The sequence below is a fragment of the Mesorhizobium sp. M8A.F.Ca.ET.161.01.1.1 genome (assembly GCF_004792105.1).
Lineage (GTDB): Bacteria > Pseudomonadota > Alphaproteobacteria > Rhizobiales > Rhizobiaceae > Mesorhizobium.
Genome location: NZ_SRTD01000005.1, coordinates 1 through 110,846 on the forward strand (window position 1 = coordinate 1; position 110,846 = coordinate 110,846).

Here is a 110,846-nt window from a genome sequence, read left to right on the forward strand (position 1 = left end):
AGACGTATGAAGCTCGTCCGCCGCAGCGCCGCGCCAACCAAACCGCTTGGCGCTGCGGCGGATGCATAGGGGGAGAACTGTTACCTATGTATCCGGTTCAATCTGTTACCCATCTATCGGCTGGACAGCTCCCGTCGCCGGTTTCGCCAATCGCCGGCATTGCAAGATGGGCATCGAGGCCACGGCCAGCTTCCTTCTCCCCGTCACTATACGGGGAGAAGTGCCCGTCAGGGCGATGAGGGGCAGCGCCAACCTTGTCCTGTATCTCCGACAACTAATGCTTTCTGGAAAGCTGCTTCGTCGCGGCTTCCAGCCCGGCCAGTGTCAGCGGGAACATGCGGCCGCCGAAGATGTCGCGAATCATGGCGATGGAATGCGTAAAGCCCCAATTCCTTTCACTCTCCGGATTCAGCCACACCGCGTTCGGCCATTGCTGCAGGAGCCGGCCGAGCCAAACGCTGCCCGCCTCGGGATTCCAGTGTTCCACCGAGCCGCCGGGGTGGGCGATCTCGTAAGGGCTCATCGAGGCATCGCCGACGACGATGACCTTATAGTCGGGGCCATATTTGTGGATGAGGTCAAACGTCGGAATCACCTCGGCATGGCGGCGGCGATTGTCCTTCCACACGCCTTCGTAGAGGCAGTTGTGGAAATAGAAATATTCGAGCTGGCGGAATTCGGCGCGAGCCGCCGAAAACAGCTCCTCGACGCTCTTGATGTGGTCGTCCATCGAGCCGCCGACATCGAAGAACATCAGGAGCTTCACCGCATTGCGGCGCTCGGGCCGTGTCCGGACGTCGAGATAGCCGTGCTCGGCGGTGGCGTGGATGGTGCCGGGCAGGTCGAACTCTTCCTCGGCGCCTTCGCGCACCCAGCGGCGCAGACGCTTCAGCGCGATCTTGATGTTGCGGGTGCCGAGTTCGACGGCATCGTCGAAATTCCTGAATTCGCGCTTGTCCCAGACTTTTACCGCGCGCCGGTTGCGGCTTTCAGCTTGCCCGATGCGCACGCCTTCGGGGTTGTAGCCATAGGCGCCGAAGGGCGAGGTGCCGCCCGTGCCGATCCATTTTGAGCCGCCCTGGTGGCGGCCCTTCTGTTCCTTGAGCCGCTGCTTCAGCGTCTCCATCAGCCTGTCGAAGCCGCCAAGCGCCTCGACCAGTCTTTTCTCCTCCTCGGTCAGGTGCTTATCGGCGAGCCGGCGCAGCCATTCCTCGGGAATGTCGGCGACGTCGACGGCATCCGGGCCGCCGAGCGCCTCGATCCCCTTGAAGACATGCGCGAACACCTGGTCGAAGCGGTCGATATGGCGCTCGTCCTTCACCAAAGCGGCGCGGGCGAGATAGTAAAAACCCTCGACGTCATAATCGACAAGCCCGGCTTCCAGCCCTTCGAGCAGAGAGAGGTATTCCCTGAGCGAAACGGGAACGCGCGCTGCCTTCAGTTCAAGGAAGAAGGGGATGAACATGACTACAACAGATCATACTCGATAAAGCCGGTCCTACGCGCGACGTGGTCGTAGAGCTTGCGCGCGGTGGCGTTGGTCTCGTGCGTCATCCAGTAGACGTTTTTCACCCCGATCTTGCCGGCCTCCTGCTTCACGGCTTCGATGAGGGCCGCACCGATACCCTTGCCGCGCACATCCGGGTCGGCGAACAGGTCCTGCAGGTAGCAATTGTTTTTCTCCGACCAGCCGGAGCGGTGATAGAGGTAGTGGGTGAGGCCGACGGCCTTGCCGTCGAGGGTAGCGATAAAACCCTTCGGCTCGAATTCGCCTGTCGTGAACAGCCGCTTCCAGGTGATCGCGTAGACCTCTTCCGGCAGCTTGGTTTCATAGAAGGTCAGATAGTCGGTCCACAAGCGGCGCCAGTCGGCGTGGTCGGATTGCGCGAGCGGGCGGACAACAATCTCAGACATTTCATCTCCTCCGAACGGTTCTGGCCGATGCTGACGTGCTCTGCGGCCGGCGGCAACGGTCCACATCCGGGGAAAGTGCTATTGCTGCCTTGCTATTGCTGCCGCCTGGCCATGAAGGCCAGCCGCTCGAACAGATGCACATCCTGTTCGTTCTTCAGCAGGGCACCGTGCAGCTTGGGCAGCGCGTTCTTGGCGTCGGCGCGCAAATCCTCGGGCGCGATGTCATCGGCGACCAGCAGGCGGATCCAGTCCAATGCCTCGGAGGTTGACGGCTTCTTCTTCAAGCCCGGCACGTCGCGAATTTCGTAGAACTGGGTGAGGGCCGCGCGCACCAGGTTCTGCTTGATGCCGGGATAATGGACATCGACGATCCGGTGCAGCGTATCGACGTCGGGAAAGCGGATATAATGGAAGAAGCAGCGGCGCAGGAAGGCGTCCGGCAGTTCCTTCTCGTTGTTGGAGGTGATGATGACGATCGGGCGGACGGCGGCGCGGATGGTCTCGCCGGTCTCGTAGACGAAGAACTCCATCCGATCGAGTTCCTGCAGGAGATCGTTGGGGAATTCGATGTCGGCCTTGTCGATCTCGTCGATGAGGAGCACGACCTTCTTGCCAGCCGCGAACGCCTGCCAGAGCTTGCCGCGCTTGATGTAGTTCTTGATGTCATTGAACCTGACATCGCCGAGCTGGCTGTCGCGCAGCCGCGACACGGCATCGTATTCGTAGAGACCTTGCTGCGCCCGTGTCGTCGATTTGACATGCCATTCGATGAGGTCGAGGCCGAGTGCCGCCGCCACCTGGCGGGCTAGTTCGGTCTTGCCGGTGCCGGGCTCGCCCTTGACCAGCAGCGGCCGTTCCAGCGCGATCGCCGCGTTGACCGCCACCATCAGATCCTTGTCGGCGACATAGGCCGCCGTGCCTTCGAAACGCATTTTTGCTCCTTGGTTCATTCCGGGAACCGTAAGGAGGCCCTCCGGTCCGCGCAAGGGCGGGTCTGCAAAGGCGATGATGCCGACCGGTGCGGAAAGAGCACCGTCTCTCTGGCGCTTGGGCCACCATCGGCCTATATTGATAGAGGCGGTCTGCGCTTCCCGGCAGGAGACACTTTTCCCCGGGGCCTTAACGATCCTTAGGGAGCTGTCCCTGGGAAGACCCGTGGGTTTTCTCACACGGCGCCCACCTACTTTGTAGGCACCCGGGATCGACCTCTCCACCGGTTGTGTGGACCGTCACTTGTCGCAAGGCGTCCACCCGTCCTGGTGGATGATGCGGTGGAAAACGTCGCGCTTGAGACCTCACACAGCTCTGACCTTTTCTACCTTGGCCGCATGACCTCTCCCAAAGACCTGAAAAAGCAGCTACGCCTCGAGGCACTCGCTCGCCGCGACGCGCTCGACGAATTCTGGCGGGTCGAGGCCGCGCTCGAAATGGCGGAGACGGCGCGCGACCATCTGGAGATCGGCCCTGGCCAGATCGTCTCCGGTTTCTGGCCGATGCGCTCGGAGGTCGATGTCAGGCCGCTGATGTTCGCCTTGCGTGAGCGGGGCGCACGGCTCTGCCTGCCTGCCATTCTCGACAAGACCACCATCGTCTTTCGCGAACTGGTGCGTGGCGCGCCGATGGTCGACATGGGTTTTGGCACGATCGGACCGCACGCGGAGGCCGAGGTTCTCGACCCCTCGGTCATGCTGGTGCCGCTCGCCGCTTTCGACGCACGCGGCCACCGCATCGGTTATGGCGCCGGCTATTACGATCGCGCGATCGCGAAGCTCGTCGACAAGGGGCATACGCCCCGGCTGATCGGCATAGCCTTCGACTGCCAGGAAGTGGCGCAGGTTCCGGACGAGAACCATGACGTGATCATCCCGGAAATACTCACCGAGAGCGGGTTGCGCCGCTTCACGCCAAAATTGTAGATAATGGAGGCATGATCTTTTCGCGGATGTCATGCGGCATTTGCTTCGCTGACTTTCGGTGCAGGATCATATGAGACTTCTCTTCCTCGGTGACATGGTTGGAAAAACGGGACGTACGGCGGTGTGGGAACAGCTGCCTGGCCTGATCTCGGACTTCAAACTCGACTTCGTCATCGTCAACGGCGAGAATGCCGCCGGCGGCTTCGGCATCACCGAAGAGATCTTTCGGGAGACCATCGCTGCAGGCGCCGATGTCGTCACCACCGGCAACCATGTCTGGGATCAGCGCGATGCGCTGGCCTTCGCGCCGCGCGAGCAGCGGTTCCTGCGGCCTTCCAATTTTCCCAAGGGTACGCCCGGGCGCGGCTCCGGCGTCTACATCGCCAAAAACGGCGCGCGCGTGCTGGTCGCCAACATCATGGGCCGAGTATTCATGCATCCCGAGCTCGACGATCCGTTCCAGGCCGGCGAGCGTGAGCTTGCAGCCTGTCCGCTCGGCGAGCAGGCCGATGCGGTGATCATCGACTTTCATGCGGAAGCGACCTCGGAAAAGATGTGCTTCGCGCATTTCGTCGATGGCCGCGCCAGCCTGGTCGTCGGCACCCATACGCACCAGCCCACCGCCGATCACCAGATCCTCAATGGCGGTACCGGCTATCTGTCGGATGCCGGCATGTGCGGCGATTATGATTCCTCGCTCGGCATGGACAAGGAGGAACCACTCAACCGGTTCCTGTCGAAAGTACCGAAAGGGCGTTTCGAGGCAGCGACCGGCCCGGCGACCTTGTGTGGGGTCGGTGTCAATATTTCCGATCGTACCGGACTGACCGAGAAGATCGCGCCGTTTCGTCGCGGGCCGAGACTGGAAGAAACGGCTCCGTCGTTCTGGTCGTGACATTGATATAGGCGCGCGCAGTACCTAACTGCCGACGACATCTGCTTCAGATCGTTAAAAGAGGGGACAACGACCTCCATGCAGCTTATCGAATTTCTTGCGCCGCATTTTCAATTCGTTTCCGATCCAACCGCATGGGTCGCCTTGCTGACGCTGGTGGTGCTCGAGATCGTGCTCGGCATCGACAATCTGATCTTCATCTCCATTCTGACCAACAAGCTGCCCGTGGAGCAGAGGGCTCGTGCGCGCCGGCTCGGCATCTCGGCGGCACTGATCATGCGCCTGGTGCTGCTCGCCACCATTTCGGTCATCGTCCAACTGACGACGCCGGTCTTCACCGCGTTCGGCCACGGTTTCTCCTGGCGCGACCTGATCCTGATCGCCGGCGGCCTGTTCCTGGTGTGGAAGGCGACCAAGGAGATCCACCACACGGTCGATCCCGACGACCACAAGGACACGATGATGGGAGAGACGCTCAAGATCTCGCTTGCCGGCGCGATCTTCCAGATTCTGCTGCTCGACCTCGTCTTTTCGATCGATTCCATCATCACCGCCGTCGGCATGACCGACGAGATCGCCATCATGTACATCGCGGTGATCGTGGCCGTCAGCGTGATGATGCTGGCGGCGGGTCCGCTGGCCAACTTCATCGCCAAGAACCCCAGCATCGTCATGCTGGCCCTGGGCTTCCTGTTGATGATCGGCATGACGCTGATCGCGGACGGCATGGGCTATCATGTTCCCAAGGGCTACATCTACGCGGCGATGGGTTTTTCGGCGCTGGTCGAGGGGCTCAACATGCTGGCGCGGCGGCGCAAGAAAGCGAAATCCGGTGACGGGCAGTGAGAGCGACCGGGTCGGGGCGAGCCTAACATTTTCGGCGAAAACAGGATCGCCTCCGATGCTCTATCTCCTCGTTTTTACGCAATACCGAACGCAAAACCGCTTCGCACTTTGCTGGAATTGCTTTAGTGCCCCGGTACCCCTTTCGGGTGACGATCACCGATAAGACCCAGCGTCAGGCCCTGCTCCAGCCAGGCCTTGGCGCCGGCGAGCACCAGCGTGAAGCCGCCGGTTGAGCCGACCGCTTCTTTCACCTGCTCGTCGCCATTGCCGGTAAAGCCAAAATTCCCGACTTCGAGGAATGTCGCCTCGCCAGGCATTTCAGTGAAGGTCCAGACCACAGTGGTCGGCGGGTCGCTCCACGTCATGACGATCTTCTTGTCCCGGACGATCTCGCTGACGTCGACGGTCGTCGAGACGCCATACATACGCCACTCCCACTGAACAGGCTTGCCACCGTCAAGCCGGCCGCTGCCATGGGTGAACCAGAATTGGGTCGTGATCGCCGGATCGACGATGGCCTCGAAAACATCAGCGACCGGCCGCCGGATCAGCATGGCGGCTTCGGCTGTCGGTGTTTCACGGATTTCCATGGCGATCTCCTTTCGAATACGCTCACCAGGCGTCGGGTTCGCGCACCATATGAATGATGTTGGCCGGATTGGTGATCCAGCCACCACGGAAACCCTCGCCCAATGGCTCGATGGCATCGCAACGCACAACGCCTGCCTTGGCCAGATGATCCGCGGCGCCCGGAAAATCCTGCGTGAAAAGCTCCAGCCAAATCTCGGCCTGGCTCATCATCGGCGCTTCGTCGATCCACAGCCTGTTGGGCCCAAGTTCGAAGCCGATCGCCGGCGGCTTGGCGGTGAACGGCTTGAGGCCGACGACGTCGCGGTAGAAGGCGATCGTCGCTTCGTACTGGTGCGACGGCACCTTCATGGCGATGTTGATGCCGCCAGTGATCTTCGCGGTCATGGTTCACGTCCTTGTTGGGGTGCTGGTTGGCTGGTTCAACTGGCGTTCCGTCATGGCAGGTTGATCTGCCAGGAGACGCCGAACCTGTCGTTCAGCCATGCGAAGCGGCGGCTAAAGCCATAGTTGTCTGGCGGCATCAGGAAGCCGCCCCCCTTCGCCAAGGTTTCGACGATGCGCTCCAGTTCCTGTTCGGAGGAACAGTCGACATAGAGCGAGAACGACGGCGTGAAGGTGAAAGCATGGTGAACAGGGCTGTTATAGACCGTCACCTCCAGGCCGCAGATGGAAACGCGCGCCAGTTTGAGCATACCTTCCGCGCCGTCTTCACCGGAACCGTAACGTGTGACGTCGAGGATGCTACTGTCGGGAATGGTCCCGCAATAAAGGGTCATTGCCTCTTCGGCCTTGCCCTCGAACATCAGGAATGGCCTTACTTTCGTCATCGCGGGTTCTCCCCCTTTTCCTATCGTCGTTCAAACATTGGCCTCGCTGGCGGGTTCGCCCCTCATCTCGCTGCGGTAATAACCGTCGCGCAGATTGATGCCGTATTCGACGTAGGCCTTCATGCAGGCCAGCATCTGCGACCAGCCCTCGCAATTCAGGTAGGACTTCTTCAGGCCGACCGCGCCTTCCTGCCAGCCGCTCTCGGCGATGGTGACGAAGGTGCCGCCATCGTCGAGCGGCTCGAAATTCATCTCGATGCGGGTCTTGTAGGCGGGCTTGCCGTCGGTGTCGGTGGCATCCCAGCGCAGCACGATGCGGCTGTCCTTGACCACTTCGTCGACCTCGACCGGCACCTTGCCCCACCAGACGACACCCGAACCGGCAACCAATGGCGCGCTGGCGCCGCCGATGGTGGTGAAATAGCCGCTGAGCTTCTTCGGATTGACGACCGCGTCAAAGACTTCGGCGACCGGTTTGCCGATGCGCCCTGAAACACTGAATCCAAGAGACATATCCACAGCTCCTTGCTTGATCGCAACAACGATATGTTATAGAAACATAACATGTCAAGCCGATCGCAGGACGACAATGTTTTCAAGGCGCTGGCGCATCCGCGCCGGCGCGAAATGCTGGATCGGTTGAAAGACGAGCCAAAGACCACCGGCATGCTGTGCGATGCCTTTCCCGACATCGACCGCTGCACCGTCATGCTGCATCTCAAGGTGCTGGAGGAGGCGGATCTGATCGTCGCGCGTCGTGACGGACGCGAGCGCTGGAACCACCTCAACGCACTGCCGATCAAGCAGATCCACGACCGCTGGATCAGCCAGTATGCCGGCCATGCGATCAGCATCATCGACCGGCTGAAGTCCGATCTGGAAGCATAGACACGGCCGGCATCGCCGTGGCGCGGCGCGGCTGGACGAATTGAGCCGATTTATCTATAAGCCGGCCATTCCGACAAGGAGCGCCGCGCGTCCACCCGGACGCATTAGGGTCGTTCTGAAATTTTTGAATTCGAGCCTTTTGCAAAGGCGAGGTGACGCATCTCGCGGCAAGACGCTCTAGCCGAACACGACAGGGGTGCCATGGCTGGCCATTCACAGTTCAAGAACATCATGCACCGCAAGGGCCGTCAGGACGCGGTGCGGTCGAAAATGTTTTCCAAGCTGGCGCGCGAAATCACCGTTGCCGCCAAGAGCGGGACGCCCGATCCATCGATGAATCCGCGCCTGCGCCTGGCGATCCAGAACGCCAAGGCGGTGTCGATGCCGAAGGACAACATCCAGCGCGCCATCAACAAGGCCTCGATGGGCGATGCCGAGAATTACGAAGCCGTGCGCTACGAAGGGTATGGCCCAGGTGGCGTCGCCGTGATCGTCGAGGCACTGACCGACAACCGCAACCGGTCGGCGTCCAACGTCCGCGCCGCCTTCACCAAGGCCGGCGGCGCGCTCGGCGAAACCGGATCGGTGTCGTTCATGTGGGACCGCGCCGGCGAAATCTACTATCCGGCCTCGGCCGGCAGCGCCGACAAGATCATGGACGCGGCGATCGAAGCCGGTGCCGACGACGTGGAAAGCGACGAGGAAGGCCACACCATCTATTGCGCCTTCGAGAATGTCGGCGAGGTGTCGAAGGCACTGGAAGTCTCGCTCGGCGAGGCGGAATCGGTGAAGCTGATCTGGCGCCCGCAGAACAATGTTCCGGTCGACGAGGAGCGGGCGCAGTCGCTGATGAAGCTGGTTGCGACGCTCGAGGACGATGACGACGTGCAAAGCGTCTACGCCAACTTCGAGGTCGATGACGAAACCTTGGCCAAGCTCAGCGCGGCGTAGACGGACCTTAGTCCTCTGGACGAGCGGTAGCTGTTTGCTTGTGAAGTAATGCTTCTCAGTTTCAGCGCCATATCGTAGAAGATGGCTGGCGGTTGGGGACTATTTGGTCTGCTCTGATCGTCAATTGAAAGGAATATGTCAGCTATCGGGGGGTAGATGACCGTACTTAGCGATGACGAGTTTGCCGAGGCGATGTCCTGGCCTCGATATGGTGGCTTTTGGCGTCGATCTATCGCAGCGTTGATCGACCATCTTGTTGTTCTCATACCCCTATACGCTTTGGTGGCAGGTCTGTTTCTACTGACCGATGGCGGCGTGAAAGGCCACTTTTCTTGGATGAACTGGAAGATATGTCAGCCGGTTACGGTGCATGGAGACCCATCGCTAGCGCGCTACGACTGGCAGGTATGCAGCACATCTGTGTTCGGCTTAACGGTCGCCGAATGGGCCGCGGGAGCGGCACCGTCAACGGAATCTGGGGCAAACTCGACCCTTTCAATTGATTTGGACTTGCAGAACAATTTCCGATCAGCTGCGCTGGATGTCGGCTTTCTCGAACTTCTAGTTCTCATGGCTTATCTTTTCGGTATGGAGTTGAGCTGGGGCCAAACCTTCGGCAAGGGGGTGATGTCTATCCGAGTCTACGATCAGAATGACAAAGGCAGGGTCGGTCTGCCCGTCCGGATGGCTGCGCGACGGCAGGTCATGAAGTTGCTTGGCCCCTTGTCACTGACGCTGACCGGGGCCTGGTTTGCGTTTCGAGCGTGGGGCGCGGCGCCGGGGGCGGCGCCGGATTTCTCCTGGCTGGAGATCACGGCAGCATTTGCCGCATCGATTTTTAGCCTCGCTTGGTCGGCCTGGATTGGAATATCCATAGCTCTTGGCAACGAACCGATACACGATCGCTTTGCGGTCACCACAGTGCGTATTTTTAAGGATCTGGATTGAGCGTGTCGAACAAACCTCGGGTCGTCATCACCTACTGCACGCAGTGCCAGTGGCTGCTGCGCGCCGGCTGGATGGCGCAGGAGCTGCTCTCCACCTTCGGCACCGATCTCGGTGAAGTTACGCTGGTGCCGGGCACCGGCGGCATATTCACCATTTCCTGCAACGACGTGCTGGTTTGGGATCGCAAGCGCTACGGCGGGTTCCCGGAAGCGGCGAAACTCAAGCAGCTGGTGCGCGATGTGATCGATCCGGATCGGGATCTCGGTCATTCCGATCGCAAGGGCCACACGTCAAAGGGGCACGCGCAAAAAGACCCCGCCTGAGACGGGGTCCGAGTGTGTTTCGTTAGGGTCTCGTTCAGAGCAATGCGAAGATAAAGCAGGCCATCGCCACGATGGCGGTGATGGTGCGGACGTGGTTCCACATCACCCATTGGCTCAGATGGTTCGCCCATACGGCGGCGCCGTTGGCGCTGGCCGGGTCGACGGCGGCGAGAGCATCGTTGAGCGGCACGTTGAAGACCATGGTCACGATCGGGTTGCCGATCACGTAGATCACCGCGCCGGCCAGCAGCCAGTACGAGCCGGACTGGCTCCAGCCCATGATGGCGGCGGCGATAAGCACCAGACAGAGCAGGCCGGTGCCAAAAAGCGCCGTCATGAAAGTCGGCGTGATCACCGTGATGTTGATCGAGTTCATCGCGGCGATGCCGCTCGGGACGGGCAGCCGGGCAAGCGCCGCCATGACGAAATTGGAAAAGGCGAAGAACACGCCGGCGACGAGGCCCGAGCCGATCGCGGCAATGATAGTGAGAGCGGGAAGAAGCTTGGCCATCTCAGTTGCTCCAGATTCGGCTAGCGGCGGTTTCTGTTGCGTCGAGGGAGGAATCTTTCGGCGCACGGCCAAAGCACGTGTCAGGCATTCCGGGTTCCTCCGATTTCTAAATATGAGTAATCCTCGCATTTGCAAAACGTGATAAACCCTCGTATTTTGTAAGTCAAGCCATCTCCCGGCGATTGTGCGAACGCGTTATTGGAGACAGTCATGGACGGCACAGCGGCCAACGATCAGATCGCCTCGCCACGCCGGGCGCCGAGCCAGCAGCGCAGCCGCGAGCGGGTCGAGCGCATGCTGGCCGCCGCCTCGGCGCTGATCGCGGAGCAAGGCAGCGATGCCATGCGCATGGGCGAGGTGGCGGAACGGGCAGAGGTGTCGATCGGGTCGCTCTACCAATTCTTTCCGGACAAGCGGGCGATCGTCTGGGCGCTGGCCGAACGCTACACCGTGGAAAGCCAGGCCTGCATTTCGGCGGCGTTGAAAGACGTCAACGACGCCGAAGGGCTTGGCCGGGCGTTCTCGGAGCTGGTCGACATCTATTACGGGTTGTTCCTGGCCGAGCCGGTGATGCGCGACATCTGGTCTGGTACGCAAGCAGACAAGGCGCTGCGCCAACTCGAGCTCGCCGACAGCCGGGCCAATGCCGAATTCCTGGTCGCGGTGCTGAAGCGGCTACGCCCCGGCGCCGACCCCGTCTCCCTGGAGACCACGGCGTTTCTCGTCTGGCAGATGGGCGAGGCGGTCATGCGCTTGGCGATCTCGGTCGAGCGGCAAGAAGGCGACAGGCTGGTCGCCGCCTACAAGCGCATGGCGCTGCGGGAGTTGCTGGCCGAGTAGAGAAGCCTTGAACTTCCCATAGTTTTAACATCTGGTGAAGCCGCCAAGGACGGAGCCCCTCTCCCCCGTCACTATACGGGGAGAGGATGCCGGCAGGCAGGTGAGGGGCAGCGCGGGCCTGTGATATTTAAGAACAGCTTTATGACGGGGGGAGGGGAAGATGGTTCTGGTCAACAAAAAACCCGCCTCGAAGGCGGGTTCTTGATCTGCGAAAGCCCGATGCGGCTTAGAGGCCGAAACCCTCAAAACGCTTCTTGAACTTCGACAGGCGACCGCCGCGGTCGAGCAGGGTCTGCTGGCCGCCGGTCCAGGCCGGGTGGGTGGTCGGGTCGATATCGAGGTTCATCGTATCGCCTTCCTTGCCCCAGGTCGAACGGGTCATGTATTCGGTGCCGTCGGTCATGACGACCTTGATGGTGTGGTAGTCGGGATGGATTGCGCTCTTCATGGCTCGGTTCCTGGCTTGCCGGCGCGGCTGACGGGCATAAGCCTGCGTCGATGCGCCTCTTTTTAAAACTCGAAGCCGCAGCTATTGAGGAGCCACGGCTTCTAAAACGGTCGGCGTGCCTATACATCAGCCGGAATTGAATCACAAGGCCGCGGCAAGCGCATATTCAAGGCGCATGAAGCTGAGGCGGCTAGAGGAAACAGCGAGATGGCGCAATCAAGCAGCGCAGACGAGCGCCGACGCTCGCTCAAGCCGCTCAGACGCCTGTTTCCCTACATCACTGGATATCGCACGCTGGTGGTCGGCGCCCTCATCTCGCTGGTCATCGCAGCGGCAACGACGCTGGCGCTGCCGCTGGCGGTGCGGCGCATGATCGACCATGGTTTCTCGTCGTCCAGCACCAGTTTCATCGCCGAATACTTCGCCGCCCTGGTGGCGATGGCCGCCGTGCTGGCGGCGGCATCGGCCGGCCGCTACTATTTCGTCATCACGCTCGGAGAGCGCGTCGTCGCCGACATCAGACGCGATGTCTTTGCCCATGTGACGACGCTGTCGCCTGCCTTCTTCGACACCGCCCAGTCCGGCGAGATCGTGTCGCGGCTTGCCGCCGATACCACACAAGTCAAATCGGCGGTCGGCGCCACGGCCTCGGTCGCGCTGCGCAACGTCATCCTTGGCCTCGGCGCATTGGCGATGATGGTTGTCACCAGCCCGAAACTGTCCGGCTTGGTCATTGCCGCGATACCGGTCATCGTGCTGCCGCTGGTCGCCTTTGGCCGCTCGGTGCGTCGCAAGTCGAGGCAGGCGCAGGACACGCTTGCCGACGCTACAGCCTATGCCAGCGAACAGATCGCCGCGGTGCGCACGCTGCAGGCGTTCACCAATGAGACACTGGTCACTGGACGGTTTTCGGGTGCGGTGGAAGCGGCCTTCGAGGCGGCGCGGGCCTCTATCTTCGCACGTTCCTTCCTCACCTTCTTCGCCATCTTTACCATTTTCTCCTCGGTCGTTGCGGTGCTGTGGTTCGGCTCGCGCGACGTGCTTGACGGCAATCTGTCGCCCGGCACACTCGGGCAGTTCCTGCTTTATTCGGTGTTCGCCGCCGGCGCGCTCGGCGCGCTGTCGGAAGTCTGGGGCGAACTCGCGCAAGCAGCCGGCGCCGCCGAACGGCTGACCGAGATATTGGCCGAGACACCGGCGATCCAGGCGCCTGCCGATCCGAAGCCGTTGCCTGCGGCCGCCAAAGGCGCGATCATCTTCGATGATGTCTCGTTCTCCTATCCGGCAAGACCCGACCGCGCCGCCGTCCATGGCTTGAGTTTTTCGGTCAAACCCGGCGAGACGGTGGCCATCGTCGGTCCTTCAGGGGCCGGCAAGAGCACCGTCTTTTCGCTGATCCTGCGCTTCTACGATCCCGAAACCGGCAAGATCCTGATCGACGGCGTCGACGTGCGCGAAGCTGATCCGGTTTCGGTGCGCGAGCGCATCGCCATCGTGCCGCAGGATGTCACCATTTTCGCGGCGAGCGCGCGCGACAATATCGGCTTTGGCCGTCCAGGTGCCAGCGAGGCCGAGATCGAGACCGCGGCTAAGGATGCGCTTGCCGACGAATTCATTCTCAAGCTCGAACATGGCTATGACAGCCCGGTCGGCGAACGTGGCGTGACGCTGTCGGGCGGCCAGCGCCAACGGGTCGCCATCGCCCGCGCCATCCTGCGCGATGCGCCGATCCTGCTGCTCGACGAGGCGACCTCCGCCCTCGACGCCGAAAGCGAGACGCTGGTGCAGACGGCGCTCGAGCGGCTGATGCAGGGGCGCACCACCATCGTCATCGCCCACCGGCTGGCGACGGTGCTGAAGGCCGACAGGATCCTGGTCATGGATGGCGGCCGCATCGTCGAGGAAGGCACGCATCAGAGCCTGGTCGCCAAGGGCGGCATCTATGCGCGGCTGGCCAAGCTGCAATTCGAGACCGGCGCCAGCGCCTTCAGGGGCGCGGCTGAATAGCGGGCGCGTTTCGGCCGGCGACTACAGCGTCGCCTCACGCAGTTCCGTATCGTTTGCGCAAATGCTCCGTGAAATACATGGCGTTGAGTTTTTCGCCGGTGGCGCGTTCGAGCAGGTCCGGCGTCGACCAGCGCGACCCCTGCGACCAGATTTTCTCGCGACGCCAGCCGTTGATGGCCGCGAAATTCCCTTTCGCCAGGTCGTCGTCGGCTGAAGGATGTTCGCGCACCAGCGCGGCCCATTGCTGCGCCGCCATCATCGCGCCCAACGTGTAGGAGGGGAAATAGCCGAAGGCGGCACCCGGCCAGTGCACGTCCTGCATCGGCCCATCGGCCGGATTGTCGATGGTGGAGAGGCCGAGATAGTCGCGCATCTTGGCATCCCAGGCTTCGGGCAGATCAGCCACCTCCAGGCGGCCGGAGACAAGCTCCTGCTCCAGTTCGTAACGCAGGATGACATGCAGCGGATAGGTCACTTCGTCTGCGTCGACACGGATCAGGCCACGCTCGACACGATGCACATGTGGCAGGATATCGTCGAGCGACCAGGCTTCGCCGAGATGCTTTTCCACCACCGGCAGCGCCCAGCGCCAGAAGGCGGGATTGCGGCCGATCTGCTTTTCGACGAACAGGCTCTGGCTTTCATGCACGGCCATGCCGCGGGCCTTGCCGAGCGGCCAGTGCGACCATGCCTTGGGCAGGTTCTGTTCATAGAGCGCATGCCCGGTCTCGTGCAGCACGCCCATCAGCGCCGACAGGAAATCCGATGTCTTGTAGCGGGTGGTGATGCGCACGTCGCTGGGCACGCCGCCGCAGAACGGATGGTGCGACACCGACAGCGAGCCGTGGGTCAGGTCGAAGCCGATCGCGACCATCATGGCAAGGCCGAGTTCGCGCTGCCGGTCGATCGCATAGGTGCCCGAAAGCGGCTTCAGCGGATGCTTGCGCAGCCGCGCTTCCTGGATCGCCAGCGCCTCAGGCACGAAGCCTTTGAGGAAGGCCTTCAGGTCGGCGAAGACAGGAGTGATGTCAGCCGTGCGGTTGCCGGGGTCGAATTGCTCCATCAGCGCGTCATAAGGGGCAAGGCCGAGCACGTCGGAGCGCAGGGCCGCCTCTTCGCGCACCAGCGCCACCACGCCCTCGAGCGCCGGCTGGAAGCCAGCCCAGTCGTTCTTGGCGCGCAGGTCGCGCCATAGCTGCTCGCAACGCATGCGCGCCGTCGTCTGGCGTTCGACGAACTCGACCGGCAGGCAGGTCAGGTTGGTGTACTGCCGCCGCAGCTCGGCGAGAGCCGCCCGCTGCTCATCATCCAATGCCTCGGCTTCGGCGGCGGCGATCCAGTCCGATATTTCCGGTGCGGTCGCCCTGGTGTGATACATGCCGGCAAGGGCCGCCATCGCCTCGGCGCGCTTCTCGCCGCCGCCGACGGCCATGTGGGTCGCTTCATCGGCACCGAGGATGGCCAGCGCATGTTCAAGCGCTTCGAGCTTGTGGCCGAGGTCGTCGAGTTTGTGAAAGGACATGGCGGCTTCCGTGATTGAGGACGGCGCGAAAAGACACCAACGCAAAAGCATTGGCAACCCTCGGACACCATCCGGCGGATGCAGCTTGCGCAGGAGAGGTCGAGCATGAAATGCTGCCGGCGACGCATGAAGGGGAGCAGAATGATCGGCAACATCCTGGTCGGGCTGGTGGCCTTGATCCATGCCTACATCGTCTATCTCGAGATGGTGCTTTGGGACACGCCGCGCGGGCACAAGACATTCCGCCTGACGCCGGAATTCGCCAGCGCCTCCAAAGTGCTCGCCGCCAATCAGGGCCTTTACAACGGCTTCCTCGCCGCCGGCCTGATCTGGGGGCTTTACCTCGGCTCCGCCGGTTTCCAGGTCAAGGTCTTCTTCCTGGCTTGCGTGGCCGTTGCCGGTCTCTATGGCGCGGCGACGGTCGGCCGCAAGATCCTGTTCATCCAGACCGTTCCGGCGGTGGTCGCCCTGATCGCGGTCTGGCTCGGTTGGTAGATGGGCTGGCGAGGAAAAAGGACGCCCGCGGGATTGGGGTCCCGAAGACGCCAGTTGGTCCCTTCCTCTGGGACGCTTCCAGGCAGATGGCCTCAGCCGTTCGGATAGTTTCCGCCGTCGGAGCCGTCGCCCATCAGGAAACCGGTGCCGGTATCGACCCTCAGTCGCTGGTCGACATTGTCGAGCCGGCGCAGCAGGTCATGGTATTGCGCGGCCGGTATCCTGCCGTGATCCGACGCGGCTATCTTCTCGGCGGCCTGACCGATGCGGGCCGTTCGCATTTCCAGGCGCTCCGCGACGGCCGGGGTGATGTTTTTGGCCTGCCTTGCGTCGGCGATGCCCTGGTGGACACCTTGAACCTGCTGAACGAGCGCCTCGACACGCGGACCCGTCATGTCGGTCGGGTCGGTCGCGTCGAGAGCGCCCTTGTGATGGCCCGCGGCATAGGCGCCGGCAAGCGGGGCGGCGACCAGAATTGCGGCAAGGATTGCGGTCTTGAGAGATGCTGAAGAGCGCATGACGGCGCCTCCTTTTGCTGGGAAGGGAGCGGTCTTGCCGCTCCGCGTTCCGGACGTGGGCCGTCCGGTTCCGTCGCGTCGCGATGTGAGAGGCATCGCCGGCGGTTCTCGGCCCTGGGCAGCAAGCTAGGAGTGCCTCGGCGCGAAGTGTAATTAAAAAAAGATAATCTTTTCAGGCCTTGCCGGCCGATCCCTGCGCCCTAGAGTTGAGCCGACGAACAATTTCGCGTGAGTTCGCGTGATGATGGATCAACGTTCGGTGAGCTTCAATTCAATGCGGCGGTTCTTGTTGCGCGCTTCGTCGGTGTCGGCGGGATCGAGCGGCTGGAACTCGCCGAAGCCGGCGGCGACCAGCCGGTTGGCTGGCACGCCGTTCTCGATCAGGAACTTGACCACCGAGGTCGAGCGTGCCGTCGACAGTTCCCAATTGTCGCGGTAACGGCCATTGCCGGACAGCGGCTTGTTGTCGGTGTGGCCGTCGACGCGCAGCACCCAGTTGATCTCCGGCGGGATCTCCTTCTGCAATTCGATGATGGCGTCGGCGAGTTTCTTCATCTCGACCTTGCCGGCATCGTTGATCACTTCGGAGCCGGTCGGGAACAGCACTTCCGACTGGAACACGAAGCGGTCGCCGACGATGCGGATGTTCTCGCGATCGGCGAGGATTTCGCGCAGGCGCCCGAAGAAATCGGAGCGGTAGCGGTTCAATTCCTGCACGCGCTGCGCCAGCGCCACGTTCAGGCGACGGCCGAGATCGGCGATCTTGGTGTTGGAATCGCGGTCGCGCGTTTCGGAGACGTTGAGGGCATCCTCGAGCGCGCCGATCTGCTTGCGCAAGGCCGCGATCTGCTGGTTGAGGATCTCGACCTGGCTCAGCGCCTGCTGGCTGATCTGGCGCTGGCTGTCCAGTTCGCCGCCCAGCTCGGCGGCACGCTGGTTGGCGGCGTCGCCGGCGCCGGCACCTTGTGCCAGCAACTGTTCGAGCCGGCTCTTTTCCGCCTGAGCCGCCGACAGCGACGCCTGCAGATTGGCGAGCGAATCCTCCTTGTCCTGCGCCGTCGAGCGCTCCAGCGCCAGAAGCTGGGTCAATTCGTTGATCTGCGAATTGAGGCGCGACAGTGCCGTGTCCTTGCCGGAGATTTCGCGGCCGAGCAGGAACTGCGCCAGTACGAAGACGGTGAGCAGGAACATGATGGCGAGCAACAGCGTCGACAGCGCGTCGACGAAGCCAGGCCAATAATCGATGCGGCGATCGGTGCGCCGGCCCCTGGCAAGCGCCATGCTAGTGCACCCCGGGCTTCTTCAGCGCGTCGGCGATCTTTTCCAGCGTGTTGCGCATCGCCTTCTGCTCGTCGGACTGGGCCTCGACCCAGTCGCGCATGATCTGCTGCTCGGAACGCATGTTCTTGACCAGGCCGGAAATGCCGTCGGCGAGATTGGCCATGGCGGTGGCGACGCGCGGGTTGGAGCCGCCGCCATTCTCCTGCATGCTGCGCAGCCGCTCCGACAACAGGCGGATTTCGTCGGAGGGCTCGGTCCTGGCCGCATCGGAGACGACGATGTCGGACGACAGGTCGGTGACCGAGGACAGCCAGTTTTCGAGTTCGGTGTAGAAGCGCGTCTGGGCGCGGCCGGCCTGCAGGTCGAGGAAGCCGAGCACGAGCGAGCCGGAGAGGCCGAACAGCGAGGACGAGAAGGCGGTGCCCATGCCGGCCAGCGGCGCCGACAGGCCCTGCTTCAGCGAATCGAGCACCGCCGCGGCATCGCCCGTGCCGGGATCGAGAGACTCGATGGTCTCGCGGATCGAGCCGATCGTATTCAACAGGCCCCAGAAAGTGCCGAGCAGGCCGAGAAACACCAGCAGGCCGACCAGGTAGCGCGAGGTGTCGCGGCTTTCGTCAAGGCGCGTGGCGATGGAATCCAGCATTGTGCGCATCGATGAGGTCGAAAAGGCCATCGACGAGGAGCGGCCGATCATCGCCTTCATCGGCGCCAGCAGCACCGGTTCCGTGGTCTCCGAGCCGGCGCGGAAGGAGTTGACCCAGCGCACCTCGCGAAACAGCCGCCCGACCTGCGTGAAGGCCAGCAGGATACCGACGACGAGCACGCCGACGATGAGGCCATTGAGGCCGGGATTGGTGACGAAAGCGGTGGTGACCTGGCGGGTCAAGATGGCGGCGATGAAGGCGACGATGGCCAGGAAGATGACCATGGTGAGCAGGAAGACCTGCGGACTCGACAATTTGTGTGGATCGTAGACCAGTACGTCGGAGCGCCTGCCCATGCCGAAGGATCTGAGAAAAGCCATCCGTGCCCCGTTTCCGATGCCGCTGCCGCCGATCACGTAGGTGGCGACTCTAAACGGAATTGTGACCAAATTGAATGGTGCTTGGCAATATTGCCACAGGTAGCCTTAGGAGCCGGCGCCTCAAAGGCGGTTGATGACCAGGCAGTCGACCATGGCCGCCAGGTGCAGACCGGCGCCGGTGACGACGAAGCCGTGCCACAGGGCGTTGTGGAAGCGCAGCGCCTTCCAGGCGAAGAAAATCACGCCGCAGGAATAGACGACGCCGCCGGCGACGATGAGCATGATCGACGTGGTCGGCAGCGTCTCGACGAGCGGTTTGACAAGGATGACGCCGCTCCAGCCGATGGCAAGGTAGAAGACGATCGCCAGCCTGTCGAAGCGGCCGGGGAAAAACACCTTGATGGCAATGCCCGTTGCCGCCGCGGCCCAGACCAGAACGATCATCCAGCGCGCCAGCGGCGAGTTTCCCAACTGGGCGAGAAAGGGTGTGTAGGTGGCGGCGATCAACAGATAGATCGCGGCATGATCGAAACGCCGCAAGATCCACTTCGCGGGCGAGGTCACCGGCCACAGATTGTAGGTCAACGATACCGACAGGACGGTGAGCAGCGAGACGACATAGAAGACGGCGGCGATGTATTCGCCAGGCCCGACCCGGAAGGCGGCGAGCGCCAGCAGCGCCGAGCCGGCCGTGATCGCCAGCACGATGCCCACCGCATGGACGATCCCGTCGGCGATCATCTCGGCGCGCGAATAATGCCAGCGTCCGATGAACGGAATGTCGATCTGTGGCGGCGTGTTGATCATCTATCGTCCTAGCGTCACCCTTTATCTGGGCAACCGCCGGACAGTATTTCAAGCTTTGTTTGCGGTTTTGCGACTGCGGCGGTTCAGCGCGGCGGGAGCGGCTTTTTCACCGTCTTCAGCAATGCGCGCTGGATGATCTCATTGCCGGCGACGACCGTGCCGGTGTCGAGCATATCCTGTCCGCCATCCATATCGGAGGCGAAGCCGCCCGCTTCGCGAATCAAGAGCAGGCCGGCGGCGATGTCCCAGGCCGACAGGCCCACTTCCCAGAACCCGTCCATGCGCCCGGCGGCGACATAGGCCAGATCGAGCGAGGCGGAGCCCATGCGGCGGACGCCGGAGACCTCGGCCATGACGTTGCGCAGTTCGACCAGGAAATTGCCGTGGTGGCCACGGCCGAGATGCGGCACGCCGCAGCCGATCACCGTGTCGATAAGCTTCGTGCGGCCGGCGACGCGCAGGCGGCGATCATTCATGAAGGCGCCGCCGCCGCGCTCGGTGGTGTAGAGCTCGTCCATGGCAGGATTGTAGATGACGCCGGCAACGATCTGGCCCTGGCGCTCGAGCGCGATGGAGACTGCGAAAAGCGGAATGCCGTGCAGGAAATTGGTGGTGCCGTCGAGCGGATCGACGATCCAGCGGTGCTGGCTGTCGTCGCCGGCGACGGCGCCGCGCTCTTCCATCAGAAAGCCGTAGCCCGGGCGTGCCTTCGACAATTCGGCAAAGACGATGTCCTCGGCCTTGCGGTCGGCCTGGCTGACATAGTCGCCGGGCCCCTTCATCGAAACCTGCAGGTTCTGGACCTCGCCGAAGTCGCGCGACAGCGAGCGGCCGGCCTTCATTGCGGCCTGGACCATGACGTTGAGGAGGGCTGAGCGTGCCATAGTGCTTCTTCCTGGTGCGGCGCTTTAAACTCTGTCTCGATGCATGCCGGTGACCCAAATCCGGGGCCACTTCTGGGCGGCACGCATCAGTCGGCGCGGCGCACGTAAGTGATTTCGTTGGTGTCGACGATGATGCGTTCGCCGGCGCCGATGAAGGGCGGCACCAGCACGCGAATGCCGTTTTCCAGCACCGCCGGCTTGTAGGAGGACGCTGCGGTCTGGCCCTTCACCACGGGATCCGCCTCGGTGATGGTCAGCGTCACATAGTCGGGCAGCGAAATGCCGATCGGCCGCTCCTCGTAGAGCTGAACCGTCACCATCATGCCGTCCTGCAGGAACGCGGCGCGGTCGCCGACGAAATCCTTGTTCAGTTCGAGCTGCTCGTAGCTTTGGGTGTCCATGAACACCAGCGCGTCCTCCTGCTCGTACAGGAAGGAAAAATCCTTCAGGTCGAGCCGGATCTGCTCGACCGTCTCGGCCGAACGGAAGCGCTCGTTGAGCTTGGTGCCGTTGATGAGGTTCTTCAGTTCGACCTGGTTGTATGCGCCGCCCTTGCCGGGCTTGACGGTGTTGGTCCTGACCGCCACCCAGAGGCCGCCATCGTGTTCGATGACATAGCCGGGACGGATTTCGTTGCCATTGATCTTGGCCATGATGATGGGATCCGGGATGCTGCCGACGGCCAGGCCGTCGGTATGGGATGTTCGCCGTGACAAGCGATTTAAGGCTCCAAGACCACAAATCGCCCGGAGAGGCAAGGGAGGGCGGGTCGGCTCCGGCCGGCAAGCCGGCGTCAGGTCTCGACCTCCAGGACATCGCCGACGGTCTTTTCAATGGCCTGCGCGGCCTTTGCCAGGCGGTTGAGGTGCGGAGAGCGCAGGGCCACCACCTGCAATGAAAGATCGAGATCTCCGGTATCGACAAGCGCGAGGTCGTCGGGAAGTCCGCGCGCGGCAAGCCGCGACGGCATGAGGCCGAGGCCGTGTCCCCGACGTACCCATTCCATCTGCATCGCCGGGTCCTGAATTTCCGCCGCTATAACGAGCCGATGCCGTTCGCCGCCCAAAATGGCCAGGAGCCTCTGACGCGCGTCGCAAGGCTCGGGACTAAGCACCCAGGGCCTGGAAGCCCAGGCGGCGTCCGTGAGACGGGGTTTGGTGGTGCCAGCCGGCGCTATGATGGCGAGGCGTTCCGTGCCAAGCGCGTCCGGGCCTTGATGATCGGCGGATCGCAGAACGATCGCCATGTCGAGTTGGCCGCGTTCGAACTGCTCGATCAGTTCCGCGCTCCAGCCGGTCTTGAGCCGCAAGGATATTTTTGGAAACGCCCCAGCCGTGCTGGCTATACCGCCCGCAACGCCCGCGTCGGACAGGCCATGTGCCAGGCCGACACGCAGCACGCCTTGCGGCTCGGTGTCGGCGGCGAAGGCTTTCAGAGCCTCGACCGAAGCCAGTATGTCTTTCGCGCGCTCCAAGACCTCCAGTCCCGCCGTGGTCAGGCGCGGCGGCTTCTGCCGGCGATCGAGAAGCGTCGTCCCGAGCATATCCTCCAGTCGCTGCATCTGACGCGTGACGGCAGGCTGCGTCAGAGGCAGGCGGCGGGCCACGCTCTGGATCGAGCCCTCCTCGGCGAACAGGACGAGCGTGCGTAATTCCTCCAGCATTTCCAACATTGCTCCAAATGCATAATTATCCTGATTATTATGAATTTGAAATCATGACCAAGGCAAGCGATTTTCCTTTCCAGGACCTCCAGACGGAAAGGAAAGACAATGAAGGCCATCGAATTGCAGCACCCGGGCGGCATCGACAACCTCAGACTGGTCGAGCGGCCAATGCCGGAACCCGGGCGCCAGGAGATGATCATCAGGGTCAGGGCAACCGCGCTCAATTACCGCGACGTGGAAATCGCCCGTGGCATTTACCACACTGCCTTTGCGCTGCCGTTGGTGCCGCTTTCGGATGGCGTCGGCGAAGTGGTTGCGGTTGGCGCCGAAGTGACCCGCTTCAAGGTCGGCGATCGTGTCTGCGCCACATTCTGGCAGCGTTGGGTCGGCGGCAGTTTCGCCATGGCTGAGCCCTCCTATCAACGGGGCGGCCCGATCGACGGGTTGCTCAGCGAGTTCGCCAGGCTGGATGAACAGGCGGCCGTCCTTGCGCCGGAGCACCTGAGCGATGTCGAAGCCGCGACGCTGCCTTGCGCCGCCGTGACGGCCTGGCATGCGCTGTTCACCGAAGGCCGGTTGAAGCCCGGCGAGACGGTGTTGAGCCTGGGCACAGGCAGCGTCTCGCTGTTTGCAGTGCAGTTTGCGGCTGCCGCCGGGGCACACGTCATCGTCACGTCGAGCAGCGACGACAAGCTCACACGCGCAAAGGCGCTTGGCGCCCATGACGGCATCAACTATCGCAGCGACCCGGATTGGGCGTCGGCCGTGCTGGCGCTCACCGGTGGGCGGGGCGCCGATCACATCATCGAAGTCGGCGGCCCGCAAAGCTTCGCCCAGTCGCTGAGGGCTTCGGCGCGCGGTGCCCAGATCAATGTGATCGGCTATCTCGGCGGCAGCGAGGGCGCAATCAATCCGCTCGACATCTTTCGCCGCCAGGTCCGGGCACGCGGAATTCCGGTCGGTTCACGCGAATCCTTCGAGGCGATGAACCGGGCCATCGCCGTCAACCGGTTGAGGCCGGTGATCGACAAGGTCTTGCCGTGGCGGGAGGCAGCCGGCGCCTTCCGCCATCTCGAACACGGCTCGCCCTTCGGCAAAGTCGTCCTGGATCACATGCAATGAGCGCGCGCTGTCCTCAGGGCAGGCGGTTCGCCTTCTGCAGGGCCTGCTTGGTCTGGTCATCGCTCAGCCCTTGCAGGAAATCGTCCATCTCCTGATCGATGAGGCCGGCGCGGCGGGCAACGATATACCAGGCGCCGGCGAGCACCAGGTCCGGGTCGGTGCCGATGCCTTGCATATAGAGTTTTGCCAGGCGGTTCTGGGCCGCGACATTGCCGCCTTCGGCGGCCTGCTTCGTCCAGCCGAAAGCCGATTTCAGGTCGCGCGCGCCGCCGCGGCCCTCGATCATCCAGGCGGCGAGATCGATCTGCGCGGTGTCGTAGTTCTGACGGGCGGCCTGCGCCAGCAGCCGGCGTGCCTGTGCATCGTCGCGCGGCTTGCCGCCGACGCCGTTGGCATAGATCTGCGACATGGCGTATTGCGCGTCGGCGAGACCGGTCGCGGCAGCGCGCTCATAGTAGGAAACCGCCTTGGCCAGGCCGGCGTCGCCGGGATCCTGCTGGACCAGCATCTGCGCGAAATTGAATTGCGCCAGCTGGTTGCCGGCTTCGGCGGCGGCCTGCATCAGGGCATAGGCTCCCTTCGCGTCCTTCTTGACGTAACGGCCATCGAGCAGCATCAGCGCATATTGGAACTGCGATTCCGGCACGCCCTGCTCGGCGGCAAGCGCGTACCATTTGGCGGCCTCGGCCGAGTTCAACGGCACACCCAACCCACGCGACAGGATCTCGGCCACCAGCGTCTGCGCCGCCGGGTCGCCGTTCTGGGCACGGACCAGGGCCAGATTATAGGCGGTCTTGTAAAGCCCGCGCTGGAACGCGCCATAGGCGGCGTCCGCCGGCTTGGCGCCGAAGCGGTCGGGATTGACGCTGTCGACCGAGGGCAGCGGTGCGGGCTCCGCCGTGGTGGCTGGCTGCGGCAGCTGGTTTTCGATCGGCTTGTCGGTGTGCATGCCGGTTTCAGGCTTGCGCTGCGGCAAGGGTATGGTTTCGGCGGCGGCGGCCTGGATCATCACCGCCGCAAGCAGGGCCTGGAGGGAAAGCCGCGCCAGGGACACGTCAATCCTCGAAGCGCGGCGCTGTGTCGTCGAGCAGGGCATTGGCCCGGCCGATCGCCACCTTCGGATCGACGCCGTCGGCGAACACGGCGCTCGACAGCGCGACGAATTCGGCGCCGGTGGCGGCCACCGTTTCGACGGAGGCAAGATCGGAACCGGCCTCGACGATGCAAGGAATCTGGATCATCTGCGCCCACCATTGCCCCAATGACAGGTTGCGCGGATGCGGCTCAGGCTTGTTGTCGTAGCCGAAGCGGCCGAAGAAAATGTAATCGGGCCTGGCTTCGCCGAGCTCCAGCGCGTCGTCGCGGGTCTTGGCACCGCCGGTGCCGACCATCATTTTCGCCTGGAAATGCTCGATCGTCTCGGCGAGTTCGGCCTTGGAGACCTCGACATGGATGCCGTCGGCCTGGACCCGGCCGGCGATGCGGGTGTCGCCAGCAATGATGACCGCCACGCCCGCGGCCTGCGCGGCCGGCACGACCTGTTCGGCAAAGGCCTGGAAGGAGGCCTCGTCCATGCCGTTCTCGGGCAGGATCAGCGAGGCGATGTCGCCGCCGTCGAACGCGGCCGCGATGCGGGCGGCCGGCACGCCGGGTGGCGCGATCAGTACGATGCGGCAGCGGTTGGGAGGCGTGGCGTCATTCATGGTTCTTCGATCCCGGGTTTCGCCTATGCCGGGCGAAGATGGTTGGATTGCGGCATAGAGCAAACTGCCCGCTTTGAACAGGCGGACAGCCAGGATCGGATTTTTTGACCGCCGGGTAGCCGGCGTGCCGCCTTACTTGATCGGCTGCGGGCTCGCGGCGGACGGTCTCGATTTCCACAATGTCCAGCCGAGGTTCATGCCGGCGGCTGCGATCAGGATGGCGGCGGCGCCGACGACCTGGCTAAGATGCAGCCGATGGCCGAAAGCGATGACATCGACCAGGATGGCAACGACCGGATAGATGAAGGACAGCGACCCCTGCAGATGCGTCGGCAGCTTCTGGATGGCGCCGTACATCAGGATGTACATCACGCCGGTGTGGACGATGCCGAGCGTTGCCAGCATGGCCCAGCTCCATGGGTCGGCGGGAAGATGCGAGAGATTGGCGAAGGGCGCCAGCATGACGACGCCGACGCAGACCTGGATGAGCGCGATCAGATGGGGCGGCGTGCCCTTGAGTTTCTTGGTGACGATGGCCGCGACAGCCCAGAAAAAGGCGGCGGCCAGGGCCATCAGGATGCCGGCGAAATAGTTCGTGCCGACATCGCCGGCGTCTGGGGCGGCCCCGACGATCAGCACAATGCCGGCGAAGGCGATTGCCAGCCAGGTCAGCTTGGTCAATGTCAGCCGCTCGGCGAAGAACAGCGCGCCGAAGCCGACCAGCATGAAGGGTTGCGTGTTGTAGACCGCGGTGGCGATCGAGATGGAGGCGCGTGAGAATGCGCTAAACAGGAGCAGCCAGTTGATGACGATCGCCGCGCCCCCAAGTGCTGCGAGGCCGACGATGCGCAACGACAGCCTGTTGCGCAACAATCCAAGCGAAGCGCAGATGATGAGCAGCGTCAGCGCGCCGAACGCGCAGCGCCAGAACACTACATCCATGATCGGCTGGCCGGACATGATGACGAACCATCCGATCGTTCCCAGGATCGCCATTGCGGCCGACATTTCGACCGTGCCACGTACCGTATCGTTCATAATAAGCCTCTGAACCCGTTGAGCCAGCATAATCTCATGTGATGTCGAGGCTTTCCATCTCCTCAGGAAGGCTATATGAGGAGGTTGCCTAATTATATTAGGCAGCCGCTCGAATCTGCGAGAAAAAGAAATGCTGGACGATCTCGACCGAAATCTCCTCGAAATCCTGGTCAGGGATGCGCGGACCTCGCTGAAGGATCTGGCGGCCCAGGTCGGGCTGTCGTCGCCGAGCGTTTCGGAGCGGCTGCGGCGGCTCGAGGAGCGCGGCGTCATCCGGGCGTTCACCGTCGAGATCGATCCGCTGGCGCTCGGCTATACGCTGCAGGCGATCGTGCGGATCAAACCTTTGCCGGGCAAGCTGCACATCGTCCAGAAACTGATCGAGGAGATTGAAGAGTTTGGCGAATGCGACAAGGTGACGGGAGATGACTGTTTCGTCGCCCGGCTGTTCGTGCGCTCGATCGGCGACCTCGACGGCATTCTCGACCGGATCGCCGACAAGGCCGAGACCAGCACCGCCATCATCAAGGCACAGCCGATCCGGCGGCGGCCGCCGCCACTGGGGTTGCCGTTGGGCTCATAAGCTTGACATCCCGAGGCCATGGTGGAAAGGCGCGGCCAGTCCACCAAATGTCAGTCTTCCGCCAGATGGCTGTCTGAAGAGCGAGAAAAACATGGCGCAGAACATCTACGATCAACCGGAATTCTTCGCGGGCTACAGCCAGCTCGGCCGCTCGGTCGAGGGCCTGGACGGCGCCGCCGAGTGGCCGGCGCTGCGCGCGATGCTGCCTGATGTCACGGGCCTGAGGATCGTCGACCTCGGCTGCGGCTTTGGCTGGTTTTGCCGCTGGGCGCACGGGCAAGGGGCGAGCAATGTCCTTGGGCTCGACCTGTCGGAGAAGATGCTTGTCCGGGCCAGAGCTGCCGGCCCGGACACGGGCATCACCTATGAAAGAGCCGACCTCGACCAGCTCAGCCTGCCGCGGGCCAGCTTCGACCTCGCCTACAGTTCGCTCGCCTTGCACTATGTCGCGGATGTCGAGCGCCTGTTCGGAACCGTGCATCAGGCCCTGTCGCCAGGCGGCCATTTTGTCTTCTCTACGGAGCATCCGATCTACATGGCGCCGACCAATCCCGGTTGGTCGATCGATGGCGAGGGGAAAAAGACCTGGCCTGTCGACCGGTATCTGGTGGAAGGGCCGCGCACGACCGACTGGTTGGCCAAGGGCGTGGTAAAACATCACCGCACCATCGGCACCACGCTCAACACGCTGATCGGGACGGGTTTCACGATCGAGCATGTCGAGGAATTCCGTCCGACGGACGCGCAGATCGCGGCCATGCCGGGTCTTGCGGAAGAACTCGAGCGGCCGATGTTCCTGCTGGTTTCGGCGCGCCGATAGCTATTCGAAGCCCGCCGGCAAGGCTCGTCGCGGCCAGCCCATATTTGCGGTCGCCGGGCACGCGATTCTGGGCTATTCAGGCGTTGATCCGCTTTCCCTCCAGACCAGTCCCTCCCCATGTCAGGCCTGCTTCTCGATCCGTGGTTCTACGCGGCCGCCGTCCCGGCGGTCATCCTGGTCGGCCTGTCCAAGGGCGGCTTTGGCGGCGCCGTCGGTTTCGTCGGCGTGCCGCTGATGGCGCTGACCATGCCGCCGGTGCAGGCGGCCGCCATCCTGCTGCCGATCCTGTGCCTGATGGACATCGTCTCGGTGTGGACGTGGTGGGGCGTATACGATCGCAAGATGCTGGTCGATATGATGCCGGGCGCCGTCATCGGCATCGGGCTTGGCTGGCTGACGGCGGCACTCGTCACCGAGGAAGCGGTGCGGCTGATCGTCGGCGCCGTCGCCATCGTCTTCGTGCTGCGCTGGCTTTACCTGCAGTTTCGCCACGGTTCCGACCATGCCGCCGCACCCAATCGCGTGGCGGCGGCCATATGGGGCACGGTTGCCGGGTTCACCAGCTTCGTTGCCCATGTCGGCGGACCGCCCTTCCAGGTCTATGCCTTGCCGATCAGGCTCGACCCCAAGGTGCTGTCGGGCACGGCGGCGATCTTCTTTGCCGCCACCAATGCGCTGAAGCTCATCCCCTATTTCGCGCTCGGCCAGTTTGATACCGCCAATCTGACGGCATCGGCGGTGCTGATGCCGCTGGCGCCGCTGTCGACCATCGCCGGCGCGTGGCTGGTGCGGCGCATGCGGCCGGAGATTTTTTATCCCTTCACCTATGCGACCGTGGCGGTCGTGGCCGTGAAGCTTCTGTGGGACGGGATCGCCGGCATCATGTAGCGCTCCAGCCCGCGTCAGGCGGCGCTGGGCACCATGCGTCTTGGCCGGCTGAGCGCCATGGCGGCACCGGCGGCAAGAACCATCATCATGCCCGCGAGAATGACGACGTCGTGCAGGGTCGGCTTCAGCACCATGTCGGTGATGATGACGAGCATGACCGCATAGTCGAAGCGCGCCGCCCGCAGGATGCGCTGGCCATAGGCCAGGGCCGCGGGCGTCACGCCGTCCCTGGCGATCATCGCGCCCATGCGGTCGGCGGTAGGCTTGAACACAAACATTCCGATGCAGAAGGTCGTGGCGTAGCCGGCAAGGCCGATCAGGACCCAGAGCTCGGAGAAGCCGACCCAGAACGAGCACATGATCAATCCGAAGGCCAATGTCAGCATCGACATCGGCGCGAAGAAGCGGTTGCCCAGCTCGCCGGTGGCGCGCATCGCCTGCAGCGTTCCCTGGATGTTGCCGGCTCGATCCGCCAGCGTCGCCAGCACCATCAGCGTGAAGCCGCCGCCGACCCAAAGCGTTGCCGAAAGGATGTGCAGCAATTTGACGATGGAATACCAATCCATGGCTTTCTCCCCGATGCCCAATGGTTGCTGGCGAGGGCGGGCCATTGCCCGTCCGCTTCGCCGCCGCCGCGTTTAGCGCCGCGGTTGTTTCGGGACGATGTCGTGGAAAAACCGGCTGTGTTTCAGGCCGCCGGCTAACGAAAGGCGTCGCTAATATGATGAAGGCGCCGCCCGGCTTTCTGCTATTGTCGGCATTGTCGGGGGGGGCGTGACATCGTCCGGAAACAATGCCGATGCTAGTGCCGACGGCGGAGGTCCGGCGGCGGCAGCGCTTGCCTGACGATCAACTCATTCCCAACTTGGGAAAAGGCAATTCGGGGGACTAATATATGCAAGGGGTAGCACGGAATTTCTTCACGCTGGCGATCATCTACGCGCTGTGCGGCATGGCACTCGGCATCCACATGGCGATCAGCGAGGATCATGGCCAGATGCCGACCCACGCCCACACGATGGTGGCTGGCTGGCTCATGTCGGCGGTCTTCGCGTTCTTTTACCACCTGTTTCCGGCTGCCGGGCAAAAGACGCTGGCCCTCGTCCATTTCTGGCTGACGGCAATCAGCGGCATCGGGCTCATGATCGGCCTTTATATACTGCTTGCCGGAAATCCGGGGATCGAGCCGTTGCTGGGGATATCTTCGATCGGCTTCTACGCAGGCATGCTGCTGTTCGCCTTCATCGCCCTGCCGGTGGTGTGGAAAAAGGCCTGAGTGAGGCCGAAACCTTGCCTGCGCGGCTGTGCTGTTACGGCACAGGAGTAGTGTGTAGGGTCAAAAAATATCAGGGATGTTAAGGGTCCATTAAGCTTTACAGGCGTTTACTATGTGCATCCAGTGATCTGGATTCTTACCGAGTGGTTGGAGCCACTTTGTTTGACGCCTCCCTGTTAAACTCCTGAGAGCCGCCTTATCCGCGGCTCTTTTTTTGTCCGCATTCCGGTGGCTTCCCGCGACGCCGGTCGCTGTTAACCTTCTGTTAAACATGTGCTTGCCTTCACCCCGGACGAAGCGCATTTTCAAGCTTCAGTTTTATAGGGTCACGGGTGTATCGGCAGAGAGCCGAATCGGCCGGTTGCAAGTGCAGGGGCGTTATCAATGAACGAGCCGTCGAAAGGCGTTGTGAAAACCGTCAAGCTGGCGGAACGCCGGGTGTTTTCGCACTCCTTCAAACCGCTTTACCAGGAAGGCATGGGCCTGGTCGAACAGGCGGCGGAGTATCTCGACGGCAAGGGCCGGGCCGAGGCCAAGAAACTGTCGCGGCTGGCAGCCACGCTCTACGCGGCCGAGTCGATGCGGCTGACCACCAGGCTGATGCAGGTTGCCTCGTGGCTGCTTTTGCAGCGCGCGGCGAATTCCGGCGAGATGACCCGCGACCAGGTCGCTTCGGAAAAGTCCAAGGTGCGCCTCGACACCGCTTCCGCCCATGACGAGGCGGCCGGCTGGGCCGAACTGCCGAGCGATTTCCTCGACCTCGTCAACCGGTCGCTGCGCCTTCAGGCATTGGTGCGCCGCATGGACGAAGAGATCTACGGCGCCGGCGCGATGGTCGACACGCAGCCCGTGGCTCGCCGGCCCAATCCGGTCTCCGACCAGATCAGCCTGCTCAACACCGCCTTCGCCCGCAACTGAGAAACTTCGAAGCCTTCCCCAGTTGGCGGGGTGGGCGTTTCCGGTTTGTTCACTTTTCGCTGGCATCGCTGTCCGCCGGAGGTACACTCACGGCATGGGGGACGCGATTCGCATCATCGGTATCGATCCGGGGCTCAGGCGCACCGGCTGGGGCATCATCGAGAGCCTCGGCAATTCGTTGCGCTTCGTCGCTTCGGGCACCGTACGCTCCGAGGACAAGGCGGCGCTGGCGACGCGGCTCTGCCAACTGCATGACGGGCTCGCCGAAATCCTGCATCAGGCCATGCCGCATGAGGCCGCGGTCGAACAGACCTTCGTCAACAAGGACGCCGTTGCGACGCTGAAGCTCGGGCAGGCACGCGGCATCGCCATGCTGGTGCCGGCGCGCGCCGGCCTCGTTGTCGCCGAATATGCGCCAAACGCGGTGAAGAAGGCGGTGATCGGCGTCGGCCACGGCGACAAGAAGCAGATCCACATGATGGTGAAGGTGTTATTGCCGAAGGCGGTCTTCGACACCGAACACGCCGCTGACGCGCTGGCCATTGCGATTTGCCACGCGCATCACCGGCAAAGTGCCGCCTATAGGCTGGCGCTCGCCGGTTAGTGATGTTCTTGACTTGTTCACGGCTATGGGGTAGGTAATACCTTTGAGGTATTACCATGCGCGTCACCGTCAAGGGGCAGGTCACGATCCCCAAACCTATAAGGGACCATCTGGGCATAGGCCCAGGCTCCGAGGTGGAGTTCGTGGCCACCAATGGGGACGTTCGGCTGGTTGCCGTCGACGGGGACCTCTCCGAGGAGGAGAAATTGCGCAGGTTCAGCGATGTTCTCGACCAAATGGAGGGGACATTGGATCTGGGAGGCATGACCAGCGACCAGTACATGGAGTGGTTGAGAGGCCCACGTGAAGATCTCGACGTTGATTGACACGAATGTCCTGATCGATGTTTGGGGGCCAACTGGGCCTCTGAAAAAATGGTCAGCGTCTAAAATCACCTTGTGCCGAGGCGACGGCGCATTGGTCGTCAATGCCATCGTCTGGTCCGAGTTGGCGCCGCTGATCGCGACGGAGACGGCGCTTCGAAAAGCAGTCGACATGCTCGAGATGGATCGCGAACTTGTACCTTGGGACGCGGCATTCCTTGCGGGCGTCACGCATTCCCGCTATCGCCGGGCCGGCGGTGTTCGGGAGCGCACTCTGCCTGATTTCTTTATTGGCGCTCATGCGACCGTTGCCGGACATCGTCTTTTGACCCGAGACGCAGCACGGTATCGCAGTTACTTCCCCGATCTCGATATCATCTCTCCGGAAACGCACCCATGAGGGCCTATCTTCCATGAAAGATCTGGCATGATCGGCAAGCTCAAGGGCACGCTCGATGAGATCGACGAAGACCATTGTCTCGTCGATATCCATGGCGTCGGCTATGTCGCTTACTGCTCGACCCGCACGCTTGCCGCGCTGCCTTCGCCCGGCGAAGCGGTGGTGCTGTTCATCGAGACCTATGTGCGCGAGGACATGATCCGGCTCTATGGTTTCCAGTCGCAGCTCGAGCGCGAATGGTTTCGGCTGCTGATGAACAATGTGCCGGGTGTCGGCGCCAAGGTGGCGCTGGCCATACTGTCGACGCTGGCGCCGGCCGACCTCGCCAATGCGATCGCGCTGCGCGACATCGCCATGGTTTCCCGCGCGCCCGGCGTCGGCAAGAAGGTGGCCGAGCGCATCGTCACCGAATTGAAGGCCAAGGCACCGGCCTATGCCGGCGCTGCCTCCGGTACGATCGGGCTGAAGCAGGAGCTCGGCGAAGGTGTGGCGCCGGCGCCGATCACCGACGCCGTCTCGGCCCTGGTCAATCTCGGCTATTCCCGCGACACCGCCGCCAATGCGGTATCGGCGGCGCTGAAGACGGCAGGAGAGGGAGCCGATGCCTCCAAGCTGATCCGTTTCGGGCTGAAGGAACTGGCGCGGTGAGCCTTCGCTTGTCCGGGGCGCTACCCTGTGCGAGGAAGGCCCCATGAGCCTTTCCCCCCGTCTCATTGCTCCGGAAAAACGCGGCGAGGATGCCGAGCAGACCTTGCGGCCGCAGACGCTCGACGATTTCGTCGGCCAGGCGGCGGTTCGGGCAAACCTCAAAGTCTTCATCGAGGCCGCCAAGGGCCGCAAGGAGGCGCTCGACCACGTGCTGTTCGTCGGACCGCCGGGGCTGGGCAAGACGACGCTGGCGCAGATCATGGCGCGCGAACTCGGCGTCAATTTCCGCTCGACCTCCGGGCCGGTCATCGCCAAGGCCGGCGATCTCGCGGCACTGCTGACCAATCTCGAAGAAGGCGATGTGCTGTTCATCGACGAGATCCACAGGCTCAACCCGGCGGTGGAGGAAATCCTCTATCCGGCGATGGAGGATTTCCAGCTCGACCTGATCATCGGCGAGGGACCGGCGGCGCGTTCGGTCAAGATCGACCTTGCCCGTTTCACGCTGGTGGCAGCCACCACGCGGCTCGGCCTGCTCACCAATCCGCTGCGCGACCGGTTCGGCATCCCGGTGCGGCTCAATTTCTACACGGTCGAGGAGTTGGAGCAGATCGTGCGGCGCGGCGCCCGCATCCTGCAGATGCCGCTCGGCGACGACGGTGCACTCGAGATCGCCCGGCGCGCGCGCGGTACGCCGCGCATTGCCGGGCGGCTGTTGCGGCGCGTGCGCGATTTCGCCTCGGTCGCCGGCGACGGCCATGTCGACCGCCTGATCGCCGACGAAGCGTTGACCCGGCTCGAAGTCGATGCGCTCGGCCTCGACGCGCTCGACCGCCGCTATCTCAGCATGATCGCCCGCAATTTCGGCGGCGGGCCGGTGGGAATCGAGACGATCGCGGCGGGCTTGTCCGAGCCGCGCGACGCCATCGAGGACATTATCGAGCCCTATCTGATCCAGCAGGGCTTCATCCAGCGCACGCCGCGTGGCCGCGTGCTGACCGCCAATGCCTGGCGCCATCTCGGCCTTGATGCGCCGAAGGACCTGGCGCAGCAGCAGATCAGCCTGTTCCAGGAAGAATAGCGGGGCAATCGATCAGTCACGGGTTCCCGGACCAGTGATCAAGCATCAGTGAACGGGCCTGCGCAAATTCTCCTCATCTTTGCCGGCTTACCGGCGTATTCCTGGATTGTATCGGGTTCGCTGCCTCCATGCATGTCGTCCGCCCAAATCAGGATCGACACGCACCAGCGCATGCCGAAATGAGGTGCCGGAGCCACTCAATGATAACCAGACGCGGGTTCATGCGCTTTATCGGCGGGTCGCTGCTGTCGGTCGCCTCGTTCAGCGCCTACGCCGTCGGCATCGAGCCGATGCTGCTGACGCATGTGAAGCGCTATGCGCTGACGCCACCGCATTGGCCTGATGGATTGAAGCTGCGCGTCGTCGCCCTTGCCGACATCCACGCCTGCCGGCCTTGGATGACGCCGGAGCGGATTGCCTCGCTTGCCGAAGAGGCGAATGCGTTGCAGCCGGACCTGATCGTTCTGCTCGGCGACTACATCGCCGGCATGCGCCTGGCGTCACGTAGGGTCACGCCGCCGGAATGGGCTGGCGCCCTGTCGGGCCTCAAGGCACCGCTCGGCGTGCTGTCGATCCTCGGCAATCACGACTGGTGGGCCGATGGCTTCGCGCAGCGTGCCGGAGTTGGTCCGACGATCGCGCGCAAGGCATTGGAGAAGGTCGGCATCCCGGTTCTGGAGAACGACGCCGTGCGTCTGGAAAAGGACGGACATGGCGTATGGATCGCCGGCCTCGCCGATCAGTTGGCGCTATTACGGAAAAAGAACACCGAGCGTCCCAGGGGATTGGACGATCTCGACGGCACGCTGGCCAAAATCAGCGACGCCGCGCCTGTCATCCTGCTGGCGCACGAACCGGACATTTTTCCAAAAGTGCCGTCGCGTGTGTCGCTGACGCTAGCGGGACACACCCATGGCGGGCAGGTGCGGCTGTTCGGCTATTCGCCTATCGTGCCGTCGCAGTTCGGCAATCGCTACGCCTATGGCCATGTCATCGAGAACGACCGCAACCTGATCGTCTCGGGCGGGCTCGGCTTCAGCAATTTGCCCATCCGTTTCGGCATGCGTCCGGAAATCCTGCAGATCGACCTCGGCTGACCGGGACTTCAGGGGAGGTTTCGGATTGCGTCCATCACGTCTGGCTCGGCCTTGTCGCCATTGAACGCATCGACGACGCCGAAAGCGCCGCCATAGCTCCACAGCGACCATGAGAAGCCGTCCGCTTCGGCCCGCGCGATCATATCCTTGACATAGGCGGCCCGATACTCCGCCGGCATCACATAGGCATTGCCATATTCCTGGCGGATCATGCCGAACTCGCCCAGGGTGATGTCTTGCGGCTTGATGCCGTTGGCCTTCGCCCACGCCTCGACGGTCTTGAACGGCGCATCCATCAGGCCAAGCAGCTTGTCGGGGCTGTCCATGCTGGCGACCTGCTCGTCGAGATAGGCAAGCAGGCCGCTCTGCCGTGTCCAAGGCGCCTCGGCCTTAATCCGGGCGCGGATGGTGTCGAGCGTGACGTCGAGCTGCCCCTTGGGAACCGCGGTCAACGGATAGGGCAGGCCGGTCACGTAGGGGATAAAGTCGCCGGCCCAGGTCGCGCCCTGATGGGTGAGCAGGAATGGATCGTAGGAGTGGAAGGTCCAGATGATGTTGTCGTCGGGGATGGTCCTCGGGTCGATCTTCCCCAGCGACGAGGCGGCGGAATAGCAGGCTCCGGTCAGGACCAGCGTCAGCTTCGTCGCCGAGGCGCGCGCCGCGGCGAACAGTTCGCGCTGGCGGTCGGGCCACAGGCTGGTGCCGTCGCTGTCGCAATCGACGATCGGCTCGTTCATCGGTTCGAAAGCGACCTTTTCGGGATCTTCGCCCGCCAGCGTGCGCGCCATGCCGCGAACCATCTCGACGTAGCGGTCGAAGGTCGCGGGATCGTCCATCACCTCACCCATGCCGATCTTGCGGCTGCCGCCGGCCGGGATCAGGTGCATGTCGACGATGACCTTCAGCCCGGCTTGGTTGATCATGCGCGTCGAGTCCAGCACGCTGGCATAGAGTTGGTAACGCAGGTCCGTTGTATTGTCCGAGAGGAAAGGCGACGGATCGACCGGCATGCGCAGGAAATCGAAGCCGGCATCCTTCAACGCCTTGAGGTCGTCTTCCCCAAGGAATTTTCGCCATTCCGGGTAGGGCAGGATGGCCTTGGCATCACCCCACCGATCCTCGCCGGGCCAGGTGACCCACTGGTCGAGATTGAGACCGCGCTTCATCGAGAAGGTGGCCGCTTCAGCCGAAAGTGTAGAAGCCGCCAGCGCTAGCACGACTGCCATCAAGGTCTTGATCATCGTCGTCAACAGTGCCATCGGGTTCATGCGCCAAAAATACCTGCCGCGTCGGCATCCAAAAGGGAAGCGCAATGGGCGATCATGGTGAATCCGCGGCATTGCTGGCTGGGCTTTCCGGCGCGCTGACCGAGTTCGGCCACCGGCTGATGGCGCGGGTCTATTACGCCGACACCGATTTTTCGGGCGTCGTCTACCACGCGCGCTATCTCGAATTCCTCGAGCGCGGCCGCTCCGACTATCTCCGGCTCACCGGCGTGCACCACACCGAACTCGCCGAAGGCAAGCATGGCGAGAAGATCGCATGGGTGGTACGCCGCATGGAGATCGACTTCCGCATTCCCGCTCGCATCGACGACATCCTGACCGTCGACACCCGCACCGATGCCATTTCCGGTGCGCGAATCTTCATGGCACAGCAGCTCAAGCGGGGCGACGAGGTGCTGGTCGAGGCCAAGGTCGAGGCGGCGATCATCGGCGAGAACGGCCGGCCGAGGCGCTTTCCCAGGGAATGGGTGGCGGCGTTCATGCCACGGGTCGGCTGATATTCAGGTGATGCCGGCCTGCGATACCCAGGCGCGGCAATGCGCCGCGCCTTATACACTAACCCATCCTTAACCATAACGGTTCATGAAGAGACTGGTGAAGATTGGCGTTATCCAGCGCCTTCCTTTCACCAATATTTGCCCCGAAAAGGCCGCTAACGGCACGGTTTGGGGTGTCCGGTAGCTTCGTGCGAACCGACCACAAGGGATGCCATGGGCCAGCCGCCAGCTTCGCCCGGAAAATCTTAAGGACGTAACGATGGAAAATATCGCACTCGCCGAACCGGGCGCGCAATTGTCGATTTGGGCCTTGTTCATGCAGGCCAGCTGGGTGGTCAAGCTGGTCATGATCGGGCTGCTCTGCGCTTCGGTGTGGACTTGGGCGATCATCGTCGACAAGCTGGTCGCCTATGGCCGCATGCGGCTGGCGCTGAACCGCTTCGAGCAGGTTTTCTGGTCCGGGCAGTCGCTGGAGGAGCTCTACCGCACGCTCGCCGACCGCAAGACGACAGGCATGGGCGCCATTTTCGTCGCCGCCATGCGCGAATGGAAGAAGAGTTTCGAAAAAGGCGCCAAGTCGCCGCTCGGCCTGCAGACCCGCATCGACAAGGCCATGGACCTGGCGCTGACCCGCGAGATGGAGAAGCTGGAGGGGCGCCTCGGCTTCCTCGCCACCACCGGATCCGCGGCACCTTTCATCGGCCTGTTCGGCACCGTCATCGGCATCATGACCTCGTTCCAGGCCATCGCCGGCTCCAAGAACACCAGCCTCGCGGTGGTCGCGCCCGGCATCGCCGAGGCGCTGCTGGCGACGGCCATCGGCCTGCTCGCCGCGATTCCGGCGGTCATCGCCTATAACAAGCTGTCATCGGATGCGAGCAAGATCGCCGTGCGCATGGAGGGGTTCTCGGATGAGTTCTCCGCCATACTCTCGCGCCAAATCGATGAAAAAGTCGCGCCTAAGGCCTGAGGAGTAACGAGATGGGTATGTCCGTAGGCATGGGAGGGCGCGGCGGGCGCGGCCACCGGCGGCGCGGCCGTCACCATGCGCTGATGTCGGAGATCAACGTCACGCCGATGGTCGACGTGATGCTGGTGCTCTTGATCATCTTCATGGTCGCGGCACCGATGCTGACGGTCGGCGTGCCGATCGACCTGCCGGACACCCAGGCCAAGGCGATGAATGCCGACACCCAGCCGATCACCGTCTCGATCGATGCAACCGGGAAGATTTTCCTGCAGGAAACCGAGATTCCGATCGAGGAGCTGGTGGCCAAACTGCAGGCTATCTCGAAGACCGGTTATGAAGAGCGCATCTTCATCCGTGGCGACAAGTCGACCGACTATGGCACGGCCATGAAGGTCATGGCTCGCATCTCGGCCGCTGGCTACAAGAACATCGGCCTGGTTTCACTGCAGGAACAGGATCAATAGACTCACGATGAGGACCGGCCTCACCACATCGGTGATCTTGCATACGGCGGTGCTGGCCTTCGGCCTGTTCACCCTGTCGGCGCCGGCCGCGCTTCCGTCCGCCGACGTGGAGTCGGTCGCGGTCGACATCGTGCCGATGGAAGCCATCGCGCAGACGCTGCAGGGCGACAAGAAGGCCGTGATGCATGAAAAGCCGGCGCCGCTGCCGACGCAGCGTCCCGATATCGTACCCAACGCGCAGAAGGTCGGCGAAAACAGCGTCGACACCGACAAGCCGATAACGCCGGAAGCCAAACCAAAACCCGTCGACACGACCTCGGCGCCGCCACCCGCGCCGACCCCGAAGGAAATCCCGAAGACCGAGGACGTTCCGAAGCCGCAGGAAAAGCCCAAGCCCACTCCGGCGACGGAAGTGGCGCCAGCGCCGACGCCCAAGGAAGAGGTGAAGCCCGAGCCGGTCAAGCAGACCGAGCCCAAGCCGACGCCGGCCAAGCCGGCGCCGACCCCGCCGCCGCAGGACAAGACAGCCGCTATCGATCCGACGCCCGAGGTCAAGCCCGACGCCGTCGCCGAGGCCATAGCGAAGGACCCGCCAACCGAAGAGACGCAATTGCCGAATTCGGCGCCCGCGCCGGAAGCGCGGCCAAAGCCGCAGCCGGCACAGGCCGAAAGCGCCAAGGCGCCGGAACGCAAGGATGCCGACAAGCCGGTCAAGGAAGCCTCGTCCAAGCCGAAGTCCGACGACAAGCAGTTCAACGCCAATGAGATTTCGGCCTTGCTCGACAAGCAGAAGCCGTCCGGCGGTGGTGCCAAGCGCTCGACCCAGCAGGCGTCGCTCGGTGGCGACAAGGATCAGGGCCAGAAGCTGTCGAAGTCGGAGCAGGGCGCCCTGGAAAGCCAGTTGGGCGGTTGCTGGACATTGCCGGCCGGGCTTGAAGGTTCGGAGAATTTCGTCGTCGTGGTCCGCTTCAACCTGGACAATTCGGGCAAGCTCGACGGCCGCCCGTCCGTCGAAAAGTCGAGCGGCAACCGGCAATTTGACGAAAGCGCGGTGCGCGCGGTTCAGAAATGCGACGTGGCCGGCCTGCAGGTTCCCGCCGGCAAACAGGACATCTGGAACGACATCCGGGTCACCTTCGATCCAAGGGAAATGCTTGGCCTCTAGGCCGGGCGTCCACCCAATCAAAGAAGAGAAGCGAGAAGATATGCGATCTTTCCTCAAGCCGCTCCTGACGATTGCAGCGATGGCGCTGGGCATGACGGCCGTCGTTCCGATGCCTGCGTGGGCGCTGGTCGAACTCAACGTCAACAAGGGCAATGTCGAGCCGCTGCCGATCGCCATCACGGATTTCCAGGGTGGCGATGCGCTTGGCGCTCAGATCTCACAGATCGTCACCGCCGATTTGAAGCGCTCCGGCCTGTTCGCGCCGATCGACAAGAGCGCCTTCATCGAGAAGATCGCCAATCCGGACGCAACCCCCCGCTTCGACGACTGGAAGGTGATCAACGCGCAAGCGCTGGTCACCGGAAGCGTCAGCAAGGAAGCAGACGGCCGCATCCGCGCCCAGTACCGGCTGTGGGATACATTCGCGGGCCAGCAGATGGCCGGCGAGCAGTTCTTCGCCAACGACGCCAATCAGCGCCGCGTCGCTCATATCATCGCCGATGCCATCTATGAGCGGCTGACCGGCGAGAAGGGCTATTTCGACACGCGCGTCGTCTTCATCGACGAGTCCGGCGCCAAGAACGCGCGCAAGAAGCGTCTCGCCATCATGGACCAGGACGGCGCCAACATCCGCTACCTCTCGGATGGGCGGTCGATCGTGCTGACGCCGCGCTTCTCGCCGAACCGGCAGGAAATCACCTACATGTCCTATGAGAGCGGCCAGCCGCGGGTCTATCTCTTGCAGATCGAGACCGGGCAGCGCGAACTGGTCGGCAATTTTCCCGGCATGACGTTCGCGCCGCGCTTCTCGCCCGACGGCCAGAAGGTGATCATGAGCCTGCTGCGCGACGACGGCAATTCCAACATCTTCGCCATGGACCTGCGCAGCCGTTCGACCACGCGTCTGACCAACTCGACCGCCATCGACACCTCGCCCTCCTATTCGCCCGACGGCAGCAAGGTGGTGTTCACCTCCGACCGTGGCGGCCGCGCGCAGATCTACGTCATGGGCGCCGATGGCTCCGGCCAGACCCGCATCTCCTTCGGCGACGGCGTCTATTCGACGCCGGTGTGGTCGCCGCGCGGCGACCTCATCGCCTTCACCAAGCAGAGCGGCGGCGAATTTCAGATCGGCGTCATGAAAACCGACGGCTCTGGCGAGCGCATCCTGTCGTCCGGCTTCCAGCAGGAAGGCCCGACCTGGGCGCCGAACGGCCGCGTGCTGATGTTCTTCCGCGACTCCAATGGCGGCCCGAAGCTGGTTTCCGTCGATCTCACCGGCCGCAACGAGCAGCCGATCCCGACCGCGAATTTTGCTTCTGATCCGGCCTGGTCACCGCTGCTGGAATAATACGGGAATTGGCGAATTGAAGAATTGAAGAGATGGAGAAAGCAGAAGGCTACGTAAAGCGAGCAAAGGATCTGGAGGTCTACAAGCGCGCTTACATGGTCTCTCTTACGGTTCACAAGGCCACGCTCGCTTTCCCCAAAATAGAGCAATACGCGCTGGCCGATCAGCTGCGGCGTTCCAGCAAAGGGATTTGCGCCAATCTGGCCGAGGGGTTTGCCAAACAGACCCACTCCAAAGCCGAATTCGCCCGGTTCGTTTCGATGGCCATGGGATCGTGCAGTGAAGTCGAGACGTGGATTTCATACGCATTCGACCTCGAATACATCTCACAGGCGCAACGGGACGAGTGGCTACAATCGTATGCCCATGTGTACGGAATGCTGGTGAACCTCAGAGAGAAGTTAAGGTGAACATCCTTCTTCAATTCTCCAGTTCTCCAACTCTTCAATTCCCCTTACATTCCCCCTTTTCCACGCCTTCGTCGCGTTTTGGCCGCATTTCCGCCTAGGGTCCGCGCCAACTGTGGCTTACGACAAACGGCTGCGGACGGGCGGCCTAAACCAAATTTTAACCGTGTTTCTTGAATGCCGGTTAACCCAAACGTGGTTACTGGGTGATCAACGAAATCACTCGAAACACGATCACTCGAATACGAAGGAGAGGCGGCATGGGCCGTATCGCAGCACTTACCAGAAACCCGGTCATGATCGCGCTGGTGGCGATGCTCGCCGTCGCCGGTTGCGCCTCGAAGAAGACGCCGAACAACGCGGCCGATCTTGGTCTCAACGGCGCAGGTGCCGCAACGCCCGGCTCGGCGCAGGACTTCACCGTCAACATCGGCGACCGCATCTTCTTCGATACGGACTCGACCTCGATCCGGGCCGACGCGCAGACGACGCTTTCGCGCCAGGCGCAGTGGCTGAACCAGTACAAGCAGTATGCCATCGTCGTCGAAGGCCATGCCGACGAACGCGGAACGCGCGAATACAATCTGGCGCTCGGTGCCCGTCGTGCCGCCGCCACCCGCGACTTCCTGGTTTCCAAGGGCGTTTCGGCCAGCCGCCTCAAGACGATTTCCTACGGCAAGGAACGTCCGGTCGCCGTGTGCGATGACATCTCCTGCTGGTCGCAGAATCGCCGGGCCGTCACCACGCTCAGCGGCGCCGGTTCCTGATCGGCAAAAATACAACACACCTCTGCGAAAGGCGGCCTCCCGGCCGCCTTTTTCATATCCTGGGGCCCGAAACAAAATTTGGCCGAAGTCTCGCGCCCTGCTATGAGCCGAGGGCGCTTGGCTGGTCTCACATCGATTGGAAGGCGCGAACAAGCTAACGATTGGACGGCGAGAGGCACATGCATTTGAGATCGGTTCTGAGCGGCACGCTTGCGCTGCTGCTCCTATCAGGCGTAACCGCTTTGGCGAGCGGTTCGGGGCAATCAACCGAGAGCGGGTTTTCGTTCCATCTGCCGACACTTGAGTTGCCCAGCCTTTTCGGTGAGAAGAAAAAGCAGGATCAAGTCCAGCTCGCGCAGTCGAGCGGCGCCGGCGTGACCGGGCTCGAGGACCAACTGCGGCAGCTGACCGGCAAGGTCGAGGAACTCAATTTCCAGATCTTGCAGATGCAGGAGCAGATCCGCAAACAGCAGGAAGACAACGAGTTCCGCTTCCAGCAGCTGGAAGGCGGCTCGCAAGGCGGACAACCGCCGGCGCAGAAGAAATCAGATGCCACCACCGGAACCAACACCGACGTGGCCTCGGCCCCGGCAACCCAGGCGCCGGCTGATGCCGGCGCCGCGCCCGGCGGCGATCAATCCACAGGCGGCAAGACGGTCGAGGACGTCATCGTCGAATCGCCCGACGGTGACCCCGGCAAGCTGATCCCCGGCAAGGGAGCGCCCGAAAAGACTTTTGGGTCCATCACCGTCGACAAGAACGGCAATGTGATCGATGCCGGCGGCAGCACGCAGGCAACCGCGCCGGCACAGGACACCGCACCTGCCGCCAGCGCACCTGCCAAGGCTGGCAAGTCCGGCGGCACGCAGGTCGCGGCGCTGCCCGCCACCAACAATCCCGAAGAGCTCTACCGCAACTCCTACCAGTTCATCCTGTCGGGCGACTACGGCACCGCCGAACAGGGTTTCCGCGACCATATCTCCCGCTTCCCCAAAGACGCCAAGACGGCGGACGCGCATTACTGGCTGGGGGAATCGCTGCTTGGCCAGCAGAAATACCGCGATGCGGCGGAAGTCTTCCTCGCTGCCAGCAAGGACTATCCCAAGGCCAAGAAGGCACCCGACATGCTGTTGAAGCTCGGTGTGTCGCTGGTCGGCCTCAAGCAGCATGATGTCGCCTGCGCCACCTTCAGCGAGGTCGGCAAGCGCTATCCCGATATTTCCAGCACACTCAAGGAACGCGTCAAGCAGGAGAAGGCCCTGGCTGCGTGCTGATCTTTCCAGGGGATGTCGCAGTCCCAAACCGGGGACTTTTGGACGAATGCATTGATGCTCGACACCGGGCCTGAGTTTTCGACGAGACTTTTTTCGCATATCGATTTTACCAACGGCGCCGTTGCGGCCGTATCAGGCGGCAGCGACTCGATCGCGCTCCTTCTTCTTCTCAAACAGCATCTCGACAAAACCGCGCCGTCCACGAGGGTGCTCGCGATCACGGTCGATCACGGCTTGCGGCAGGGTTCGGCTGGTGAGGCGCAGGCCGTGGCGCAGCTTTGCGCGGAGCGCGGCATCGCCCACCGCATCCTGGCCTGGTCGGGAGAAAAACCATCGACCGGCCTGCCTGCGGCAGCGCGCGAGGCGCGCTACCGGCTGCTCGCCAGCGCCGCCCGGGCGGAGGGCATCGGCCTGATCGTGACCGGACATACATCGGACGACCAGGCCGAGACGGTGCTGATGCGGCGCGATCGCAACGATGCGGGCCGCGATGAAGGACGGGGCCTTGCCGGCATGGCGCCCGCCACCTTGCATGACTGGCGCGACTGGATCGTGCGACCGCTTCTTGGCGTCCGGCGCTCTGTGCTGCGCGATTTCCTGCACCGCCAACAGGTCGGCTGGGCCGAGGACCCGACCAATGCCGATGAAGCCTTCGAGCGGCCGCGCATGCGCGCGGCCCTTGCCGGGGAGGCCGGCGCACAGCGCATGAACGACGCGCTGGCGTTGGCGGCACAGGCGGCCGGCGCCCGCATGCGGCTTGGCGCCAAGGCCGCCTCTCTGGTCGAGCGCTTTGCCAGCCGGCCGGCGACGGGTCTCGTCCGGCTCGACCCGGCCCTGCTCAGCGCCGGCGACGACCAGGCGGCCGTCTACGCGCTGCGCATTCTCCTGGCGACGACAGGCGGGATTGCCTTCCTGCCGGACCAGGCTCGCAGCGAGGCGTTGTTCGCCCGGCTGAAGGCGGGGTTTCTTTGCGCCACATTGTCGCGGACGGTGATCGACTTCCGGCGCGCCGGCATCTTCCTGCGCCGGGAAATGCGGGGCTTGCCGGCGGCAGCGGCAACGGTCGACGCCACCATCTGGGATGGCCGCCGCCAAATCACATTGCACGACGCCAGCGGCGCATTGTTGATCGCCCCATTCGGGGCGTTGGCGGCGAAGCGGCTGGCTGTAGGCCGGGGCGAAACCCCGCCAAGCCTGATGCGCGCGGCATTGGCGGCTGAACCAGGCCTGCTGCAAGCCGTCGAAAAGGCCGGTTCGGCGCCTGATTGGCCGACATCGCAAGGGTTTGCGGCCTCGCCATTCGTTGCTCCCTTCGCCCGCTTCCTGCCGTCCTTCGATCTGGCCCCGGCGCGCGCCGTCGCCGGGTTGATCGGCGCGGCGCCGTTTCCCGCCTTGCCATTCGCCGGCCACAGTGCCGGTTGATGCTGCGCGAAAGCTTAACCCAGACATGCTGTTCTGCTTGGCAAGGGGGGACGCTCTCCCTATGTTAGGCCCAAGTTTCCTCTCATGATGCTGTCCGCTCGCGGACACCAACGGGACAATTGATGAATCCGAACTATCGCAACCTCGCGCTCTGGGCGATCATAGCGGTCCTGCTCATCGCCCTCTTCAATCTGTTCCAGACGCCGCAGACGCGCGGGGCTTCGAGCGATGTGCCTTATTCGCAGTTCCTGCAGGATGTCGCGGCCGGCCGGGTCAAGACGGTGACCATCGCGGGTGCCCGCATCACCGGCACCTACACCGACAATTCCAGCGGCTTCCAGACCTATTCGCCCGGCGATCCCCAACTGGTCTCGCGGCTGCAGGACAAGAACGTCACCATCAATGCGCGGCCCGAGACCGACGGTTCCAATTCGCTGTTCGGCTACCTGATCTCGTGGCTGCCGATGATCCTCATCCTCGGCGTGTGGATATTCTTCATGCGCCAGATGCAGTCCGGCTCCGGGCGCGCCATGGGCTTCGGCAAGTCGAAGGCCAAGCTCCTGACCGAGGCGCATGGCCGCGTCACCTTCCAGGACGTCGCCGGCGTCGACGAAGCCAAGGAAGATCTTGAAGAGATCGTCGAGTTCCTGCGCGATCCGCAGAAGTTCCAGCGCCTCGGCGGCAAGATTCCGCGCGGCGTGCTGCTGGTCGGTCCTCCCGGTACCGGCAAGACGCTGCTTGCCCGCTCGGTCGCCGGCGAAGCCAACGTGCCGTTCTTCACCATTTCAGGTTCGGATTTCGTCGAGATGTTCGTCGGCGTCGGCGCCAGCCGCGTCCGTGACATGTTCGACCAGGCCAAGAAGAATGCGCCCTGCATCATCTTTATCGACGAAATCGACGCCGTCGGCCGCCATCGCGGTGCCGGTCTCGGCGGCGGCAATGACGAGCGCGAGCAGACGCTGAACCAGTTGCTGGTCGAGATGGACGGCTTCGAATCCAACGAAAGCATCATCCTGATCGCCGCCACCAACCGGCCCGACGTGCTCGATCCGGCGTTGCTGCGTCCCGGCCGTTTCGACCGCCAGGTGGTGGTGCCCAACCCCGACATCGTCGGCCGCGAGAAGATCCTCAAGGTGCATGTGCGCAACGTGCCGCTGGCGCCCAATGTCGATCTCAAGGTCGTCGCTCGTGGTACGCCCGGCTTCTCCGGCGCCGACCTGATGAACCTTGTCAACGAATCCGCGCTGATGGCCGCGCGGCGCAACAAGCGCCTCGTCACCATGGCCGAGTTCGAGGACGCCAAGGACAAGATCATGATGGGCGCCGAGCGCCGCTCGTCGGCCATGACCCAGGCCGAGAAGGAGCTGACCGCCTATCACGAGGCCGGCCACGCCATCCTGGCGCTCAACGTGCCGTCGGCCGATCCGCTGCACAAGGCAACCATCATCCCGCGCGGCCGCGCGCTCGGCATGGTCATGCAGTTGCCGGAAGGCGACCGCTACTCCATGAGCTACAAATACATGGTCTCGCGCCTCGCCATCATGATGGGCGGCCGCGTCGCCGAGGAGTTCAAGTTCGGCAAGGAGAACATCACGTCGGGTGCCTCCTCCGACATCGAGCAGGCGACCAAGCTGGCGCGCGCCATGGTCACGCGCTGGGGCTTCTCCGACAAGCTCGGCCATGTCGCCTATGGCGACAACCAGGAAGAGGTCTTCCTTGGCCATTCGGTGGCGCGCACGCAAAACATCTCGGAAGAGACGGCGCAGATCATCGATGCGGAAGTGCGCCGGCTGATCGACGACGCCTATTCGACGGCGAAGTCGGTGCTGACCAAGAAGAAGAAGGAATGGATCGCGCTGGCGCAAGGCCTGCTCGAATACGAGACACTGTCCGGCGAGGAGATCAAGCAGTTGATCGCAGGGCAGAAGCCCTCGCGCGACCTTGGCGACGACACACCGCCGAGCCGTGGCTCGGCCGTTCCGAAGTCCGGAGGCCGCCGCAAGAAGGGTCCCGAGCCCGAAGGCGGCATGGAGCCGCAACCGCAGGGCTAGAGCGGTTCAGCGTTTGATAATCGCTAACCCGCTCTAACTCTTTGTTTTCACGCAATTCCGGACAGAAAACCGCTACGCACTTTTCCTGGAAATTGCTCCAGAACTCAAGGGGCGCGCCGGACGTACGTTGGAGCGTCACCCCTCGGGCTTGTTCCGATGACCTGCAAACGCAGTTGGCGGTTTCCAACTCATACCCGGCGCCCAGATGTCGCCCGACAGCAGATCCTCGGGACAAGCCCGAGGATCACGGCTCAACGTCTGCGTGAAAAACTGTGAACCGCTTTATCCGCCGTATTCGACTTTTATGATTCAGCTTTCAGCCGCGCATTGCAAAGGCTGTAATAACCGCCGCCCTTCTGGATCCAGCGAAGGCCGTTCAACGTACCCGCCTCCTTGTTGCCGTGGTAACCCTGCAGGCAGGTCTTCATCCGCGCCTTCGCGGGCTTTTCGGTCTTGAACTCGGCGGCGAGGGTGGTCGGGAATGTCACGCCCACCGGCGCTACAGTTGGGGCGACCGCCGCGCTGGTTTCCTTTTTCGGCTGCGGCGTGGTTTCGACTGTATCCGCGCTGACACTCTCGGCGGCGGACGTCGCGCATTTCTCTTTGCGGAAAGCGGCCCAGTCCATGCCGTTCAGAGTGCCGCCTTCCTTGGCTGTCCGGTAATTCTCGCCGCATTCCTTCATGGTCAGTGCGCTTGCAGGGGCGACGTTCCAAGCAACAAATGCGGTCGCAGCCAATACCGCCAATTTCAAACTGTGCATAAGACCCTCCTGGTTGACAATAAGCTTGACGTCCTTTTGTATACGTTTTGTTCTTTATATGTTCAACCAGAATCTTTGCGGATTATCGATGAGCTTGGCGGTGGGCAGTGTAGGCGAATTGATGATGCCGGCAGCCCCCGCGACATGCGTGCAAAGCCGCAGGCGTCTTCGCGCGCAACAAAAAGGCCCGCGCATCTTGCGATGCGCGGGCCTTTGTTTGGAGACTATGGCTACGCGATCAGCCCTTCAGCTTGGCATTGCAGAGGCTGTAGAAGCCGCCGCCCTTCTGGATCCACTTCAGGCCGCCGAGCGCGTTGGCGTCCTTGAGGACATAGTACTGGTCGAGGCAGGTATGCATGCGACCCTTTCCGGGAGTTTCGCTGGCATACTTCGCCGAGATCGCGGACGGGAAGGTGACGCCCTTGGGCGCAACCGTCGTCGGCTTTGCCGGCTCCTTGGTGTAACTGGCCTCGCTCGGGGCGGGCACGGTGTCGTCGTCGGACGCGCTGGCGCCGCATTCAGCCTTGCGGAAGTCGTTCCACTTCATGCCCTTCAGGGTGTTCGCCGTCTTGGCGGCCTGGTACTTGGTGCTGCATTCTGCCATGCTCAGACCCTTGCCAGAAGCAGCGGCCGGAGCTGCCGCCGCCTTGGTGGTCGCCGGTTTGGTGTCGGCGGCAGCGGATGCACCAGCGGCACATTCAGCCTTGCGGAAGTCGTTCCACTTCATGCCGTTCAGCGTGCCGGCGGCCTTGGCCGCCTGGTACTTGGTGCTGCATTCCTTGGCGGTCAGGCCCTTGGCCGGGCTGTCGGCAGCCGCGGCCGCAGCCTTGGTGGTCTTGGCCGGCTTGGTTTCAGTCGCCTTGGTGGTGGCAGCCTTGGTTTCGGTGGTGGCCGCGGCGTCGGTACCGCATTGCGCCTTGCGGAACTGGTTCCAGGTCGCCCCCGCAAGCGTCCCCGCGTCCTTGGCGGCGTTATACTTCGTGCTGCACTCGGCCATCGTCAGCGCGTTGGCTGGCGCGGCCAGCAGCAACGTCGCGACCGCGAGGCCGGTGAGAGTGGCAATTCGGTGGATGAGCATAGCGTTTCTCCGTGGCTGAAGCCCATTATACGTCCCAGCGAATCAATAACGCTCAACGGTCGGTTGCGCCAGATGCCAGGTGGCATATATATCGCCGGAAATCGCCTTCTAACGACAAGGTGATGAAATCATTTGACCTTACGGCCGCCGAGCTAAGAATTCTCGGGGTGCATCCGCGCTCGATGGCTCGCAAAACTGGTATATTGTGGCGCAACGGTGGCTCGGTAACAGGACGCCACCAGGTTGTGTGCAGTGCACAACAATGATTTTCTAAGGATTGGTAACATATAATCACACAATGTGATCGGGGCACGACGGCCAATTGTGGCATGAGGTGCCGGCTAAGGACAATCAGGGATACTGGCTAGCATGGCAGGGAATTACTTCGGCACGGACGGCATTCGCGGGCGCGCCAACAAGTTTCCGATGACCGCGGAAATCGCCATGCGGGTCGGCATGGCCGCCGGCCTTTCGTTCCAGCGCGGCAGCCATCGCCATCGTGTCGTGCTCGGCAAGGACACCAGGCTTTCCGGCTACATGATCGAGAACGCGATGGTGGCCGGCCTTTGCGCCGCCGGCATGGACGTGTTCCTGCTCGGCCCGATCCCGACGCCGGCGGTGGCCATGCTGGTGCGTTCGCTGCGCGCCGATATCGGCGTCATGATCTCGGCTTCGCACAATCCCTATTACGACAACGGCATCAAGCTGTTCGGCCCGGACGGCTACAAGCTCTCCGACGAGATCGAAGAACGCATTGAGAGCATGCTCGACAAGGACATCGAACTGGCGCTCGCCGATTCCGACGGGCTTGGCCGCGCCAAGCGCGTCGATGGCGTGCACGACCGCTACATCGAATTCGCCAAGCGCACCTTGCCGCGCTCGATGTCGCTTTCGGGTCTCAGGATCGTCGTCGACTGCGCCAATGGCGCGGCCTACAAGGTGGCGCCAGAGGCGCTGTGGGAGCTTGGCGCCGAGGTCGTGGCCATCAATGTCGAGCCCAACGGCTTCAACATCAACAGGGAATGCGGTTCGACCCATCCGGCCGGGCTGCAGAAGAAGGTGCATGAAGTGCGCGCCGACATCGGCATCGCGCTCGACGGCGATGCCGACCGCGTCGTCATCGTCGACGAGAACGGGGCCATCGTCGACGGCGACCAGATCATGGCGCTGATTGCCGAATCCTGGCACCAGAGCGGGCGGCTGGCCGGCGGTGGCGTCGTTTCGACCGTCATGTCCAATCTCGGCCTTGAACGCTTTCTCGGCGACATGAAGCTGCAATTGCACCGCACCAAGGTCGGCGACCGCTATGTCGTGGAGCATATGCGCGCGCATGGGCTCAATGTCGGCGGCGAGCAGTCGGGTCACATCGTGCTGTCCGACTTTTCGACCACCGGCGACGGTCTGGTCTCGGCGCTGCAGGTGCTGGCCTGCATCAAGCGGCAGGGCCGCCCGGTCAGCGAACTGTCGAAGAAGTTCGAGCCGGTGCCGCAACTGTTGAAGAACGTTCGCATCGCCGGCGGCAAGCCGCTGGAGGAGGCCCTGGTCAAGGCCGCGATCGAAGACGCCCGTCACCGTCTCGGCAAGGCCGGGCGGCTGGTCATCCGCCCATCCGGCACCGAGCCGCTGATCCGTGTCATGGCCGAGGGCGACGATCCGCAACTGGTCGAGGCCGTCGTCAACGACATCGTCGGGGTCATCTCGGAAACCCGCAGCGCCGCCTGACATTCGCCCGCCGGAAGGCGCCGCCGCCTTGCTTGCATCGAAGCCCGCCGCCGGCGGGCTTTTTGTTGGTCGGAGAACCGGTTCATTCTGTCGAAATCATCGCCAGATCTCCTGGATTTTAGAGATTCGTGGTTAATCGACAAGGTTAAACGCCTTTTAACTTTTGCAATTCATTATCCACGCCTGAAAGCCAATTTCATTCGGACACGATCGCCGTTCCGAGGGTTTCTAGGGGTGACAAGCATGTTCAATACAGCAAGAAAGGCACTGTTCGCGCTGCTGTTCGCGGGCTTGGCCTGGCCGGTACTCGCAGCTGATCTGCCTGAGCCGCAGGTCGAAGAAGCGCCACCGCCGGTCTATGAGCCTGTCGATGTCGGCGGATGGTATATCCGCGGCGACCTCGACTATCACAAGTCGAAGGTGGGTGACATCGACTACATCACCTATGGGGCCGCGCCTTGCCCGTGCGGACCTCCCGTCGGGGTCGCCGGCAGCAAGAGCTTCGACTACGGCAAGCTCAAGGGCGGCTTCTCGCTCGGCGGCGGCGTCGGCTACAAGATCAATGAACACTTCCGCACCGACCTGACCGCCGACTATTGGTTCAAGTCGAACTTCAACGGCGCCACCTCGGATCTCACCACGACCTCGACCGAAGTGTCGAAGATGAGCGCCTTGCTGCTGCTGGCCAATGCGTATGTCGATATTGGCACCTGGCATGGCATCACGCCCTATGTCGGCGCCGGCATCGGCGGTGCGCGCGTCAAGTGGGATACTGTCTACGATCCGAACACGACCGAGTCCAACCCCGGAACATCCAGCTGGCGCTTCGCCTACGCGGTCATGGCCGGCGCCTCCTACTGTCTGACCGACAAAGTCATCCTCGATGCTGGCTACCGTTTCTCCCATATTCAGGGCGGTCGCATGTTCGAGTATGGTCCAAGCGGCGCCACGCCGGGCGCCGGGCCGGGCTTCGATCACGGCTTCAACACCCACGAAGTGCGCGGTGGCTTGCGCTATCAGTTTGGCGGTAACAACGGGTGCAGCGTACCGGTTGCCTATCAGCCCGAGCCCGAGCCGATCTACACCAAGTAATCGTCTGGAAGTTCCAAGAATTCGTCGACCGCCCGGCATCAGCCGGGCGGTTTTCGTTTGAGATGACCGGGGTGAGTCCGTTCGAAATCAATTAGCTAACGCTCTGTTAGCCTTAACCGGCACTTAACCACTATGGTTAACAATGCTCCTTGAAACGATGGCTGCCTGCGTGATCGCAGGTGTCGCCAAATCGGGAGTCGGGGACCATGACACTCATATCGCGTATTGCGTTGGCGCTTGCCGGATTTGGCCTCTTGCCACTGACATCGGCATTCGCCGCCGATTACGATCCTCCGGTCTATGTCGACCAGGCGCCGGACTATGTGCCGGTCGAGGTCGGCTCCGGATGGTATCTGCGCGGCGACGTCTCCTATCTGGTGCAAAAGAGCTTCAAAAACGGGGATTTCACCTTCCCGTCGGCGATCAACAACGAAAACTTTAGCGAGAGCAACAAAGCGGCCTTCGCGAGCATCGGTTTCGGCTATCATTTCACCGACTATCTGCGCGCCGATCTCAACCTCGGCTATTTGCCCGGTAACGACGTCAGCTTCAGCTATGACGATTCAGCGGTCGTCACGCTGCCGACATTGTCGACCCAGGGATCGGGATCGCTGAAGAACTATGCCTTCTCGGGGATACTCAATGGCTATGTCGATCTCGGCACATATGTCGGAATCACGCCCTATCTCGGCGCCGGCATCGGTGTTGTCCGCAGCAGGCACACGCTTTCGGCGACTTACACGGATAACAATGTCCCCGCCAACAGTTTCAACCTGCAGGACAACAAGACACAGTATTCCTTCGCCTATACGTTGAATGCCGGCCTTGCCTATCAGGTTTCCAAGAACGTTTCCGTCGATCTCGGTTATCAGTATTTCTCGGCCCCCGACGCCGAATATGTGACGGCCGAAAGCCTGACCTCCTTCCCGGTCCACAAGGGAATCAGCAATCACCAGGTCAAGCTGGGGCTGCGCTACGATCTCTGGTAGGTCCCGCACAGATCAGCATTTCGGCGGCGGATCCCTGCGGTCCGCCGTCTGCATTTGAATCACGCGATCCTGATCACGGACATTCTTGTTTGATGCATGTCGTCGACCCAAAACCGCCGGGCACTTTTGGGCGACATGCATTTGGTATCCCGGCAGCGACAAAAACTTTCCTCTTGACGCCCGAGGCCTGAACGCATATCGCCGTCCGTGGGCCACCCCTCCCCAACGAGGGGCCACTATCTGGAAGGATAGACCACGATGACGACGCATACGAAGCCCGGATTCCGTCCGGTAAATCCCAATTTTTCCTCAGGTCCCTGCGCAAAACGTCCCGGCTGGTCGGTCGAGGCGTTGAAATCCGCTGCGCTCGGCCGCTCCCACCGCGCCAAGATCGGCAAGACAAAGCTCGAGCAGGCGATCGCGCTGACGCGCGAGATTCTCAACGTTCCGGCGGACTACCGCATCGGCATCGTGCCGGCCTCCGACACGGGTGCCGTCGAGATGGCGCTGTGGTCGCTGCTCGGCGAGCGCGGCGTCGACATGGTCGCCTGGGAAAGCTTTGGCTCCGGCTGGGTGACCGACGTGGTCAAGCAGTTGAAGCTCGCCGATGTGCGCAAGATCGAGGCCGGCTACGGCGAATTGCCGGATCTGGCCAAGATCGATTTCGACCGCGACGTTGTCTTCACCTGGAACGGCACCACGTCGGGCGTGCGCGTGCCGAACGGTGATTTCATCCCAGCCGATCGCAAGGGCCTGACCATCTGCGACGCGACGTCGGCCGCCTTCGCGCAAAGGCTGGACTTCGAGAAGCTCGATGTCGTGACCTTCTCCTGGCAGAAGGTGCTGGGCGGCGAGGGCGCGCATGGCATGCTGATCCTATCGCCACGTGCCGTCGCGCGGCTGGAGAGCTACAAGCCTGCCTGGCCGTTGCCGAAAATCTTCCGCCTGACCTCGGGCGGCAAGCTGATCGAAGGCATCTTCAAGGGCGAAACCATCAACACGCCATCGATGCTTTGCGTCGAGGACTATCTCGATGCGTTGAACTGGGCGAAGTCGATCGGTGGCCTCGATGCGCTGATTGCCAGGGCGGATGCCAATGCCGCCGTGCTCGACCGGTTCGTGGAAAGCTCATCCTGGCTCGGTCATCTCGCCGTCGCGCCGGCGACACGCTCGAACACGTCGGTCTGTCTGTCCTTCAGCGATCCGGATATCGCGGCGCTCGACGCCGACGGGCAGGCGGCGTTCGCCAAGGGACTTGTCTCGACGCTCGACAAGGAAGGCGTCGCCTACGACATCGGTTCCTACCGCGATGCCCCGCCGGGATTGCGCATCTGGTGCGGCGCAACCGTCGAGACCTCCGATCTCGAAGCGCTGTTGCCCTGGCTCGACTGGGCCTTTGCCAGCCAGAAGGCGTCGCTGAAAGCGGCTGCCTGAGGTACTCCGCGGCGGCCCGAGGGCCGCCCGTTCCCGGATCAATCCCATTTTCAAGGAGGCCGCCATGGCGCCCCGCGTTCTCGTTTCTGACAAACTCTCTCCCACCGCCGTGCAGATCTTCAAGGATCGCGGCGTCGAGGTCGACTATCTGCCCGACCTCGGCAAGGACAAGGAAAAGCTGCTTGAAGTGATCGGCCAGTATGACGGCCTCGCCATCCGCTCGGCGACCAAAGTCACCGAGAAGCTGATCAACGCCGCCACCAATCTCAAGGTCATCGGCCGCGCCGGCATCGGCGTCGACAATGTCGATATCCCGGCGGCAAGCCGCAAAGGTATCATCGTGATGAACACGCCCTTCGGCAATTCGATCACGACGGCCGAACACGCCGTGGCGATGATCTTCGCGCTCGCCCGCCAGATACCGGAAGCCAACGCTTCGACCCATGCCGGTAGATGGGAGAAAAACCGCTTCATGGGCGTCGAGATCACCGGCAAGACGCTCGGCGTCATCGGCTGCGGCAACATCGGTTCGATCGTCGCCACACGCGGCGTCGGGCTGAAGATGCATGTCGTCGCCTTCGACCCGTTCCTCTCGGACAAGCGGGCCGAGGAACTCGGCGTCGACAAGGTGGAACTGGACGAACTCTTCGCCCGTGCGGACTTCATCACGCTGCACACGCCGCTGACCGACAAGACCCGCAACATCATCGATGCGGCCGCCATCGCCAAGATGAAGAACGGCGTGCGCATCATAAACTGCGCCCGTGGCGGGCTGGTGGTCGAAGCCGACCTCGTCGCGGCGCTGAAGAGCGGCAAAGTGGCGGGCGCCGGTATCGACGTGTTCGAGGTCGAACCGGCGGAGCAGAATACGCTGTTCGGCATGGAGAACGTGGTGGCGACGCCGCATCTCGGCGCCTCGACGGCGGAAGCGCAGGAGAATGTCGCGCTGCAGGTCGCCGAGCAGATGGCCGACTACCTGATCAAGGGTGCAGTCTCCAACGCCATAAACATGCCGTCGATCACGGCGGAAGAGGCGCCACGGCTGAAGCCGTTCGTCAAGCTCGCCGAAGTGCTCGGCGCCTTCGTCGGCCAGGTGACCGAGGATCCGATCACCGAGGTCGAGATCCTGTTCGACGGCTCGACCGCGACGATGAACACGCGCGCGCTGATCAGCGCTGCCCTGGCCGGGCTGATCAGGCCGCAGGTCGCCGACGTCAACATGGTCTCGGCGCCGATCATGGTGAAAGAGCGCGGCATCATCGTCGCCGAGGTCAAGCGCGACAAATCGGGCGTCTTCGACGGCTATATCAAGCTGACGGTCAAGACCGAGCACAGGACCCGCTCGATCGCCGGCACCTGCTTCTCCGACGGCAAGCCGCGCTTCATCCAGATCAAGGGCATCAACCTCGACGCCGAGGTCGGCCAGCACATGCTCTACACGACCAATGCCGACGCGCCCGGCATCATCGGCCTGCTCGGTACTGTCTGTGGCGAGAATGGCGTCAACATCGCCAACTTCCAGCTTGGCCGCAATCGGCCGGGGGGCGACGCCATCGCCCTGCTCTATCTCGACGCGCCGTTCCCGGAAAAGGTGCTGGAGCAGGTGCGGGGCCACAAGTCGATCGACTCGGCAAAGCGCCTCCAGTTCGACGTGGGCGGGTTCTAGTCGATCCCTCCGCACCCTCAGGGTGATAAGCAAAACCATTACGACGCCCCGTTTGCCGGCATGCATGCGGGGCGTTGCCGTGACCGCTGGAGTAGCCTGGCGGGTTGGGCCGTTGCCGGCGGTAGCACGCTTTGGAAACCCGCCTGATGATACGCTCGTTGCTTCAAGCTGCTACAAGGATATCCTCTTTAGCCATCAGTACATTAGCGCATGACGATAAGAAGATGACTGGCCTAATCTAACGATTTTGTGATCTGCTTGACGATCCCGGTTTCTTTCCGCAGGCTGACACCAAGTGATTGGCATGACTTAAACTTAACTGATTTTGTCATGATTTTGCGCGCTCCTTTCGGCGCGCCTCTATTGTTGTCGGGGTGCCTTCGATGGATCGTCACAATACTGTCCGACTGAGCCGCCGTCTTTTTCTGTCTTCGGTTGCGATGTTTACGGCAACGGCAACATCGGCAAGCTTTGCCCGATCCTTGTCGGGCTCGCTGCCTTGGGCGCCGCTGTCGTCCGATCCGCCGATGCAGGTCGTGTCCGGCGGCTGGCAGTTCTTCACGCCGCAGGAAGCCGCGCTCGTCGAGGCCATCGTCGACCGCCTTGTCCCCGCCGACGATCTCTCGATGGGCGGCAAGGAGGCCGGCTGCGCTGTCTATATAGACCGTCAGTTGACGGGCGCGTTCGGAACGTCGAGCCGGCTCTACACAAAAGGACCGTTCCTGCCGGGGTTGCCCACACAAGGTTACCAGGGCGAAGCCAATCCCGCCCAGCGTTACCGCATCGGCCTTGCCGCCATCGACGCTTTCCTGAAACAGCGCGACGGCAAGACATTCGCCGAGCTCCAGCCGGCGGACCAGGATGCATTCCTGACCGCCATGGAAGCTGGAAAGGTTGACTTGCCAAACGGCGTCAAGGGTCCTGGTTTCTTCGGGCTTCTGCTGCAGAACACGATGGAAGGGTTCTTTGCCGATCCGGTCTATGGCGGCAACAAGGACATGGTCTCGTGGCGCATGCTTGGTTTCCCCGGCGCTCGCTATGACTACCGGGACCACGTCAGCAAGCACAATCAGCCCTATCCGCGGCCGCCCGTCTCCATCGAAGGCAGCCCGGAATGGCTCGTGAAAAGGAGCTGACCATGACGACGATACTGCCTCGCAAGGATGTCGTGATCGTCGGCCTCGGCTGGACAGGGTCCATCCTTGCGCATGAACTCACCGATCAGGGCCTGGACGTTCTGGCCATCGAGCGTGGTCCCTGGCGCGATACGGCAACCGATTTCAACATCGGCTACGCACAGGACGAGTTGCGCTACAGCGTGCGGCGCGACCTGTTCCTGCAGCCTGCCGTGGAAACGCTGACCATGCGCAACGACCCGTCGCAGACGGCGCTGCCGATGCGCGATTTCGGCTCGTTCCTGCCAGGCAACGGTGTCGGTGGCGCCGGGGTGCACTGGAACGGCCACACCTGGCGGTTCTGGGATTCGGATTTTCAGATCAAGACCAACCTGACCAAGAGGTATGGCGCGGCACGGATCGCCGATCTCCAGGTCGAGGACTGGGGCGTGACCGGCGCCGAGATGGAGCCTTATTACGACCAGTTCGAATATCTGGCGGGCATCTCGGGCAAAGCCGGCAACATCAAGGGGCAGCTACAGGAAGGCGGCAATCCGTTCGAGGATCCGAGGTCGCGGGACTATCCGAACCCGCCGATGGAGATGACCTACGCGCCGACCCTGTTCGCCAATGCCGGCCGGTCCATGGGATTGCACCCGTTCCCGACACCGTCCGCCAACATGTCACGGACCTATGTCAATCCGCTCGGCATCACCATGGGGCAGTGCACCTATTGCGGATTCTGCGAGCGGTTCGGCTGCGCCAACTATTCCAAATCCAGCGCCCAGACCACCATCCTTCCCGTCCTGATGAAGAAGGCCAATTTCGAGGTCCGGACCGACAGCGAGGTGCTGCATGTCGATCTTGCCGCCGGCGGCAAGTCGGCGCGCGGCGTAACCTATGTCGATACGTCGGGACAGGAATTCTTCCAGCCGGCCGATCTCGTGCTTCTGTGCGCCTACGGCCTGCACAATGCCCGGCTGATGATGCTGTCGGGCATCGGCAGGATCTATGATCCCGCTACCGGCGAGGGCACGGTCGGCCGCAACTACTGCTACCAGACCAACGCCGGCGTGCAGGTGTTCTTCGATGACAAGAACTTCAATCCGTTCATTGCCGCGGGCGCGCTCGGTCAGACGATCGACGACTATAATGGCGACGCCTTCGACCACGGCGGGCTCGATTTCGTCGGCGGCGCGGGCATAAACTGCATCCCCACCAATGGACGTCCCATTGGGACCCGGCCGACGCTGCCGGGCACGCCGAAGTGGGGCAGCGCCTGGAAGAAGGCGACCGTCGCGGGCTACAAAAGCACGCTCGGCTTCTCCTCGCAGGGCAGCAGCTACGCGATACGCACCAACTACCTCGACCTCGACCCGACCTACAAGGATCGCTTCGGCCGGCCGCTTATGCGCATGACCTTCGATTTTCCCGACAACGATATCAGGATGTCGAATTACCTCTGCGACCGGATGGAGGAAATTGCCAAGACGCTTGGCGGCAAGCAATACAATGTCGGCCGTCGCAAAAAGGGCTGGGACAGCGTCCCATATCAAAGCACCCACAATACTGGCGGCGCCATCATGGGAACCGACCCGAAGAAGAGCGCGGTCAACACCTTCCTGCAAAGCTGGGATGTGCCCAACGTCTTCGTCATCGGCGCGTCGGCCTTTCCGCAGAATGCCGGCAAGAATCCGACCGGAACGGTCGGCGCGCTCGCCTACCGCGCCGCTGACGGCATCCGCAATCATTATCTTCGCAATCCCGGCGCCCCGTTGGTGCAGGCATGAGGACGCTCGCTGCCGGCGCCGGCGCGGCCCTGCTGGCGATCACGCCTGCACTTGCCGCCGATCAGGCGGACCAGATCATCCGCGGCCAATACCAGGCGGTGCTCGGCGATTGCGCGGGCTGTCATACGAGGCCGGGGGGCAAGCCGCTGGCCGGCGGCCTGCCGCTCGAAACGCCCTTCGGCGCACTGGTGCCGCCCAACATCACGCCCGACCACGAGACGGGCATCGGCAATTGGTCGGAGATCGATTTCCGCAACATGATGAAGACGGGCGTCGGCCACGATGGCGTGCGGCTCTATCCCGCCATGCCGTATCCCGCCTATACCAGGATGACCGAGCAGGACATCTCTGACCTGTGGGCCTACATGACCACGGTCGAGCCGGTCGCGAACAAGGTCGAGGCCAACCAGTTGCCGTTCCCGTTGAACATCCGGCTGGCGATGTGGGGCTGGAATCTCCTGAACTTCAGCGAGGCGAGCTTCCAGGCCGATCCCTCCAAGTCGGCGGAGTGGAATCGCGGCGCCTATATCGTCCAGGGGGCCGGGCACTGCGGGACCTGCCATACGCCCAAATCCTTCCTGGGCGCCGATCAGGACTCCAGCTTCCTGCAAGGGGCGTCGCTGCAGGGCTGGTTCGCCCCCGACATCACCAACAATGCTCAATCCGGCATTGGCAAATGGTCGCAAGAGGATGTGGTCGCTTACCTCAAGACCGGCGTCAACGCGCATTCGATCGCGTCCGGTCCGATGGCCGAGGCGATCGAGAACTCGACCTCCAAAATGACGGATCCCGACCTAAAGGCCGTGGCCGTCTATCTCAAGAACCTGGGGTCGGACACCGGCAGTGCGCAGGCGCCCAAGCCCGACGAAGCGCGGATGGTGGCGGGCGAGGCGATCTACCGTGACAATTGTTCGGCCTGCCATGGCGGCGACGGCGCCGGGGCCGGCGCGTTGTTCCCCACCCTCGTCGGCAATTCCATCGTCGCGCAGGGCAATCCCGAGACGCTTGCGCGCGTCGTTCTTGCCGGAAGCCAGGCAGTGCACACGACTGGTGCTCCGACCACGCCTTCGATGCCCTCGCTGGCATGGCGGCTGAAGGACCAGGAAATCGCCGACGTGCTGACCTATGTGCGCGGCAGCTGGGGCAATTCCGCGCCGGCGGTCTCGTCCGACGATATCGCGGCGGTGCGCAAGGAATTGGTGCCGTAGCCTGCATTCCGGGCTGGATTTCGATATCGTTGCGGAAGCCAAACGATTGACTGACGGCGGCTCTATCGGCGGTTCAGCATCGTCTTTCGTCCGCTGTATTCGGCGAGCCAGATGCCCCCCAGAACGAGGACCAGCGCCAGCGCCTGGTAGAGCTGGAAAGTCTCGCCGACGATCAGCACCGAAAGCAGCGTGCCGAAGATCGGCACCAGATTGATGAACAGGCCGGCGCGGTTGGCGCCGATCAGCTCGTTGCCCCTGATATAGGTTATCTGCGAGATCACCGAAGCGCCGATCGCCGTATAGACGATGACCGTCCAGCCGCGCGCATCGGGCACGATCACCTTGCCGGCGGCGGCCTCCCACAGGAAAAAGGGCAACGAGGTGATGAGTGCCGCGAACGACATGGCCAGCATCAGGCTCTGCCAGCGCATCGCCGGCTTCAGCCGCAACCCGACCGAATAGCCGCTGTAGAGGACGACCGCGACCAGCATGATGGCGTCGCCGAAATTGAGTTCCAGCGTCAGCAGCCGGCGTGGATCGCCATGGCAGGCCGTCAGGATGACGCCGAAGATGGTCAGCACCACGCCGGCGATCTGCGCCCAGCTCACGCGCAGGCGGAAGAAAACGAAATTGGCTGTCATGATCAGGATCGGCATCGCCGCCTGCTCGATAGAGACATTGATTGCCGTGGTGTAATTGAGCGCGGTGTAGAAAATGGTGTTGAACAGGGTGAAGCCGCTGGCGCCCAGCGCCGCCAGCACGAACCAGTGCCTGCGCACGACAGGCCAATCCTCCTGGATCGTGCGCCAGCCGATCGGCAGCAGGATCGCCACGGCCAGCATCCAGCGAAGGAAGACCAGCGTCATCGGCGAGACGTGGTCGACCGCCAGCTTGCCGGCCACCGAATTGCCGCCCCACAGCAAGGTGGTGAGCAGCAGGAACATGTAGGCGCTTCGATGCATCGCGGGCTTCCGGCCGCGGGATGGGCCGCAGTGTTTGCCGGCCTATTGCCCCCGTCAGCCCAAGTAAATGATGTCAAAGCCGAAAATTGTTGTGCCTCAGGGCGTTTTCGGCGGCAAAGAAAGGTCGCACTCGCGAGGTCTTGACGCTATAGAGGCCTGTCGTTTCGAACCATATCCAAGCCGCGCTGCGGCGTCTCAAGGGAAAAGAAACATGGCCAATGTGGTGGTCGTCGGCTCGCAGTGGGGCGACGAAGGCAAGGGCAAGATCGTCGACTGGCTGTCGGAGCGCGCCGATGTCGTCGTGCGTTTCCAGGGCGGCCACAATGCCGGCCACACGCTGGTCGTCGACGGCAAGGTCTACAAGCTGTCGCTGCTGCCTTCCGGCGTCGTGCGGGAAGGCAAGCTGTCCATCATCGGCAATGGCGTGGTCTTCGATCCGCATGCTTTCGTCGCCGAAGTGGAGAAACTGAAGGGCCAAGGCGTGGACGTGACGCCGGATCGCCTGAAAATAGCCGAAAACACGGCGCTTATCCTGTCCGTACACCGGGAGCTGGACGGATTCCGCGAGGATGCCGCTTCGAATTCCGGAACGAAGATTGGCACGACCCGGCGCGGGATCGGCCCCGCCTACGAGGACAAGGTGGGCCGCCGCGCGGTTCGGGTGATGGATCTGGCGGATTTGGAAACTTTGCCCCTGAAGGTCGACAGGCTGCTGACGCACCACAATGCGCTGCGTCGCGGGCTCGGCCATGGCGAAGTCGCGCATGACGCGATCATGCAGGAATTGACCTCGGTCGCGAACGACATCCTCCCCTACATGGACCGCGTCTGGAAGGTGCTCGACGACAAGCGCCGCGCCGGCGAGCGCATCCTGTTCGAGGGCGCGCAAGGCACGCTGCTCGACATCGACCACGGCACCTATCCGTTCGTGACCTCGTCCAACACGGTCGCCGGACAGGCGGCCGCCGGCTCCGGCGTCGGTCCGGGCGCCATCGGCTACGTGCTCGGCATCACCAAGGCCTACACCACGCGGGTCGGCGAAGGTCCGTTCCCGACCGAGCAGAAGAACGAGATCGGCGAGTTCCTCGGCACGCGCGGCCATGAATTCGGTGTCGTCACCGGGCGCAAGCGCCGCTGCGGCTGGTTCGACGCGGTGCTGGTGCGCCAGGCGGTTGCCGTCAACGGCATCAAGGGCATCGCGCTGACCAAGCTCGACGTGCTCGACGGGCTGGACGAGATCAAGGTCTGTACCGGCTACAGGCTCGACGGCGAGACGATCGACTATCTGCCGGCAAGCCAGGGCGCGCAGGCCCGCGTGGAACCCATCTACGAAACGCTGGAAGGCTGGAAAGGCACCACCGCCGGCGCGCGCAGCTGGAACGATCTACCGGCCCAGGCGGTCAAATATGTCCGGTACATAGAGGAGTTGATCGGCGCGCCGGTCGCACTCCTCTCCACCAGCCCGGAACGGGACGACACGATACTTGTGACCGATCCGTTTCAAGACTAGTTTCTGAAGCCTTTCCGGGCATCGCGGCTGATTTGCGGGGGCCGGCGCGGAGGCAAACTACAGGTCGACTGAAGCATGGCAGATTTCGTTGCTGTTCTGAAAAACGCGTTCGAGAAGCACGGCGACGAGACGCCCGAGAAGCGTGCGCGCATCTATAACAGCGTTCGCGCCATGCTGGCGAAGAAGCTTGCGGAATATTCGCCGCCGCTGGCTCCCGAGGCCATAGACAAGCAGAAACGCTCGCTGGACGACGCCATTGCCGGCGTCGAGCGGGACTACGTCAAGAGTGTGCCGGAGACGGACCCGCTCGCGGAACTGGAGCACATCTTTTCCTCCATCGACCGCAACAAGAACCAGTCGAGCCACGTCAAGCAGCCGGCCAAGGCCGAATCGATTCCCGCTCCGTCCCCGTATCGGCAGGCGCCTGTCGCGGCCAGCCCGGAGCCGTACAAGCCGGCGCAGCCCGTGGCGAACCCCGAACCCAACCGGCCTGCTCCAGCGGTCAAGGTCGAGCCAGCCTGGCAAAGGTCGACGCCGGTCCAGCCCGCTCCGGACTTTTCGGAGAAGACCTTGCCGGGAATGGACGCGGATCGGGACGACGACCAGGACGATGTCTTTGCCAATGACGAAGCGCCGGCGGGCGCCGACACTTTCGAGCGTTTGCGCCCAGCTGAACGCAGGCGCGGCTATGGCGGACTGATCGCCGCCGTCGTCGCGTTGCTGGTCGTTGCCGGCGGCGGTTACGGCATCTGGCTGAACAAGGATGCCTTCGGCAAGATGCTGGGCCTGGGCGGCAGCAAGGTTGTTGCCAAGACCGAACCGGTGAAAACGGCGCCGGCCAAGCCGGCGACCGATGCCGCGGCCACGCCACCGGCGCCCGCGACCGGCGCCGAAGGCACGAAATTCACGCAGCGGCTGACGCCTGAAGGCGGCGAAACCGATCCCGGCCCGGGCGGTGGACAAAGCGGCATAGGCGAGGGTGAATCCGTCGCCGCGCTGACGACGCCGCCAACGGCAACGAATGCGCCGGCCACGGCCGCGCCGGCGGTTCCCGCGCCGGCTGCCAATACGCCCGCTGCCGCCACGCCCGCGGCAGGCGCGCCTGCTGCGACCACGCCTGCGGCGGGCACCCCGCCCACGACACCACCCGCCAACGGAACCGCGCCCGCGGCGCCGGCCGATGCCGCCGCCACGCCGCCGCCCGCGCCGGCGGGCGCCGCTCCGGCGGCTCCGGCTCCGGCCGCGGCTGCGGCGCAAAGCTCGGTTCCGGTCGGCCAGAAGGCGATCTTCTACGAGGAGCGCACCAGCACCGCGCAGGGTTCGGCCGAGCCCGGCAGCATCGTCTGGTCGCTGGTGCAGGAATCGCCCGGCGGCGACCTGCCGCCAGAGCCTGCGATCCGTGCCGAGGCGACCATTCCCGGCAAGGACATCCAGTTGCGCATGACCATCCGCCGCAACACCGACCAGACCCTGCCGGCGAGCCATATCATCGAGATGATCTTCCTGACGCCCGACGGCTTCGAGGGCGGCGGCGTCGACAACATACTGCGGGTCGCCATGAAGAGCTCGGAACAGGATGCCGGCAGCCCGCTGATCGGCATCCCGGCCAAGATCGCCGACGGCTTCTTCCTGGTCGCGCTCAACGACACCAAGGCCGATGAAGACGCCAACATGACCTTGCTGCGCGGCCAGGACTGGATCGACGTACCGGTCGTCTACAAGACCGGACGGCGGGCATTGCTGACCATGGAAAAGGGCATTCCCGGCGAGAAGGTGTTCGACGAGGCGATCAAGGCCTGGCAAGCGAAAACGGCGGGCTGAGCAGACGGCGTAACGGCGGCCTTCGATCAGAAACCCTGGAACAGCATGTCGAGCGCGGCGACGATCTCGTCGTGATGTTTCGTCAAGTTCAGCCGACTTTCACCCAATTCGCTTGCCGGAACGGTAGCAATCAGGTGTGTCGCCATAACCAGCTTCCGGCCGTTGATGTCGAAGATCGGATGAAGCTTTCGCATCGGCGGCGGCACCGTTGCGAACGGCAGAAGGGGGACGACTACCCGCGTCCTGAAATTGTCGAGCAGATCGGATTGAACGTCGAGCAAATAGTTGCCTTCGACGCGACCGGCGAAGACATCATAGCGGGGCATCAGAACTGCCGGTACTCTTCCAACGGGACGCCATGTTTCTCGATGTAGTCGTTCCACGACTCCATCGTGGCGCGGTTCTCTAGCTTCCATAGCCGCGTTTTTTCGGCCGCCACCGCTTCCGCGATGCCGGCCTCCGCGGCGCGCGAGACATTCACATCAAGCCCTTTGGCTTCCCGCATGAGATTTGAGTCGATCGACAGATTTGCTGGCTGACGGACCGCATTCAAGGCAATCTTACGCATGGTGGGCCTCCGCGACATGCGCATAATATATGCGCATTCCGATATGGAAGGCAATAAAATCAAGCTGCCCCGATCGCGGGCGGAACCTACCCTTCCATCTCTTCCCGCAGCATCTCCAGTTCCAGCCATTCCTCTTCCAATGCGGCCAAGGTGGCGCGCTCCTTGTCGAGGGCGGCGATGGTCTTCTGGAACGAGGCCGGGTCGCGCTCGTAATAGGCCGGGTCGGAGATGTTGTTTTCCAGCCGCGAGATCGACGCTGTCACGGCCTCGATCTTCTTGGGCAAGGAGTCCAGCGCGAACTTCTGCTTGAACGACAGTTTTTTGGCCGGCCCTTTTGCTACGGCAGGTTCTGCCTTGGTGGTCGGCGCGTCGCCGGCGTCTGCCTTGGCGCGCGCCTTGCGGTCGTCGAGCCGGGTGCCGCCGCGCTGCGCCAGCATGTCGGAATAGCCGCCGGCATATTCAATCCAGCGGCCACCACCGTCCGGCGCGATGACGCTGGTGACGGTGCGGTCGAGGAAATCGCGATCGTGGCTGACCAGGATGACGGTGCCGGCGAACCCGGCGACCAGTTCCTGCAGCAGTTCCAGCGTCTCCATGTCGAGATCGTTGGTCGGCTCATCAAGTACCAGCAGGTTCGCCGGGCGCGCCAGCACGCGCGCCAGGATCAGCCGCGCTCGCTCGCCGCCGGACAGCTCGCGCACCGGCGTGCGCGCCTGCTCCGGCTTGAACAGAAAATCCTTCATGTAGGAGACGACATGGCGCTGCTCGCCATTGATGACCAGGTTCTCGCCGCGCCCGTCGGTGAGATATTGCGCCAGCGTCTCCTGCGGGTCGACCGCCTCGCGCTTCTGGTCGAGCGTGGCGATCTCCAGATTCGTGCCGAGCCGTATCGAACCAGCGTCCGGCGCCAATTCGCCGGTCAGCATCTTCAGAAGCGTCGTCTTGCCGGCGCCGTTCGGTCCGACGAGGCCGACGCGGTCACCGCGCTGGATGCGGGTCGAGAACCCCTTGACGACGGTGAGGTCGCCAAAGCTCTTCTCTATGTTTTTCGCCTCGATCACCAGCTTGCCGGATTCGGCCGCGTCGCTGGCCACCATTGTCGCGGTGCCCTCGGCGCCGCGATGGCCGCGAAAGCGCTGGCGCATGGTCTGCAGTTCGCCGAGACGTCGCATGTTGCGCTTGCGCCGTGCCGTCACGCCGTAGCGCAGCCAGTGCTCCTCGCGCACGATCTGGCGGCCGAGCTTGTGCTGCTCGCGCTCTTCCTCCTCCAGCACGAGGTCGCGCCATTCCTCGAAATGGCCAAAGCCCTTGTCCAACCGGCGGGTCTGGCCACGGTCGAGCCAGACGGTGGCACGCGACACACGCTCGAGGAAGCGGCGGTCGTGCGAGATCACGATGAGCGCCGAGGAAGTCCGGACGAGTTCCTCTTCCAGCCATTCGATCACCGACAGATCAAGATGGTTAGTCGGCTCATCAAGAAGCAGGATGTCGGGCTCCGGCGCCATGACGCGGGCAAGGGCGGCGCGCCTGGCCTCGCCGCCGGACAGGTCTGCCGGCCGCTCCTCGCCTGACAGGCCGAGATGCTCCATCAGATAGCTGGCGCGGTAGGGATCGTCGGCCGGGCCGAGTCCGGCCTCGACATAGGCCCGCACATTGGCAAAGCCGTCCATGTCGGGCATCTGGGGCAGGTAACGCACCGTTGCCGAAGGCTGGCGGAACACCTCGCCGTCCTGCGGTTCGATCAGGCCGGCGGCGATCTTGAGCAGCGTCGACTTGCCGGACCCGTTGCGGCCGACCAGCGCGATCTTGTCGCCGGTCGACGCGGTCAGGGCGGCGCCATCGAGCAGCGGCGTGCCGCCAAAAGTCAGTCTTATCCCGTCGAGATTGAGAAGGGGCGGGGCCATGTCAGCTTTCGGGCAATGGATAGGGATGGGCGAGCAGCAGCGCGCGGCCGTGGCCGAGCGCGATGTCGAGGCGGCCCTTGACCTCGTTGGAAATGGTCAGCGACGATCCGAAAGCCACCTCGACCTTGTCGAGCGGCCATTTGGCGCCGGTGACGGTCAGGCCGGAGAGTTCGGAAAAGCCGAGAATAGAAAATAGCGTGCCGTCGGCATAATCGAAGCTGGCCCTGCCGTTGAGCAAGGGGACACCCTCCTGGGCGCCGCTGGTCAAAAGCACATCCGTTCCGGCCTCGGCCAGCCGCAGGCCAAGCGCCAGATGCAGAAAGGCGTGATCGGCGCGCTTGCCGCCGAAGGCGCCCGCCAGCGCAAGGCGGGTCGCTCCACGCTCCAGTGCGGCCGCGATTGCCAGTTCGCCGTCGGTCTTGTCCTTTTCCGTCGGGAAGGTTTGCTGGGGCACGGCGGCGAGATGGGCGGGCAGATCGGCCGGAACCGAATCGAAATCACCGACCCACAATTCCGGCACGAGGCCCAGCATCCGCGCATGACCGATGCCGGCGTCGGCGGCGATCACGCGCGAGCCTTCGACCTGGCGGTCGAGCCGGGGCGTGCGGAGGAGATCGCCGCCAAGCAGGATGGTGAATGTGCTCATATCCCGTCGCCTTACCAGCCCGGCACGGGAAACGGAAGGCGGCAAACTCCCACTTGCGTGTCCCACCCGCCGGGCCTATGTGTCGAAACGCTCTAACGGGGTGCCGGACGCGAATTTCGCGGGCCGGCTGAGAGGCAGTCTCGCCAACCCGCTGAACCTGATCCGGTTTGTACCGGCGGAGGGATTAGACGTTTCGGACAGTCCGACGCCTCAATTCCTTTCAACGCAAACGAAGGAGGCGCCGATGCGCACGTTTTTATATTCTCTCATCGCAGCCACGGCGGTGACGCTGTCCGGGCCGGCCTTGGCCAAGGACAAGCTCACGGTCTACACCTATGAGAGCTTCACTGCCGACTGGGGTCCAGGCCCCGTGGTGAAGAAGGAATTCGAGGCCGAATGCGGCTGCGATGTCGAGTTCGTCTCGGTCGCCGACGGCGTGGCGCTGCTCAACCGCGTCAAGCTGGAAGGCGCTTCGACCAAGGCCGACATCGTGCTCGGCCTCGACACCAATCTCACCGCCGATGCCAAGGCCTCCGGCCTGTTCGCGCCGCATGGCGCGGTGAGCGATGTCAACGTGCCGGGCGGCTGGAGCGACGATACTTTTGTTCCCTTCGACTACGGCTATTTCGCCGTCGTCTACGATACGCAAAAGCTGAAGTCGCCGCCGAAAAGCTTGAAGGAGCTGGTCGAGGGCAGCGCCGACGACAAGATCGTCATCCAGGACCCGCGCACCTCGACGCCCGGTCTCGGCCTGCTGCTCTGGGTGAAGTCGGTCTATGGCGATAAGGCGCCGGAGGCCTGGGCCAAGCTCAAGACCAAGGTGCTGACCGTGACGCCGGGCTGGAGCGAGGCCTATGGCCTGTTCACCAAGGGCGAGGCGCCGATGGTGCTTTCCTACACCACCTCCCCGGCCTACCATATGGTCGCCGAGAACACCGAGCGTTACCAGGCGGCGTCTTTCGAAGAGGGCGAGTATCTGCAGATCGAGGTCGCCGGCATCACCACGACCGGAGCCAAGAACCCGCTGGCGGAAAAATTCATGGCCTTCATGACCGGACCGAAATTCCAGGACGCCATCCCCGAGACCAACTGGATGTTCCCGGCCGGCAAGACCGACAAGCCGCTCAACCCAGCCTTCGACAAACTGGTCAAGCCGACCAAGACCCTGCTGTTCAGCCCGGACGAGGTCGCGGCCAACCGCAAGGCCTGGGTGGATGAATGGCTGGCGGTGATGAGCAAGTAGTTGGCTGTATGATCCGAAGATGAATGCTCTACGGCGCCCCCCTCTGTCCTGCCGGACATCTCCCCCGCTTGGGGGGAGATTGGCTGTCATCGGCGATTTCGCCAATCGCCAACATTGCAGGAATGAGCTGGGCGCCGGAGCTGCTAATCTCCCCCCTCGTGGGGGAGATGTCCGACGGGACAGAGGGGGGCGCGAAGGAACGCGACGCACGTTAAAGGCCTTTCGTGCAACCCGCGTCTGATCCCCGCATTACCGCCGGCAGCGTAGCGCTGGCGGCGATCGCGCTCTTGATCGGCGGCGCGTTTGCCGGGCTGCTTGTCGAAGGCGCACACGACCTCTCCGGCGCCTGGGCGGCCTTCGACCCTTATCTGTTGCGCGTCGTGCGCTTCACACTCTGGCAGGCGGCCCTGTCAACGCTGCTCTCCGTCGGGCCGGCCCTGTTCGTGGCGCGGGCGCTGTCGCGGCATCCACGGTTTTTCGGCCGCGCCTTCATTCTGCAGCTCTTCGCCGTGCCGTTGGCGCTGCCGGCGATCGTCGCGGCGCTCGGCATTCTGGCGCTTTATGGCCGTGCCGGCTATTTCGCCGGCCTGTTCAACTGGGTTGGCGGCCAGGGCTGGCCGGGCATCTACGGCCTCTCCGGCATTCTCGTCGCCCATGTCTTCTTCAACCTGCCGCTGGCCACCCGCCTGTTCCTCGAGGCGCTGCAGACCATCCCCTCCGACCAGTGGCGGCTGGCGAGCCAGCTCGGCATGGCGGCGCGGCCGGCGTTCCGGTTGATCGAATGGCCAACACTGCGCGCCGCCATGCCCGGCGTCGCCGGGCTCGTCTTCATGCTCTGCATCACATCCTTCACCATCGTGCTGACGCTTGGCGGCGGGCCGGCCGCGACGACGCTCGAAGTCGGCATCTATCAGGCCTTGCGCTTCGATTTCGATCCCGCGAGGGCTGTCGCGCTGACATTGCTGCAGATCGCCTTGACCTTCATCGTGGTGCTGGCGCTGACGCGGCTCGGCGCCAATGTCGTCGGCGACACCAACCTGCCGGTCGCGCCGCGCCGCTATCTCTCCGTCAACGGCACCGAAGCCACACTGAATGCCTTGCTCATCGGATTGGCGCTGCTGGTCGTCGCGGGACCGATGGCGGCGACCGTGATCGCCGGATTGAGCGCCGATCTCGACCGGCTGGCCGGCGAGACCGCTGTCCGGCAGGCGACACTCACCAGCGCCGTGCTCGGCTTCCTTTCGGCGCTGCTTTCGGTGATGCTCTCGTTGGCATTGACAATGGCGCGGCGGGCGCTGGCATCGAACCGCCGCTCCGGCCCAATGACACTGCTCGAACACGCCACCGATACCGGCGCCGGCTTTGTGCTGGTCGTGCCGCCGATCGTCGTCGGCGCCGGTTGGTTCCTTCTGTTGCGCCACGTCGGCGACGTCTTTGCCATCGCCCCGCTCATGGTCGTCACCGTCAACGCTGTCATGGCGATGCCTTTCGCGCTGCGCGCCATCCGCCCCGCCTATGATGCGGCAAGCGAGCGCCACGAACGGCTCTGCGCACAGCTCGGCATTTCCGGCTGGGCAAGGCTGAAGCTGGTCGACTGGCCGTCGCTGCGGCGGCCGCTCGCCACCGCCTTCGCGTTCGCCATGGCGCTGTCGCTTGGCGATCTCGGCGTCATCGCCCTGTTCGGCAGTGATTCCGTACAGACCTTGCCCTACCTTCTCCTGGCGCGCATGGGCAGCTACCGCACCCAGGACGCCGCCGGCCTGGCGTTGTTGCTGGGCCTTGTCTGCCTGGTACTGGTGCTGGCAGCGGACCGGCTGGGAAAGGGGATGGCCCGCGATGTCTGACGGTGCGGCTGACGCCAAAGGGGTTCCGGTGCGGCTGGACAAGGTCTCGTTCAGTTATGGCGAGGCATTGTTCGCTTTCGATGTCGAGTTCACCGCGACGCAAATCACTGCCATCATGGGGCCAAGCGGTTCGGGAAAGTCGACGCTGCTCAATCTGGTGGCCGGATTCGAGATGCCGAGATCCGGCCGCGTGCTGATCGGCGGGGGCGATGTCAGTGGTGAGCCGCCGGCCGTGCGTCCGGTGTCGATGGTGTTTCAGGAGAACAATCTTTTCGCGCATCTTTCCGTCGAGCAGAATGTCGGGCTCGGCCGTTCGCCATCGTTGCGGCTGACCGATACCGACCACGCCGATATCGCGGGCGCCCTTGCGCGCACCGGTCTTGCCGGCAAGGAGAAGCGGCTGCCGCGCGAACTTTCGGGCGGTGAGCGCCAGCGCGTCGCCCTGGCTCGCGTGCTGGTGCGTGACCGCCCGGTGCTGCTGCTCGACGAACCCTTCGCCTCGCTTGGGCCCGCCTTGCGCGACGACATGCTCGACCTGGTTGCCGGCCTTCATGCCGAGCGTGGCATGACGGTGCTGTTCGTCACGCACCAGCCGCAGGATGCCCGCCGCATCGGCCAGAAGGTGGTGTTTCTGGACAATGGCGCCGTCGCCGCCACAGGCACGGCGGACGATTTCTTTGCCGGGGCTGGTCCAGAGGCGTTCCGGCGCTATATCGGTGCGGGTGCCGGGGATGCCTTATCACGAGATATTGCCCGGAAGCGGACATAATTTACGCTCAAACCGGCCCGAGGCGATGTGGCGCTTGCTTGCCATGACTGGAGTAGTGTGGCTAGGTCCGCTCGATACCGTCCGGCACAGGCCGTGATTTGCCTACAGCATCTGCTGCCCGCCCCGAGGGGCGCGTGACGGACGCTGTAGCAGTTTGTTTTGCGCATGGCATGATCATGCGCAAGGACCTGAAAGGAAGCCATTCTGGCGATCGGCGTTGACAGGCTACGAATGAACCCGCTGGCGCGCTTCCTGGCGCTGGCTGGCTTTGCCGTGGCGCTGGCGAGCTGCCAGATGTTCACGCCTCCGGAGGTCCAGGAATCCGGCTTCCAGCCTTCCGACAAGCCGATCACGGTGGACAATGTCGCCGCCAACAACAAGCTAGCCGAACTCGCCAAGGCGCAGCATCCGCGCATCCTGGCGACCTATGGTGGCGAATATTCCGATCCCAAGCTCGAGCGCATGGTCGCCAAGGTGGTCGGCAATTTGACCGTGGTGTCGGCCAACCCGACCCAGACCTATCGCATCACCATCCTCAATTCGCCCAACGTCAACGCCTTCGCGCTGCCGGGCGGCTATCTCTACATAACGCGCGGCCTCTTGGCGCTGGCCAATGATTCGTCCGAGCTCGCCGCTGTCATCGCGCATGAAATGGGACACGTCACCGCCAATCATGGCCTGCAGCGCCAGCAGTTGGAGGCCGAGGAAGGCCTTGCGACCAAGGTCGTCTCGGATGTGCTCGGCGACAGCCCGACCGCCAAGGCAGCACTGATCCGCGGCAAGCTCAGGTTGGCGCAGTTCTCGCGCAACCAGGAACTGGAGGCGGACGCCATCGGCATCAAGTCGATCGGCGAAGCCGGCTACGATCCCTATGCCGCCGGCCGGTTCCTGCAGTCGATGTCGGCCTACACCGATTTCCGCTCGATCAGCGGCGCCACCGACGCCAGCCTCGACTTCCTTGCCACCCATCCCAACACGCCACAGCGCATCGATCTGGCACAGCGCCACGCCCGCCAGTTCGGCGCGCCCGGCTTCGGCACGCGCGACCGCGATTCCTTCCTCGCCGGCATAGACGGCCTGCTTTACGGCGACACGCCGGAAGAAGGCTATGTGCGCGGCGAGACCTTCCTGCATCCGGGCCTCGGCGTGTCGTTCACGGTGCCGGACGGTTTCATCATCGACAATTCGGCGGCAGCGGTGACGGCGACCGGTCCTGGCGACATAGCGATCCGCTTCGATGGCGTTTCGATCGACAAGAACCGCGCCTTGACCGACTATATCAGAAGCGGCTGGGTGGCTGGCCTCGACGACAGCACTGTCAAGCAGGAAACCATCAACGGCAATGAGGCGGCGACCGCGCATGCCGGCGCCGAAGGCTGGCAGTTCGATATCGCGGTGATCCGCGCCGGCGGCCAGGTTTACCGATTGCTGACCGCGGCGCCCTCGGCCAGCACCTCGCTGGAAACGGTGGCGCGCTCGGTCAGCGGCTCCTTCCGCATTCTCAGTCCCGCCGAAAAGGCGGCCCTGAAGCCACTGCATATCCGTGTGCTTACGGTACAGCCGGGACAGACCATGGGCTCGCTTGCCGCGCAGATGGTGGGCGTCGACCGCAAGCTCGACCTGTTCCGCGTGCTCAATGCGTTGTCGCCGGGGGCAGCGGTTTCGGCCGGCGACAAGGTCAAGATCGTCACCGACAAGTAGCGCCCGTTGCGCGAATCAGGCGGCGGTCGCCATGAATTCGGGATTCTGCTTCACCAGCGCGACCTTGAGCTTTTCCATCGCGCGGGCCTCGATCTGGCGGACGCGTTCCTTGGAAATGCCGAGCGTCTCGCCGAGTGCCTCGAGCGTGGCGCCCTCGTCGGTCAGCCGGCGTTCCTCGATGATGCGGAGTTCGCGGGCGTTGAGAGCTTGAAGCGCCTCCCTCAGCCAAAGCGAGCGGCGCGCGACGTCGATCTTGTCGCCGACAATCTCGTCGGGCAGGGGATCGTCGGAGACCAGGAAATCCATCCGCTCGGTCGCCCCCGCATCGTCGGCAAGCGGCACGTTGAGCGAGGAGTCCGGGGCGGAGAGGCGTGAATCCATCAGCGCCACATCAGCCTCGGAGACACCAAGCGCAACCGACACCTCGCGGTAGAGGGTTGTGTTGGAGAGCGGTTCGGCGCCGTTCGCGAGGCGCGCACGCAGGCGCCTGAGATTGAAGAACAGGGCCTTTTGCGCCGAACTGGTGCCGCCGCGCACGATCGACCAGTTGCGCAGGATGTAATCCTGCATCGAAGCGCGAATCCACCACGTCGCGTAGGTCGAAAACCGTACCTCGCGCTCAGGCTCGAAGCGGGCCGCGGCCTCGAGCAGGCCGACATGACCTTCCTGGATCAGGTCGCCAAGCGGCAGGCCGTAGTGACGGAATTTCGAGGCCATGGAAATGACCAGCCGCATATGGGCAACGGTGATGCTGTGCAATGCGTTCTGGTCGTTGTCTTCTTTCCAGAGCAATGCAAGCCGATGCTCCTCGTCGCGCTCGAGGTAGGGCGCCCTCATTGCCGCGCGGACCATGACCCGACCTGCCGTGTCTTCCATCATAAGGCGCTCCCTGGCTCAGGCGATACGGATGACAGGCACCGGCTTGAAATGACGGCGTCGTGCCCTAGAACAGCCAAAACTGCCGTGCGCGGGAAAGGTTCCGCTGGCGCGGGCAGGCGAGCGATGAGATCCGGGCAATTTCGGCACGGCTGCCCGGAACTCTGAATGCTGCAGAGAAATTCCTTTTAGAGTATTCGATTTCTGGAATTGGCCCTCTTTGAAATTTCATTCCTTATTTTTTCGACCCGCATCTGTCATTTTCCAGCCCTCACAACATGCCTGACATCAGGCCAAGGACGGATCACAGAAAAATGAAATGGCTCAAGTCACTCATCATCGCCGGAACGCTGCAGGCCCTGGCGGTCGCATCGGGCCATGCCGGCGCCAATCTCGACGAGATCAAGCAGGCCGGCGTCATCAAGGTCGGTACGGAAGGCACTTACGCGCCTTTCACCTACCATGATGCATCCGGAGCGCTGGTCGGCTTCGACGTCGAAATCGCCAAGGCGATCGCCGACAAGCTTGGCGTCAAGGCGCAGTTCCTCGAGGGCAAGTGGGACGGCCTGATCGCCGGCCTCGATGTCAAGCGCTACGACGCCGTCATCAACGAAGTCGGCATCACCGATGCCCGCAAGGCCAAGTACGATTTCTCCGATCCCTACATCGCCTCCAAGGCGGTGCTGATCGTGCGCGGCGACAACACCGACATCAAGACCTTCGCCGATCTCAAGGGCAAGAAGTCGGCGCAGTCGCTGACCTCCAATTTCGGCAAGCTGGCCGAGTCGAATGGCGCCGAACTGGTCGGCACCGACGGCTTCGACCAGTCGATCCAGCTGCTTTTGACCGGCCGCGCCGACGCCACCATCAATGACAGCCTGTCGTTCCTCGACTTCAAGAAGCACAAGCCCGACGCCAATGTGAAGATCGCCGCCCAGGAAGAGAATGCCGATTATTCCGGCGTCATCGTGCGCAAGGGCGATCCGGAGCTGGTCGCGGCCATCAACAAGGCGCTGGCCGACATCAAGGCCGACGGTACCTATCAGAAGATCGCCGACACCTATTTCGGCCAGGACGTGTCGAAGTAATTCATAAAGCGGGGCCGGTCGTCGCCCCGCGGCCCATCCAGCGGCGAGCCGTTTTTGACGGCTCGCCGCTTTTGTCGTGATATGGCTGACGCATTCGCGCTTCGATGACGCCGCTTGTTCATTCCGGAGGATTTTTCGTGCCGCACTGGCTGCAACTGATGCTGGAGTCGCTGCCCTCGCTGCTGTGGGCAGCGTTGATCTTCACCGTGCCGCTGACGCTGCTGTCTTTCGTGCTCGCCCTGACGGTGGGGTTGGGCGCGGCGCTCGGCCGGCTGTTCGGCCCGAAGCCGCTGGTGGCGCTCGTGCGCTTCTATGTCTGGATCTTCCGCGGCACGCCGCTGCTGGTGCAGCTGTTCCTGATCTTCTACGGCCTGCCTTCGGTCGGCATCCTGCTCGATGCCTTTACCGCGGCGCTGATCGGCTTCACCCTCAACATCGGCGCCTACACGTCGGAAATCATCCGCGCGGCGATAGGCTCGGTGCCGAAAGGCCAGTGGGAGGCCGGCTACTCGATCGGCATGACCTGGAGCCAGGCGATGCGGCGCACCATCCTGCCGCAAGCCGGCCGGGTGGCGGTGCCGCCGCTCTCCAACACTTTCATCTCGCTGGTCAAGGACACGTCGCTGGCCGCCGCCATCACCGTGCCGGAGATGTTCCAGGCAGCGCAGCGTATCGTTGCCACCACCTATGAGCCGCTCATCCTCTATGTCGAGGCTGCGATCCTCTATCTGGCGATGAGTTCGGTGCTGTCGGCCTTGCAGACGCGGCTGGAGGAGCGGCTCAACCGCTATGGCGGCTTCCTGGAGGCACGCTCATGATCGGCCTCACCAACATCGAAAAACGCTTCGGCGAAAATCTCGTGCTGAAAGGGGTGACGGTTGCCATCGCCGAGGGCAGCGTCACAGCCCTTGTCGGTCCTTCGGGTGGGGGAAAAAGCACGCTGCTGCGCTGCATCAACCTCCTGGAGATCCCGACCTCGGGCACGGTGCGGATCGGCGACGAGATGCTCGAGTTCCGCCCGGGCGGAAAGGTGCCGGCGGCGGACATAAGGCGTCTGCGCCTGCAGACCGGCATGGTGTTCCAAAATTTCCAGCTGTTTCCGCATCGCACCGCTATCGAAAATGTCATGGAAGGTTTGGTCACGGTGCTCAAATGGTCGCCCCAGAGGGCACATGAACGGGCGCTCGCGCTGCTGGAGAAGGTCGGCATGGCCCACAAGGCGGATGCCTGGCCGGCGACGCTGTCGGGTGGCCAGCAACAGCGCGTGGCGATCGCCCGGGCGCTGGCGCCGTCGCCCAAGGTGCTGCTGTGCGACGAACCGACTTCGGCACTCGACCCGGAATTGGCGCAGGAGGTGGTCGATGTGCTTAGCCAGCTCGCCAGCGAGGGAACGACCATGGTGATAGCGACGCATGATTTGCGCCTGGCTTCCAAGATCGCCCAGGAAGCGGTGTTCCTCGATGCCGGCGTCATTGTCGAGCAGGGGCCATCCGCCACGCTGTTCGGCAATCCGGAGCGCGAAAGGACAAAGCGGTTCATCGCCACGCTGAAGCAGGAGGCGGCGGAGAAGGAGGCCGGCGCATAGACGCGGCAATCTCCGGCAATCTTAAAGACAAAAAACCCGGCACGAGGCCGGGTTTTTCGTTAACTCGAAAGCGAAAAGCTCAGGCAGCCTCTTCCTGCTCGGCTTCCTCATTGTCGGCCTTGGCGCCACGCTTGGGGCCCTTGTTGAGATTGACCTCGATCAGGCGCACGGCTTCGGTTTCCGACATGCGGTTGACAGCCGCGATCTCGCGGGCCATGCGGTCGAGCGCCGCTTCATAGAGCTGGCGTTCGGAATAGGACTGCTCCGGCTGGTTGTCGGCGCGGTAGAGGTCGCGCACGACTTCCGAGATCGAGATCAAGTCGCCCGAATTGATCTTGGCATCATATTCCTGGGCACGGCGCGACCACATGGTGCGCTTGACGCGGGCGCGACCCTGCACGACCTTCAGCGCGCGCTCGACATAATCCTCTTCCGACAGCTTGCGCATGCCGATGGAGGTCGCCTTGGCGACCGGCACCTTGAGCCGCATCTTGTCCTTCTGGAAGTCGATGACGAACAGTTCCAGCTTGTGGCCAGCCACTTCCTGCTCGTCGATCGAGACGATCTGGCCGACGCCATGCGCCGGATAGACGATGTACTCGCCGGTCTTGAAACCGTGACGCGCGGCCGTGGACTTCTTCTGCGGGGTGATCGTTGCCATTACGCCCTGAACTCCTTGTTGTGGGCCGGCGGCGGTGCCGGCTGAACTCACGTGATCGGGGTCACCGATCATTAGCCGCACAACAGATGAACCCACCGGAAAAGCCGGGACCGGCAAACCGCACGAATTGCGACCGCCTGGCCCAGATCGCTCTGGTCCGGAATGGGATTTTCACCTTTCAGTGATTTGGGGCGTCTGCGCCATAAATCGACGTTGTGTCACCGGCATGTTTCGCTGATGTAACACAAAAAGTCGGAAGAATCAAGGTTTTGCTGCGTAAGCGAAGGCCACAACCAATCGCCGCCTGTCAAGGCGGTTAATCCGACGTGCTTGTTACGCTACGTCATACAAGCCTTTACGGCGGTGTTGTCAATCGCCTTCGCCGGGCTCGGCGGAGAAGTATTTCTCGAACTTGCCGGCCTCACCGTCGAAGCTCTTGGCGTCGGCCGGCGGCTCCTTCTTGGCGGTGATGTTCGGCCATTTCTCGGCATATTCGGTGTTGATCTGCAGCCATTTGTCAAGGCCGGACTCGGTGTCGGGCTTGATCGCGTCGGCCGGGCATTCCGGTTCGCAGACGCCGCAGTCGATGCACTCGTCGGGATGGATGACGAGCATGTTCTCGCCTTCGTAGAAACAGTCGACCGGACAGACCTCGATGCAGTCCATATATTTGCATTTGATGCAGTTGTCGGTCACGACATAGGTCATCGGTCGGCTCCGGGATGTCCCGTTTTTGTTGGCTTTTTTTGTGAGGTAACGCCTTTATCGGCTGCTTGCAAGGGTGGCCGTTCCCAGGGGCATCAGGGTTTGGGAATGGAATTCCAGGTGGGCGGCGCCGCGAAGCCCCGGCATGCCCCACCGGCCGTCCTGTTTGCCGCTCCCGGTTCTGCTTTTTGTTTGCCGCTGCCCTCGGGCAACGCCCCTCCGCGGTCGGTCGAACGGCTCAATCTTCGTCGAGCAATCGGTCGGTCTGGCGGCGCTCTTTTTTGGTCGGGCGGCCGCTGCCTGCCTCCCGCAACGCCGGGATGGCATCGGGAAGGGCGTCAGCCTTGGGTGCGGGCGGCGGCGACATGTCTTCATAAAGAGTGCGGGCTTCCTCGGCCGGGCCGCGCCGCACTCCGGCGCCGAGCACCTTCCAGACGAAGATATGCCGGTCGAGCGTGATGGTCAGCACGTCGCCCGGCTTGACCAGATCGGATGCCTGCGCTGCTTTGTCGCGATTGATGCGCACGCGGCCGGCGACCACCAATTTAGCCGCCAGCGAGCGCGATTTCACCGCACGCGAAAAGAACAGCCATTTGTCGATGCGCTGGCGGCCTTCAGCAACCATCGAAGCGCCGAGCCTACTTCTTTAGTTGGTCGCGCAAGGCGGCGAGCTTGGCGAAGGGGGAATCCGGATCGAAGCGCACCGGGCGCTCCTCGCGCGGCTTGGGTTGGAAGGCGGGCTTTCCGCCCCCCTTGCCTTCCGGCCTGCCGCCCTTCCAGTCCGGGCGGCCTTCACGGCGCTCGGGACGATCGCCTTGCGGGCGGCCATCGCGGCGCTGCTCGCCGTCACCTTGCGGCTTGGGCTTGAACTTCGAGCGGTCGAAGCGCGGCTTGCCGGCGCCGTCGCGGCGTCCTTCATGGGCGGGACGGTCCGTGGGCGTGCCTGTTGCCGGTGCGCCGCCGGCATCGGCCGACGCGTTGCCTCGGCCACGCGCTTGTCCGTTTTGCGGGCGGTTGTTGCGGCCGTCGCGATGACGCGGACGCTGGTCAAAGCGGCCTTGGCGCCACAACAGGATCGGCTTTGGCGCTTCGGCTTCCGGCACCGTTTCGCCGACGGCTTGCGCCACCGCAACGGATTCGGCTGCTTCCGTCGGCGCGGGGGCCCCGACGGCCGGCTCCGCCGCCGCGGGGGCCCCGACGGCCGGCTCCGCCGCCGCGGCGTCCTCTTCTGGGGGCGCGGCGTCAATCTCGGCAGTCTCAGCTTCGGCCCGCGACTCAACCGGCGCCGGCTCGACGGGTTCAACGGCGGCTTCGGCTACAGGCGCCTCTTCGCCCCCTGCAACGTCAGCCGTGGCTTCCGCCTGCTCTTGCACGGCAGCTTCCGTCGGCGCGTCTGCCGCGATTTCGGCCGCAACCTCCATCGCCGCGGCGGCTGCCGCATCCGGCACCGGTTCCGATCCTTCGGCGGCTGGCGCTGCCGCCTCTTCCGCCGCCTCGGCCTGTTCCGCGCGGGCTGCCTCCGCGGCTGCCTGCTTGGCCGCGGCGGCTTCCCGCGCGGCAGTATCCTGCGCTTCCAGCCGCGCCTTGACGTCCGCCGCCGGCTTCGGCTCGGCGCGATAGCCGAGACCCTTGAGAATCTCTTCCATGTCGTCGGCGGTGGCGCCGAGGATCGACATCATCGGCGGCGTCACCATGAAGGACTGGCCGTCATAGGCGCCGTCCGGTCGCTGGCCGAGGCCGGGCTTCCAGTTGGTCGCCGGGCGGATCAGGTCAGCCAGCCGCTCGAGAATGTCGATGCGAACGGCGCGGCGGCCGAGATTGCGGTAGCCGGCAAGCTTGTAGAACGCCTTGTCGAAGGCCGGATCGATCACCACCGAGGTGCGGCCCGATGCCAGCGCATGGACGACGTCGCCGAAGCCGGGCTTGTCCTTGCCGTCGTTCTTCAGCGCCCACAGCAAGGTCACCAGTCCGGCGGGCGCCGGTTTGATCAGCGCCGGCACGAAGACGTGGTAGGCACCGAAGCGCACGCCGAGCCGGCGAAGCGCCGCGCGGCCTTCCTGGTCGAGCGACTTCATCTCCTCGGCGATGTCGCGGCGATTGATGAGGCCGAAATTCTCGACCAGCTGGAAGGCGATGCCGCGGCCGATACCGGAAATCTGATCGGCATTTTTCAAGTCGACCAGCGGCTTCAGCAGGGATTCGATCTGGAAATTGACGAAGCGCTCGGCGCGCGCGGCGACCTTGTCGCGCGCCGGTCCGGTGAGCTGTTCGTCGGCCAGCAGCACCAGGCGCGGCTTCAGCGCGTCCTCGCCCGAAACCAGCGTGCCGATCGGCGCGCCGATCCAGCGCAGCGTGCCGTCCGAACCGAGCGCGAGATCGCCATTGGCGCAGGCGCCGAAGCGCTCCGCGCGTGCATCGAATTCGGCGGCCAGCGCCTTTTGCGCGGCCGTGCGCACGGCCTTGGCGTCTTCGCCGCCGGCGGTCTGGTCGGCGGTGAAGCGGAACCCTTGCAACTCGCCGACGTGATGGCCTTCGACAAGGACGGTTCCGGTAGGACTGATTTCGGCTTCAGGCATGGTATTTTCTCTAAGGCGCCGCATGAGGACGGAAGTCCTGCGGTCTACGAAGCGTTTCGTCAACCGCTCATGCAGCGCATCCGACAATCTGTCTTCGATTTCGCGCGTCTTTTCCTGCCAGTGTGCCTGATCGGCCAGCCAGCCGGGCCGGTTCGACACGAATGTCCAGGTGCGGATCTGGGCGATGCGGTGCGACAGCGTGTCGATATCGCCCTCGGTGGTGTCGGCGCGGCGCACCTGCTCGGCCATATAGTTCTCGTCGACATGACCATGCCGGGCGAGGTCCATGTAGATCGAGGCGATGAGGTCGGCATGCTGGGCGGGCGCGATCTTGCGATAATCCGGCAGCGCGCAGGCTTCCCACAGCAACGCCACGCGCTTGGCATTGGTTGCGAGCGCGCGGATGCCTTCGTCGCGGGAGAGATGTTCGAGCGCCTGGGCATCGACGGCCGGAAGGGCGCGCGTCAGGCCCTCGACCGGGGCGTTGGTTTCGATCGAGCGCTTCAGCGTATCGAGGCTGGCGAAATCGAATTGGGCGGTGCGCCACTGCAGCACCTTCACCGGGTCGAAGTCATGGCTCTCGATCTTCTGGACCAGATCCTCGTCCAGCGGGTCAACCTGCCCGGTGACTCCGAACGTGCCGTCGCGCAGATGCCGGCCGGCGCGGCCGGCGATCTGGCCGAGTTCGGCCGCCGTCAAATTGCGGTACTGGTAGCCGTCGAACTTGCGGTTCTGGGCAAAGGCGACATGGTCGAGGTCGAGGTTGAGACCCATGCCGATCGCGTCGGTGGCAATGAGATAGTCGACATCGCCCGACTGGAACAGCGCCACCTGGGCATTGCGGGTGCGAGGCGACAGCGCGCCCAGAACCACCGCCGCACCGCCCTGCTGGCGCCGGATCAGCTCGGCGATGGCGTAGACCTCGTCGGCGGAGAAGGCGACGATCGCGGTGCGCCGTGGCAGGCGCGTCAGTTTCTTGGAACCGGCATAAGCCAGATGCGACAGGCGCGGCCGCGTCACCACCGAGACGCCTTTCAGCAGCCGCTGGAGGATGCCGTGCATGGTGGCCGCGCCGAGCAGCAGCGTTTCCTGGCGGCCGCGCAGGTGCAGGATACGGTCGGTGAAGATATGGCCACGCTCGAGGTCGCCGGCCAGTTGCACCTCGTCGATGGCGACGAACGCGGCGTCGGTCTCGCGCGGCATGGCTTCGACGGTGCAGACCGAATATTTGGCGCCCGGCGGCTGGATCTTCTCCTCGCCGGTGATGAGCGCCACCTTGTGGGCGCCCACCTTTTCGCAGACGCGTGTGTAGACCTCCCGGGCCAGCAGCCTCAGCGGCAGGCCGATGACGCCGGTTTCGTGCGCCACCATGCGCTCGATGGCGAGATGGGTCTTGCCCGTGTTGGTCGGCCCAAGCACGGCGGTCACGTCGCGGCCCGACAGGATCAGCGGCTCGGTATGTTTCTGCTGGATGTTCATCGGCTCGGAAATAAGGCTTTCTCGCCTCTCGTTGTCGGGAGCGTGCCTGGACGGCGCGTATGACAGCCGACACATAGGGATTTCGGGCGCGAAGCGAAAGCGGAATGTTCCGCCCGGGTTCCGAAGACGCCCGTGTCAGCCCGCAAATCAGTTCCTGCTTAACAGTTGGAACGAGTCTGGAACGAATCAGCGACGAATCGGTGACTCCGTCAGATTCAGCTTTTGTTCACGGCTAGATATGGATTTTGCGACCATGAGTCTCACCACATGCTGAATCAGAAAACTGGCCCGTTTTATGCTAGGCGAACCTCTCTGTTAACTTTCGCCTGTGAACGAGGTCGGGGGCTCGATGCGCACTGCTCAAGATTATGAAATTGTTAATCTTTCTGAATTGTGGGTTAAGAAACTATGGGTGATCTCGGCCTATTAATGTTAACTTCCGCTCAAAGCCGGAACGAATCGGCGACAAAACAGCGTCAGCGCTATTTTCCCTTTTTGTTCCCCCAATATCTTGTGTTGTGAACAGCTTATCCACCGAGAATCCACAGGCTTGCCCACAGGTTTCGCGCAGGCGCGCTGCCGCCATTAACCTTTGCGTGCCGGATTGGGGCAGCCGCTCGTAGCGGGCGCTTTAGGCCCAGAGCATCACTTGAAAACGGACCGGTTTCCCGGTCCGTTTTCGCCCGTCAAGGCCGCTGGTTGGTGGGCAGGCGAAAATCAATGCCTAGACGAAGTACTGGCCGCCATTGGCGGTCAGGGTCGAGCCGGTGATGAAGCCGGCATCCTCGGAAGCGAGGAAGACGACGCAGCGCGCGATCTCTTCCGGTTCGCCGAGGCGGCCGACCGGGATTTGCGGGATGATGCGCTCGTTGAGCACTTTCTCGTCGATCGCCTTGACCATCTCGGTGGCGATGTAGCCCGGGCAGATGACGTTGACGGTGATGCCGGCGCGGGCGCCTTCCTGGGCGAGCGCTTTCGAGAAGCCGATGTCGCCGGCCTTGGCGGCGGAGTAGTTGACCTGTCCGGCCTGGCCCTTCTGGCCGTTGATCGAGGAGATGGTGATGACGCGGCCGAACTTGCGGTCGCGCATGCCGCTCCACAGCGGATGGGTCATGTTGAAGACACCGGACAGATTGGTGTCGATAACCTCTTTCCACTGCTCGCGCGTTATCTTGTGGAACATGGCGTCGCGGGTGATGCCGGCATTGTTGACCAGTACCGAGACAGGGCCGAGGTCGGCCTCGATCTGCTTGATGCCGGCGGCGCAAGCGTCATAATCGGCGACGGACCATTTGTAGACCGGAATGCCGGTCTCGGCCTTGAATTTGGCCGCCGCATCGTCATTGCCGGCATAGTTCGCGGCAACTGAATAGCCGGCAGTCTTCAAAGCGATCGAGATGGCAGCGCCGATACCGCGCGATCCACCCGTGACGATTGCAACCTTGGTCATGTGTTCTCCTCCCGTTGGTCGGAGGAGCAAATAGGGAGTAGCCAATAGCGAATAGGGGTTTGATGTCCCGCCGCGCTGAGGCCGTTCTTCCCTATTGGCTACTCCTATTCGCTATTGGCTTGTTCAGATTGCTTCCACGCACATGGCGACGCCCATGCCGCCGCCGATGCAAAGGGTGGCCAACCCCTTCCTGGCGCCGCGGCGACGCATCTCGAAGACCAGCGTGTTGAAGACGCGGGCGCCCGAGGCGCCGATCGGATGGCCGATGGCGATGGCGCCGCCATTGACGTTGACGATCGAGGGGTCCCAGCCCATGCCCTTGTTGACGGCGCAGGCCTGCGCGGCGAAAGCCTCGTTGGCCTCGACCAGGTCCAGATCGCCGACCGACCAACCTGCCTTTTCCAGAGCGCGCTTCGAAGCGGGAATAGGTCCGGTGCCCATGATCGCCGGATCGACGCCGGCGGTTGCCCAGGACGCGATGCGCGCGAGCGGGGTGACGCCGCGCCGGGCGGCTTCCGCTTCGCTCATCAGCAGCGCGCCGGCGGCACCATCATTGATGCCGGAAGCGTTGGCGGCGGTCACCGTACCGTCCTTGTCGAAGGCCGGCCTCAGCTTGGTCATGGCATCGATCGTGGCGCCGCGGCGGATGTACTCGTCCTGATCGACAACCGTGTCGCCCTTCTTGCCCTTGATGGTGAAGGCGACGATCTCGTCCTTGAACTTGCCGGCTTTCTGCGCGGCCTCGGCCTTGTTCTGCGAGCCCAGCGCGAACTGGTCCTGGTCGTCGCGGGTGATCTGGAACTGGCGGGCGACGTTCTCGGCGGTGTTGCCCATGTGGTAGCCGTTGAAGGCGTCCCACAGCCCGTCCTTGATCATGGTGTCGATCATCTTGTAGTCGCCCATCTTGACGCCGGCGCGCAGATGCTCGGCGTGCGGCGACAGCGACATCGATTCCTGGCCGCCGGCGATGATCACCTTGGCGTCGCCGGTGGCGATCTGCTGCATGCCGAGCGCGATGGCGCGCAGACCCGAGCCGCAAACCTGGTTGAGGCCCCAGGCGGTGGTTTCCTTGGGCAGGCCGGCAAGGATCGAGGCCTGGCGGGCCGGGTTTTGGCCTTGCGCCGCGGTCAGCACCTGGCCGAGGATGACCTCGTCCACCTCGGCCGCCTCGACGCCCGTACGTGACAAAAGCTCCTTGATGACGACAGCACCGAGTTCATGCGCCGGCGTGGCCGCGAAAGCACCGTTGAAGGAGCCGACGGCCGTGCGTGCGGCACTGGCGACAACGATGGAATTGGCAGAGGACATATTCTTCTCCAGACTTCGAGCTGTCATGTTTTCAGGCATTGTTGGCAACTTTTCTTGCCCTTTCCATGACCCAAGTCAAACCGGAAATCGGCATGGCGCCCATGCGCCGCAAGCAGGTCGCGCATCGCCGTGCCGGCGGACCGGGCGCTGCTGCGCAGCATATTTTGCCCGCTATGCAGCATAATATGATCCCGCAGTGCACAAACTGCTTGGAATTGTGGGGCTTTTGCGCATATCCTCAAAAAGGGCGCAATCGTTACCGGCTGCTTACTCAGGCGTGCCGGTGTCCGGGGAGGATGCAGATGGCCGCAAAAGACGACCCGATCATTATCAAGAAATACGCCAACCGCCGCCTCTATAATACGGGGACGAGCACCTATGTGACGCTCGAGGATCTGGCCGAGATGGTCAAGAAGGGCGAGGAATTCACCGTCCAGGACGCCAAGACCGGGGACGACATCACCCATCCGGTGCTGACGCAGATCATCTTCGAGCTGGAGAACAAGGACGGGCAGAACATGCTGCCGATCCCGTTCCTGCGCCAGCTGATCGCGTTCTATGGCGACCAGATGCAGATGATCGTGCCGAGTTTCCTCGAACAATCGATGATCGCCTTCTCCAAGGAACAGGAGCGGTTCCGCGAGCAGATGAAGGGCGCCATCGGCAAGTCGCCGCTGGACGTGATGAAGATGGCGACGCCGATGAAGGCGCTGGAAGAACAGACACGGCGCAACATGGAAATGTTCCAGAATGCGATGCGGCTGTTCACGCCATTTCCGCCGGCGGGTTCCGCACCCGCCGCTGCCCCTGCCGAACCGGCCAGGAAGGAAGCGCCGGAGAAACCCGACGATCTGCAGCAGCTGAAGGACCAGATCGCTGCCATGCAGCGCAAGCTCGACACGATGTCGTAAGGGGCGGGGTCCAGGCCAAAATCCGCCCGTGCCTTATCGGTCGATGGTCGACTGCCACAGGTCGCGGAATTCGTCGTGTCGCCGTCCAGTGGCCATCACGGGCGCAGAACACCAGGCTCCTTGCCCGAAGCGAAGGGCAGGTCCTCATCCTGCCAGCCTGAAATGCCACCGATCATGATCTTGACCGGAAGACCGAGGCTGGCCAGTTTGAAGGCTGCCCGATCCGCGCCATTGCAGTGTGGGCCGGCGCAATAGACCACGAACAGCGTGCCTGACGGCCATTCTCCCATCCGCCCGGCCGATATCTCGCGGTGCGGCAGATGCAGCGCGCCCGGCACGTGGCGGCGTTCATAGGCTTGCGGCGATCCGACGACGTGCAGAAGCGCAAAGTCCGGCTTTCCGCCACGCAGCGTCGCGGCGACATCGGAACAATCGGTTTCCACGGAAAGCCGGCGCAGGAAATGGTCCCGGGCAATCTCCGGCGATGCCGCCGGTATGTCTGTCACATAGCTCATCAAATTTCTCCATCTCTGATGGAGCTGTTCTCCATCGCTGATAGGTCTGAGGTAGCGCAGCGAGCCGGGCGATTGCAGCTGGCAGCTTTGCCATATATCGTCAAGATCATGCCAAACATGTCGCTTGCCAGTCCGTCCCCTGCCAACCCGCTTGTCGTCGCAATTGCCTATGACGGGCTGTGCACGTTCGAATTTGGCGTGGCGGCCGAGGTGTTCGCCTTGCCCAGGCCTGAGATGGGCCCGGATTGGTACCGTTTTGCCGTTGCCGGCATAGACGCCGGTGAAATGCGTGCGATGGGCGGCGTGCGCATCCTCGCCGATGGCGGACCTGACTTGATCAGCGAGGCCGGCACGGTCATCGTGCCGGGATGGCGCGGTGTGGATTGTCCTGTGCCGCCTTTGCTGATCGACGCACTTCGCAAGGCGAGCGAGCGGGGTGCGCGGGTTCTTTCCATCTGCTCGGGCGTCTTCGTGCTTGCCGCGGCCGGCCTGCTCAAGGGCAAGAAGGCAACCACGCATTGGCGCTACGGCGAAAGGCTGAAGGAGCGGTACCCCGACATCACGGTGGTACCCGATGTCTTGTACATCGACGAGGGAAATGTGCTGACATCGGCCGGCAGCGCGGCCGGGATTGACCTCTGCCTGCATCTGGTCCGGCGCGATTTCGGCACCAAGGCGGCCAACATGGTGGCGCGCCGCCTGGTCGTGCCGCCGCACCGCGACGGCGGCCAGGCGCAATATGTCGAGAGCTCGGTGCCCGAACCTCACGAGCGCAGTCGGCTTGGACCGTTGATAGACAGGATGCGCGCCGACATTTCCGCCGACTATCCGGTCGCCACCCTGGCCGACCTGGCCGGGATGAGCGAGCGGACATTTCTACGCCGGTTCGCTGCCGCAACCGGCGTCACGCCGGCAAGCTGGCTCCTGTCCGAACGGCTTTCTCGGGCGCGTACGCTGCTCGAAGATACAAGCTTGCCGATCGACCGCGTTGCCGAGACGGCCGGATTTGGCGCGGCGGCGACGTTGCGGCATCATTTCCGCCGGCGGTTCGCCACGACCCCCGCCGCATACCGGGCGCGGTTCGGGGCCAACGCCAACTCCGGCTGACAACGTCTCAGGCCGTCACGTCAACAATCCCTCATAGCGGCCGCGCGGCCTGATGATGCTGCCGCTCACGATCTGTTCGACCATGTGCGCGGCCCAGCCCACGCTGCGTCCAAGCGCGAAGAGCTGGAACGGCGCATCGCGCGGCAGGCCGAGGCCGCGCGTCAGCACGGCAAGGGCAAAGTCGATATTCGCTGGAGCGCCGGTCGCGGCGATGGCGGCGGTTTCCAACGACCGCAATGTCTCGTCATTGTTGTCGATGGCCGCCAGAAGCGCCGTGGCGCGGGGATCGCCCTCGGGATAGAGTTGGTGGCCGAAACCCGGCAGCGGCCGGTCGTGGCCGAGCCAGCGCCGGATCGCGGCATCGGATCCATGACTTGCGGCGTCCTCCGCCAGTTGCATAACCGCCTCGCCGGCGCCGCCGTGGCGCGGGCCGGACAGCGTCGCCAGGCCCGCGAGCAGGCCCGCGGCGGGCGAGGCGCCGGTCGAGGCCGCGACGCGGGCCGCGAAGGTCGATGCGTTGAGTTCGTGATCGGCGAGCAGGACAAGGGCACGGCGGATTGCTTCCGCGCCATCATCGTCCACCGACCAGCCCCGTGCCAATCGCCGATGCACTGGTTCCGGTCCCGCCACGGCACCGAGGGCGCCGGCCAGCACGCCGATCGCGTGCGCCGCGTCGGCGCATAGCGAGGCGGCACTTCGTCCCAGCGAAGGCCGCGCCTGGCCGGCAAGCAAGGCGAGTTGCGCAAAGGCCGGGGCGCGGCCGATCTGGCGCGCCGCATCCGGCGACGGCGTTTCGAAACGGACGGGGCGAGGCAGAGCCCAGAGCAGCCCAGCGGTTTCTTCCAGCGTGGCATGGTCGGACAGCGCTGCGGCGTCCCGGCCTCGATAGATGAGGTGGCCGTGCCAGACGGTCGAAACCGAAGTGACAATCGACGGCTCGCCCCAGGCGATCGCGCTCTCGGCGATGGCCGAGGGGCTGCGCCCGCGCGCCCTTCGCGTTGCCAGCGCCGCGATGTCGTCGGCGCGGTACTGGCTGCGGCGCGGATCGTCCCGATCCGGGCGCATGCCGATGCGTCCGCGACTGACATAGGCATAGAGCGTCTGCGGCCTCACGCGCAGCCGTTCCAGCGCCTCTTCCCGCGACAACCATTCGGACATTTGGGTCTCTGATATTGATTCTATTGATCAAGATTGATGTAGATGGTGCCCACCCTTATCTCCCATCGGGAAAAGCTTCAAGGAGACAAGGCTATGGCGAATGGGCTCGATGATGTGGTGGCGGCCGAAACCGTGCTGTCCGATGTGGATGGTCTAGGCGGTCGCCTGACGATCCGGGGCCATTCGCTTGGGGAATTGGCAGGGCGATGGAGCTACGCCCAGGTCGTCCACCTGCTGCTGGACGGGTTCTTTGACGATCTGCCTGGCGATGCCGAACTGGCGGCAAAACTGGGTGAGGCTCGCGTCGAGGTGTTTGACCGGCTGGCGCCCGCGCTGCCCTTGCTGGCACCGCTCGACATCTACAGCGCCATGCGTGCGGGCATGGCACTGCTGCCGGATGGCGAGACGCTGACGGACGCCTTGCGGCTGATCGCGGCGCCGGCGGTGCTGGCGCCGGCCCTGCTGCGCCTGCAGCGCGGCGAGCAGCCGATCGCACCCGACGGCAAGGCAGATCATGCCGCCGACATGTTGAGGATGCTCAGGGGATCGGTTCCGTCGCCGGCCTTGGCCAAGGCGCTCGACACCTATCTGGTGACCGTGTGTGATCACGGGCTCAATGCGTCGACCTTCGCCACCCGCGTCGTCGCCTCGACCTTGGCCGGCCTGACATCGTCGGTGCTGGCGGGCCTCGGCGCGCTCAAGGGACCGCTGCATGGCGGCGCGCCCGGCCCGGTCATCGATATGCTCGACGCGATCGCCGCGCATGGCGATGCGGCCGGCTGGCTGCGCAATGAGATCGCGCAGGGCAGGCGCATCATGGGCTTCGGCCATCGCATCTACCGTGTGCGCGATCCGCGCGCTGATGTGCTGAAAGCGGTGGTGCGCAAGCTGGGCGGCGAGGGCGACACCGGCCGCCGGCTGGCCTTCGCCGAGACGGTCGAGCAGGCGGCGCTCGAGGTGCTTCGGATCGCCAAGCCACAGCGCTCGCTGCAGACCAACGTCGAATTCTACACAGCGCTTGTCCTGGAAGCGGCGGGCTTTCCGCCGCAAGCTTTCAGCAATGTCTTCGCCGCCGGGCGCGTTTCCGGTTGGGTCGCGCATGCGCGTGAGCAGCAGACGACCGGACGGCTGATCCGTCCGCAGTCACGCTATGTCGGGCCGGTGCCGGATCTCGTCGCCTAGCTCCAGTCTGCCAGGGTTCATGCCTGTTTCGAAAGCTACGGCCTCTCCGCTTTGCAGCGGAGGGGCTTTTTCGACATGACCGAAATTTCATGTGATCACGCGACCGTGTTCGTGTTCTTGCCTTGGTCCGTCCTTATATGCTGCACTGCAACATAAGCCGGCGACAGCTGCTTCCTTCCAATGACGTAGGGGCAGGCCGGCGCATCAGGATGACAGGAACGCCATGACGAAGAACGGCAAGGCGGAGGAAAAGAAGAAGATCAACATCGCGCTTCAGGGCGGCGGCTCGCACGGCGCCTTCTCCTGGGGCGTGCTCGACCGGCTGCTGGAGGACGGCAGGCTGGAGATATCGGCCGTTTCCGGCACCAGCGCCGGCGCCATGAACGCGGTGGCGCTGGCTGACGGCTTTGTCCGCGGCGGAGTCGAGGGCGCGCGCAAGAAGCTGGACGATTTCTGGCATGCGGTGGCGGCGAAGGGCCGGTTCAGCCCGGTGCAGCGCATGCCGTGGGATGTTGCCTGGGGCAACTGGTCGATCGAGAACACGCCGGGCTATGTCTTCTTCGACACCATGTCGCGGGTGTTCTCGCCCTATGTCGCCAATCCGCTCGGCCTCAATCCGCTGCGCGACGTCGTCGCGCGGGAGATCGACTTCAAGAATGTCCGCGCCTGCAAGTCGATGGAACTGTTCATCTCCGCCACCAATGTCGAGACAGGGCAATTGCGGGTGTTTTCCGATGGCGAGATCGACCTCGATACGGTGATGGCCTCGGCCTGCCTGCCGCAATTGTTCCGTGCCGTCGAGATCAAGGGCGTGCCCTACTGGGATGGCGGTTATGGCGGCAACCCGGCGCTCTACCCGTTCTTCAAGACGGCGGCGACCGAGGACGTGCTTCTGGTGCAGATCAATCCGGTGGTGCGCGAGGGGACACCTAGAAGCGCCAACGAGATCCAGAACCGCATCGACGAGATCACCTTCAATGCCGGGCTGCTGCGCGAATTCCGCTCGATCGCCTTCGTCAAGGAACTGATCGCCGCCGGGCGTCTGCCGCATGGCGAATACCGCGACATCCGCATGCATCGCATCGATGCCGACGAGGCGTTCAAGGATCTGTCGGCATCCTCGAAGGTCAATGCCGAGTGGGCCTTCCTGACCTATCTGCGCGACCTCGGCCGCACCGCCGCCAGCGATTGGCTGGAGGAGAATTACGATGCGGTCGGCAAGCATGCAACGCTCGATCTTTCGGGCGAACTCGATGACGGGTTCAAGCCGATGCGCGGTCCCGCACCGGGCCGTCGGGTGAAGGAATTTCTCGCCGTTCGCAAGAACCCGGAGGCGGAGCGCCGTCGGGCCTGAACCTGACGGAACTGGCTTCAAGAGGGGGCAGCGTTTGCCGGCACTCGTGGCGAAGCTTCCGGAGCAGCGCCTGGTTCAGCGTTGGTGTGACAGCAACCTTGGCGTGCGGGAGAGCCGTCATCATGCTGACGTCTGTTGCCACTGACGATCGGATGGCGCCGGCCCCGGGGGCGTTCTGAGGCATCGGGCGCAACGCTCGATCCAGAATTGCGAATGGGACGAAACACACCCGGCGTTCTCGCGCCAGTCTCGCGCCGACCCCGTCGTCGCGCGTATCAGGACACGATGAGCGGGACGTAATACTGTCAGCGCATTGGTGTTTTCAGCATCTGGTTCGACCTCGGCGCATCGGGATCGGCACGCCTGATCCGAAGCAGCTGCCGCGCCTTTTCCCGAGCGATTCCAGGATCTTGGCCCGGCGTTGTGGCGCCGCAGCCCCTAGTCCCTCGCCGATAGCGGCGACGCGGATTGTCGGTTCGTGCCTGCACTTCAATCAGCGAAGCGAAGCGGATCGCGGCTCTATGCTGGAGACGGCCATGGCGATCAGGGCTGGTCGCCCGTGGCCTCCGTTTCAGGCCGGATCGTGAGCCGGCGGGCCGCTTCGTCAAGTAGACTGGCAAGTCACGAAGAACCGTTTCATGGCGGCCACAGCTTGTGCGGCTACGCAATGCTGCTGCAACTTTCGGACTATATTGCGGTGCAACTTTGATGTAGAAGCGCGCTCGCCGATCACGGCAATTTGAACCCGGTCAGGCGCGCACCCATATCGGCGACGCGCCCGCATCATAAGACGCGGTGCTGGCCGAACCCGCAGTGGAAAAATGACGATGCCTAAAATCAGGTTTCACAAGCTTGCAGCCATTGTTGTGCTCATCGGTTTCGCGGCGTGGATGGCGACAGGCGAGTTCTCATCGGTTGGCAGCGTAGCGGCCAACAAGGCCAAGGCAGCCGAGGTCGAGGGCAAGGCGCCGGACGCGAGCAAGCCGAAGACGGCGGAAGCCGAACCCAAGGCCACGCTGCGCACCGTCGCGGTGGTGACACCGCCGCGCAAGACCTATGCGCGCGCCATCCGCATTTCCGGGCTGACCGAGGCCGACAAGCGCGCGGTACTGGCAACCCGCGTTGCCGGCGTCATCGACAAGCTGCCTGTCAAGCAAGGCGATCACGTCAAGACCGGCGACCTTGTGCTGATGCTCGCCGCCGAGGAAAAGATCTCGATGGTCGACAATGCCAAGCAGCTCGTGGCGCAGCGCAGGGCCGAGCTCGATGCGGCCGAGCGGCTGGCCAAGACAGGTAATTTGCCGAAGCTGCAGCTCGACACCGCCCGCTCCAATCTAACCCAGGCGCAATCCCAGCTGGACACCGCGCAGGCCGAGCTCGACCGCAACGAAGTGAAGGCTCCGTTTGACGGCGTCATCGACCGGGTGCCGGTGGAACTGGGCAGCTCCGTCATGCAGGGCGGCGAGGTGGCCACCATCCTCAAGCTCGATCCGGTGATCGCGCGCGGCGAGATCAGCGAGCGCGACCTCGGCTATCTCAAGATCGGTGACAAGGCCAGCGTTCGGCTGGTCAGCGGCCAGACCGTCGAAGGCACCGTGCGCTATATCAGCCGCGACGCCTCGTCGGCGACCCGCACCTTCCGCGTCGAGATCGCCATCCCCAATGCCGATGGCTCGGTGCCGGCCGGCATGACGGCGGAAATCCAGCTCAGCGCGTTGCCGACCGACGCCGTGCTTTTGCCGCGCTCGGTGGTGACGCTGGGCGACAAGGGCGATCTCGGCATCCGCGCCGTGGGCAAGGACAACAAGGTGGCGTTCTTCCCGATCGACCTGGTCGACGACACGCCGACCGGTCTCGTGCTTGGCGGCATCCCGGCGGATGCGCGCATCATCGTCGCCGGCCAGGAACTGGTGAAGGAAGGCGATGAGGTTAAGCCCGTCGAGGCCGACCAGGCGACCATCAACAAGCTGATCGGCGATGCCACCGCCGGGACGCAGTAGCGCCGGCGCCGGCGCCGGGCCTTTGCCCGGCGACAGCGTGTCCGTTCGCCACTCCCGAAGCCAACAGCAGGCATAAGTCATGGATATCGTCAGACTCGCAATCAACAATGCCCGCCTGACCATCTCGGTCCTGGTCTTCCTGCTGATTGCAGGCTGGGTCGCCTATCAGTCGACGCCGAAGGAAGCGGAGCCCGACGTTCCGATTCCGATGATGTATGTCAGCCTGATCTATCAAGGCATTTCGCCTGAAGATTCCGAGCGCCTTCTGCTGCGGCCGATGGAAAGCAAGCTGAAGAGCCTGAAAGGCCTCAAGGAGATGCGCTCGGCCGCTTTCCAGGGCGGCGGCTATGTGCTGGTCGAGTTCCAGCCGCAGACCAACCTGGCGACGGCGCTGCAGGATACCCGCTCCAAGGTTCAGGACGGCAAGGCCGACCTGCCGCAGGCGGCCGAGGAGCCCGTCGTCACCGAGGTCAACATTTCCGAATTCCCTGTGCTCGTCGTCACGCTGTCGGGCGAACTGCCCGAGCGCGTGCTGGCGGCCGCGGCGCGCGAACTGCGCGACCGTATCGAGGAAGTGCCCGGCGTCCTCGAAGGCTCGCTGCAAGGCTCCCGCGACGATCTGGTCGAAGTCGTCATCGATCCGATGAAGCTGTCTTCCTACGGCTTGCAACTCGAACAATTGATCGGCGCTGTCGGCGCGTCCAACAGCCTGGTCGCCGCCGGCAACATCGAGGGCTCGCAGGGTAAATACGCCGTCAAGGTGCCGTCGCTGATCGAGACGCCCGAGGATGTGGCGGCACTTCCCGTGGTCGCCGGTCCCAATGCCGTGGTTCAGGCCAAGGACATCGCGACCATCCGCTCGACCTTCGCCGATGCCACGACGATCACGCGCCTCAACGGCAAGCCGGCCATCGCCATCGAGGTCAAGAAGCGCATCGGCGCCAATCTGATCGACACGCTGACCAAGGTCAGGGAGGTGTCCGACACCTTCGTCAAGACCATGCCCGAAGGCATGCATGTGACCTACACGCAGGACAAGTCGGTCTTCGTCAACCAGTTGCTCGGCGATCTGCAGAACCACGTGATGATCGCGGTGATCCTGGTGTTCATCGTCATCCTATACGCGCTGTCCGGTCGAGCCTCGCTGCTCATTGGCCTCGCCATCCCGTCATCGTTCCTGATCGGCATCCTGCTGCTCGCCATGATGGGCTACACGATCAACATGATCGTGCTGTTCAGCCTGATCCTGGCGGTCGGCATGCTGGTCGATGATGCCATCATCGTCACCGAGTTCGCCGAGCGACGGATGAGCGAGGGCATGCCGAAGCAGGAAGCCTTCGCGCTCGCCGCCAAGCGCATGGCCGGTCCGGTCATCGCGGCAACGATGACCCGCATCGCCGCCTTCTCGCCGCTGCTGTTCTGGCCGGGGATCATTGGCGATTTCATGAAGTACATGCCGATCACGCTGATCGTCACGCTGTCGGCATCGATGCTCTATGCACTGGTCTTCGCGCCGACGCTGGGTGCGATCTTCGCCAAGGCGCCGCAGCATCACGAGGATGGCAATCGCGATGGCTGGTACATGGCTGTCGTCAAGCAGGCGGTGCGCTTCCCCATCACCGTGATGGTGCTCACCGTCGTCTTGCTGGCCGGCATCTTCGTCGGTTATTCGAAGTACGGTGCCGGCGTCGAGTTCTTCCCGAGCGTCGAACCCGATTACGGCCTGCTCTATGTGCATGCCCGCGGCAACCTTTCGCTGGCCGAAATGGATACCGCGACCAAGATTGCCGAAAACCGGCTGCTCGGCTGGCCGGGCGTGAAGTCGGTCTATACACGCGTCGGCAAATCCGACGGCGGTGGCCAGGACGTGCCCGAAGACGTCGTCGGCGTCATCCAGTACGAATTCATCGATTGGCGCGAGCGCAAATCGGCCAACGATATTCTGAACGACCTGCGTGGCGTCATGGCCGGCATTCCCGGCGTCGATGTCGAGGTTCGGGTGCCGGAAGCAGGCCCGCCGACCGGCAAGCCGATCCAGATCAGGCTCTCGGCCATCGATCCCAAGGGGCTCGACGAGAAGGCGCGCGCTGTCGCCGCGCGCATCGCCAAGGTGCCCGGTGTCATCGACATTTCCGATGGCTTGCCGCCGCCTGGCGTCGACTGGGCACTCGATGTCGACCGGGCCAAGGCAGCCCAGTATGGCATCAGCCCGACCTCGGTCGGGACGGTGGTGCAGCTCGTCACCAACGGCCTGAAGCTTTCGGAATACCGGCCCGCCGGCGCCGACAAGGCTGTCGACATCCGCCTGCGCTTGCCGGAGGACCGGCGCACGCTGTCGACGCTCGACGAGCTCAGGGTGCAAACCTCTCAAGGGTCGGTGCCGATCTCGAACTTCGTCGTCCGCAAGGCAAAGCCGAGCGTCGGCATCCTCAACCGTATCGACGGCGCCCGCACCGTGGTGGTGCAAGCCAACGTTGCCGCCGGCGCTCAGGTCGCCGCCGTGCAGCAGGAGGTCACCCAGGCCGTCACCGACATGAATCTTGGCAGCGGCATACGCTGGAAGCTGGCCGGCTCCAACGAGGACAGCGCGGAGGCCAGCGCCTTCCTCAGCAAGGCCTTCGGTGCCGCGATCTTCCTGATCTTCCTGGTGCTGCTGGCGCAGTTCAACAAGTTCACCAGCGTCTGGCTGGTGCTGTCCTGCGTGGTCATGGCGACGATCGGCGTGTTCCTCGGACTGCTGATAACAGGCGAGACGTTCGGCATCGTCATGTCGGGCATCGGCGTCATCGCGCTGGCCGGCGTGGTGGTGAACAACAACATCGTGCTGATCGACACCTATGACCGGCTGCGCGAGGAAGGCTGGGACAAGATGGACGCGGTGCTGCAGACCTGCCGCGAGCGTGCCCGCCCGGTGGTGCTGACGGCGGTGTCGGCCATTCTCGGCGTGCTGCCGATCGCCTTCGGGCTTGGGCTCGAAATCTTCCATCACGAGACGACGATCAACGCGCCGTCGACGCAATGGTGGATTTCGCTGTCCTCGGCGATCGTCTTCGGCCTGTCCTTCGCCACCATCCTGACCCTGGTGGTGACGCCGTCGATGCTGATGGTGTTCACGCGTGCCAAGATCAAGCCCGGCGAGCGGCGCGGTTGGTTCGGCCGCCTGTTCCGGCGTGGCAAGGGCGAGATCTCGTCGGACACGCCGGCAGCAGACGACGTGCCGGCGATCGCCTTCCCGAAAGCTGCGGAATAGGCAGACTTCCCAATGAACGGCAAAGGCCGCCTGGAACAACCGGGCGGCCTTTTGCATTTTCCCCCAAGTGTCAATGCCAAGCATTGTCTTGGAAGCACAACGCAGAGCGGGGAATTTGCCATGCCGATCAGCACCATCCTCATCATCGTCCTGATCCTTGTCCTGATCGGTGCGGTTCCGGCCTGGCCCCACTCGCGCTCCTGGGGATATGGCCCGTCGGGCGTTCTCGGCGTGGTGCTTGTGGTCGTCCTTGTGTTGCTGTTGGTGGGGCGGATCTGAGCGGCCGTTTCGTCCATCGACAGCCGCTGGCGGCTTGGCCGCGACGAGCCTCAGGCAGCTTCCGCGGCGCTATTCACCGTAGCGATCCCGATATCCTCAAGGGCCTCGGCGACCGCTTGATCGAGCGGTGTATGCGGGACCTCGCCGATGATGCTTTCCAGCCGCGTCGAGACCAATTGGTGGGGTTCGAAGCGCAGATAGGACATCGAGACGATCTCACGCCACATCGCCACGAACGGACTGCCGGCGCGCAGCACCCACCAGGGCATCGCCGTCATCTTCAACTGGCGGCCAATGGCCTTCTCGGCGGCGGCCTTGATCTGGAGATCGGTGACGGCATGGCCCGGGAAGTTCAGCGCCTCATGGAAGCCGAGCTTGTCGAGATTGCGGGCCAACGCGACGAACCCGACCGCGAAGTCCGGCAGGTAGGCCCATTCATGCACAAGGTCGGCCGGACCGGGCGCGGTGTAGATGCCCTTGTTGATCTTGGCGGCAACGACCAGGTCGAACCAGGAGCCGCTGCCGGTACCGCCGAAAAAATCGCCGGCGCGCAGAAGGATGGTGCGCACGCGGCCCGCCTCGGCCTCACGACGGAACAGATCCTCCATGGCGCAGCGAATGCGGCCTTTTTCAGTGGTCGGGTGGAAGGGGGTGTCTTCCGTGATCACCGCCGGCATGGGCGAGCCGTAATTGTAGACCGTGCCGGGGAAAAGATGCACCGTGCCATTCGCATGGCAGGCGGCCATGACATTTTCGGCCATCGGCAGGCACTTGCCCCAGTCGGTGTAGATCGGGTTCAGGCCGTTGAAGATGATGTCGACGCCCTCGGTGGCCCGGATCAGCGATTGACGGTCCAGCGCATCGCCAGCAACCGCGGTGGCGCCTGCGAGCTCTGCCGGCACCTTGCCGGTGCGAGTGACGGTGCGGACGTCGAAGCCGGCGTCGATGAAGGCTTTGGCAACGACGCGGCCGAGCCGGCCATTGGCACCGAGGATTGCGATCTTGGTCATTTCAGGTCTCCGTGTTGGTGTTTGCAGCTGGAATATGATTGCCTCATCTGCGAATGAAAATTGACTAGGAACGGAGTTTTGATATTCATAAATGAATGGATGATATCGATTGGAACCTGATCAAGAGTTTCGTCACCGTGGCGGAAACCGGCAGCCTGTCGGCTGCGGCGCGCAAGCTCTCGGCCAGCCAGCCGACGCTCGGCCGTCATATCGGCGAACTCGAGCAGGCGCTGGGCGTCACCTTGTTCCGGCGCGGACGACGCGGCTATGAACTGACGGAAGCCGGCAGCACCCTGTTCGAACGTGGCAAGGCCGTAAGCGAACAGGCAAGCGCCTTCTCATTACTGGCGCTGGGTTCGGTCGAAGCGATCGAAGGCACGGTGCGGATCGCCGCCAGCGAAGTGGTGGCCGCCTATGTGCTGCCCGGCATGATGGCACGGCTCGGCATCGAGGAACCCGGCATCGAGGTCGAGATCGTTGCCTCGAACCAGGTCGAGAACCTGCTGCGCCGGGATGCCGACATCGCCATTCGCATGGTCAAGCCGGCGCAGAACGAACTGGTGGCACGCAAGGTCTGCGATATCGCGCTCTGCGCCTGCGCGGCCATCTCCTATCTGGAGAGGCACGGGCGCCCGCTGGAGCCTGCCGATCTCGTCGATCACGCGCTGATCGGCTTCGATCGCAGCGACGAGATGATCCGAGCCTTTTCCCAGTATGGCGCCCCGGTTACCCGCAACAGTTTCCGCTTCAGGGCCGACAACCAGATCGTGCTCTGGGAAGCGGTGCGGGCTGGAAACGGCATTGGTCTTGGCCAGGAGCCGTTGGCAGACCGCGATCCGCTGGTGGAAAAGGTGTTGCCCGGCCTGCCATTGCCTGTCCTGCCGGTATGGCTGGCCATGCATCGCGACGTGCGCGGCAGCGTGCGTATCCGCCGGGTGGCGGATTTTCTCCACGAGGAACTGAAACGCTATTCGGCGGGCGCGGCATCCGGAGCGAATTCGGCGCGGTGAGCCAATCCGGCCATCAGAAGAACGACGATCAGCAGAGCCGACATGGCGATGAAGATCGGGCCGAAGCTGGAATGTTCGGCGACGAAGCCGATCGCCGACGGCGCCACCAGAATGCCGGAATACCCCATGGTGGTGACGACGCTCATGCCGGTGCCCGACGACATGCCCTCCTGGTTGCCGCCGGCCGAAAAGATGATCGGCACCATGTTGGCGATGGCGAAGCCGCACAGCGCGAAAGCTGATATGGCGAGCCAGGGCGAGGGTGACAGGCCGGCGATCAGCATGCCGGCGGCCGCGACGATGGCCGAGCCGCGCAGTGTCATCACCGCGCCGAAGCGGTTGCGGACGCCATCGCCGAAAAAGCGCATGATCGCCATGACGCCGGAGAAGGCGGCGTAGGCAAGGCCGGCGACGGCGAGGTCGGCGCCGAGTTCCTGCCGCAGATACAGCGCCGCCCAGTCGAGCACCGCGCCCTCGGAAATCATCGTCAGCAGGGCCATCAGGCCGATCAGGTAGACCAATGGGTTTGCCGGCAAAGCGAATTTATGATGCTCGGTCGCCTGCGGTCTGTTTTCGGCCACGATATGGGGCACCGCCGCCGCGATTGCCGCGAAGGCAAGCGCGGTCACCACCGAAGCATGGGCGAGATGGCCATACGTCTGGATGGCAAAGCCGCCAAGGGCGCCGCCGGCGAAACCGCCGAGGCTCCAGAAGCCGTGCGAGGAGGACATGATGGCGCGCCCCAGCCGCCGTTCCACCACCACCGCATTGGCATTCATGGCCACATCCATGCCGCCGATCGAGCCGCCGAAGATGAACATGGCGACGGCCGCCAGCGGCACGTCGGGCGCCAGTGCCACGATCAGCAGGCCGAGGCTGCCGCAGAGACCGAACCAGCGCAGCACGGTGCGCGAGCCATGTTTGGAGATCAGGTGGCCGCACCATGTCATGGCGGTGACCGCGCCGGCGCCGAACAAAAGGATCAGCAGGCCGAGCGTGAATTTCGAGATATCCAGCCGCGTCAGGAACACCGGAATCTGCGGCGCCCAGCTGCCGGTCAGGAAGCCATTGGCGAGGAAAATGGCCGCCACGGCCCAGCGGCCGCGAATGGCAGTCTGCATGGCGTTCGGCGCGTTCATAGGACGATTCCGGTCAGAAAATGGCTTTGCGCGGCAAATTAGATCGATTCAATTTTCAGTCAAGCGCACTTTCGAGAAAGCATTTGGGCCAAACGGCCTCAGTGATCCTTGGGACGCCGGGCTTCGAATTCGGCCTTCTTGGCGTCCGAAGCCTCTGTCTGGTTGAGCGCTTGCCACTCGGCATAGGGCATGCCGTAGACGATCTCGCGCGACTGATCCTTGCCGAGGTCGACGCCCTTGGCTTCCGCTGCCTCGCGATACCAATTCGACAGGCAGTTGCGGCAGAAGCCGGCGAGGTTCATCAGGTCGATGTTCTGCACGTCGCTGCGTTCGCGCAAATGCCTCACCAGCCGGCGAAAGGCGGCGGCCTCGAAGTCGCGCTTCTGCTCGTCGCTGAGTTCGGTCATCGAAACCTCCGTCATAGCGGCCCGGTGCGCGAGCCGAACATCTTTACCGCATGTATATCGGGACGGTGGTCGATGGCGTCAACGATCGGCGCCAGCCGTTGGGCCCAGGCGAGGGCGCCCTGCTGGTCCGCTATCAGGTCCTGGCGGATTTCGAGCAGCGCGTGGGCATATCCATTGACGATGGCATGCTTGAACATGGTGTCGCCGCGCAGAGCGCCGTCATACGGTTCGTTGTCGCCAACGATGAGGTTTTTGTCCTCGGCCAGCATGTCGATCAGCGGCCGCGCCACCCGGTCGTCTTTGTCCCACAGGATGCCGACATGCCAGGGGCGTTTGATGCCCTGCATGACCGGTGTGAAGGAATGCACCGAAAAGATGAAGGGCGCCTGCCCCGAAGCCTGAACGACCGAAGCGATCATGGCGCCGACCGCGTCGTGGTAGGGCCGGTAGAAGCGGTCGAGACGCCTCTCGCGTTCTTCCGGCGCCATCGGATAGTTTCCCGGCACGATCGTGCCGTCGTAAAGCTGGCGAATGAGCGTCGGGTCGTCCTCACCGCGATTGGGATCGATCAAGAGCCGCGAGAAATTGGCGATAAGTGCCGGCACGCCAAGCAAGGCGGCCAGTTCGCGCGTCACCGCTTCGACGCCGATGTCATAAGCGATATGGCGGTCGAATTCGGCCGACGGCAGCCCCAGGCTGCCATACTCCTCGGGCAGGTCGCGGCGGGCATGATCAGCCAGCAGCACGATGCTTCGCTTGCGGTCGCCCTCGACGATGTCGAAGGGCGCGAAAACTGTGGATCGGGTCATTGGCGGAAAATGGTCGTTCGCTGGCTTTTGGGGAGGATGCTATCGTCATTCCACGAAGACGACGCGTGCGCAATGCCGTTGTTTGGCCAAGGTTTCCCGGGAAATCTGGCAAGGGGCGACGGATCGTGCGCCGGGAGCCTTCCTAAATCGATTGGAATTGGACAAAACGGCGCGTTGACATGCGCCCGGACTTTTCCGAAAAGGGGCGCAGAGAGATGCTGATGTGGTTCTTGAGGGGTTTTGGAATGGGTTCCGCCGGCAGGCAGCGCATGCGCTCCGGCTTTGCGATGCCGCTCCTGATCCTGACCGGTGGCGTGTCGGCAATGGTCATGGCCTCGCCGGCGCACGCCGATTTCCGCGTCTGCAACGCCACGCAGAACCTGGTCGGTGTCGGCATCGGCTATCGTGCCAAGGCCGGCTGGATCACCGAGGGCTGGTGGCACATCGAAGGATCGAGCTGCAAGACGTTGATCGAAGGGCCGCTGTCATCAAGGTTTTATTATCTTTATGCAGAAGACGCCGAGCGCGGTGGACGCTGGGACGGCCCGATCAACATGTGCGTGGCTGAAAAAGAGTTCAAGATCGCGGGCGTAAGCGACTGCGTCGCCCGAGGCTTCCAGCGCGCTGGATTCCAGGAATATGACACGGGCGAGCAGGCAAGCTGGATGGTCCAGCTCACCGATGAGCCCGCAACGGGAGGCGCCCCAGCCGCCCCGGGAACGAACAGTCAATGAGACGTAGCCGCAAGGTCAAAATCCTAGCCACAATCGGTCCGGCCTCCTCGTCCGAGGAGATGCTGCAGAAGCTGTTCGAAGCCGGTGCGGATGTTTTCCGCATCAATATGAGCCATACCGATCATGAGCTGATGCGCACGCTGGTCGCACGTATCCGGTCCGTCGAGGAAAAAGTCGGCCGGCCGATCGGTATCCTGGCCGACCTGCAAGGTCCGAAGCTGCGCGTCGGCAAGTTCGCCAACGGCAAGGAAGTGCTGACGCTGGGCCAGACCTTCACGCTCGACGACAATCCCGAGCCCGGTACCTCGACCAGGGTTTACCTGCCGCATCCCGAAATCCTGAGTTCGGTCGAGGCTGGCCATCGACTCCTGATCGACGACGGCAAGCTCGAGCTGAAAGCGGTGAAGAGCGACGGCAAGTCGATCGTGTGCACCGTCATTGCCGGCACCACGATTTCCGACAAGAAGGGCGTCAGCCTGCCCGACACCGATCTGCCGGTGGGCGCGCTGACCGAGAAGGACCGCAAGGACCTCGACGCGGTGCTGGCGACCGGCGTCGACTGGGTCGCGCTGTCCTTCGTGCAGCGGCCGGAGGATCTGGCCGAAGCGCGCAAGATCGCGCGCGGCCGGGCGCTGATCATGGCCAAGATCGAAAAGCCGCAGGCTGTCGCCCGACTGGCCGAGATCATCGAACTGTCGGATGCGCTGATGGTTGCCCGCGGCGATCTCGGTGTCGAAATGCCGTTGGAAGCGGTGCCCGGCATCCAGAAGCAGATCACGCGCGCCGCGCGCCGTGCCGGCAAGCCGGTGGTGATCGCCACGCAGATGCTGGAATCGATGATCACCGCCCCGGTGCCGACCCGCGCCGAGGTCTCCGACGTTTCGATCGCCGTCTTCGAAGGCGCCGACGCCATCATGCTGTCGGCGGAATCGGCGGCGGGCGCTTATCCGGTCGAGGCGGTTGCCATGATGAACCGCATCGCCGCCAAGGTCGAAACCGACCCGACCTATGCCGGCATCATCAACGCGCAGCGCTCCGAGCCGGAAGCGACCGGCGCCGACGCCATTTCGCTGGCCGCCCGCGAAATCGCCGAAACGCTGAAACTGTCGGCGATCGTCACCTACACGGCATCAGGCACCACCGGCCTGCGCGCCGCGCGCGAGCGCCCGCAAGTGCCGATCATCGCGCTGTCGCCGATCCTCAATACGGCGCGGCGCCTGTCACTTTTATGGGGCACGCATTGCGTGGTCTCGCCAGACGCCACCGATCTCGACGACATGGTCAACCGCGCCTGCCGCATTGCACTGGAAGAGGAATTCGGCAAGCCGGGCGACCGCGTCATCATCACCGCTGGGGTGCCGCTCAGGACGCCAGGATCGACCAACATGCTGCGCATCGCCTATGTCGGATCGGAAACAGCCGGACGGTAAGCCTTCTCGAGGGAACACCGCGCGAACCGAGGTCACTTTTGGGCGACATGCATTGGCGCAGAGCCTACTGTGGCCGCAGTGCAACAAAAGCCTGGACAATCATCGCCGCCCTTGTCTCGACACAGGGCCGCCGCGATCCACTCTACAAGACGCTGTGAGGCGGCGTTAACAGCCGCTTCGCAACCGCCTGAATTTCCCTTCGCTTGAAAGTATATTGAATGTCATTTGCCGTTTCACGCCGGTCCCTTCTGACCGGGCTTTCGCTTATTGGCGTTTCGACCATCTCCGCCTGTGCCCAACTGCCCAGGCAATCGATCAGCCTGGCGAGCACGCCTGCCCCGGTTCCGCTCGAACCGGCACCGGAAAAGGCGCCCATCGAAGCTGCCGCGCCTGAAACCGTAAGCCCGGCGTCGCCCGACTATGCGTTCATGTACAGCGCGGTTGAAGACGGCGGCCATGCGCTGCCGGCAATCCCGTTCGCCAAGGTCGACGGGCGGTTCCTGAGGCAGATCGTCGACGATCCGACAGGCGAAAAACCCGGCACGATCGTGGTCAATACGACCGACAAGCACCTTTACTGGGTGCTCGAGGACGGCAAGGCCATGCGCTACGGCGTCGGACTGGGGCGCCAGGGCTATTCCTGGAAGGGCCGCGCGATCGTCCAGTGGAAACGAAAATGGCCGACCTGGACGCCGCCTTCGGCGATGATCCGCAGGGATCCGAAGCTGGAAAAATGGCGCCAGGGCATGCAGCCCGGCATCAGCAACCCGCTCGGGTCGCGTGCGCTCTACATCTTCAAGGACGGCGTCGATACGCTCTACCGGATCCATGGATCGCCGGATTGGAAATCGATCGGCAAATCCGCGTCATCCGGCTGCGTGCGCATGTTCAATCAGGACGTCATGGACCTCTACGATCGGGTTCCCGGCAAGACGCCGCTGCTGGTTATCTAGCGGCTGGCGACGCCTGCCTAACACCTGATGGCCTCATACCGTCGCGGCTCCGAGCGCCCTTGCCGCGGCTTCCGCGTGATTTCTTGCCTGGAGAAACCGGCGCGCGCGAGGAATAGGATCGTACAGATACTGATCCGGGCCCAGTATCTTTCGCCGGTTGAGTTCGGTCGTATCGAGCAGATCGAAATCGACCCGCGCGAGGTGCAATGCCATCCGGTGTGGCGCGAAGCCCAGCCTCTCGCATGGTGTTCGAGCAACCGCTCTCGAGCGCAATAGCCGTGGTAGTCGAAAGCGATCACGCCGTTCGTCACGTAGATATGGTTTCCGGAAAAGCCTTCGCCGGGAATGATACGTTCGCCGTAAAATCCCTCCAGAGGCGGATGCTTGAGAAAGGTGCCGGCGAGAATGGCGCACGCGCCGTGACCGAAGAAGATGCGATCCGGCAGTGCCCATCGCTTTTCGGGATTTTTCTTTATGCCGTGTTTCAGGACATACATGCCGCTCTGTTCCCAATAGCGTCTTGCGATGGCTTCGGATTGTCAGGTCGGGGCGAGCTCGGCCTGTGGCTCCTTGATGTCGGCGCATTTGCCCACGCCATAGGCATCGCCGGCAATCCGGGCTTCCACCGTCGTGGCGATTGCTTCCAGGTCGATAGCCTTGCCGGCAACTTTCTCGATGGCGCCGACGACGAGGTCGGAGGCGATCCAGTCCGGCTTGTGACCAAGATTTTGCACCCAGACCAGCTCGGCGCCTGATATGTCGCGCACCAGGCCGACAGAGTGAATGCGGGCATAGACCACCTTGTCGCGATCGCCGGAGATGACCACGGTCGGCGCCGTTATCACTTTGTAATGCGGTGCCGCGCCAAGCGCATACCGATAGAGCCCGGCGACGTCGGTGGCATTGGCGCGGAAGGCCGACGGCCGCAGCACCAGCGGGATCGCGGCTGAGGCGAGATAATTGTCCGGCACTTTGTTGGGCGAGAAGACACAGGTCGTGGCGTCCGCCATCTGCAGCGTTCCCGCAGGATAGCTCAGGGTCTCGGAGAACAGCCGGCCGATCACCGGAATGGTGGTCAGGTCGTAGTACCAGGACGTAGCGCCGCCCGGCCAGGGATGGCTCGCCGGTGCCAGGAAGACGAGGCCGAGCGTCTTGTCGGCATGCTCGCGGCCGAAGGCCGCCGTCACCACGCCGCCGAAGGAATGGCCGACAATGATGGCCCGCTTGATGCCGAGACGGTCCATCAGCGCGGCGATGGTGTTGGCCTGTGCCGACGGATTTTCATTGTTGCCGGGGCCGCGTCCCGACCAGCCGGCTCCCGGCCGGTCGAAGAACAGCATTTCGGCACGGCCTTCGAGCAGCGGCCTGAGCGGCAGCATCTGGTCTTTCAAATTGGCGCTGGCGCCGTGAATGAAGACGATCGCCGGCAGATCCGCACCAGCTGGCGTGGGAACGTGGACATAGTGGATGCGGGCACCGCCAATGTCGGCGAACGCGCCGACCGGCGGACCGCGGCGCTCGATCAGCCACGAGCCGACGCGGGTCACACCGACAAGGGCAAGGACGAGTGCGAAAAGGAAGGCGAGCGCGGCGTAGATCAGGTTCATGGGGGATATACGGCAAGGGAGGTTGATAAGTTGTAGGGCGGCAGTAGGAAAGCTCAAGCGCCCAATGCCTATTGCCTAGTCTATCAAATTCCCTCGCCGGCAAGCTCTTCCGACAGGGTCGCGACCTGGTTCTGGGCGCTGCGCATCATCGGATAGATGGCCAGCACCTTCTGCCAGGCCTCGAGCGCCGATTGCTTGTGACCGGTCTCCGCCATGATCTGGGCCAGGCCCGACAGCGCGCCGAAATGGCGTGGCTCGAGCTGCAGCGTGCGGTCGATATCGGCCATCGACTTGCCGTAGTTCTTCATCATGAAATGCACGGTGGCGCGGCGGTTCCAGCCTTCGGCGTAGCTCGGCTGCAAGGTCACCACCTGGTCCAGGAAATCGAGCGCGACGTCGAACTTCTGATCGTTCATCGCTCTTTGCGACCACTGCATCATCAGGTCGATCGAGGCGCTGCCGGACTGGAACCATTCGTTCCAGATGTTGCCGGCAATGCGCTCGGCGGCCTTTTCGTTGCGCTCGCGCTTCAGGTCGGAGAACAGCCTGTCGAGCCGGGCCTGTTTCGTCATCGGCGGGGCCGGAGTGTCCGGGGCCGCCGGCTGGGCCGCCTGATCGTTCGCTGCCCTGGCCGCTATGCTAACGGCACCGGAAAGAGGAAAAGCGATCAAAAATGCAAAAAGAATCCGCATCGCCCGACTCTAGTCCCGGGCGGCGGAACATCAAAGTGAATTCAACGTGGGAAGGTCGGCTCGCCGACAAGCATCAATGGGCGGAGGCAAAAAGCCTCCGGCCGAAAACTCAACCCTGGCGCGCCTTATAGCGCGGGGCGGTCTTGTTGATGATGTAGATGCGGCCCTTGCGGCGAACCAACTGGTTGTCGCGGTGACGCGCCTTCAGCGCCTTGAGCGAATTCTTGATCTTCATGGTCTTGCCTGTCGGTGTGGACCCGGTTCCGGGTCGAAATTATAAGGCGCGCCAGAAGACGCGCCTTTTGAACGGTGGGTGGCTCATAAACGAGGAGCCTTGCCCATGTCAACCGTAAGTCAACGGCAAGCGTGCTCCGCGTCCTGATATCATCAAATATCCGCCATGTCGGCCCCCGTGGCATTGCGCGACCACGTGTCGGCTGGGATGATGCCGCGACAAGCAAGTGATTTGGGGACAAAGATGCGTCGAATTTTCCTGTTCGCCTGCCTCGCCGTCCTGGCGGCAGGCGCGGTCGCCCGCGCTCAGGAATGCGACCGTTCCGACGACAGCCAGCAAATGATGAACATCTGCGCCGGCGAGGATTATCAGGCCGCCGACGCCAGACTCAACGCAGCCTATCAGGCGCTGATCGGCTCCGATGATGCGGGTGGCAAGCGATTGCTTCAGGTGGCGCAGCGCGCCTGGATCAGCTTCCGGGATGCCGAATGCGCGCATAACACCGCAGCCAGCGCGGGTGGCTCCATCCACGCGATGGAAGTTTCGCAGTGCCTGACCAGGCTGACCAATGATCGCATCAAGCAACTCGCCGCCTCCGCCAATTGCGAGGAAGGCGATGCAAGCTGCGCCGGCCCCGGCGAGGACAGCGGCGAGGTGCAATAGGCTCGTGTCCCGCGAACTAAGTACGTGAACTGATGCGGGTGAAGTGGCCCATCTTGCGGCCAGGCCGCGCCTCCGCCTTGCCGTAGAGGTGCAGCATCAGGTCGGGCTCGGCGAGCAGGGCTGGAACGCGCAGCACGTCGTCGCCGATCAGGTTCTCCATCACGCAATCGGAGTGGCGATTGGGGCTGCCCAGCGGCAGGCCGGCAATGGCGCGGATGTGTTGCTCGAACTGCGAAACGATGCAGGCGGCTTCGGTCCAATGGCCTGAATTGTGGACGCGGGGCGCGATCTCGTTGGCCAGCAGCGAACCATCGGCCAGCACGAAGAACTCGACACCGATGACGCCGACATAGTCGAGCGCGGACAATATCTTCGACGCGGCGACCCGCGCGGCTACCGCCGTTTCGGGTTTGATGCCGGCCGGCAAGGTCGATGTGTGCAGAATGCCGTCGCGGTGCACGTTTTCGGCCGGATCATAGGCGGCGACCGCCCCATCGATCCCGCGCGCGGCGATGACGGAAACCTCCCGCTCGAAGGGCACGAAGCTCTCCAGGATCAGCGGCACATTGCCCATCGCCTCGCAGGTGCCGGCAAAGCCACCCGTCTCCATGTTGCGGAAGACGCGCTGGCCCTTGCCGTCATAGCCCATGCGCCGCGTCTTCAGGATGCCGCTGCCGCCGAATGCCTTCAGCGCCGCCGTCAACTCGTCGTCCGTGTCGACCGGACGGAAATCGGCGGTGGCGATGCCGATGCTGTTGAGGAATGTCTTTTCGCTCACCCGGTCCTGCGCCACGTCAAGCGCACGCGCTGGCGGATAGACCGCCACCTTGGCGGCAAGCGCGGTTGCAGCGGCCACCGGCACGTTCTCGAACTCGTAGGTGACGACGGCGCTGGCCGCCGCCAGTTCGGCAAGCGCGGCCGGGTCGTCATAGGGGGCCGTAATCTGCTTGTTGGCGACCTGGGCGGCCGGGCAATCCGGTTGCGGCTCCAGCACGGCGGTGCGGTAGCCGAGGCGGGCAGCGGCCATTGCAAGCATGCGGCCGAGCTGGCCGCCGCCAATGATGCCGATCGTCGATCCCGCGGGCAGGCTCACGGCGTGTCCGTCGGTTCGGCCGCGACCTTGGCGGTCTGCGAGGCGCGCCAGGCGTCGAGCCGCTGGGCAAGCTTGTCGTCGTTCAGCGCCAATACGGCGGCGGCCAGGAGGGCGGCGTTGGCCGCGCCTGCCTTGCCGATCGCCAGTGTCCCGACCGGAATGCCGGCCGGCATCTGGACGATGGAGAGCAGAGAATCCTGGCCCGACAGCGCTTTCGATTCCACCGGCACGCCGAACACCGGCAATGGCGTCATTGCCGCCGTCATGCCGGGCAGATGCGCCGCACCCCCGGCTCCGGCGATGATCACCTTGTAGCCGGCCGCCTTGGCGCCCTTGGCGAATTCATAGAGCCGGTCGGGCGTGCGGTGCGCCGAAATGATCAGCCTTTTATGGGGAACGCCAAGCGCCTCCAGCGTTTCGGCTGCCTGGCGCATCGTCGCCCAGTCGGATTGGCTGCCCATGATGATGGCGACGTCGGCGCGTTGATGGTTCAAGCTTCTGCTCCCCGGCGACAAAGGCGCGCCTTAGCGGAATTCGCGCGGGGCCGCAAGGATATGCGGCCATCGGCGAGATGCCGACGGCCACATCCGGCTCATACCGCGGCCTTGCGGAAGCGGGCGACGAAGTCGTCGAGCTCGGGGCGTTCCATGTCGGAGATCGCCCAGTAGGAGAAGGCGCCGTCGCTCCAGTGCACCATCGAGAAGCCGCCCGAGGAAAGATCGTCCGGCTGGGTGGCCTTGCCGCCCTGCTGCGGTTCGGCGACCAGCGTGATCAGGTGCTCGCGATGGCGGTAGACCAGCGCCGGTACCGGCCGGCCTGATATCACCTCGACCCGGCCGCCGATCAGCGCGAAGCCGTCCTGGGCAAGGTCGGGCGCCGGCGGCGAGACACCGATGCGGGCGTCGAGCCACGGCTTGACCGTATGGCGGTCGGAGGAAACGATGTCGATCGGACTCGCGGCGAGCAGGCTGCGGCGATGGCCGCTGGCGACAGCGGCGGCAAAGCCGTCCTCCGCGCCGTTGAACATCACCCATTGCGTCGCGCCGCTGGCCAGCACCGCGCTGATCATGATCGATGCCGCCATGGCGCGCCAGTCGAACGAGCCGAAGCGGCGTGCCCTTGGCGATGTGCGCGCCTGCGAAGGACGCGTCCCGGCTTCCCGTCTCTGGCCTGCGCCGGCGCCCGTGATCAATCCCGGCAGCGCCGACGGCGTGCCGCGCTGCGGCTCGGTCGCCTCTGCGTCGCCTTGCCGTTCGGTATCCGCCATGCCGATTGCCGCGATGCGGGCCAGAAACGCGTCGCTGACTTCGGGGCGGGGCAGGCGGCTGACCGCGCCTCGCAAGGCGACAATGCGGGCATGTTCGGCGGCAAGCCGGGGGTCGGCGGCGATGCGGCGCTCCACGGCAAGGGCGGCCGCGGCATCGAGTTCGCCATCTACAAGGGCGTGAATCATCAGTCTGATACCTTCGGGATCATTGGGCAGTCCGTCGGCATGGCCGGTCATGGCGTTCTCCCCAGTTCCGACGCCAGCAGGCCGCGGGCGCGGGCAAGCCTGGACATCACCGTGCCCATCGGCACGTCGAGCATGGCCGCTATTTCACGATAGCTGAGGCCGTTTATGTCGCGCAGCACCAGCGTCTCGCGAAACGGCTGCGGCAGGGCAGCGATCGCAGCTTCCAGTGCCGCCGTATCGGCCCTGGCGATCAGGCTCGCCTCCGGCCCGTCCTCGTCGGGCAGGCTGGTGCCATGGGCCGCCGCCATGTCGTCGAGATCGCCGAGATCGCCGACAGCCATCATGCCGCGCGGCCGGTTGCGCGCCATCCAGGTGTAGGAGGTGTTGCGCACGATGGTCAGCAGCCAGGCACGGGCATTGCCGCCAGCATAGCCCGATATGCCGGCATGCGCCTTGATGCAGGCGTCCTGCACGACATCCTCGGCGTCGGCCGCATTGCCGGTCAGCCAGCGAGCCAGCGCCAGCGCATCGCCGAGATGCGGCAGCACCACCTGATTGAAGCGCTCTGCCAGGGCCCTCTCGCTCAAAGCAGCACCATGATCCGATACTCCGGGACGGACTGGGCGCGCCGCCTCAAGATGCGACAGCGATTTTGCCTTGCTTGCAGGAGCAAGGCCGCCGGAAACGGACAAAGTCGCCTGCCGTGCTGAAAGTGAATTCATCTGCATCACCGGTGTCAAGCGCTATGGCGGAGGGACTGATGACGATCATGCTCGCCAGCGCAGGACGGCGGCTGACGCCGCAGCCCTGTCCGCTGTGCTTGCAATGATGATGCATGCCGATCTCCTCAACGCCAGCCGTGGCGTATGTCGAGGAGACTTATTGAGGAGACGATTTATTCCCGCGTGGGGCAAATCCGGCTGTTCACAGTCCCGTGATCAGCCGGTGCTTTTCGGCATTGTTGGTTCGGTTTGGCGATCAATCCGGCCAGCGCGAGACGCCTGACGAATCCTTGCGGGCGACCTTCATCGCGTCGGCCGGGCGCTCCTTCGCGGTCAGTACGGCGCGCAGGCGCTCGGCGACGATCTCCGCTTCGCCGGGGTGAAGGTTGCAGGGGTCGAGGAAGAAATGGCCGCGCTCGACCTCGTGGTTGCGCACGATGATCGGCGGCGCGCCCGCGGCAAGTGTCGAGGCGAGACCGGCGGCGGTGAAGCGGCTCTCGGGCGAGACGAATATCTGCAGCCGGTCGAGCGGATTGGCGGTGGGATCGGGAATGATGATGGCGGCGATGCCGGGCAGTCCCTGCAACGCATCCTTCCACAGGTTCAGGGCTGCCTCCTCGCGCCGGCGGATGCCGGCATGGTCACGCTTCTCCCAGGCTTCGAGCGCGGCCATGGTGCCGGCGATGCTTTCCTTGCCGACCTTCATGGCGCGCGCGACGCCGCGATTCTGAAGATAGGCGGCCCGTATCAGATCCTTGCGGCCGGTGACGATGCCGCTGGTCGGTCCGCTCAGAAATTTGTGGCCGCTGTAGATGACGACGTCGGCGCCGCGCGCCAGAAAACCGCGCAGATCGTATTCGGACGCGGCATCGACAATCACCGGCACGCCCTTGGCGTGGCAGATCTCCGAGAACTCTTCCAGCGACAGCATGCCGTACTGCACCGTGTGGTGGGCGACGACATAGAGGCCCGCCGCCGTGCGTTCGTTGATCGCTTCGCGCACATGATAGTCCTGGGTGACGCTGACCGTCCCTGCCGGGATGACCTTGGCGCCGGCGACACGGATCGACTGGTCGATCGGCGCGCCGTAATTGACGATGTGGCCGAGCTGGATGACGACTTCCGACTTCAGCCCTTCGGTATCATCGGGCAGGCGCTCGATGGCGAGCAGGTTGGTCCCCGTCATCGCACCGGCGATCGCCATGGTGATGCCGCTGGCGCAGCAGGCGGTGATGAAGCCGGCCTCGCCGCCGGTGAGGCGCGCGACGATCGTGCTCGCGGCGCGCTGCAGATCGTCCATCTCCACCCATTGCGAGGCCATT

Annotated in this window: 112 protein-coding genes, 1 other RNA gene, 1 pseudogene and 1 riboswitch (1 of these 115 running past the window's edge); of the genes and pseudogenes, 62 read left to right on the forward strand and 52 right to left on the reverse strand. The window is 63.6% G+C overall.

Annotated features, from left to right (window positions below; genetic code table 11):
* Positions 1 to 274 precede the first annotated feature (274 nt).
* The 3 genes from EN804_RS14155 to EN804_RS14165 all read right to left on the reverse strand — a co-directional run bounded on the left by EN804_RS14155 (position 275) and on the right by EN804_RS14165 (position 2,846).
* Positions 275 to 1,465 carry a VWA domain-containing protein gene (locus tag EN804_RS14155; RefSeq protein WP_135919890.1) on the reverse strand — a complete coding sequence of 397 codons (1,191 nt, stop codon included), beginning with the start codon at positions 1,463 to 1,465 and terminating at the stop codon, positions 275 to 277.
* Between the two features lie 2 nt (positions 1,466 to 1,467).
* A complete protein-coding gene (locus EN804_RS14160) occupies positions 1,468 to 1,914 on the reverse strand; it encodes a GNAT family N-acetyltransferase (protein WP_127278131.1) in 447 nt (148 codons plus the stop codon).
* A gap of 92 nt (positions 1,915 to 2,006) precedes the next feature.
* Positions 2,007 to 2,846 (reverse strand): MoxR family ATPase, encoded by an 840-nt coding sequence (locus tag EN804_RS14165; RefSeq protein WP_135863231.1) that lies wholly within the window; start codon positions 2,844 to 2,846, stop codon positions 2,007 to 2,009.
* A gap of 144 nt (positions 2,847 to 2,990) precedes the next feature.
* On the opposite strand from EN804_RS14165, the gene ssrS reads away from it, so the two are divergent.
* The 4 genes from ssrS to EN804_RS14185 all read left to right on the forward strand — a co-directional run bounded on the left by ssrS (position 2,991) and on the right by EN804_RS14185 (position 5,571).
* Positions 2,991 to 3,146: non-coding RNA, 6S RNA (gene ssrS, locus EN804_RS14170), on the forward strand.
* Positions 3,147 to 3,242: 96 nt separating this feature from the next.
* Entirely contained in the window at positions 3,243 to 3,830 is a 588-nt protein-coding gene (locus EN804_RS14175; RefSeq protein WP_135917197.1) for a 5-formyltetrahydrofolate cyclo-ligase, read from the forward strand.
* A 70-nt stretch (positions 3,831 to 3,900) separates the two neighbouring features.
* Positions 3,901 to 4,725: a YmdB family metallophosphoesterase gene (locus EN804_RS14180; RefSeq protein ID WP_127278128.1), complete on the forward strand. Its 825-nt coding sequence runs from the start codon at positions 3,901 to 3,903 to the stop codon at positions 4,723 to 4,725.
* 78 nt (positions 4,726 to 4,803) lie between these two features.
* Positions 4,804 to 5,571 carry a TerC family protein gene (locus EN804_RS14185; protein WP_135919893.1) on the forward strand — a complete coding sequence of 256 codons (768 nt, stop codon included), beginning with the start codon at positions 4,804 to 4,806 and terminating at the stop codon, positions 5,569 to 5,571.
* A gap of 122 nt (positions 5,572 to 5,693) precedes the next feature.
* Here EN804_RS14185 and EN804_RS14190 read toward each other — a convergent pair whose 3' ends face one another.
* From EN804_RS14190 to EN804_RS14205, 4 genes are read right to left on the reverse strand one after another with little or no spacing between them, the layout of a single operon-like run.
* The gene (locus EN804_RS14190) at positions 5,694 to 6,161 is read right to left on the reverse strand and encodes an SRPBCC family protein (RefSeq protein ID WP_135919895.1); all 468 of its coding nucleotides are present in this window, start codon (positions 6,159 to 6,161) and stop codon (positions 5,694 to 5,696) included.
* Positions 6,162 to 6,183: 22 nt separating this feature from the next.
* Positions 6,184 to 6,546, reverse strand: a complete 363-nt coding sequence (locus EN804_RS14195; protein ID WP_135917119.1) for a hypothetical protein — start codon at positions 6,544 to 6,546, stop codon at positions 6,184 to 6,186.
* A gap of 50 nt (positions 6,547 to 6,596) precedes the next feature.
* Entirely contained in the window at positions 6,597 to 6,989 is a 393-nt protein-coding gene (locus EN804_RS14200) for a VOC family protein (protein ID WP_135863223.1), read from the reverse strand.
* A gap of 30 nt (positions 6,990 to 7,019) precedes the next feature.
* Positions 7,020 to 7,502, reverse strand: a complete 483-nt coding sequence (locus tag EN804_RS14205; protein ID WP_127278121.1) for an SRPBCC domain-containing protein — start codon at positions 7,500 to 7,502, stop codon at positions 7,020 to 7,022.
* A 51-nt stretch (positions 7,503 to 7,553) separates the two neighbouring features.
* Between EN804_RS14205 and EN804_RS14210 the strand changes: the two genes are divergently transcribed.
* From EN804_RS14210 to EN804_RS14225, 4 genes are all read left to right on the forward strand, one after another.
* Positions 7,554 to 7,877 carry a helix-turn-helix domain-containing protein gene (locus EN804_RS14210; RefSeq protein ID WP_135882217.1) on the forward strand — a complete coding sequence of 108 codons (324 nt, stop codon included), beginning with the start codon at positions 7,554 to 7,556 and terminating at the stop codon, positions 7,875 to 7,877.
* A gap of 201 nt (positions 7,878 to 8,078) precedes the next feature.
* Positions 8,079 to 8,828: a YebC/PmpR family DNA-binding transcriptional regulator gene (locus EN804_RS14215; protein WP_135863218.1), complete on the forward strand. Its 750-nt coding sequence runs from the start codon at positions 8,079 to 8,081 to the stop codon at positions 8,826 to 8,828.
* Between the two features lie 156 nt (positions 8,829 to 8,984).
* Positions 8,985 to 9,776, forward strand: coding sequence for an RDD family protein (locus EN804_RS14220; RefSeq protein WP_135919897.1), 792 nt, complete (start codon positions 8,985 to 8,987; stop codon positions 9,774 to 9,776).
* Entirely contained in the window at positions 9,773 to 10,099 is a 327-nt protein-coding gene (locus EN804_RS14225; protein WP_135919900.1) for a SelT/SelW/SelH family protein, read from the forward strand. Before EN804_RS14220 ends, EN804_RS14225 begins: the two co-directional genes overlap by 4 nt.
* Before the next feature lie 34 nt (positions 10,100 to 10,133).
* On the opposite strand, the gene EN804_RS14230 is transcribed toward EN804_RS14225, so the two are convergent.
* Positions 10,134 to 10,610, reverse strand: coding sequence for a DUF1772 domain-containing protein (locus EN804_RS14230; protein WP_135919902.1), 477 nt, complete (start codon positions 10,608 to 10,610; stop codon positions 10,134 to 10,136).
* A gap of 210 nt (positions 10,611 to 10,820) precedes the next feature.
* Between EN804_RS14230 and EN804_RS14235 the strand changes: the two genes are divergently transcribed.
* The gene (locus EN804_RS14235) at positions 10,821 to 11,450 is read left to right on the forward strand and encodes a TetR/AcrR family transcriptional regulator (protein WP_127278117.1); all 630 of its coding nucleotides are present in this window, start codon (positions 10,821 to 10,823) and stop codon (positions 11,448 to 11,450) included.
* 226 nt (positions 11,451 to 11,676) lie between these two features.
* Here the strand turns inward: EN804_RS14235 and rpmE are convergent, their stop codons facing one another.
* A complete protein-coding gene (gene rpmE, locus EN804_RS14240; RefSeq protein ID WP_096451251.1) occupies positions 11,677 to 11,898 on the reverse strand; it encodes a 50S ribosomal protein L31 in 222 nt (73 codons plus the stop codon).
* A gap of 207 nt (positions 11,899 to 12,105) precedes the next feature.
* On the opposite strand from rpmE, the gene EN804_RS14245 reads away from it, so the two are divergent.
* A complete protein-coding gene (locus EN804_RS14245) occupies positions 12,106 to 13,905 on the forward strand; it encodes an ABC transporter transmembrane domain-containing protein (protein ID WP_135919905.1) in 1,800 nt (599 codons plus the stop codon).
* A gap of 34 nt (positions 13,906 to 13,939) precedes the next feature.
* Here EN804_RS14245 and EN804_RS14250 read toward each other — a convergent pair whose 3' ends face one another.
* Entirely contained in the window at positions 13,940 to 15,427 is a 1,488-nt protein-coding gene (locus EN804_RS14250) for a carboxypeptidase M32 (RefSeq protein ID WP_135919906.1), read from the reverse strand.
* 141 nt (positions 15,428 to 15,568) lie between these two features.
* On the opposite strand from EN804_RS14250, the gene EN804_RS14255 reads away from it, so the two are divergent.
* Positions 15,569 to 15,922, forward strand: coding sequence for a DUF1304 domain-containing protein (locus tag EN804_RS14255; protein ID WP_127277955.1), 354 nt, complete (start codon positions 15,569 to 15,571; stop codon positions 15,920 to 15,922).
* A 92-nt stretch (positions 15,923 to 16,014) separates the two neighbouring features.
* Here the strand turns inward: EN804_RS14255 and EN804_RS14260 are convergent, their stop codons facing one another.
* From EN804_RS14260 to EN804_RS14290, 7 genes are all read right to left on the reverse strand, one after another.
* Positions 16,015 to 16,440: a hypothetical protein gene (locus EN804_RS14260; protein WP_135919908.1), complete on the reverse strand. Its 426-nt coding sequence runs from the start codon at positions 16,438 to 16,440 to the stop codon at positions 16,015 to 16,017.
* A gap of 249 nt (positions 16,441 to 16,689) precedes the next feature.
* The gene (locus EN804_RS14265; protein WP_127277953.1) at positions 16,690 to 17,721 is read right to left on the reverse strand and encodes a peptidoglycan -binding protein; all 1,032 of its coding nucleotides are present in this window, start codon (positions 17,719 to 17,721) and stop codon (positions 16,690 to 16,692) included.
* A 1-nt stretch (position 17,722) separates the two neighbouring features.
* A complete protein-coding gene (locus EN804_RS14270; RefSeq protein WP_127277952.1) occupies positions 17,723 to 18,748 on the reverse strand; it encodes a MotA/TolQ/ExbB proton channel family protein in 1,026 nt (341 codons plus the stop codon).
* Positions 18,749 to 18,868: 120 nt separating this feature from the next.
* Positions 18,869 to 19,555 carry a hemolysin III family protein gene (locus EN804_RS14275; protein ID WP_135882206.1) on the reverse strand — a complete coding sequence of 229 codons (687 nt, stop codon included), beginning with the start codon at positions 19,553 to 19,555 and terminating at the stop codon, positions 18,869 to 18,871.
* Between the two features lie 83 nt (positions 19,556 to 19,638).
* Positions 19,639 to 20,439, reverse strand: a complete 801-nt coding sequence (locus tag EN804_RS14280; protein WP_135919910.1) for an inositol monophosphatase family protein — start codon at positions 20,437 to 20,439, stop codon at positions 19,639 to 19,641.
* An 86-nt stretch (positions 20,440 to 20,525) separates the two neighbouring features.
* On the reverse strand, positions 20,526 to 21,092 hold the full coding sequence (gene efp / locus EN804_RS14285; RefSeq protein ID WP_027141779.1) for an elongation factor P: 567 nt from the start codon (positions 21,090 to 21,092) through the stop codon (positions 20,526 to 20,528).
* Between the two features lie 140 nt (positions 21,093 to 21,232).
* Positions 21,233 to 22,102, reverse strand: a complete 870-nt coding sequence (locus tag EN804_RS14290; protein WP_189524520.1) for a LysR family transcriptional regulator — start codon at positions 22,100 to 22,102, stop codon at positions 21,233 to 21,235.
* Positions 22,103 to 22,210: 108 nt separating this feature from the next.
* Between EN804_RS14290 and EN804_RS14295 the strand changes: the two genes are divergently transcribed.
* Positions 22,211 to 23,227 (forward strand): NAD(P)-dependent alcohol dehydrogenase, encoded by a 1,017-nt coding sequence (locus EN804_RS14295; RefSeq protein WP_135919914.1) that lies wholly within the window; start codon positions 22,211 to 22,213, stop codon positions 23,225 to 23,227.
* 13 nt (positions 23,228 to 23,240) lie between these two features.
* On the opposite strand, the gene EN804_RS14300 is transcribed toward EN804_RS14295, so the two are convergent.
* From EN804_RS14300 to EN804_RS14310, 3 genes are all read right to left on the reverse strand, one after another.
* Positions 23,241 to 24,281 (reverse strand): tetratricopeptide repeat protein, encoded by a 1,041-nt coding sequence (locus EN804_RS14300; RefSeq protein ID WP_127277947.1) that lies wholly within the window; start codon positions 24,279 to 24,281, stop codon positions 23,241 to 23,243.
* Position 24,282: 1 nt separating this feature from the next.
* A complete protein-coding gene (locus EN804_RS14305) occupies positions 24,283 to 24,930 on the reverse strand; it encodes a thiamine phosphate synthase (protein ID WP_135919916.1) in 648 nt (215 codons plus the stop codon).
* Between the two features lie 132 nt (positions 24,931 to 25,062).
* Positions 25,063 to 25,968 carry a DMT family transporter gene (locus EN804_RS14310; protein WP_135919918.1) on the reverse strand — a complete coding sequence of 302 codons (906 nt, stop codon included), beginning with the start codon at positions 25,966 to 25,968 and terminating at the stop codon, positions 25,063 to 25,065.
* 130 nt (positions 25,969 to 26,098) lie between these two features.
* Here EN804_RS14310 and EN804_RS14315 point away from each other — a divergent pair, with 130 nt between their 5' ends.
* The 3 genes from EN804_RS14315 to EN804_RS14325 all read left to right on the forward strand — a co-directional run bounded on the left by EN804_RS14315 (position 26,099) and on the right by EN804_RS14325 (position 28,259).
* Positions 26,099 to 26,551 (forward strand): Lrp/AsnC family transcriptional regulator, encoded by a 453-nt coding sequence (locus EN804_RS14315; RefSeq protein WP_127280921.1) that lies wholly within the window; start codon positions 26,099 to 26,101, stop codon positions 26,549 to 26,551.
* Between the two features lie 91 nt (positions 26,552 to 26,642).
* Entirely contained in the window at positions 26,643 to 27,371 is a 729-nt protein-coding gene (locus EN804_RS14320; RefSeq protein ID WP_135919920.1) for a class I SAM-dependent methyltransferase, read from the forward strand.
* A 117-nt stretch (positions 27,372 to 27,488) separates the two neighbouring features.
* Positions 27,489 to 28,259: a sulfite exporter TauE/SafE family protein gene (locus tag EN804_RS14325; protein WP_127281288.1), complete on the forward strand. Its 771-nt coding sequence runs from the start codon at positions 27,489 to 27,491 to the stop codon at positions 28,257 to 28,259.
* Between the two features lie 14 nt (positions 28,260 to 28,273).
* Here EN804_RS14325 and EN804_RS14330 read toward each other — a convergent pair whose 3' ends face one another.
* Positions 28,274 to 28,825: a DUF2269 family protein gene (locus EN804_RS14330; protein ID WP_135919922.1), complete on the reverse strand. Its 552-nt coding sequence runs from the start codon at positions 28,823 to 28,825 to the stop codon at positions 28,274 to 28,276.
* 329 nt (positions 28,826 to 29,154) lie between these two features.
* Between EN804_RS14330 and EN804_RS14335 the strand changes: the two genes are divergently transcribed.
* The 8 genes from EN804_RS14335 to EN804_RS14370 all read left to right on the forward strand — a co-directional run bounded on the left by EN804_RS14335 (position 29,155) and on the right by EN804_RS14370 (position 34,606).
* Complete coding sequence (locus EN804_RS14335) at positions 29,155 to 29,535, forward strand: hypothetical protein (protein WP_023771684.1); 381 nt, start codon at positions 29,155 to 29,157, stop codon at positions 29,533 to 29,535.
* 384 nt (positions 29,536 to 29,919) lie between these two features.
* Positions 29,920 to 30,453, forward strand: coding sequence for a DUF1465 family protein (locus tag EN804_RS14340; protein ID WP_127872134.1), 534 nt, complete (start codon positions 29,920 to 29,922; stop codon positions 30,451 to 30,453).
* Positions 30,454 to 30,547: 94 nt separating this feature from the next.
* Positions 30,548 to 31,057, forward strand: a complete 510-nt coding sequence (gene ruvC, locus EN804_RS14345; protein WP_127872133.1) for a crossover junction endodeoxyribonuclease RuvC — start codon at positions 30,548 to 30,550, stop codon at positions 31,055 to 31,057.
* A gap of 56 nt (positions 31,058 to 31,113) precedes the next feature.
* A complete protein-coding gene (locus tag EN804_RS14350; protein WP_127280066.1) occupies positions 31,114 to 31,383 on the forward strand; it encodes an AbrB/MazE/SpoVT family DNA-binding domain-containing protein in 270 nt (89 codons plus the stop codon).
* The gene (locus EN804_RS14355) at positions 31,361 to 31,780 is read left to right on the forward strand and encodes a type II toxin-antitoxin system VapC family toxin (RefSeq protein WP_127280067.1); all 420 of its coding nucleotides are present in this window, start codon (positions 31,361 to 31,363) and stop codon (positions 31,778 to 31,780) included. The genes EN804_RS14350 and EN804_RS14355 overlap by 23 nt, the downstream gene beginning before the upstream one ends.
* A 27-nt stretch (positions 31,781 to 31,807) precedes the next feature.
* Positions 31,808 to 32,428 (forward strand): Holliday junction branch migration protein RuvA, encoded by a 621-nt coding sequence (gene ruvA / locus EN804_RS14360; RefSeq protein WP_127280068.1) that lies wholly within the window; start codon positions 31,808 to 31,810, stop codon positions 32,426 to 32,428.
* Positions 32,429 to 32,471: 43 nt separating this feature from the next.
* A complete protein-coding gene (gene ruvB / locus EN804_RS14365; protein ID WP_135882188.1) occupies positions 32,472 to 33,509 on the forward strand; it encodes a Holliday junction branch migration DNA helicase RuvB in 1,038 nt (345 codons plus the stop codon).
* Between the two features lie 200 nt (positions 33,510 to 33,709).
* Positions 33,710 to 34,606 carry a metallophosphoesterase gene (locus tag EN804_RS14370; protein ID WP_127872131.1) on the forward strand — a complete coding sequence of 299 codons (897 nt, stop codon included), beginning with the start codon at positions 33,710 to 33,712 and terminating at the stop codon, positions 34,604 to 34,606.
* Positions 34,607 to 34,614: 8 nt separating this feature from the next.
* On the opposite strand, the gene EN804_RS14375 is transcribed toward EN804_RS14370, so the two are convergent.
* Positions 34,615 to 35,865, reverse strand: coding sequence for a cellulase family glycosylhydrolase (locus tag EN804_RS14375; RefSeq protein ID WP_135920280.1), 1,251 nt, complete (start codon positions 35,863 to 35,865; stop codon positions 34,615 to 34,617).
* A 53-nt stretch (positions 35,866 to 35,918) separates the two neighbouring features.
* On the opposite strand from EN804_RS14375, the gene ybgC reads away from it, so the two are divergent.
* From ybgC to ftsH, 10 genes are all read left to right on the forward strand, one after another.
* On the forward strand, positions 35,919 to 36,389 hold the full coding sequence (gene ybgC, locus EN804_RS14380) for a tol-pal system-associated acyl-CoA thioesterase (protein ID WP_127280352.1): 471 nt from the start codon (positions 35,919 to 35,921) through the stop codon (positions 36,387 to 36,389).
* A gap of 259 nt (positions 36,390 to 36,648) precedes the next feature.
* A complete protein-coding gene (tolQ, locus tag EN804_RS14385; protein ID WP_015315267.1) occupies positions 36,649 to 37,359 on the forward strand; it encodes a protein TolQ in 711 nt (236 codons plus the stop codon).
* 11 nt (positions 37,360 to 37,370) lie between these two features.
* A complete protein-coding gene (gene tolR, locus EN804_RS14390) occupies positions 37,371 to 37,823 on the forward strand; it encodes a protein TolR (RefSeq protein ID WP_027141797.1) in 453 nt (150 codons plus the stop codon).
* Between the two features lie 7 nt (positions 37,824 to 37,830).
* Positions 37,831 to 38,988, forward strand: coding sequence for a TonB family protein (locus tag EN804_RS14395; RefSeq protein WP_127872130.1), 1,158 nt, complete (start codon positions 37,831 to 37,833; stop codon positions 38,986 to 38,988).
* A gap of 40 nt (positions 38,989 to 39,028) precedes the next feature.
* Positions 39,029 to 40,339, forward strand: coding sequence for a Tol-Pal system beta propeller repeat protein TolB (tolB, locus tag EN804_RS14400; RefSeq protein ID WP_127872129.1), 1,311 nt, complete (start codon positions 39,029 to 39,031; stop codon positions 40,337 to 40,339).
* A gap of 32 nt (positions 40,340 to 40,371) precedes the next feature.
* On the forward strand, positions 40,372 to 40,749 hold the full coding sequence (locus EN804_RS14405) for a four helix bundle protein (RefSeq protein ID WP_127872128.1): 378 nt from the start codon (positions 40,372 to 40,374) through the stop codon (positions 40,747 to 40,749).
* A gap of 257 nt (positions 40,750 to 41,006) precedes the next feature.
* Positions 41,007 to 41,513, forward strand: coding sequence for a peptidoglycan-associated lipoprotein Pal (gene pal, locus EN804_RS14410; protein WP_127279987.1), 507 nt, complete (start codon positions 41,007 to 41,009; stop codon positions 41,511 to 41,513).
* 179 nt (positions 41,514 to 41,692) lie between these two features.
* On the forward strand, positions 41,693 to 42,787 hold the full coding sequence (ybgF, locus tag EN804_RS14415) for a tol-pal system protein YbgF (RefSeq protein ID WP_135919924.1): 1,095 nt from the start codon (positions 41,693 to 41,695) through the stop codon (positions 42,785 to 42,787).
* 54 nt (positions 42,788 to 42,841) lie between these two features.
* Positions 42,842 to 44,209 carry a tRNA lysidine(34) synthetase TilS gene (gene tilS / locus EN804_RS14420; protein ID WP_135919926.1) on the forward strand — a complete coding sequence of 456 codons (1,368 nt, stop codon included), beginning with the start codon at positions 42,842 to 42,844 and terminating at the stop codon, positions 44,207 to 44,209.
* A 122-nt stretch (positions 44,210 to 44,331) separates the two neighbouring features.
* Positions 44,332 to 46,260, forward strand: coding sequence for an ATP-dependent zinc metalloprotease FtsH (ftsH, locus tag EN804_RS14425; RefSeq protein WP_127279662.1), 1,929 nt, complete (start codon positions 44,332 to 44,334; stop codon positions 46,258 to 46,260).
* A 302-nt stretch (positions 46,261 to 46,562) separates the two neighbouring features.
* On the opposite strand, the gene EN804_RS14430 is transcribed toward ftsH, so the two are convergent.
* Together EN804_RS14430 and EN804_RS14435 are read right to left on the reverse strand one after the other, a co-directional pair.
* Positions 46,563 to 47,021: a hypothetical protein gene (locus tag EN804_RS14430; protein WP_127279663.1), complete on the reverse strand. Its 459-nt coding sequence runs from the start codon at positions 47,019 to 47,021 to the stop codon at positions 46,563 to 46,565.
* Positions 47,022 to 47,259: 238 nt separating this feature from the next.
* Positions 47,260 to 48,099 carry a hypothetical protein gene (locus EN804_RS14435; RefSeq protein WP_135919929.1) on the reverse strand — a complete coding sequence of 280 codons (840 nt, stop codon included), beginning with the start codon at positions 48,097 to 48,099 and terminating at the stop codon, positions 47,260 to 47,262.
* Positions 48,100 to 48,468: 369 nt separating this feature from the next.
* Between EN804_RS14435 and glmM the strand changes: the two genes are divergently transcribed.
* From glmM to EN804_RS14475, 8 genes are all read left to right on the forward strand, one after another.
* Positions 48,469 to 49,821: a phosphoglucosamine mutase gene (gene glmM / locus EN804_RS14440; protein ID WP_127279665.1), complete on the forward strand. Its 1,353-nt coding sequence runs from the start codon at positions 48,469 to 48,471 to the stop codon at positions 49,819 to 49,821.
* Between the two features lie 243 nt (positions 49,822 to 50,064).
* Entirely contained in the window at positions 50,065 to 50,913 is an 849-nt protein-coding gene (locus tag EN804_RS14445; RefSeq protein ID WP_135863188.1) for an outer membrane protein, read from the forward strand.
* Between the two features lie 206 nt (positions 50,914 to 51,119).
* Positions 51,120 to 51,902, forward strand: a complete 783-nt coding sequence (locus EN804_RS14450; protein ID WP_135917138.1) for an outer membrane protein — start codon at positions 51,120 to 51,122, stop codon at positions 51,900 to 51,902.
* Between the two features lie 258 nt (positions 51,903 to 52,160).
* Positions 52,161 to 53,336: a phosphoserine transaminase gene (locus tag EN804_RS14455; protein WP_135919931.1), complete on the forward strand. Its 1,176-nt coding sequence runs from the start codon at positions 52,161 to 52,163 to the stop codon at positions 53,334 to 53,336.
* 64 nt (positions 53,337 to 53,400) lie between these two features.
* A complete protein-coding gene (gene serA, locus EN804_RS14460) occupies positions 53,401 to 55,002 on the forward strand; it encodes a phosphoglycerate dehydrogenase (protein ID WP_127279677.1) in 1,602 nt (533 codons plus the stop codon).
* Between the two features lie 527 nt (positions 55,003 to 55,529).
* Entirely contained in the window at positions 55,530 to 56,138 is a 609-nt protein-coding gene (locus EN804_RS14465) for a gluconate 2-dehydrogenase subunit 3 family protein (protein ID WP_245464451.1), read from the forward strand.
* A 2-nt stretch (positions 56,139 to 56,140) separates the two neighbouring features.
* A complete protein-coding gene (locus EN804_RS14470; RefSeq protein WP_127279676.1) occupies positions 56,141 to 57,907 on the forward strand; it encodes a GMC family oxidoreductase in 1,767 nt (588 codons plus the stop codon).
* Positions 57,904 to 59,115, forward strand: coding sequence for a cytochrome c (locus EN804_RS14475; RefSeq protein ID WP_135919933.1), 1,212 nt, complete (start codon positions 57,904 to 57,906; stop codon positions 59,113 to 59,115). Before EN804_RS14470 ends, EN804_RS14475 begins: the two co-directional genes overlap by 4 nt.
* A 62-nt stretch (positions 59,116 to 59,177) precedes the next feature.
* Here EN804_RS14475 and EN804_RS14480 read toward each other — a convergent pair whose 3' ends face one another.
* Positions 59,178 to 60,077, reverse strand: a complete 900-nt coding sequence (locus EN804_RS14480; protein ID WP_135919935.1) for a DMT family transporter — start codon at positions 60,075 to 60,077, stop codon at positions 59,178 to 59,180.
* 211 nt (positions 60,078 to 60,288) lie between these two features.
* Here EN804_RS14480 and EN804_RS14485 point away from each other — a divergent pair, with 211 nt between their 5' ends.
* Together EN804_RS14485 and EN804_RS14490 are read left to right on the forward strand one after the other, a co-directional pair.
* Positions 60,289 to 61,587 (forward strand): adenylosuccinate synthase, encoded by a 1,299-nt coding sequence (locus EN804_RS14485; protein ID WP_135919937.1) that lies wholly within the window; start codon positions 60,289 to 60,291, stop codon positions 61,585 to 61,587.
* A 75-nt stretch (positions 61,588 to 61,662) separates the two neighbouring features.
* The gene (locus tag EN804_RS14490) at positions 61,663 to 63,408 is read left to right on the forward strand and encodes a hypothetical protein (protein WP_135919939.1); all 1,746 of its coding nucleotides are present in this window, start codon (positions 61,663 to 61,665) and stop codon (positions 63,406 to 63,408) included.
* A gap of 26 nt (positions 63,409 to 63,434) precedes the next feature.
* Here EN804_RS14490 and EN804_RS14495 read toward each other — a convergent pair whose 3' ends face one another.
* From EN804_RS14495 to EN804_RS14510, 4 genes are all read right to left on the reverse strand, one after another.
* Positions 63,435 to 63,734, reverse strand: coding sequence for a CcdB family protein (locus tag EN804_RS14495; protein WP_127279501.1), 300 nt, complete (start codon positions 63,732 to 63,734; stop codon positions 63,435 to 63,437).
* Positions 63,734 to 63,976 carry a type II toxin-antitoxin system CcdA family antitoxin gene (locus tag EN804_RS14500; protein WP_127279502.1) on the reverse strand — a complete coding sequence of 81 codons (243 nt, stop codon included), beginning with the start codon at positions 63,974 to 63,976 and terminating at the stop codon, positions 63,734 to 63,736. The genes EN804_RS14495 and EN804_RS14500 overlap by 1 nt, the downstream gene beginning before the upstream one ends.
* 86 nt (positions 63,977 to 64,062) lie before the next feature.
* Positions 64,063 to 65,880, reverse strand: coding sequence for an ABC-F family ATP-binding cassette domain-containing protein (locus EN804_RS14505; protein ID WP_135919941.1), 1,818 nt, complete (start codon positions 65,878 to 65,880; stop codon positions 64,063 to 64,065).
* 1 nt (position 65,881) lies between these two features.
* Positions 65,882 to 66,526, reverse strand: coding sequence for a thiamine diphosphokinase (locus tag EN804_RS14510; protein ID WP_135919943.1), 645 nt, complete (start codon positions 66,524 to 66,526; stop codon positions 65,882 to 65,884).
* Between the two features lie 86 nt (positions 66,527 to 66,612).
* A riboswitch (TPP riboswitch) is annotated at positions 66,613 to 66,727 on the forward strand.
* A 43-nt stretch (positions 66,728 to 66,770) separates the two neighbouring features.
* Here EN804_RS14510 and thiB point away from each other — a divergent pair.
* From thiB to EN804_RS14535, 4 genes are all read left to right on the forward strand, one after another.
* A complete protein-coding gene (gene thiB / locus EN804_RS14515; protein WP_135919945.1) occupies positions 66,771 to 67,769 on the forward strand; it encodes a thiamine ABC transporter substrate binding subunit in 999 nt (332 codons plus the stop codon).
* 224 nt (positions 67,770 to 67,993) lie between these two features.
* On the forward strand, positions 67,994 to 69,613 hold the full coding sequence (gene thiP, locus EN804_RS14525) for a thiamine/thiamine pyrophosphate ABC transporter permease (RefSeq protein WP_135919947.1): 1,620 nt from the start codon (positions 67,994 to 67,996) through the stop codon (positions 69,611 to 69,613).
* Complete coding sequence (thiQ, locus tag EN804_RS14530) at positions 69,606 to 70,382, forward strand: thiamine ABC transporter ATP-binding protein (protein ID WP_135882176.1); 777 nt, start codon at positions 69,606 to 69,608, stop codon at positions 70,380 to 70,382. The genes thiP and thiQ overlap by 8 nt, the downstream gene beginning before the upstream one ends.
* A gap of 231 nt (positions 70,383 to 70,613) precedes the next feature.
* Complete coding sequence (locus tag EN804_RS14535; RefSeq protein WP_023784820.1) at positions 70,614 to 72,083, forward strand: M48 family metalloprotease; 1,470 nt, start codon at positions 70,614 to 70,616, stop codon at positions 72,081 to 72,083.
* 15 nt (positions 72,084 to 72,098) lie between these two features.
* On the opposite strand, the gene EN804_RS14540 is transcribed toward EN804_RS14535, so the two are convergent.
* Positions 72,099 to 72,962: an RNA polymerase factor sigma-32 gene (locus EN804_RS14540; protein WP_127279395.1), complete on the reverse strand. Its 864-nt coding sequence runs from the start codon at positions 72,960 to 72,962 to the stop codon at positions 72,099 to 72,101.
* Positions 72,963 to 73,273: 311 nt separating this feature from the next.
* Between EN804_RS14540 and EN804_RS14545 the strand changes: the two genes are divergently transcribed.
* The 3 genes from EN804_RS14545 (at position 73,274) to EN804_RS14555 (ending at position 75,632) form a co-directional block, all read left to right on the forward strand.
* A complete protein-coding gene (locus EN804_RS14545; protein ID WP_135863173.1) occupies positions 73,274 to 74,047 on the forward strand; it encodes an amino acid ABC transporter substrate-binding protein in 774 nt (257 codons plus the stop codon).
* A 137-nt stretch (positions 74,048 to 74,184) separates the two neighbouring features.
* Positions 74,185 to 74,865 carry an amino acid ABC transporter permease gene (locus tag EN804_RS14550; RefSeq protein WP_135919949.1) on the forward strand — a complete coding sequence of 227 codons (681 nt, stop codon included), beginning with the start codon at positions 74,185 to 74,187 and terminating at the stop codon, positions 74,863 to 74,865.
* Complete coding sequence (locus tag EN804_RS14555) at positions 74,862 to 75,632, forward strand: amino acid ABC transporter ATP-binding protein (protein WP_135882174.1); 771 nt, start codon at positions 74,862 to 74,864, stop codon at positions 75,630 to 75,632. Before EN804_RS14550 ends, EN804_RS14555 begins: the two co-directional genes overlap by 4 nt.
* 79 nt (positions 75,633 to 75,711) lie before the next feature.
* Here EN804_RS14555 and EN804_RS14560 read toward each other — a convergent pair whose 3' ends face one another.
* The 7 genes from EN804_RS14560 to EN804_RS37240 all read right to left on the reverse strand — a co-directional run bounded on the left by EN804_RS14560 (position 75,712) and on the right by EN804_RS37240 (position 83,993).
* Positions 75,712 to 76,293 carry a CarD family transcriptional regulator gene (locus EN804_RS14560; protein ID WP_006327799.1) on the reverse strand — a complete coding sequence of 194 codons (582 nt, stop codon included), beginning with the start codon at positions 76,291 to 76,293 and terminating at the stop codon, positions 75,712 to 75,714.
* A gap of 369 nt (positions 76,294 to 76,662) precedes the next feature.
* On the reverse strand, positions 76,663 to 77,001 hold the full coding sequence (gene fdxA / locus EN804_RS14565) for a ferredoxin FdxA (protein WP_095089463.1): 339 nt from the start codon (positions 76,999 to 77,001) through the stop codon (positions 76,663 to 76,665).
* A 235-nt stretch (positions 77,002 to 77,236) separates the two neighbouring features.
* Positions 77,237 to 77,623: an RNA-binding S4 domain-containing protein gene (locus EN804_RS14570; RefSeq protein WP_135919951.1), complete on the reverse strand. Its 387-nt coding sequence runs from the start codon at positions 77,621 to 77,623 to the stop codon at positions 77,237 to 77,239.
* Positions 77,624 to 77,636: 13 nt separating this feature from the next.
* The gene (locus EN804_RS14575; protein WP_135919954.1) at positions 77,637 to 81,053 is read right to left on the reverse strand and encodes a helicase-related protein; all 3,417 of its coding nucleotides are present in this window, start codon (positions 81,051 to 81,053) and stop codon (positions 77,637 to 77,639) included.
* Positions 81,054 to 81,777: 724 nt separating this feature from the next.
* Entirely contained in the window at positions 81,778 to 82,503 is a 726-nt protein-coding gene (phbB, locus tag EN804_RS14580; RefSeq protein ID WP_127277284.1) for an acetoacetyl-CoA reductase, read from the reverse strand.
* A 123-nt stretch (positions 82,504 to 82,626) separates the two neighbouring features.
* Positions 82,627 to 83,811, reverse strand: a complete 1,185-nt coding sequence (locus EN804_RS14585) for an acetyl-CoA C-acetyltransferase (protein WP_135919957.1) — start codon at positions 83,809 to 83,811, stop codon at positions 82,627 to 82,629.
* Positions 83,812 to 83,834: 23 nt separating this feature from the next.
* Positions 83,835 to 83,993 carry a hypothetical protein gene (locus tag EN804_RS37240; RefSeq protein WP_167531411.1) on the reverse strand — a complete coding sequence of 53 codons (159 nt, stop codon included), beginning with the start codon at positions 83,991 to 83,993 and terminating at the stop codon, positions 83,835 to 83,837.
* Positions 83,994 to 84,113: 120 nt separating this feature from the next.
* Between EN804_RS37240 and phaR the strand changes: the two genes are divergently transcribed.
* Complete coding sequence (gene phaR / locus EN804_RS14590; protein WP_135919959.1) at positions 84,114 to 84,722, forward strand: polyhydroxyalkanoate synthesis repressor PhaR; 609 nt, start codon at positions 84,114 to 84,116, stop codon at positions 84,720 to 84,722.
* Positions 84,723 to 84,817: 95 nt separating this feature from the next.
* On the opposite strand, the gene EN804_RS14595 is transcribed toward phaR, so the two are convergent.
* Positions 84,818 to 85,237, reverse strand: coding sequence for a rhodanese-like domain-containing protein (locus tag EN804_RS14595; RefSeq protein ID WP_135919961.1), 420 nt, complete (start codon positions 85,235 to 85,237; stop codon positions 84,818 to 84,820).
* 108 nt (positions 85,238 to 85,345) lie between these two features.
* Between EN804_RS14595 and ftrA the strand changes: the two genes are divergently transcribed.
* Positions 85,346 to 86,344, forward strand: a complete 999-nt coding sequence (gene ftrA / locus EN804_RS14600) for a transcriptional regulator FtrA (RefSeq protein ID WP_135920282.1) — start codon at positions 85,346 to 85,348, stop codon at positions 86,342 to 86,344.
* 15 nt (positions 86,345 to 86,359) lie between these two features.
* Here ftrA and EN804_RS14605 read toward each other — a convergent pair whose 3' ends face one another.
* Complete coding sequence (locus tag EN804_RS14605) at positions 86,360 to 87,502, reverse strand: citrate synthase (protein WP_135917149.1); 1,143 nt, start codon at positions 87,500 to 87,502, stop codon at positions 86,360 to 86,362.
* 93 nt (positions 87,503 to 87,595) lie between these two features.
* Here EN804_RS14605 and EN804_RS14610 point away from each other — a divergent pair, with 93 nt between their 5' ends.
* From EN804_RS14610 to EN804_RS14630, 5 genes are all read left to right on the forward strand, one after another.
* Complete coding sequence (locus EN804_RS14610) at positions 87,596 to 88,684, forward strand: citrate synthase/methylcitrate synthase (protein WP_135919963.1); 1,089 nt, start codon at positions 87,596 to 87,598, stop codon at positions 88,682 to 88,684.
* A 223-nt stretch (positions 88,685 to 88,907) separates the two neighbouring features.
* Positions 88,908 to 90,038 (forward strand): patatin-like phospholipase family protein, encoded by a 1,131-nt coding sequence (locus EN804_RS14615; protein WP_127277270.1) that lies wholly within the window; start codon positions 88,908 to 88,910, stop codon positions 90,036 to 90,038.
* An 827-nt stretch (positions 90,039 to 90,865) separates the two neighbouring features.
* Positions 90,866 to 92,038, forward strand: coding sequence for an efflux RND transporter periplasmic adaptor subunit (locus EN804_RS14620; RefSeq protein WP_135919965.1), 1,173 nt, complete (start codon positions 90,866 to 90,868; stop codon positions 92,036 to 92,038).
* Between the two features lie 79 nt (positions 92,039 to 92,117).
* Positions 92,118 to 95,288 carry an efflux RND transporter permease subunit gene (locus tag EN804_RS14625; RefSeq protein WP_127872110.1) on the forward strand — a complete coding sequence of 1,057 codons (3,171 nt, stop codon included), beginning with the start codon at positions 92,118 to 92,120 and terminating at the stop codon, positions 95,286 to 95,288.
* A 120-nt stretch (positions 95,289 to 95,408) separates the two neighbouring features.
* Positions 95,409 to 95,567, forward strand: coding sequence for a DUF3309 family protein (locus tag EN804_RS14630; RefSeq protein WP_127278628.1), 159 nt, complete (start codon positions 95,409 to 95,411; stop codon positions 95,565 to 95,567).
* Between the two features lie 50 nt (positions 95,568 to 95,617).
* Here the strand turns inward: EN804_RS14630 and EN804_RS14635 are convergent, their stop codons facing one another.
* Entirely contained in the window at positions 95,618 to 96,577 is a 960-nt protein-coding gene (locus EN804_RS14635; RefSeq protein ID WP_135919967.1) for an SDR family oxidoreductase, read from the reverse strand.
* A gap of 95 nt (positions 96,578 to 96,672) precedes the next feature.
* On the opposite strand from EN804_RS14635, the gene EN804_RS14640 reads away from it, so the two are divergent.
* A complete protein-coding gene (locus EN804_RS14640) occupies positions 96,673 to 97,587 on the forward strand; it encodes a LysR family transcriptional regulator (protein ID WP_135919969.1) in 915 nt (304 codons plus the stop codon).
* Here the strand turns inward: EN804_RS14640 and EN804_RS14645 are convergent.
* The 3 genes from EN804_RS14645 to EN804_RS14655 all read right to left on the reverse strand — a co-directional run bounded on the left by EN804_RS14645 (position 97,545) and on the right by EN804_RS14655 (position 99,942).
* Positions 97,545 to 98,726, reverse strand: coding sequence for an MFS transporter (locus EN804_RS14645; protein WP_135919971.1), 1,182 nt, complete (start codon positions 98,724 to 98,726; stop codon positions 97,545 to 97,547). The two genes, EN804_RS14640 and EN804_RS14645, sit on opposite strands and share 43 nt — an antisense overlap.
* Positions 98,727 to 98,824: 98 nt before the next feature.
* Entirely contained in the window at positions 98,825 to 99,133 is a 309-nt protein-coding gene (locus EN804_RS14650; protein WP_135919973.1) for a DUF1244 domain-containing protein, read from the reverse strand.
* Positions 99,134 to 99,144: 11 nt separating this feature from the next.
* Positions 99,145 to 99,942: an N-formylglutamate amidohydrolase gene (locus EN804_RS14655; protein ID WP_127278623.1), complete on the reverse strand. Its 798-nt coding sequence runs from the start codon at positions 99,940 to 99,942 to the stop codon at positions 99,145 to 99,147.
* A gap of 287 nt (positions 99,943 to 100,229) precedes the next feature.
* Here EN804_RS14655 and EN804_RS14660 point away from each other — a divergent pair, with 287 nt between their 5' ends.
* The 3 genes from EN804_RS14660 (at position 100,230) to EN804_RS14670 (ending at position 103,059) form a co-directional block, all read left to right on the forward strand.
* Positions 100,230 to 100,676 (forward strand): DUF1036 domain-containing protein, encoded by a 447-nt coding sequence (locus tag EN804_RS14660; RefSeq protein WP_245464385.1) that lies wholly within the window; start codon positions 100,230 to 100,232, stop codon positions 100,674 to 100,676.
* Positions 100,673 to 102,106 (forward strand): pyruvate kinase, encoded by a 1,434-nt coding sequence (gene pyk, locus EN804_RS14665; RefSeq protein ID WP_135882164.1) that lies wholly within the window; start codon positions 100,673 to 100,675, stop codon positions 102,104 to 102,106. The genes EN804_RS14660 and pyk overlap by 4 nt, the downstream gene beginning before the upstream one ends.
* Before the next feature lie 218 nt (positions 102,107 to 102,324).
* Positions 102,325 to 103,059 (forward strand): L,D-transpeptidase, encoded by a 735-nt coding sequence (locus tag EN804_RS14670; RefSeq protein WP_135919975.1) that lies wholly within the window; start codon positions 102,325 to 102,327, stop codon positions 103,057 to 103,059.
* Between the two features lie 33 nt (positions 103,060 to 103,092).
* Here the strand turns inward: EN804_RS14670 and EN804_RS14675 are convergent.
* The 4 genes and pseudogenes from EN804_RS14675 to ykgO all read right to left on the reverse strand — a co-directional run bounded on the left by EN804_RS14675 (position 103,093) and on the right by ykgO (position 105,593).
* Positions 103,093 to 103,556 (reverse strand): annotated as a pseudogene (locus EN804_RS14675) (hypothetical protein).
* Positions 103,557 to 103,598: 42 nt separating this feature from the next.
* Positions 103,599 to 104,666, reverse strand: a complete 1,068-nt coding sequence (locus EN804_RS14680; protein WP_135919977.1) for an alpha/beta hydrolase — start codon at positions 104,664 to 104,666, stop codon at positions 103,599 to 103,601.
* 83 nt (positions 104,667 to 104,749) lie between these two features.
* Positions 104,750 to 105,358, reverse strand: coding sequence for a hypothetical protein (locus EN804_RS14685; RefSeq protein ID WP_135882161.1), 609 nt, complete (start codon positions 105,356 to 105,358; stop codon positions 104,750 to 104,752).
* 109 nt (positions 105,359 to 105,467) lie between these two features.
* A complete protein-coding gene (ykgO, locus tag EN804_RS14690) occupies positions 105,468 to 105,593 on the reverse strand; it encodes a type B 50S ribosomal protein L36 (RefSeq protein WP_006203764.1) in 126 nt (41 codons plus the stop codon).
* A gap of 243 nt (positions 105,594 to 105,836) precedes the next feature.
* Between ykgO and EN804_RS14695 the strand changes: the two genes are divergently transcribed.
* A complete protein-coding gene (locus EN804_RS14695) occupies positions 105,837 to 106,256 on the forward strand; it encodes a lysozyme inhibitor LprI family protein (RefSeq protein WP_127281106.1) in 420 nt (139 codons plus the stop codon).
* A gap of 16 nt (positions 106,257 to 106,272) precedes the next feature.
* Here EN804_RS14695 and EN804_RS14700 read toward each other — a convergent pair whose 3' ends face one another.
* The 5 genes from EN804_RS14700 to EN804_RS14720 form a co-directional block, all read right to left on the reverse strand.
* Positions 106,273 to 107,349: a 5-(carboxyamino)imidazole ribonucleotide synthase gene (locus tag EN804_RS14700; protein ID WP_135919979.1), complete on the reverse strand. Its 1,077-nt coding sequence runs from the start codon at positions 107,347 to 107,349 to the stop codon at positions 106,273 to 106,275.
* On the reverse strand, positions 107,346 to 107,843 hold the full coding sequence (purE, locus tag EN804_RS14705; protein ID WP_135863157.1) for a 5-(carboxyamino)imidazole ribonucleotide mutase: 498 nt from the start codon (positions 107,841 to 107,843) through the stop codon (positions 107,346 to 107,348). The genes EN804_RS14700 and purE overlap by 4 nt, the downstream gene beginning before the upstream one ends.
* A 98-nt stretch (positions 107,844 to 107,941) precedes the next feature.
* Positions 107,942 to 108,853, reverse strand: a complete 912-nt coding sequence (locus EN804_RS14710) for an anti-sigma factor (RefSeq protein WP_135919981.1) — start codon at positions 108,851 to 108,853, stop codon at positions 107,942 to 107,944.
* Positions 108,850 to 109,389, reverse strand: coding sequence for a sigma-70 family RNA polymerase sigma factor (locus tag EN804_RS14715; RefSeq protein WP_135919983.1), 540 nt, complete (start codon positions 109,387 to 109,389; stop codon positions 108,850 to 108,852). Before EN804_RS14715 ends, EN804_RS14710 begins: the two co-directional genes overlap by 4 nt.
* A gap of 391 nt (positions 109,390 to 109,780) precedes the next feature.
* Positions 109,781 to 110,846 carry the 3' portion of an aminotransferase class V-fold PLP-dependent enzyme gene (locus EN804_RS14720; RefSeq protein WP_135919985.1) on the reverse strand. The gene runs 140 nt beyond the window's last position, so the window shows 1,066 of its 1,206 coding nt (coding positions 141-1,206); its start codon lies beyond the right edge, outside the window; it ends in the stop codon at positions 109,781 to 109,783.

Excerpts from the sequence above, each read along its gene's own strand:
- EN804_RS14155 (WP_135919890.1), bottom strand. The coding sequence starts at position 1,465 with ATGTTCATCCCCTTCTTCCTTGAACTGAAGGCAGCGCGCGTTCCCGTT.
- EN804_RS14160 (WP_127278131.1), bottom strand. The coding sequence starts at position 1,914 with ATGTCTGAGATTGTTGTCCGCCCGCTCGCGCAATCCGACCACGCCGAC.
- EN804_RS14165 (WP_135863231.1), bottom strand. The coding sequence starts at position 2,846 with ATGCGTTTCGAAGGCACGGCGGCCTATGTCGCCGACAAGGATCTGATG.
- EN804_RS14175 (WP_135917197.1), top strand. The coding sequence starts at position 3,243 with ATGACCTCTCCCAAAGACCTGAAAAAGCAGCTACGCCTCGAGGCACTC.
- EN804_RS14180 (WP_127278128.1), top strand. The coding sequence starts at position 3,901 with ATGAGACTTCTCTTCCTCGGTGACATGGTTGGAAAAACGGGACGTACG.
- EN804_RS14185 (WP_135919893.1), top strand. The coding sequence starts at position 4,804 with ATGCAGCTTATCGAATTTCTTGCGCCGCATTTTCAATTCGTTTCCGAT.
- EN804_RS14190 (WP_135919895.1), bottom strand. The coding sequence starts at position 6,161 with ATGGAAATCCGTGAAACACCGACAGCCGAAGCCGCCATGCTGATCCGG.
- EN804_RS14195 (WP_135917119.1), bottom strand. The coding sequence starts at position 6,546 with ATGACCGCGAAGATCACTGGCGGCATCAACATCGCCATGAAGGTGCCG.
- EN804_RS14200 (WP_135863223.1), bottom strand. The coding sequence starts at position 6,989 with ATGACGAAAGTAAGGCCATTCCTGATGTTCGAGGGCAAGGCCGAAGAG.
- EN804_RS14205 (WP_127278121.1), bottom strand. The coding sequence starts at position 7,502 with ATGTCTCTTGGATTCAGTGTTTCAGGGCGCATCGGCAAACCGGTCGCC.
- EN804_RS14210 (WP_135882217.1), top strand. The coding sequence starts at position 7,554 with ATGTCAAGCCGATCGCAGGACGACAATGTTTTCAAGGCGCTGGCGCAT.
- EN804_RS14215 (WP_135863218.1), top strand. The coding sequence starts at position 8,079 with ATGGCTGGCCATTCACAGTTCAAGAACATCATGCACCGCAAGGGCCGT.
- EN804_RS14220 (WP_135919897.1), top strand. The coding sequence starts at position 8,985 with ATGACCGTACTTAGCGATGACGAGTTTGCCGAGGCGATGTCCTGGCCT.
- EN804_RS14230 (WP_135919902.1), bottom strand. The coding sequence starts at position 10,610 with ATGGCCAAGCTTCTTCCCGCTCTCACTATCATTGCCGCGATCGGCTCG.
- EN804_RS14235 (WP_127278117.1), top strand. The coding sequence starts at position 10,821 with ATGGACGGCACAGCGGCCAACGATCAGATCGCCTCGCCACGCCGGGCG.
- rpmE (WP_096451251.1), bottom strand. The coding sequence starts at position 11,898 with ATGAAGAGCGCAATCCATCCCGACTACCACACCATCAAGGTCGTCATG.
- EN804_RS14245 (WP_135919905.1), top strand. The coding sequence starts at position 12,106 with ATGGCGCAATCAAGCAGCGCAGACGAGCGCCGACGCTCGCTCAAGCCG.
- EN804_RS14250 (WP_135919906.1), bottom strand. The coding sequence starts at position 15,427 with ATGTCCTTTCACAAACTCGACGACCTCGGCCACAAGCTCGAAGCGCTT.
- EN804_RS14255 (WP_127277955.1), top strand. The coding sequence starts at position 15,569 with ATGATCGGCAACATCCTGGTCGGGCTGGTGGCCTTGATCCATGCCTAC.
- EN804_RS14260 (WP_135919908.1), bottom strand. The coding sequence starts at position 16,440 with ATGCGCTCTTCAGCATCTCTCAAGACCGCAATCCTTGCCGCAATTCTG.
- EN804_RS14265 (WP_127277953.1), bottom strand. The coding sequence starts at position 17,721 with ATGGCGCTTGCCAGGGGCCGGCGCACCGATCGCCGCATCGATTATTGG.
- EN804_RS14270 (WP_127277952.1), bottom strand. The coding sequence starts at position 18,748 with ATGGCTTTTCTCAGATCCTTCGGCATGGGCAGGCGCTCCGACGTACTG.
- EN804_RS14275 (WP_135882206.1), bottom strand. The coding sequence starts at position 19,555 with ATGATCAACACGCCGCCACAGATCGACATTCCGTTCATCGGACGCTGG.
- EN804_RS14280 (WP_135919910.1), bottom strand. The coding sequence starts at position 20,439 with ATGGCACGCTCAGCCCTCCTCAACGTCATGGTCCAGGCCGCAATGAAG.
- efp (WP_027141779.1), bottom strand. The coding sequence starts at position 21,092 with ATGGCCAAGATCAATGGCAACGAAATCCGTCCCGGCTATGTCATCGAA.
- EN804_RS14290 (WP_189524520.1), bottom strand. The coding sequence starts at position 22,102 with ATGCTGGAGGAATTACGCACGCTCGTCCTGTTCGCCGAGGAGGGCTCG.
- EN804_RS14295 (WP_135919914.1), top strand. The coding sequence starts at position 22,211 with ATGAAGGCCATCGAATTGCAGCACCCGGGCGGCATCGACAACCTCAGA.
- EN804_RS14305 (WP_135919916.1), bottom strand. The coding sequence starts at position 24,930 with ATGAATGACGCCACGCCTCCCAACCGCTGCCGCATCGTACTGATCGCG.
- EN804_RS14310 (WP_135919918.1), bottom strand. The coding sequence starts at position 25,968 with ATGAACGATACGGTACGTGGCACGGTCGAAATGTCGGCCGCAATGGCG.
- EN804_RS14315 (WP_127280921.1), top strand. The coding sequence starts at position 26,099 with ATGCTGGACGATCTCGACCGAAATCTCCTCGAAATCCTGGTCAGGGAT.
- EN804_RS14320 (WP_135919920.1), top strand. The coding sequence starts at position 26,643 with ATGGCGCAGAACATCTACGATCAACCGGAATTCTTCGCGGGCTACAGC.
- EN804_RS14325 (WP_127281288.1), top strand. The coding sequence starts at position 27,489 with ATGTCAGGCCTGCTTCTCGATCCGTGGTTCTACGCGGCCGCCGTCCCG.
- EN804_RS14330 (WP_135919922.1), bottom strand. The coding sequence starts at position 28,825 with ATGGATTGGTATTCCATCGTCAAATTGCTGCACATCCTTTCGGCAACG.
- EN804_RS14335 (WP_023771684.1), top strand. The coding sequence starts at position 29,155 with ATGCAAGGGGTAGCACGGAATTTCTTCACGCTGGCGATCATCTACGCG.
- EN804_RS14340 (WP_127872134.1), top strand. The coding sequence starts at position 29,920 with ATGAACGAGCCGTCGAAAGGCGTTGTGAAAACCGTCAAGCTGGCGGAA.
- ruvC (WP_127872133.1), top strand. The coding sequence starts at position 30,548 with ATGGGGGACGCGATTCGCATCATCGGTATCGATCCGGGGCTCAGGCGC.
- EN804_RS14350 (WP_127280066.1), top strand. The coding sequence starts at position 31,114 with ATGCGCGTCACCGTCAAGGGGCAGGTCACGATCCCCAAACCTATAAGG.
- ruvA (WP_127280068.1), top strand. The coding sequence starts at position 31,808 with ATGATCGGCAAGCTCAAGGGCACGCTCGATGAGATCGACGAAGACCAT.
- ruvB (WP_135882188.1), top strand. The coding sequence starts at position 32,472 with ATGAGCCTTTCCCCCCGTCTCATTGCTCCGGAAAAACGCGGCGAGGAT.
- EN804_RS14370 (WP_127872131.1), top strand. The coding sequence starts at position 33,710 with ATGATAACCAGACGCGGGTTCATGCGCTTTATCGGCGGGTCGCTGCTG.
- EN804_RS14375 (WP_135920280.1), bottom strand. The coding sequence starts at position 35,865 with ATGGCACTGTTGACGACGATGATCAAGACCTTGATGGCAGTCGTGCTA.
- ybgC (WP_127280352.1), top strand. The coding sequence starts at position 35,919 with ATGGGCGATCATGGTGAATCCGCGGCATTGCTGGCTGGGCTTTCCGGC.
- tolQ (WP_015315267.1), top strand. The coding sequence starts at position 36,649 with ATGGAAAATATCGCACTCGCCGAACCGGGCGCGCAATTGTCGATTTGG.
- tolR (WP_027141797.1), top strand. The coding sequence starts at position 37,371 with ATGGGTATGTCCGTAGGCATGGGAGGGCGCGGCGGGCGCGGCCACCGG.
- EN804_RS14395 (WP_127872130.1), top strand. The coding sequence starts at position 37,831 with ATGAGGACCGGCCTCACCACATCGGTGATCTTGCATACGGCGGTGCTG.
- tolB (WP_127872129.1), top strand. The coding sequence starts at position 39,029 with ATGCGATCTTTCCTCAAGCCGCTCCTGACGATTGCAGCGATGGCGCTG.
- EN804_RS14405 (WP_127872128.1), top strand. The coding sequence starts at position 40,372 with ATGGAGAAAGCAGAAGGCTACGTAAAGCGAGCAAAGGATCTGGAGGTC.
- pal (WP_127279987.1), top strand. The coding sequence starts at position 41,007 with ATGGGCCGTATCGCAGCACTTACCAGAAACCCGGTCATGATCGCGCTG.
- ybgF (WP_135919924.1), top strand. The coding sequence starts at position 41,693 with ATGCATTTGAGATCGGTTCTGAGCGGCACGCTTGCGCTGCTGCTCCTA.
- tilS (WP_135919926.1), top strand. The coding sequence starts at position 42,842 with ATGCTCGACACCGGGCCTGAGTTTTCGACGAGACTTTTTTCGCATATC.
- ftsH (WP_127279662.1), top strand. The coding sequence starts at position 44,332 with ATGAATCCGAACTATCGCAACCTCGCGCTCTGGGCGATCATAGCGGTC.
- EN804_RS14430 (WP_127279663.1), bottom strand. The coding sequence starts at position 47,021 with ATGCACAGTTTGAAATTGGCGGTATTGGCTGCGACCGCATTTGTTGCT.
- EN804_RS14435 (WP_135919929.1), bottom strand. The coding sequence starts at position 48,099 with ATGCTCATCCACCGAATTGCCACTCTCACCGGCCTCGCGGTCGCGACG.
- glmM (WP_127279665.1), top strand. The coding sequence starts at position 48,469 with ATGGCAGGGAATTACTTCGGCACGGACGGCATTCGCGGGCGCGCCAAC.
- EN804_RS14445 (WP_135863188.1), top strand. The coding sequence starts at position 50,065 with ATGTTCAATACAGCAAGAAAGGCACTGTTCGCGCTGCTGTTCGCGGGC.
- EN804_RS14450 (WP_135917138.1), top strand. The coding sequence starts at position 51,120 with ATGACACTCATATCGCGTATTGCGTTGGCGCTTGCCGGATTTGGCCTC.
- EN804_RS14455 (WP_135919931.1), top strand. The coding sequence starts at position 52,161 with ATGACGACGCATACGAAGCCCGGATTCCGTCCGGTAAATCCCAATTTT.
- serA (WP_127279677.1), top strand. The coding sequence starts at position 53,401 with ATGGCGCCCCGCGTTCTCGTTTCTGACAAACTCTCTCCCACCGCCGTG.
- EN804_RS14465 (WP_245464451.1), top strand. The coding sequence starts at position 55,530 with ATGCAGGTCGTGTCCGGCGGCTGGCAGTTCTTCACGCCGCAGGAAGCC.
- EN804_RS14470 (WP_127279676.1), top strand. The coding sequence starts at position 56,141 with ATGACGACGATACTGCCTCGCAAGGATGTCGTGATCGTCGGCCTCGGC.
- EN804_RS14475 (WP_135919933.1), top strand. The coding sequence starts at position 57,904 with ATGAGGACGCTCGCTGCCGGCGCCGGCGCGGCCCTGCTGGCGATCACG.
- EN804_RS14480 (WP_135919935.1), bottom strand. The coding sequence starts at position 60,077 with ATGCATCGAAGCGCCTACATGTTCCTGCTGCTCACCACCTTGCTGTGG.
- EN804_RS14485 (WP_135919937.1), top strand. The coding sequence starts at position 60,289 with ATGGCCAATGTGGTGGTCGTCGGCTCGCAGTGGGGCGACGAAGGCAAG.
- EN804_RS14490 (WP_135919939.1), top strand. The coding sequence starts at position 61,663 with ATGGCAGATTTCGTTGCTGTTCTGAAAAACGCGTTCGAGAAGCACGGC.
- EN804_RS14495 (WP_127279501.1), bottom strand. The coding sequence starts at position 63,734 with ATGCCCCGCTATGATGTCTTCGCCGGTCGCGTCGAAGGCAACTATTTG.
- EN804_RS14500 (WP_127279502.1), bottom strand. The coding sequence starts at position 63,976 with ATGCGTAAGATTGCCTTGAATGCGGTCCGTCAGCCAGCAAATCTGTCG.
- EN804_RS14505 (WP_135919941.1), bottom strand. The coding sequence starts at position 65,880 with ATGGCCCCGCCCCTTCTCAATCTCGACGGGATAAGACTGACTTTTGGC.
- EN804_RS14510 (WP_135919943.1), bottom strand. The coding sequence starts at position 66,526 with ATGAGCACATTCACCATCCTGCTTGGCGGCGATCTCCTCCGCACGCCC.
- thiB (WP_135919945.1), top strand. The coding sequence starts at position 66,771 with ATGCGCACGTTTTTATATTCTCTCATCGCAGCCACGGCGGTGACGCTG.
- thiQ (WP_135882176.1), top strand. The coding sequence starts at position 69,606 with ATGTCTGACGGTGCGGCTGACGCCAAAGGGGTTCCGGTGCGGCTGGAC.
- EN804_RS14535 (WP_023784820.1), top strand. The coding sequence starts at position 70,614 with ATGAACCCGCTGGCGCGCTTCCTGGCGCTGGCTGGCTTTGCCGTGGCG.
- EN804_RS14540 (WP_127279395.1), bottom strand. The coding sequence starts at position 72,962 with ATGATGGAAGACACGGCAGGTCGGGTCATGGTCCGCGCGGCAATGAGG.
- EN804_RS14545 (WP_135863173.1), top strand. The coding sequence starts at position 73,274 with ATGAAATGGCTCAAGTCACTCATCATCGCCGGAACGCTGCAGGCCCTG.
- EN804_RS14555 (WP_135882174.1), top strand. The coding sequence starts at position 74,862 with ATGATCGGCCTCACCAACATCGAAAAACGCTTCGGCGAAAATCTCGTG.
- EN804_RS14560 (WP_006327799.1), bottom strand. The coding sequence starts at position 76,293 with ATGGCAACGATCACCCCGCAGAAGAAGTCCACGGCCGCGCGTCACGGT.
- fdxA (WP_095089463.1), bottom strand. The coding sequence starts at position 77,001 with ATGACCTATGTCGTGACCGACAACTGCATCAAATGCAAATATATGGAC.
- EN804_RS14570 (WP_135919951.1), bottom strand. The coding sequence starts at position 77,623 with ATGGTTGCTGAAGGCCGCCAGCGCATCGACAAATGGCTGTTCTTTTCG.
- EN804_RS14575 (WP_135919954.1), bottom strand. The coding sequence starts at position 81,053 with ATGAACATCCAGCAGAAACATACCGAGCCGCTGATCCTGTCGGGCCGC.
- phbB (WP_127277284.1), bottom strand. The coding sequence starts at position 82,503 with ATGACCAAGGTTGCAATCGTCACGGGTGGATCGCGCGGTATCGGCGCT.
- EN804_RS14585 (WP_135919957.1), bottom strand. The coding sequence starts at position 83,811 with ATGTCCTCTGCCAATTCCATCGTTGTCGCCAGTGCCGCACGCACGGCC.
- EN804_RS37240 (WP_167531411.1), bottom strand. The coding sequence starts at position 83,993 with ATGCTGCATAGCGGGCAAAATATGCTGCGCAGCAGCGCCCGGTCCGCC.
- phaR (WP_135919959.1), top strand. The coding sequence starts at position 84,114 with ATGGCCGCAAAAGACGACCCGATCATTATCAAGAAATACGCCAACCGC.
- EN804_RS14595 (WP_135919961.1), bottom strand. The coding sequence starts at position 85,237 with ATGAGCTATGTGACAGACATACCGGCGGCATCGCCGGAGATTGCCCGG.
- ftrA (WP_135920282.1), top strand. The coding sequence starts at position 85,346 with ATGCCAAACATGTCGCTTGCCAGTCCGTCCCCTGCCAACCCGCTTGTC.
- EN804_RS14605 (WP_135917149.1), bottom strand. The coding sequence starts at position 87,502 with ATGTCCGAATGGTTGTCGCGGGAAGAGGCGCTGGAACGGCTGCGCGTG.
- EN804_RS14610 (WP_135919963.1), top strand. The coding sequence starts at position 87,596 with ATGGCGAATGGGCTCGATGATGTGGTGGCGGCCGAAACCGTGCTGTCC.
- EN804_RS14615 (WP_127277270.1), top strand. The coding sequence starts at position 88,908 with ATGACGAAGAACGGCAAGGCGGAGGAAAAGAAGAAGATCAACATCGCG.
- EN804_RS14620 (WP_135919965.1), top strand. The coding sequence starts at position 90,866 with ATGCCTAAAATCAGGTTTCACAAGCTTGCAGCCATTGTTGTGCTCATC.
- EN804_RS14625 (WP_127872110.1), top strand. The coding sequence starts at position 92,118 with ATGGATATCGTCAGACTCGCAATCAACAATGCCCGCCTGACCATCTCG.
- EN804_RS14630 (WP_127278628.1), top strand. The coding sequence starts at position 95,409 with ATGCCGATCAGCACCATCCTCATCATCGTCCTGATCCTTGTCCTGATC.
- EN804_RS14635 (WP_135919967.1), bottom strand. The coding sequence starts at position 96,577 with ATGACCAAGATCGCAATCCTCGGTGCCAATGGCCGGCTCGGCCGCGTC.
- EN804_RS14640 (WP_135919969.1), top strand. The coding sequence starts at position 96,673 with ATGGATGATATCGATTGGAACCTGATCAAGAGTTTCGTCACCGTGGCG.
- EN804_RS14645 (WP_135919971.1), bottom strand. The coding sequence starts at position 98,726 with ATGAACGCGCCGAACGCCATGCAGACTGCCATTCGCGGCCGCTGGGCC.
- EN804_RS14650 (WP_135919973.1), bottom strand. The coding sequence starts at position 99,133 with ATGACCGAACTCAGCGACGAGCAGAAGCGCGACTTCGAGGCCGCCGCC.
- EN804_RS14655 (WP_127278623.1), bottom strand. The coding sequence starts at position 99,942 with ATGACCCGATCCACAGTTTTCGCGCCCTTCGACATCGTCGAGGGCGAC.
- EN804_RS14660 (WP_245464385.1), top strand. The coding sequence starts at position 100,230 with ATGCCGCTCCTGATCCTGACCGGTGGCGTGTCGGCAATGGTCATGGCC.
- pyk (WP_135882164.1), top strand. The coding sequence starts at position 100,673 with ATGAGACGTAGCCGCAAGGTCAAAATCCTAGCCACAATCGGTCCGGCC.
- EN804_RS14670 (WP_135919975.1), top strand. The coding sequence starts at position 102,325 with ATGTCATTTGCCGTTTCACGCCGGTCCCTTCTGACCGGGCTTTCGCTT.
- EN804_RS14680 (WP_135919977.1), bottom strand. The coding sequence starts at position 104,666 with ATGAACCTGATCTACGCCGCGCTCGCCTTCCTTTTCGCACTCGTCCTT.
- EN804_RS14685 (WP_135882161.1), bottom strand. The coding sequence starts at position 105,358 with ATGCGGATTCTTTTTGCATTTTTGATCGCTTTTCCTCTTTCCGGTGCC.
- ykgO (WP_006203764.1), bottom strand. The coding sequence starts at position 105,593 with ATGAAGATCAAGAATTCGCTCAAGGCGCTGAAGGCGCGTCACCGCGAC.
- EN804_RS14695 (WP_127281106.1), top strand. The coding sequence starts at position 105,837 with ATGCGTCGAATTTTCCTGTTCGCCTGCCTCGCCGTCCTGGCGGCAGGC.
- EN804_RS14710 (WP_135919981.1), bottom strand. The coding sequence starts at position 108,853 with ATGACCGGCCATGCCGACGGACTGCCCAATGATCCCGAAGGTATCAGA.